The 113684-nt window shown below is 58.2% G+C and carries 110 protein-coding genes, 3 tRNA genes and 4 pseudogenes (2 of these 117 only partly in view); 66 read left to right on the top strand and 51 right to left on the bottom strand.

Annotation, left to right across the window (positions count from 1 at the left end; translation table 11 throughout):
• Positions 1-624, top strand: the 3' portion of a protein-coding gene (locus tag DY250_RS03860; protein WP_115610990.1) for a sugar-binding transcriptional regulator. The gene continues 357 nt to the left of window position 1, outside the view; only the last 624 of its 981 coding nucleotides appear in the window; the start codon falls outside the window, past its left edge; the stop codon is at positions 622-624.
• 74 nt (positions 625-698) lie between these two features.
• On the opposite strand, the gene rbsK is transcribed toward DY250_RS03860, so the two are convergent.
• Genes rbsK through deoC form a run of 4 tightly spaced genes read right to left on the bottom strand, consistent with a single transcriptional unit; the run spans position 699 to position 4632 of the window.
• Positions 699-1625: a ribokinase gene (gene rbsK, locus DY250_RS03855; RefSeq protein ID WP_006985609.1), complete on the bottom strand. Its 927-nt coding sequence runs from the start codon at positions 1623-1625 to the stop codon at positions 699-701.
• 3 nt (positions 1626-1628) lie between these two features.
• Positions 1629-2648 carry an aldose 1-epimerase family protein gene (locus tag DY250_RS03850; protein ID WP_115610989.1) on the bottom strand — a complete coding sequence of 340 codons (1020 nt, stop codon included), beginning with the start codon at positions 2646-2648 and terminating at the stop codon, positions 1629-1631.
• Between the two features lie 9 nt (positions 2649-2657).
• Positions 2658-3965, bottom strand: a complete 1308-nt coding sequence (gene fucP / locus DY250_RS03845; protein ID WP_115610988.1) for an L-fucose:H+ symporter permease — start codon at positions 3963-3965, stop codon at positions 2658-2660.
• A gap of 10 nt (positions 3966-3975) precedes the next feature.
• On the bottom strand, positions 3976-4632 hold the full coding sequence (deoC, locus tag DY250_RS03840; protein ID WP_115610987.1) for a deoxyribose-phosphate aldolase: 657 nt from the start codon (positions 4630-4632) through the stop codon (positions 3976-3978).
• A gap of 295 nt (positions 4633-4927) precedes the next feature.
• On the opposite strand from deoC, the gene msrAB reads away from it, so the two are divergent.
• Positions 4928-6502, top strand: coding sequence for a bifunctional peptide-methionine (S)-S-oxide reductase MsrA/peptide-methionine (R)-S-oxide reductase MsrB (gene msrAB, locus DY250_RS03835; RefSeq protein ID WP_245951019.1), 1575 nt, complete (start codon positions 4928-4930; stop codon positions 6500-6502).
• Positions 6503-6640: 138 nt separating this feature from the next.
• On the opposite strand, the gene DY250_RS03830 is transcribed toward msrAB, so the two are convergent.
• Positions 6641-7270: a trimeric intracellular cation channel family protein gene (locus tag DY250_RS03830; protein ID WP_115610985.1), complete on the bottom strand. Its 630-nt coding sequence runs from the start codon at positions 7268-7270 to the stop codon at positions 6641-6643.
• A gap of 70 nt (positions 7271-7340) precedes the next feature.
• Here DY250_RS03830 and DY250_RS03825 point away from each other — a divergent pair, with 70 nt between their 5' ends.
• Positions 7341-8300, top strand: a complete 960-nt coding sequence (locus tag DY250_RS03825; RefSeq protein WP_115610984.1) for a bile acid:sodium symporter family protein — start codon at positions 7341-7343, stop codon at positions 8298-8300.
• On the opposite strand, the gene arfA is transcribed toward DY250_RS03825, so the two are convergent.
• Positions 8277-8450 carry an alternative ribosome rescue factor ArfA gene (arfA, locus tag DY250_RS03820; RefSeq protein ID WP_218565528.1) on the bottom strand — a complete coding sequence of 58 codons (174 nt, stop codon included), beginning with the start codon at positions 8448-8450 and terminating at the stop codon, positions 8277-8279. The two genes, DY250_RS03825 and arfA, sit on opposite strands and share 24 nt — an antisense overlap.
• 172 nt (positions 8451-8622) lie before the next feature.
• A complete protein-coding gene (ettA, locus tag DY250_RS03815; protein ID WP_115610982.1) occupies positions 8623-10287 on the bottom strand; it encodes an energy-dependent translational throttle protein EttA in 1665 nt (554 codons plus the stop codon).
• 72 nt (positions 10288-10359) lie between these two features.
• Between ettA and ubiA the strand changes: the two genes are divergently transcribed.
• Genes ubiA through DY250_RS03800 form a run of 3 tightly spaced genes read left to right on the top strand, consistent with a single transcriptional unit; the run spans position 10360 to position 12575 of the window.
• Positions 10360-11217: a 4-hydroxybenzoate octaprenyltransferase gene (ubiA, locus tag DY250_RS03810; protein WP_115610981.1), complete on the top strand. Its 858-nt coding sequence runs from the start codon at positions 10360-10362 to the stop codon at positions 11215-11217.
• Between the two features lie 12 nt (positions 11218-11229).
• Positions 11230-12030 (top strand): Cof-type HAD-IIB family hydrolase, encoded by an 801-nt coding sequence (locus DY250_RS03805; protein ID WP_115610980.1) that lies wholly within the window; start codon positions 11230-11232, stop codon positions 12028-12030.
• A 59-nt stretch (positions 12031-12089) separates the two neighbouring features.
• Entirely contained in the window at positions 12090-12575 is a 486-nt protein-coding gene (locus DY250_RS03800) for an NAD(P)H-dependent oxidoreductase (protein WP_245951018.1), read from the top strand.
• Here DY250_RS03800 and DY250_RS03795 read toward each other — a convergent pair.
• The 6 genes and pseudogenes from DY250_RS03795 to rlmE all read right to left on the bottom strand — a co-directional run.
• Positions 12562-13038: pseudogene (locus tag DY250_RS03795) on the bottom strand (IS630 family transposase); the annotation flags it as partial. The gene DY250_RS03800 and the pseudogene DY250_RS03795 overlap by 14 nt on opposite strands.
• A gap of 8 nt (positions 13039-13046) precedes the next feature.
• Positions 13047-13397 carry an IS630 transposase-related protein gene (locus tag DY250_RS03790; RefSeq protein WP_172542185.1) on the bottom strand — a complete coding sequence of 117 codons (351 nt, stop codon included), beginning with the start codon at positions 13395-13397 and terminating at the stop codon, positions 13047-13049.
• Positions 13398-13606: 209 nt separating this feature from the next.
• Complete coding sequence (locus tag DY250_RS03780) at positions 13607-14692, bottom strand: tetratricopeptide repeat protein (protein ID WP_115610978.1); 1086 nt, start codon at positions 14690-14692, stop codon at positions 13607-13609.
• The gene (gene folP / locus DY250_RS03775) at positions 14689-15525 is read right to left on the bottom strand and encodes a dihydropteroate synthase (RefSeq protein ID WP_115610977.1); all 837 of its coding nucleotides are present in this window, start codon (positions 15523-15525) and stop codon (positions 14689-14691) included. The genes DY250_RS03780 and folP overlap by 4 nt, the downstream gene beginning before the upstream one ends.
• Positions 15525-17438 (bottom strand): ATP-dependent zinc metalloprotease FtsH, encoded by a 1914-nt coding sequence (gene ftsH, locus DY250_RS03770; protein WP_115612762.1) that lies wholly within the window; start codon positions 17436-17438, stop codon positions 15525-15527. The genes folP and ftsH overlap by 1 nt, the downstream gene beginning before the upstream one ends.
• Positions 17439-17462: 24 nt before the next feature.
• Positions 17463-18089 (bottom strand): 23S rRNA (uridine(2552)-2'-O)-methyltransferase RlmE, encoded by a 627-nt coding sequence (gene rlmE, locus DY250_RS03765; protein ID WP_115610976.1) that lies wholly within the window; start codon positions 18087-18089, stop codon positions 17463-17465.
• Positions 18090-18130: 41 nt separating this feature from the next.
• On the opposite strand from rlmE, the gene yhbY reads away from it, so the two are divergent.
• The 3 genes from yhbY (at position 18131) to DY250_RS03750 (ending at position 19811) form a co-directional block, all read left to right on the top strand.
• On the top strand, positions 18131-18427 hold the full coding sequence (gene yhbY / locus DY250_RS03760) for a ribosome assembly RNA-binding protein YhbY (RefSeq protein ID WP_245951017.1): 297 nt from the start codon (positions 18131-18133) through the stop codon (positions 18425-18427).
• A gap of 112 nt (positions 18428-18539) precedes the next feature.
• Complete coding sequence (locus DY250_RS03755; RefSeq protein ID WP_115610974.1) at positions 18540-19424, top strand: tetratricopeptide repeat protein; 885 nt, start codon at positions 18540-18542, stop codon at positions 19422-19424.
• Positions 19425-19430: 6 nt separating this feature from the next.
• Complete coding sequence (locus tag DY250_RS03750) at positions 19431-19811, top strand: DUF488 domain-containing protein (protein WP_115610973.1); 381 nt, start codon at positions 19431-19433, stop codon at positions 19809-19811.
• 108 nt (positions 19812-19919) lie between these two features.
• On the opposite strand, the gene DY250_RS03745 is transcribed toward DY250_RS03750, so the two are convergent.
• Together DY250_RS03745 and DY250_RS03740 are read right to left on the bottom strand one after the other, a co-directional pair.
• A complete protein-coding gene (locus DY250_RS03745) occupies positions 19920-20861 on the bottom strand; it encodes an L-lactate dehydrogenase (RefSeq protein ID WP_115610972.1) in 942 nt (313 codons plus the stop codon).
• A gap of 31 nt (positions 20862-20892) precedes the next feature.
• Positions 20893-21741 (bottom strand): YicC/YloC family endoribonuclease, encoded by an 849-nt coding sequence (locus DY250_RS03740; RefSeq protein WP_245951016.1) that lies wholly within the window; start codon positions 21739-21741, stop codon positions 20893-20895.
• 160 nt (positions 21742-21901) lie between these two features.
• Here DY250_RS03740 and gpmA point away from each other — a divergent pair, with 160 nt between their 5' ends.
• From gpmA to DY250_RS14155, 11 genes are all read left to right on the top strand, one after another.
• Positions 21902-22588 (top strand): 2,3-diphosphoglycerate-dependent phosphoglycerate mutase, encoded by a 687-nt coding sequence (gene gpmA / locus DY250_RS03735; RefSeq protein ID WP_115610970.1) that lies wholly within the window; start codon positions 21902-21904, stop codon positions 22586-22588.
• Between the two features lie 107 nt (positions 22589-22695).
• Complete coding sequence (locus DY250_RS03730) at positions 22696-24684, top strand: pilin (protein ID WP_115610969.1); 1989 nt, start codon at positions 22696-22698, stop codon at positions 24682-24684.
• Between the two features lie 192 nt (positions 24685-24876).
• Positions 24877-26151: a tetratricopeptide repeat protein gene (locus DY250_RS03725; protein ID WP_115610968.1), complete on the top strand. Its 1275-nt coding sequence runs from the start codon at positions 24877-24879 to the stop codon at positions 26149-26151.
• Positions 26152-26181: 30 nt separating this feature from the next.
• Complete coding sequence (locus DY250_RS03720; RefSeq protein WP_115610967.1) at positions 26182-26664, top strand: YbhB/YbcL family Raf kinase inhibitor-like protein; 483 nt, start codon at positions 26182-26184, stop codon at positions 26662-26664.
• Positions 26665-27233: 569 nt separating this feature from the next.
• On the top strand, positions 27234-27860 hold the full coding sequence (locus tag DY250_RS03715) for a GDSL-type esterase/lipase family protein (protein ID WP_115610966.1): 627 nt from the start codon (positions 27234-27236) through the stop codon (positions 27858-27860).
• Positions 27861-28137: 277 nt separating this feature from the next.
• Positions 28138-28980: a hypothetical protein gene (locus DY250_RS03710; RefSeq protein ID WP_115610965.1), complete on the top strand. Its 843-nt coding sequence runs from the start codon at positions 28138-28140 to the stop codon at positions 28978-28980.
• Positions 28981-28994: 14 nt separating this feature from the next.
• Positions 28995-29150: a hypothetical protein gene (locus DY250_RS13910; RefSeq protein ID WP_172542183.1), complete on the top strand. Its 156-nt coding sequence runs from the start codon at positions 28995-28997 to the stop codon at positions 29148-29150.
• A gap of 485 nt (positions 29151-29635) precedes the next feature.
• The gene (locus tag DY250_RS03705; protein ID WP_115610964.1) at positions 29636-30625 is read left to right on the top strand and encodes a hypothetical protein; all 990 of its coding nucleotides are present in this window, start codon (positions 29636-29638) and stop codon (positions 30623-30625) included.
• 2 nt (positions 30626-30627) lie between these two features.
• Complete coding sequence (locus DY250_RS13905; RefSeq protein ID WP_172542180.1) at positions 30628-30783, top strand: hypothetical protein; 156 nt, start codon at positions 30628-30630, stop codon at positions 30781-30783.
• A gap of 95 nt (positions 30784-30878) precedes the next feature.
• Positions 30879-31454, top strand: coding sequence for a hypothetical protein (locus DY250_RS03700; protein ID WP_115610963.1), 576 nt, complete (start codon positions 30879-30881; stop codon positions 31452-31454).
• 691 nt (positions 31455-32145) lie between these two features.
• Positions 32146-35601 carry a calcium-binding protein gene (locus DY250_RS14155; protein WP_174904597.1) on the top strand — a complete coding sequence of 1152 codons (3456 nt, stop codon included), beginning with the start codon at positions 32146-32148 and terminating at the stop codon, positions 35599-35601.
• A 199-nt stretch (positions 35602-35800) separates the two neighbouring features.
• Here DY250_RS14155 and DY250_RS03680 read toward each other — a convergent pair whose 3' ends face one another.
• From DY250_RS03680 to DY250_RS03670, 3 genes are all read right to left on the bottom strand, one after another.
• Complete coding sequence (locus DY250_RS03680; RefSeq protein WP_115610962.1) at positions 35801-36568, bottom strand: FCD domain-containing protein; 768 nt, start codon at positions 36566-36568, stop codon at positions 35801-35803.
• Between the two features lie 619 nt (positions 36569-37187).
• Positions 37188-40163, bottom strand: coding sequence for a mechanosensitive ion channel domain-containing protein (locus DY250_RS03675; protein ID WP_115610961.1), 2976 nt, complete (start codon positions 40161-40163; stop codon positions 37188-37190).
• Positions 40164-40165: 2 nt separating this feature from the next.
• Complete coding sequence (locus DY250_RS03670; RefSeq protein ID WP_115610960.1) at positions 40166-40939, bottom strand: exodeoxyribonuclease III; 774 nt, start codon at positions 40937-40939, stop codon at positions 40166-40168.
• A 27-nt stretch (positions 40940-40966) separates the two neighbouring features.
• Here DY250_RS03670 and pyrE point away from each other — a divergent pair, with 27 nt between their 5' ends.
• From pyrE to DY250_RS03635, 7 genes are all read left to right on the top strand, one after another.
• A complete protein-coding gene (pyrE, locus tag DY250_RS03665; RefSeq protein ID WP_115612760.1) occupies positions 40967-41620 on the top strand; it encodes an orotate phosphoribosyltransferase in 654 nt (217 codons plus the stop codon).
• 147 nt (positions 41621-41767) lie between these two features.
• Complete coding sequence (gene trxA / locus DY250_RS03660; RefSeq protein ID WP_115610959.1) at positions 41768-42091, top strand: thioredoxin; 324 nt, start codon at positions 41768-41770, stop codon at positions 42089-42091.
• Between the two features lie 53 nt (positions 42092-42144).
• Positions 42145-43407 (top strand): transcription termination factor Rho, encoded by a 1263-nt coding sequence (rho, locus tag DY250_RS03655; RefSeq protein ID WP_115610958.1) that lies wholly within the window; start codon positions 42145-42147, stop codon positions 43405-43407.
• 254 nt (positions 43408-43661) lie between these two features.
• Positions 43662-44876, top strand: a complete 1215-nt coding sequence (locus tag DY250_RS03650) for an ATP-binding protein (protein ID WP_115610957.1) — start codon at positions 43662-43664, stop codon at positions 44874-44876.
• 78 nt (positions 44877-44954) lie between these two features.
• On the top strand, positions 44955-45770 hold the full coding sequence (locus tag DY250_RS03645; protein ID WP_115610956.1) for a DNA ligase: 816 nt from the start codon (positions 44955-44957) through the stop codon (positions 45768-45770).
• Between the two features lie 2 nt (positions 45771-45772).
• Positions 45773-46531 (top strand): alpha/beta fold hydrolase, encoded by a 759-nt coding sequence (locus DY250_RS03640; protein ID WP_172542178.1) that lies wholly within the window; start codon positions 45773-45775, stop codon positions 46529-46531.
• The gene (locus DY250_RS03635) at positions 46528-46995 is read left to right on the top strand and encodes a chorismate--pyruvate lyase family protein (RefSeq protein ID WP_115610955.1); all 468 of its coding nucleotides are present in this window, start codon (positions 46528-46530) and stop codon (positions 46993-46995) included. The genes DY250_RS03640 and DY250_RS03635 overlap by 4 nt, the downstream gene beginning before the upstream one ends.
• A gap of 255 nt (positions 46996-47250) precedes the next feature.
• On the opposite strand, the gene DY250_RS03630 is transcribed toward DY250_RS03635, so the two are convergent.
• Positions 47251-47919, bottom strand: coding sequence for a YiaD family glycine zipper/OmpA-like lipoprotein (locus tag DY250_RS03630; RefSeq protein ID WP_006984947.1), 669 nt, complete (start codon positions 47917-47919; stop codon positions 47251-47253).
• A 154-nt stretch (positions 47920-48073) separates the two neighbouring features.
• Here DY250_RS03630 and DY250_RS03625 point away from each other — a divergent pair, with 154 nt between their 5' ends.
• The 3 genes from DY250_RS03625 (at position 48074) to DY250_RS03615 (ending at position 50468) form a co-directional block, all read left to right on the top strand.
• Complete coding sequence (locus DY250_RS03625; RefSeq protein WP_147293444.1) at positions 48074-49183, top strand: hypothetical protein; 1110 nt, start codon at positions 48074-48076, stop codon at positions 49181-49183.
• 39 nt (positions 49184-49222) lie between these two features.
• Complete coding sequence (locus DY250_RS03620; RefSeq protein ID WP_115610953.1) at positions 49223-49891, top strand: esterase/lipase family protein; 669 nt, start codon at positions 49223-49225, stop codon at positions 49889-49891.
• An 82-nt stretch (positions 49892-49973) separates the two neighbouring features.
• Positions 49974-50468, top strand: coding sequence for a hypothetical protein (locus DY250_RS03615; RefSeq protein ID WP_115610952.1), 495 nt, complete (start codon positions 49974-49976; stop codon positions 50466-50468).
• A gap of 179 nt (positions 50469-50647) precedes the next feature.
• Here DY250_RS03615 and purH read toward each other — a convergent pair whose 3' ends face one another.
• Positions 50648-52213, bottom strand: a complete 1566-nt coding sequence (purH, locus tag DY250_RS03610) for a bifunctional phosphoribosylaminoimidazolecarboxamide formyltransferase/IMP cyclohydrolase (RefSeq protein WP_172542176.1) — start codon at positions 52211-52213, stop codon at positions 50648-50650.
• A 128-nt stretch (positions 52214-52341) separates the two neighbouring features.
• Between purH and DY250_RS03605 the strand changes: the two genes are divergently transcribed.
• The 7 genes and pseudogenes from DY250_RS03605 (at position 52342) to DY250_RS03585 (ending at position 59116) form a co-directional block, all read left to right on the top strand.
• Complete coding sequence (locus DY250_RS03605) at positions 52342-54552, top strand: LPS-assembly protein LptD (RefSeq protein WP_115610951.1); 2211 nt, start codon at positions 52342-52344, stop codon at positions 54550-54552.
• Positions 54549-55850 carry a peptidylprolyl isomerase gene (locus tag DY250_RS03600; RefSeq protein WP_245951015.1) on the top strand — a complete coding sequence of 434 codons (1302 nt, stop codon included), beginning with the start codon at positions 54549-54551 and terminating at the stop codon, positions 55848-55850. Before DY250_RS03605 ends, DY250_RS03600 begins: the two co-directional genes overlap by 4 nt.
• Positions 55851-55916: 66 nt before the next feature.
• Entirely contained in the window at positions 55917-56132 is a 216-nt protein-coding gene (locus tag DY250_RS13605) for a hypothetical protein (RefSeq protein ID WP_147293443.1), read from the top strand.
• Positions 56098-57234 carry a hypothetical protein gene (locus DY250_RS03595; RefSeq protein WP_147293442.1) on the top strand — a complete coding sequence of 379 codons (1137 nt, stop codon included), beginning with the start codon at positions 56098-56100 and terminating at the stop codon, positions 57232-57234. Before DY250_RS13605 ends, DY250_RS03595 begins: the two co-directional genes overlap by 35 nt.
• Before the next feature lie 53 nt (positions 57235-57287).
• Positions 57288-57518, top strand: a pseudogene (locus tag DY250_RS14850) (DUF5360 family protein); the annotation flags it as partial.
• Between the two features lie 66 nt (positions 57519-57584).
• Positions 57585-58382 carry a 16S rRNA (adenine(1518)-N(6)/adenine(1519)-N(6))-dimethyltransferase RsmA gene (rsmA, locus tag DY250_RS03590; protein WP_115612756.1) on the top strand — a complete coding sequence of 266 codons (798 nt, stop codon included), beginning with the start codon at positions 57585-57587 and terminating at the stop codon, positions 58380-58382.
• Positions 58379-59116: an SDR family NAD(P)-dependent oxidoreductase gene (locus DY250_RS03585; RefSeq protein WP_115610949.1), complete on the top strand. Its 738-nt coding sequence runs from the start codon at positions 58379-58381 to the stop codon at positions 59114-59116. The genes rsmA and DY250_RS03585 overlap by 4 nt, the downstream gene beginning before the upstream one ends.
• Positions 59117-59132: 16 nt before the next feature.
• Here DY250_RS03585 and DY250_RS03580 read toward each other — a convergent pair.
• A pseudogene (locus tag DY250_RS03580) lies at positions 59133-59300 on the bottom strand (IS5/IS1182 family transposase); the annotation flags it as partial.
• Positions 59301-59339: 39 nt separating this feature from the next.
• Here DY250_RS03580 and DY250_RS03575 point away from each other — a divergent pair.
• A protein-coding gene (locus DY250_RS03575) for an IS5 family transposase (RefSeq protein WP_425455463.1) occupies positions 59340-60132 on the top strand; the annotation gives its coding sequence in 2 pieces (ribosomal slippage) (positions 59340-59611 and positions 59610-60132; 795 coding nt in all).
• Between the two features lie 226 nt (positions 60133-60358).
• Here DY250_RS03575 and DY250_RS03570 read toward each other — a convergent pair.
• The 5 genes from DY250_RS03570 to xth form a co-directional block, all read right to left on the bottom strand.
• Positions 60359-60435 (bottom strand) — tRNA-Asp (locus DY250_RS03570).
• Between the two features lie 35 nt (positions 60436-60470).
• Positions 60471-60547: transfer RNA gene (locus DY250_RS03565), tRNA-Asp, on the bottom strand.
• 6 nt (positions 60548-60553) lie between these two features.
• A tRNA-Val gene (locus tag DY250_RS03560) sits at positions 60554-60629 on the bottom strand.
• A gap of 75 nt (positions 60630-60704) precedes the next feature.
• Positions 60705-61871 carry a hypothetical protein gene (locus tag DY250_RS03555; RefSeq protein ID WP_115610947.1) on the bottom strand — a complete coding sequence of 389 codons (1167 nt, stop codon included), beginning with the start codon at positions 61869-61871 and terminating at the stop codon, positions 60705-60707.
• Between the two features lie 15 nt (positions 61872-61886).
• Positions 61887-62648 (bottom strand): exodeoxyribonuclease III, encoded by a 762-nt coding sequence (gene xth, locus DY250_RS03550; RefSeq protein ID WP_115610946.1) that lies wholly within the window; start codon positions 62646-62648, stop codon positions 61887-61889.
• Between the two features lie 80 nt (positions 62649-62728).
• Here xth and DY250_RS03545 point away from each other — a divergent pair, with 80 nt between their 5' ends.
• From DY250_RS03545 to murB, 5 genes are read left to right on the top strand one after another with little or no spacing between them, the layout of a single operon-like run.
• Complete coding sequence (locus DY250_RS03545; RefSeq protein WP_115610945.1) at positions 62729-63457, top strand: 16S rRNA (uracil(1498)-N(3))-methyltransferase; 729 nt, start codon at positions 62729-62731, stop codon at positions 63455-63457.
• 14 nt (positions 63458-63471) lie between these two features.
• Positions 63472-65229 carry a sensor histidine kinase gene (locus DY250_RS03540; RefSeq protein WP_245951013.1) on the top strand — a complete coding sequence of 586 codons (1758 nt, stop codon included), beginning with the start codon at positions 63472-63474 and terminating at the stop codon, positions 65227-65229.
• A 43-nt stretch (positions 65230-65272) separates the two neighbouring features.
• A complete protein-coding gene (locus tag DY250_RS03535) occupies positions 65273-66802 on the top strand; it encodes a sigma-54-dependent transcriptional regulator (protein ID WP_115610944.1) in 1530 nt (509 codons plus the stop codon).
• Between the two features lie 47 nt (positions 66803-66849).
• Positions 66850-67137 (top strand): helix-hairpin-helix domain-containing protein, encoded by a 288-nt coding sequence (locus tag DY250_RS03530; RefSeq protein ID WP_115610943.1) that lies wholly within the window; start codon positions 66850-66852, stop codon positions 67135-67137.
• A gap of 2 nt (positions 67138-67139) precedes the next feature.
• Positions 67140-68129: a UDP-N-acetylmuramate dehydrogenase gene (gene murB / locus DY250_RS03525; protein ID WP_115610942.1), complete on the top strand. Its 990-nt coding sequence runs from the start codon at positions 67140-67142 to the stop codon at positions 68127-68129.
• A gap of 163 nt (positions 68130-68292) precedes the next feature.
• Here the strand turns inward: murB and DY250_RS03520 are convergent, their stop codons facing one another.
• Genes DY250_RS03520 through DY250_RS03510 form a run of 3 tightly spaced genes read right to left on the bottom strand, consistent with a single transcriptional unit; the run spans position 68293 to position 70823 of the window.
• Positions 68293-69045, bottom strand: a complete 753-nt coding sequence (locus tag DY250_RS03520) for a DUF4336 domain-containing protein (RefSeq protein WP_115610941.1) — start codon at positions 69043-69045, stop codon at positions 68293-68295.
• 2 nt (positions 69046-69047) lie between these two features.
• A complete protein-coding gene (locus DY250_RS03515) occupies positions 69048-69248 on the bottom strand; it encodes a hypothetical protein (RefSeq protein ID WP_115610940.1) in 201 nt (66 codons plus the stop codon).
• A 48-nt stretch (positions 69249-69296) separates the two neighbouring features.
• The gene (locus DY250_RS03510; RefSeq protein WP_115610939.1) at positions 69297-70823 is read right to left on the bottom strand and encodes an inorganic phosphate transporter; all 1527 of its coding nucleotides are present in this window, start codon (positions 70821-70823) and stop codon (positions 69297-69299) included.
• Between the two features lie 164 nt (positions 70824-70987).
• On the opposite strand from DY250_RS03510, the gene DY250_RS03505 reads away from it, so the two are divergent.
• The 7 genes from DY250_RS03505 (at position 70988) to DY250_RS03475 (ending at position 78547) form a co-directional block, all read left to right on the top strand.
• Positions 70988-72385, top strand: a complete 1398-nt coding sequence (locus DY250_RS03505; protein ID WP_245951012.1) for an MFS transporter — start codon at positions 70988-70990, stop codon at positions 72383-72385.
• A 215-nt stretch (positions 72386-72600) separates the two neighbouring features.
• Positions 72601-73836: a DUF819 family protein gene (locus tag DY250_RS03500; protein WP_172542174.1), complete on the top strand. Its 1236-nt coding sequence runs from the start codon at positions 72601-72603 to the stop codon at positions 73834-73836.
• Positions 73833-74741 (top strand): AraC family transcriptional regulator, encoded by a 909-nt coding sequence (locus tag DY250_RS03495; RefSeq protein ID WP_115610937.1) that lies wholly within the window; start codon positions 73833-73835, stop codon positions 74739-74741. Before DY250_RS03500 ends, DY250_RS03495 begins: the two co-directional genes overlap by 4 nt.
• Before the next feature lie 79 nt (positions 74742-74820).
• Positions 74821-75486: a class I SAM-dependent methyltransferase gene (locus DY250_RS03490; protein WP_115610936.1), complete on the top strand. Its 666-nt coding sequence runs from the start codon at positions 74821-74823 to the stop codon at positions 75484-75486.
• The gene (gene cmoB / locus DY250_RS03485; protein WP_115610935.1) at positions 75483-76442 is read left to right on the top strand and encodes a tRNA 5-methoxyuridine(34)/uridine 5-oxyacetic acid(34) synthase CmoB; all 960 of its coding nucleotides are present in this window, start codon (positions 75483-75485) and stop codon (positions 76440-76442) included. The genes DY250_RS03490 and cmoB overlap by 4 nt, the downstream gene beginning before the upstream one ends.
• Positions 76443-76487: 45 nt before the next feature.
• Positions 76488-77291, top strand: coding sequence for a glutamate 5-kinase (gene proB / locus DY250_RS03480; protein WP_115610934.1), 804 nt, complete (start codon positions 76488-76490; stop codon positions 77289-77291).
• A 5-nt stretch (positions 77292-77296) separates the two neighbouring features.
• Positions 77297-78547, top strand: a complete 1251-nt coding sequence (locus DY250_RS03475) for a glutamate-5-semialdehyde dehydrogenase (RefSeq protein ID WP_115610933.1) — start codon at positions 77297-77299, stop codon at positions 78545-78547.
• A gap of 122 nt (positions 78548-78669) precedes the next feature.
• On the opposite strand, the gene DY250_RS03470 is transcribed toward DY250_RS03475, so the two are convergent.
• The 6 genes from DY250_RS03470 to DY250_RS03445 all read right to left on the bottom strand — a co-directional run bounded on the left by DY250_RS03470 (position 78670) and on the right by DY250_RS03445 (position 83909).
• Positions 78670-79197, bottom strand: a complete 528-nt coding sequence (locus DY250_RS03470; protein WP_115610932.1) for a flavodoxin — start codon at positions 79195-79197, stop codon at positions 78670-78672.
• Positions 79198-79207: 10 nt separating this feature from the next.
• On the bottom strand, positions 79208-80077 hold the full coding sequence (gene folD / locus DY250_RS03465) for a bifunctional methylenetetrahydrofolate dehydrogenase/methenyltetrahydrofolate cyclohydrolase FolD (protein WP_115610931.1): 870 nt from the start codon (positions 80075-80077) through the stop codon (positions 79208-79210).
• Between the two features lie 17 nt (positions 80078-80094).
• On the bottom strand, positions 80095-80508 hold the full coding sequence (locus DY250_RS03460) for an HIT family protein (RefSeq protein WP_115610930.1): 414 nt from the start codon (positions 80506-80508) through the stop codon (positions 80095-80097).
• Between the two features lie 85 nt (positions 80509-80593).
• Positions 80594-80905 carry an H-NS histone family protein gene (locus DY250_RS03455; RefSeq protein WP_006985963.1) on the bottom strand — a complete coding sequence of 104 codons (312 nt, stop codon included), beginning with the start codon at positions 80903-80905 and terminating at the stop codon, positions 80594-80596.
• 158 nt (positions 80906-81063) lie between these two features.
• On the bottom strand, positions 81064-82446 hold the full coding sequence (locus DY250_RS03450) for a M48 family metalloprotease (protein ID WP_006985964.1): 1383 nt from the start codon (positions 82444-82446) through the stop codon (positions 81064-81066).
• Between the two features lie 83 nt (positions 82447-82529).
• Positions 82530-83909, bottom strand: a complete 1380-nt coding sequence (locus tag DY250_RS03445) for a Na+/H+ antiporter family protein (RefSeq protein ID WP_115610929.1) — start codon at positions 83907-83909, stop codon at positions 82530-82532.
• 564 nt (positions 83910-84473) lie between these two features.
• Here DY250_RS03445 and DY250_RS03440 point away from each other — a divergent pair.
• The 7 genes from DY250_RS03440 (at position 84474) to pgmB (ending at position 91947) form a co-directional block, all read left to right on the top strand.
• The gene (locus tag DY250_RS03440; protein WP_115610928.1) at positions 84474-84887 is read left to right on the top strand and encodes a tetratricopeptide repeat protein; all 414 of its coding nucleotides are present in this window, start codon (positions 84474-84476) and stop codon (positions 84885-84887) included.
• A 9-nt stretch (positions 84888-84896) separates the two neighbouring features.
• Positions 84897-85592 (top strand): DNA polymerase III subunit epsilon, encoded by a 696-nt coding sequence (dnaQ, locus tag DY250_RS03435; RefSeq protein ID WP_115610927.1) that lies wholly within the window; start codon positions 84897-84899, stop codon positions 85590-85592.
• Positions 85573-86217, top strand: coding sequence for a hypothetical protein (locus DY250_RS03430; protein WP_115610926.1), 645 nt, complete (start codon positions 85573-85575; stop codon positions 86215-86217). The genes dnaQ and DY250_RS03430 overlap by 20 nt, the downstream gene beginning before the upstream one ends.
• Before the next feature lie 317 nt (positions 86218-86534).
• The gene (locus DY250_RS03425) at positions 86535-87893 is read left to right on the top strand and encodes an SLC45 family MFS transporter (RefSeq protein WP_115610925.1); all 1359 of its coding nucleotides are present in this window, start codon (positions 86535-86537) and stop codon (positions 87891-87893) included.
• A complete protein-coding gene (locus DY250_RS03420; protein WP_115610924.1) occupies positions 87893-88870 on the top strand; it encodes an aldose epimerase family protein in 978 nt (325 codons plus the stop codon). Before DY250_RS03425 ends, DY250_RS03420 begins: the two co-directional genes overlap by 1 nt.
• A 1-nt stretch (position 88871) precedes the next feature.
• Positions 88872-91136, top strand: coding sequence for a glycoside hydrolase family 65 protein (locus DY250_RS03415; RefSeq protein WP_115610923.1), 2265 nt, complete (start codon positions 88872-88874; stop codon positions 91134-91136).
• 148 nt (positions 91137-91284) lie between these two features.
• Positions 91285-91947, top strand: coding sequence for a beta-phosphoglucomutase (gene pgmB / locus DY250_RS03410; RefSeq protein ID WP_006985973.1), 663 nt, complete (start codon positions 91285-91287; stop codon positions 91945-91947).
• Between the two features lie 115 nt (positions 91948-92062).
• Here pgmB and DY250_RS03405 read toward each other — a convergent pair whose 3' ends face one another.
• From DY250_RS03405 to DY250_RS03345, 13 genes and pseudogenes are all read right to left on the bottom strand, one after another.
• Positions 92063-92308: a type B 50S ribosomal protein L31 gene (locus DY250_RS03405; RefSeq protein ID WP_115610922.1), complete on the bottom strand. Its 246-nt coding sequence runs from the start codon at positions 92306-92308 to the stop codon at positions 92063-92065.
• A gap of 134 nt (positions 92309-92442) precedes the next feature.
• On the bottom strand, positions 92443-92706 hold the full coding sequence (locus tag DY250_RS14720) for a transposase (protein WP_115610921.1): 264 nt from the start codon (positions 92704-92706) through the stop codon (positions 92443-92445).
• Between the two features lie 2 nt (positions 92707-92708).
• Positions 92709-92864, bottom strand: a pseudogene (locus DY250_RS15035) (IS630 family transposase); the annotation flags it as partial.
• Positions 92865-92990: 126 nt separating this feature from the next.
• Positions 92991-93281, bottom strand: a complete 291-nt coding sequence (locus tag DY250_RS03390) for a transposase (protein ID WP_115610920.1) — start codon at positions 93279-93281, stop codon at positions 92991-92993.
• Between the two features lie 142 nt (positions 93282-93423).
• Positions 93424-94035 carry a lipoyl(octanoyl) transferase LipB gene (gene lipB / locus DY250_RS03385; RefSeq protein WP_115610919.1) on the bottom strand — a complete coding sequence of 204 codons (612 nt, stop codon included), beginning with the start codon at positions 94033-94035 and terminating at the stop codon, positions 93424-93426.
• Between the two features lie 5 nt (positions 94036-94040).
• Positions 94041-95165, bottom strand: coding sequence for a D-alanyl-D-alanine carboxypeptidase family protein (locus tag DY250_RS03380; protein ID WP_115610918.1), 1125 nt, complete (start codon positions 95163-95165; stop codon positions 94041-94043).
• A gap of 8 nt (positions 95166-95173) precedes the next feature.
• Positions 95174-95830: a septal ring lytic transglycosylase RlpA family protein gene (locus DY250_RS03375; protein WP_115610917.1), complete on the bottom strand. Its 657-nt coding sequence runs from the start codon at positions 95828-95830 to the stop codon at positions 95174-95176.
• Complete coding sequence (mltB, locus tag DY250_RS03370; RefSeq protein ID WP_115610916.1) at positions 95830-96843, bottom strand: lytic murein transglycosylase B; 1014 nt, start codon at positions 96841-96843, stop codon at positions 95830-95832. Before mltB ends, DY250_RS03375 begins: the two co-directional genes overlap by 1 nt.
• Entirely contained in the window at positions 96840-97970 is a 1131-nt protein-coding gene (rodA, locus tag DY250_RS03365; protein ID WP_050809143.1) for a rod shape-determining protein RodA, read from the bottom strand. Before rodA ends, mltB begins: the two co-directional genes overlap by 4 nt.
• Complete coding sequence (gene mrdA, locus DY250_RS03360; protein ID WP_115610915.1) at positions 97963-99849, bottom strand: penicillin-binding protein 2; 1887 nt, start codon at positions 99847-99849, stop codon at positions 97963-97965. The genes rodA and mrdA overlap by 8 nt, the downstream gene beginning before the upstream one ends.
• Positions 99846-100292 carry a rod shape-determining protein MreD gene (locus tag DY250_RS03355; protein ID WP_245951011.1) on the bottom strand — a complete coding sequence of 149 codons (447 nt, stop codon included), beginning with the start codon at positions 100290-100292 and terminating at the stop codon, positions 99846-99848. Before DY250_RS03355 ends, mrdA begins: the two co-directional genes overlap by 4 nt.
• A 22-nt stretch (positions 100293-100314) precedes the next feature.
• Positions 100315-101277 carry a rod shape-determining protein MreC gene (mreC, locus tag DY250_RS03350; RefSeq protein ID WP_115610914.1) on the bottom strand — a complete coding sequence of 321 codons (963 nt, stop codon included), beginning with the start codon at positions 101275-101277 and terminating at the stop codon, positions 100315-100317.
• Positions 101278-101284: 7 nt separating this feature from the next.
• A complete protein-coding gene (locus tag DY250_RS03345; protein WP_115612752.1) occupies positions 101285-102334 on the bottom strand; it encodes a rod shape-determining protein in 1050 nt (349 codons plus the stop codon).
• A 103-nt stretch (positions 102335-102437) separates the two neighbouring features.
• On the opposite strand from DY250_RS03345, the gene gatC reads away from it, so the two are divergent.
• The 3 genes from gatC to DY250_RS03330 all read left to right on the top strand — a co-directional run bounded on the left by gatC (position 102438) and on the right by DY250_RS03330 (position 105099).
• Positions 102438-102728, top strand: a complete 291-nt coding sequence (gene gatC / locus DY250_RS03340; RefSeq protein ID WP_115610913.1) for an Asp-tRNA(Asn)/Glu-tRNA(Gln) amidotransferase subunit GatC — start codon at positions 102438-102440, stop codon at positions 102726-102728.
• Between the two features lie 3 nt (positions 102729-102731).
• Positions 102732-104186 carry an Asp-tRNA(Asn)/Glu-tRNA(Gln) amidotransferase subunit GatA gene (gene gatA / locus DY250_RS03335; protein ID WP_115610912.1) on the top strand — a complete coding sequence of 485 codons (1455 nt, stop codon included), beginning with the start codon at positions 102732-102734 and terminating at the stop codon, positions 104184-104186.
• Positions 104187-104247: 61 nt separating this feature from the next.
• Positions 104248-105099 carry an endonuclease/exonuclease/phosphatase family protein gene (locus tag DY250_RS03330; RefSeq protein WP_245951010.1) on the top strand — a complete coding sequence of 284 codons (852 nt, stop codon included), beginning with the start codon at positions 104248-104250 and terminating at the stop codon, positions 105097-105099.
• A 66-nt stretch (positions 105100-105165) separates the two neighbouring features.
• Here the strand turns inward: DY250_RS03330 and DY250_RS03325 are convergent, their stop codons facing one another.
• Positions 105166-105882 carry an endonuclease/exonuclease/phosphatase family protein gene (locus DY250_RS03325; protein WP_115610910.1) on the bottom strand — a complete coding sequence of 239 codons (717 nt, stop codon included), beginning with the start codon at positions 105880-105882 and terminating at the stop codon, positions 105166-105168.
• A gap of 73 nt (positions 105883-105955) precedes the next feature.
• Between DY250_RS03325 and cls the strand changes: the two genes are divergently transcribed.
• From cls to DY250_RS03295, 6 genes are all read left to right on the top strand, one after another.
• Complete coding sequence (gene cls, locus DY250_RS03320) at positions 105956-107422, top strand: cardiolipin synthase (protein WP_115610909.1); 1467 nt, start codon at positions 105956-105958, stop codon at positions 107420-107422.
• A 167-nt stretch (positions 107423-107589) separates the two neighbouring features.
• Positions 107590-107874 (top strand): type II toxin-antitoxin system RelB/DinJ family antitoxin, encoded by a 285-nt coding sequence (locus DY250_RS03315; protein WP_115610908.1) that lies wholly within the window; start codon positions 107590-107592, stop codon positions 107872-107874.
• Positions 107861-108130, top strand: coding sequence for a type II toxin-antitoxin system RelE/ParE family toxin (locus tag DY250_RS03310; protein WP_115610907.1), 270 nt, complete (start codon positions 107861-107863; stop codon positions 108128-108130). The genes DY250_RS03315 and DY250_RS03310 overlap by 14 nt, the downstream gene beginning before the upstream one ends.
• Before the next feature lie 102 nt (positions 108131-108232).
• Complete coding sequence (locus tag DY250_RS03305) at positions 108233-109207, top strand: carbohydrate kinase family protein (protein WP_115610906.1); 975 nt, start codon at positions 108233-108235, stop codon at positions 109205-109207.
• A complete protein-coding gene (locus DY250_RS03300; RefSeq protein WP_115610905.1) occupies positions 109204-109950 on the top strand; it encodes an SMI1/KNR4 family protein in 747 nt (248 codons plus the stop codon). The genes DY250_RS03305 and DY250_RS03300 overlap by 4 nt, the downstream gene beginning before the upstream one ends.
• Positions 109943-111895 carry a sucrose-specific PTS transporter subunit IIBC gene (locus tag DY250_RS03295; RefSeq protein WP_115610904.1) on the top strand — a complete coding sequence of 651 codons (1953 nt, stop codon included), beginning with the start codon at positions 109943-109945 and terminating at the stop codon, positions 111893-111895. The genes DY250_RS03300 and DY250_RS03295 overlap by 8 nt, the downstream gene beginning before the upstream one ends.
• A 178-nt stretch (positions 111896-112073) precedes the next feature.
• Here the strand turns inward: DY250_RS03295 and DY250_RS03290 are convergent, their stop codons facing one another.
• Positions 112074-112862: a hypothetical protein gene (locus DY250_RS03290; protein WP_115610903.1), complete on the bottom strand. Its 789-nt coding sequence runs from the start codon at positions 112860-112862 to the stop codon at positions 112074-112076.
• Positions 112859-113684 carry the 3' portion of a 1-phosphofructokinase gene (gene pfkB, locus DY250_RS03285; RefSeq protein WP_115610902.1) on the bottom strand. The gene runs 128 nt beyond the window's last position, so the window shows 826 of its 954 coding nt (coding positions 129-954); its start codon lies off the right edge, out of view — the gene reads right to left on this strand; its stop codon occupies positions 112859-112861. Before pfkB ends, DY250_RS03290 begins: the two co-directional genes overlap by 4 nt.

The following is a 113684-nucleotide window of genomic DNA, read 5'->3' as shown; positions in this document are numbered from 1 at the left end:
TCCATCGGGGTGGAATGGAGCAACAGTATTCATGCCATGGCGCAAGCCCTGCAACCACAACTGCGGCGCGGCATTGACATCGTGCAACTGCGGGGCAGCGAGACCAAGGCCCGGCAGGGGCTGCATGAGGCGGAAACCATCAGCCTCATTTGTCGCGCATTTCAGGCCAGCGGGCAAATACTGCCTTTGCCGGCCGTTTTCGACAATCTGGAAACCAAAAACCTGGTTGAACGCGAATCCAATATCCGCCGTGTGCTGGAGCGCGGCAGGCATTGCCGCATCGCGGTATTTACGGTCGGCGTACCGGATCAGTCATCCGTGCTGTTTGCTTCGGGTTTTTTCAGTCAGGATGAAATCAGGCAATTGCTGGAACGCTCCGTCGGTGGTATTTGCGCCCGTTTCGTGGACAAGAATGGCCGCATCTGTCTGCCGGATCTGAATAACCGCACAGTCGGCATTTCTTTGCCCGATTTGCGCCATAAGGAGCAGCGCCTGCTGATCGCCGGAGGCGAAAGCAAAGTACGCGCCATCCATGTCGCGCTACGTTATGGCTACGCCAATCATCTGGTCACGGATACGGTTGCCGCCCGCCTGTTGCTGGCGCTGGCAAATGGTGCAATGTAAGGGTTGCCGTCCGCAGAAAAAAGCGAATCCCCTTACCCACTGCGGCAAGGGGATTTTTTGCCTTTGGCAGGGGCTCAGATTTCCGCAAAATCGGGGTAAAGGCGGGTAAAGGCTTCGCGGTCGGCATAAGAAGTCTGCGTACCGAGACGGGTGACAGAATCGGCAGCGTAATGATTGGCAGCAGTAATAGCACGCGCTACATCACCGGTTTTGACGTACACCGTCGAAAAACAGCCGATAAAGGCATCGCCGGCACCGGTCGTATCCTTGGCGGCGACATTGACCGGAGGAAAGTGCTGTTCCGTGCCGTCTGCGGCCAGCCACAGCGCCCCGCGTTTGCCGAGCGTGACGATGACGTTTTTCACCCCGGCATCGCGCAACGCCGCCGCCGCGTTGCGGATGTCATCTGCGCTATCGACCGGCATTCCGGTGAGCAGGGACAGCTCGGTTTCGTTTGGTACGATGAATTCGCAAGCCTTAACTTTTTCCAGCACGAGATCCGGCTGGGCCGGTGCAGGGTTGAGCAGAACCGGAATGCCGTTATCCACGCCGAAACGCACGGCGGCATAGACTGTTTCCGTCGGGATTTCCAGTTGCAGCACGATGAGCTTGCAGCGGCGGATGTCGGCGGCGGCGTTGGCAATATCAGCGGCGGAAAGGAGCTTGTTCGCCCCTTTGACGATGATGATGGAATTGTGCGATTCGGGATCGACAAAAATCGGCGCCACACCGCTCGATGCCGGGCTTTTCAGGATGTAGAGGGTATCGATGCCGTTTGCGCGGAAGTTTTCAATGGTGTTATCGGCAAAGATATCGTTGCCGACGCGGGTCAGCATCAGCACTTCCGCGCCGAGACGGGCGGCGGCAACCGCCTGGTTGGCACCTTTGCCGCCGCAACCCATCTTGAAATCGGGCGCTTCAACGGTTTCGCCTTCGGCAGGCATACGGGTGATATAGGCGATGAGATCCACCATATTGGATCCGATGACGGCAATGTCCATGAGTTACTCCTTGATACCGGTATTGACGTGAAAAAGCTTACTCTCGCCTGCCTGCAACCATTGCAGCGTTCCGGCAGCAACAGCGGCACGGTACCCTTCCGGACGGGCGGTGGCCGGCAGGACGAAGGCCGCAACCTGCTGGTCGGGATTGTAAAGAATCCAGCGGGTGGCGCAGGGGAAATCCCGGCTGCTGAAACGGGTGCTGAAGCTGAATTGCCGCTGCGGATCATGCAGCTCAAATTCCAGATTCTCACCGTACTGCGGCAAGTCATCGGCAAAATAGACGATTTCCGGATCGTAGCAATCAGGTTGGTTCAGCCGGTTGGCATCAACCTTGCCTTGCAAAATGGCCTCGTTGAATGCCTGCCAGGCGGGTGTCGGGTGAACGTGCGCCGGAATCGTATGTCGCAGGGCAAACGCACCGTCCGGCAAGGTTTGCCGCATGATGCCGCCTTCCACATAAGCGTAATTCATATGGCACATATAAATCAGCGGCATCGGCTGATAGGCCGAGCAGTTTTCCACCTCCATTTCAATGTCGAAGCGGGCTGCCGCAGCGCCGAGGCGTATAGACGGGCAAGCAAGATAATGATGGCCGAAGCCCTGCACGTATTCATATTCACTGACCAGGCGAATGCTGTCGTCGCTGATTTCCAGCCAGGCGCTGTCCATGCGGGCACAGGGGAATTCACCGTGCAGCGGATGAGTGTCTTCCGGTGCCGGGCAACCACCGCTGAGCAGACCGGAATGGAAGGCGAAGCAGCCATAGGTATCGACGATTTCTGCGGCGGGTTGCGGGCGTGCAAACATGTTTTTCATGCGTAGTGAATGCCCGTCGAATACGGCGTCCCAGATAATCTGCCCCATGAATGGCAGCAATTCCAAATGGCCGCGACGGTTGATAATGGTAAGACTCGCAATATTTTGCGGATAACATTTTGTGCTGACAGTAAAAGCATCCGATTGCAGGATGACTTGTTCTTCAGCGGCAAAGAGCGTGGCGGATAAAGGCACGCGGTACATAAATACCTCCTAACGGTTCACTTCCCAGCGACGTGCGCTGATGAAATAGCTAAGTACGGCGACAAAGCAGCAGAGAGAAACCACAAAAGCCTTCTGCATGGAGTGCGTGTGATCGGACACGAAACCCTGGATAACGGGGATGACGGCACCACCGATGATGGACATGACGATGACGGCACCGCCAGTTTCCGTGTGGCGTTTATCTTCAATCGTGTCAAGTGTGCGGGCATAGATGGTCGCCCAACAGGGGCCGAACAGTGCCGAAGTAAGAATGGCAGCCCAGACAGCGCTCATATTGTGCACATTGATGACATAAAGCAGCGCCAGCACACCAAGCAGCGAATAGACAATCAGCACCTTGTTTTCATTGAATTTCGTCATCAGGATATTGGCGATGAATTTGCCGGTGAAGAAACCGGCAAACGCCCAGATCATATAGTTGGAGGCGACCCGTTCATTAAGCGACGTATCCAGTTGCAGCGCGAGACGGATAGTGAACGACCATACCGCCGTCTGCATCCCGACATAGAGGAACTGGGCGACAATACCCGCCTTGAAGCGACGGTTCCCGGCAAGATAACGCAGTGTTTCGCCGATACTTGCCTTTGATTCCGCACCATCGGCAAGAGGCTTGCAGCGCGGGAATTGGGTAATGGCGACGACAACCAGCAGCACGACCAAGACCAGAATGATGAATTGATACGGCTGCAAAGTACGCTGCAACATCGCCTCGGCGAATTGCCGCTGTTCATCACCGGCCAGTGATCCCATCTGCTTGTGCAGCGCTTCGCCTTCCGTAAAAATCAGGTATTTGCCGAGCAGAATTCCGAAAATGGAGCCAACCGGATAAAACGTCTGGGAAATATTCAGGCGCAGCGTCGCCCTGCTCTTGGGACCGATCATTGACGAATACGTATTGCAGGACGTTTCCAGAAACGACAAACCGACGGCAATGGCAAACAATGCGACCAAAAAGACCGAATACGTCGCCATATGCGAAGCAGGGAAAAACAGCATGCAGCCGCCGATATAGCAGGACAGGCCAATCAAAATACTGAGTTTGTACGACCAGCGGCGGATGATACGGCTGGCGGGAATGGCAAGCAGGAAATAACCGCCATAAAACGCGCTCTGTACAAAAGCCGACGCGAAATCGGAAAGCGTAAAAATGGATTTGAACTGCGTAATCAAAATATCGTTCAGACTGGCGGCAATCCCCCACATCGGAAAACAAATGGATAGCAGGATGTATTGAAACATCGGCGTGCGGTCAAGATAACCGTCGGGTAACTGCTGTGCATTGGATTTAATCCACATAAAACCCTCCTCAAACACTGTCGCTTAACAATTTGATACCGGCAGAAGCACCGATACGGTTCGCTCCGGCGGCAAGCATTGCCTGAAAATCAGCAGGTGTGCGAATGCCGCCTGAAGCCTTCACGCCAAAATTCGGGCCGACGCAGGCACGCATCAGGCGGACGGCCCCCACCGTCGCACCGCTGCCAGAAAAACCCGTGGACGTCTTGACGAAATCCGCTCCCGCCTGCACGGCAGCGGTACAGGCATGGCGGATCTCATCCTCTGTCAGCAGGCAGGTTTCCAGAATGACCTTGACCAGCGCACGCCCGGCTACTGCCTGAACGACAGCAGCAATATCGGCCTGCACTGCCGCCCAGTTACCGTCTTTCGCAAGCCCGATGTTCATCACCATATCCAGCTCATCCGCGCCACTTGCGATCGCATCCACTGCCGCAAATGCCTTGGTTGTGGACGTGTCGGCACCCAGTGGAAAACCAATGACTGTGCATACTTTGACCGTGGAATCCACCAAAGCCGATTTGGCCTGCTTCACGCGAGCCGGATTGACGCACACCGAGAAAAAATCATGCTCGCGCGCTTCATGACACAACTGCACAATCTGTGCTGCCGTTGCCTGCGGTGCAAGCAGGGTATGGTCGATGTATCGGGATAATTTCATCTTCATTGCAACCTCCACTATCTGTTGTCAGCAGCATCATAGTACCACTACAGCATTATGTAAATAATAAAAAGAACATATGTAAATATCTATGCAACATATTGTAATAAATAAAGAATATGGAGACTTATAAAGGCTGATCATAGATCAATGTTTCCCGAAAAGACACAAAAGTAAAAATAATAACCGGGTGCAGCCTGGCTCCGGATGGAATTAAAAAGACACTCGCACAACAGAACAAGACACTGCCAATAGACGAACAACCCTATAATTCATGGCGAACCCACACAAAACCACAACCATGAAAACACATACCCTACTCGCCCTGGCGCTCGCCGCCTTTGCTGCCGCACCCACCCTGTCTGCCCCTGCTGCACCGACCCGTGCCGAGACACTGCAAAATCTGCCGCAGCGCCTCTCCACCCTGCCGACAGCCGATGGCACCCCTGCCGCTACCTACCTGGAACGCGGCAAACCCACCCTCATCAAATACTGGGCAAGCTGGTGCCCGCTCTGCCTCGCCACCCTTGAAGAAACTGCTGAGTGGCGTCAGGACAGTGCCTTTAAGGGCATCAATCTCATCAGCATCGCCTCACCCGGCCACTTGGGCGAACAGGAACCGGATGCATTCCGCACCTGGATCAGCGGTCTGAAAACGCCTTACCCGCCCGTACTCATCAACGATGGTGGCGATATCGCCCGCGACAGCGGCGTCGCTGTTTATCCGAGCTGGGTGCTGCTCGATGCGCGCGGCAATATTGCACGCGTTATCAAGGGCCACATCACACGCGAACAAGCCCTCGCCCTCATCAAAAATCCGGAGGCCGACATCAGCGCGCAAACCACCCACTACACCCCCAAACCGCAAGGAGCCAAGCCTATGACCAGCAGAACCATCTACCTCGCCGGCGGCTGCTTCTGGGGCCTTGAAGCCTACTTTGAGCGTATCCCTGGCATTATTGATGCCGAATCCGGCTACGCCAACGGCAAGACCCAAAACCCCAGCTACGAAGACGTGGGACGCGGCAGCGGTCACGCCGAGACTGTAAAAGTCACCTACGATCCGACACGCATCAGCCTTGCCGACATCCTGCAATACTACTTCCGCGTCATTGACCCCACCTCGCTCAACAAACAGGGCAATGACCGGGGTGCGCAATACCGCACAGGGGTTTACTACACTGATGCTGCCGAACGCAGCATCGTCGAGAAAGCGCTTGCCGAAGAACAGAAGCGGCACCAAAAGCCCATCGTGGTTGAAAACCTGCCGCTTGCCAACTATTACAAAGCCGAGGAATACCACCAGGACTACCTCGCGAAAAACCCGAACGGCTACTGCCACATTGACATCCACAAAGCCGACATCCCGCTCGACAAACCCCGCGCCACACGCGATAAAAACGGCGAACCCGTGATTGACGCGAGCAAATACAAAAAGCCCGACCTGGCCACCCTGCGGAAAAAGTTGGGGGCGGAAGCCTACGAAGTTACGCAGAATAGCGCCACCGAGCGCCCCTTCTCGCATGCCTACGATCACCTGTTTGAACCCGGCCTCTACGTGGACATCGTCAGCGGCGAACCGCTGTTCAGCTCTGCTGACAAATACAACTCCGGCTGCGGCTGGCCGAGTTTCACCAAACCCATCAGCCGTACCGTCGTCACCGAACACGACGATACCAGCTACAACATGCACCGCACCGAAATACGCAGCCGTGTAGCCGATGCACACCTTGGCCACGTCTTCCCTGACGGCCCGCAAGATAAAGGCGGTTTGCGCTACTGCATCAACGGTGCCAGCCTGCGCTTCATCCCGCTGGCAGAAATGGCGCAAGCAGGCTATGGCGATTTGGTGGACGTCATCAAACAGGGCAAGTAACGCCTGCTGACTTGTTGGGTGATCGCCGAGAACCCATACCGCTTGGCGAACCCAGCATTTGCGCCGCTTGGCGCCCTTCACCAGACATAGAAAAAGCAGGGCCCTGCCCTGCTTTTTCTATGCCGCCATGTCGTCACATCAGCGCCGCCGCACGGCGATATCCGGCAGATTCCAGTTATAGATAATCGCCAAGCCGCGAATAGCCAGGGTCAATAGCATAGTGAGGGTGTCACGCAGCCACAGGTTCACGCCGAAGTGCAGCAGGATGAAGTAGAAGATGCCACCGATGAGTGCAGCGGTCAGATAAATTTCTTTTTGCAAGAGGAGCGGTACCTGGCGGCAGACGACGTCGCGCAGTATCCCGCCCATCACGGCGGTAATCACCCCCATCAGCACCGCGACCGGCGGCGCCACCACCCGCATCTGCGCGATTTCTATGCCTATAACGGTAAAGGTCGCCATGCCGACGGCGTCGAACCAGCGGAAGGGTTTGTCAAGGCGCTCGAATTGGTAATAGAAAATCTGGGTGATGATTGAGGTCGCAGTAATCAGGTAGGCATAGTTCAAATCCACCAACCAGAAGAGCGGGCGGCGGTCGAGCAGCAAATCACGGGTGGTGCCACCGCCGATGGCAGTGATGAAGGCGATCATCACCGCGCCGAAAATGTCGAGGTTCTGCCGCTTGGCAAGCACGGTACCGGCGACGGCGGCGGTGAAGACGCCGAAGTAGTCAAGAATGCGGACGATGATTTCCGGAGCAAGGGTCATGGCAGAGTAGTGTCAGGAAAAAACGCGCGCTAGGATACACCCTTTCCGTTTCGTCATCCTGAGAGAATTTATGCATAAAATCCGCCGTTTATCGACCTTTATCGGCCAGACTTTTGCCCTGTGGGCGATCGTTTTCGCCATCATCGGCTTCTCGCTGCCGCAGCCGTTCGTGCCGCTGAAAGGTTCGATTCCCTACGCGCTCGGCGTCATCATGTTCGGCATGGGGCTGACTCTGCGTGCGCGGGATTTTGAGGAGATCGTGCGCCGTCCTGCCCAGGTACTGCTCGGCATCGTCGCGCAGTTTCTCATCATGCCGCTCCTGGCCGTGGCGCTGGTACACGTTTTTGCGCTGGATCCAATGGTTGCGCTCGGCGTCATCCTCGTCGGCTGCTGCCCGGGCGGCACGTCCAGCAACGTCATGACCTATCTCGCGCGCGGCGATGTCGCCCTGAGCGTGACCATCACTTCCTGCTCCACCCTGCTCTCGCCGCTACTAACACCACTCCTGCTGCAACTCTACGCGCACACCAGCGTCAATATCGAAGCAGGCAAAATGATGGTGTCGATTCTGGAAACCGTGCTGCTGCCCATCGTCACCGGCGTGGTGGTGAACCGCCTCTTCGACCGCCACCTGCAACTCTTGCGCGACGCCCTGCCGCTCATCTCCGTCAGCGGCATCGTCCTGATCATTGCCATCGTCGTCGCGCTCAGTAAGGCAACAATCGCCGCAAGCGGGCTCATCATTTTCGGCGTCGTCATCCTGCATAACCTGCTCGGCTACGCGATGGGGCTCGGTATTGCCTGGCTCGTCGGTCTGGACAGCACCCAGCGCCGCGCAGTGATGATCGAAGTCGGCATGCAAAACAGTGGTCTCGGCGCGACATTGGGCACCAAGTATTTCAGCGCGGAAACGGCGCTGCCGAGCGCGATTTTCAGCGTCTGGCACAACATCAGCGGTGCGCTGGTTGCCAATATCTGCGCTTGGTGGGACAAGCGTAACCATCATTTATCCCCAGCAAAGCCGGAATAACGGACATAAAAAAACACCACCTGGATCCCGGCGGTGTTTTTTGTGCTTCTCGTGGCGGCTGAAAGCGCCTTTGCCTTTTTTGGCCTTGACGATGTGCTGGCGGTATTTTCCGCTGTGCAGTAAATCGAGATGCAGTGTGCGTCTGTTCATGGTGTACTCCATAAGGTTTAGTGATGATGTCCATCCCCCGCAGGGGGCGCGCATTATAGCGACGGTGCGGGAAATTTATATGAATAGATGCGCAAGGTCGCCGAGCGGGATAAACACTGGGTTCACCCGTCCGCACAAAAGCCCCGTTGCCGGGGCTTTTGTTTGTCGGAGTTTATTGAATCCGCTTGTATTTGATGCGGTGCGGCTGGTCAGCTTCGTCGCCGAGGCGCTTTTTGCGGTCGGCTTCGTATTCGCTATAGGTGCCGGGGAAGAAGGTGACTTGCGAGTCGCCTTCAAAGGCGAGGATGTGCGTGGCGACGCGGTCGAGGAACCAGCGGTCGTGCGAGATGATTAGCGCCGAGCCGGGGAAGGCGAGAATGGCTTCTTCCAGCGCGCGCAGGGTTTCCACGTCCAGATCGTTGGTCGGTTCGTCAAGCAGCAGCACGTTGCCGCCGCTTTTCAGCAGTTTGGCGAGGTGAAGGCGGTTGCGTTCGCCGCCGGAGAGATCGCCGACGCGTTTTTGCTGGTCCGCGCCCTTGAAGTTGAAGCGGCCCAGGTAGGCGCGGCTGGGGATGGTGTAGCTGCCGACGATGATGTTGTCGAGGCCGTCCGAGACTTCTTCCCACACGGTTTTGTCGGCGTTCAAGGCGTCGCGTGACTGGTCCACGAAGGCGATTTGCACGGTTTCGCCGATTTCCACCGTGCCCGCATCCGGTGTGTCTTTGCCGGCGAGGATGTTGAACAGGGTGGATTTGCCCGCGCCGTTCGGGCCGATGATGCCGAGGATGGCGCCGGTTGGCAGGTTGAAGCTGAGGTCTTCGTAGAGGGCTTTGTGCGCGTAGCCTTTGGCGATGTGGTCAGCGATGATGACTTTGTCGCCGAGGCGCTCACCCGGCGGGATGTAGATTTCCTGGGTTTCGGCGCGTTTCTGGAATTCTTTGCCGGAGAGTTCGTCGAAGCGGGCGAGACGCGCCTTGTTTTTGCTGTGGCGGCCTTTGGGGTTGTTGCGCACCCATTCGAGTTCCTGCTTGAGGGCGCGACGGTGCGCGGATTCTTGTTTTTCTTCGATGGCGAGGCGTTTTTCTTTCTGCTCAAGCCAGGAAGAGTAGTTGCCCTGATACGGGATGCCTTCGCCCCGGTCGAGTTCAAGAATCCAGCCGGCGACGTTGTCGAGGAAGTAGCGGTCGTGGGTGACGGCGACAACGGTGCCGGGGAAGTCGTGCAGGTAGCGTTCCAGCCAGGCGATGGATTCGGCGTCAAGGTGGTTGGTCGGCTCGTCAAGCAGCAGCATGTCGGGGTTCGACAGCAGCAGGCGGCAGAGGGCAACGCGGCGTTTTTCCCCACCGGAGAGGGTGTTTACCACCTGTTCCCACGGCGGCAGGCGCAGGGCGTCGGCGGCGATTTCCATGCGGCGTTCGTTATCGTGCCCGCCGCCGGCAGCGAGTTTGTTTTCCAGCTCGGCCTGTTTGGCGGCCAGCGCTTCAAAGTCGGCGTCGGGGTCGGCGTAAGCGGCATAGACGGCATCAAGTTCGGTCTGCACGTCTTTCATGTCGCTCACCGCTTCTTCCACGACTTCGCGCACGGTTTTGTCCGGATCCAGCTGCGGTTCCTGCGGCAGGTAGCCGATGCTGATGCCGGGCTGTGGCCGTGCCTCGCCCTGAATATCGGTATCAACCCCGGCCATGATTTTCAGCAGGGTAGATTTGCCCGCACCATTCAAGCCGAGGATGCCGATTTTTGCGCCGGGGAAGAAGGAGAGGGAGATATCTTTGAGGATGAATTTGCCGCCGGGGACGACTTTGCTCATCCGGTTCATGGTATAGACGTATTGGCTCATGTTTTCCGCTTTGTCTGACTAAAAGTTAGGCGCTATTCTATGTGATTCCCCGGTTTTGTTAAGACGTTGCCCATGTTCCTGCATAAATGTTCCGCCTTCGCCCGCCTGATGCGGCTTGACCGCCCCGTCGGCACCCTGCTGCTTGCCTGGTCCAGCCTGTGGGGGCTGTGGCTCGCGGGTAATGGCCAGCCGCCGGTGCGCGTGGTGGTGGTCATCCTGCTGGGGACGTGGCTGATGCGCAGCGCCGGCTGCATCTTCAACGACCTTGCCGACCGCAACTTCGACGGCCACGTCACACGCACCCGCCATCGCCCGCTCGCCAGCGGTGAAGCAACTGCTGGCGAGGCGCTCGCGCTCGGCATCATCCTGCTCATCCTCAACTTCCTGCTGGTACTGCTGCTCAACTGGCAATCCGTGCTGCTTGCCGTTGCCTGCGGCGCGGTGGCGCTCTTCTACCCGCTCTGCAAGCGCTTCTTCCTCGCCCCGCAACTGGTGCTCGGCATCGCCTTCGCCAGCCCCATCTTCATGGCGCAGACCGCCATCCTCGGCACCATCACTCCGGCAGGCGCATGGCTCTTCGCCGCCAGTGCCATCTGGGCGCTGGTTTACGACACTTATTACGCGCTGGTGGATCGCGAGGATGATGAAAAAATCGGCCTGCATTCCAGCGCCATCACCGTGCGCGGCTACGAGCGGCGCTTCCTCGCGCTGATGATGCTGCTGATGCTCGTCTGCCTGCTGCTCGCCGGACGCGCCGCCGCGCTGAACGCCTGGTACTACGCAGGTGTGGCCGCCGCCGCCCTGCTCTTTGCCTGGGAGCAGTGGGATACGCGTCATCTTGGCCGCGAACACTGCTTCCGTGCCTTCGTGCACAACAACTGGGTCGGTGCCGCCATCCTGCTCGGCATCGTCCTCGCCCACCTCCCCTAACCCGTAACAACCATGACCACAAACATCCGCGCCGTCTTCTTCGACATCGACCGCACCCTCTACGAACACAGCCGTGACTACGTCCCACCATCCAGCCTTGCCGCCATTGCCGCCCTCAAAGCGCGCGGCATCATCCCCGCCATTGCAACAGGACGCGGCTACTGCGCCCTGCCGCCCGCCATTGACCGCCTCGTCGAAGACGGTGACATCGAACTCGTCGTCGCCAGTAATGGCCAGTACAACCGCTACGGCGAACGCGTCCTGAGCGCGCACCCGCTCGCGAAAGACGACATTGAGAGCCTCACCCGCGCCTTCTGTACCCACGACTGGGAATACACCTACGTCTCCGCCACACACATGGCCGCCGGACGCACACGCGGCAGCAGCCACAAAATCCTGAAAAATTACCCCTGCTACACCGTTGACCCTGACTACTACCGCAGCCACGACGTCGAACAGCTCATCGTTCTTGCCCCTGCCACGCAAGAAAATGCGCTGCAAACCATCCTCGCCGAACATGGTGGCCGCTACAAAACCGTGCGCAGCCACGCGGGCGCGGTGGATCTCTTGCACGCAGAAGGTAGCAAGGCACGCGGCATTCACGAAGCCTGCGCCGCGCTCGGCATTGACCCCAAGGACACCCTGGCCTTCGGCGACGGCCTGAATGACGTGGAAATGTTCGCCGCCGTGGGTGCGGGCATCGCGATGGGCGACGCCTGCCCCGAACTCAAAGCGGTGGCCCGCCACATCACCGGTACCCTGGAAGAAGACGGCGTAGCGGTGGCGCTGCGCGAGCTGGGTGTGCTGGATTAGGCATAACGACGGCAGTGGCAGAGGAGGGCCGGTATCTTCCCACTGCAAAGGAGCCCGTCATGGCCAAAATCCTCGTTATCTCTGCCCACCAAGACCTGCAACAATCCGTCAGCAACCGCCTGATCCTGGCAGACCTGGAGCAACACTTCGGCAGCGACCTCAGCGTGCGCTGCCTGTCCGGCCTCTACCCCGATTACCGCATTGACGTTGCCACTGAACAGGCCGCACTGGTGGCGGCCGGTATCGTCGTCCTGCAATACCCGACCTACTGGTTCAACACCCCGGCCATCCTGAAAAAATGGCTGGATGACGTGTGGACCTACGGTTTCGCCCACGGCACAGGCGGCGACAAGCTGCACGGCAAAAAGCTGTTCGTTTCCACCACCACAGGCTCGCCAAAAGAAGTCTATGACGGCAATACCGCGCCGCTAATCGCCGATTTGGTCAAACCCGTCGAAGCCTCAGCCCTCTACGCCGGCTTTGCCTGGCACGGTGTCGAGCCGCTCTACGGCGCCCTCTATAGTCGAATCGCTAATAAAGAGTAACGAGAGTAAAGAACCAAAACAGCAGGGCATTCACATCAGCCAACCGCCATTGTTTCCTCAACCGCTTGATCCATGCCCACGTCTTCTCTATCGGGTTGAAATCCGGGCTATAGGGCGGAAGCCACAGCACCGTATGTCCCTCAGCCTGTAACGCATCCGGCGTGTCCTGCCGTTTGTGGAAGGAGGCGTTGTCCATCACAATCACGCTGCAGGCGGGCAGTTCCGGCAACAGTATTTCTGTCGCCCATGTATGAAAAACATCGCTGTCTATGCTGCAATCAAAGGCAGTGAAAGCAAATGGCACGGTGCCACACAGGGCGCCTATAACGTTGGTTTGTGCCTTACTCCATCCGGATACGCCTGTGCATTTTTGCCCGCGTGGTGCATAACCGTAAGGACGGGAAATGTCTTTTCTGAAGCCGCTTTCATCAATATAAACAAATGGATGCAGGCGTGCTTCATAGACACTTTTTACTTCGAGGAATTCACGGCGTTTTTCTTCGTCTGCCTTGCGGTGGCGGAAGTCTTTTTTTTAACGGTGAAGCGATAGCGCTTGAGCGCCTTGCAGATGCCGTTTTGCGAGCAGCCCAAACGTGCAGCCCTTTCCCATTGATAGTCATCAGGGTGCTCGGCGACGTCTTGCCGGATGACTTCTTCTGTGAGAAGGCGGGGCGTAGAACGGCGGCTGCCTTTGGGTTGTGGCTGTTTCTTCCAGGTAGCAAGGGTGTTGGGGCTGATGCGGTGTCTGGCTGCTACTTCGCGATAGGTGCTATCTTCGAGTTCTGCAAGGATTTTTTTACGGATATGGGCTGGATAGGTCATAATTTTGATGGTTACTGTTTTTTTGCTATTTAACTATACATTCCGGGCGTACACAGCGACGCTGATCTGGCACAAATCGAGACGCGTGCCCACAATCACGCCCGCCACATCAGCGAGAAAATCAAGCAACTGCGGTAAGCGGTCACACGTCACAAAAAAGCAGCCATTTCGGCTGCTTTTTTATGGTCTTTGGCATCAGCGGCAAGGCATCAAAGGTTTTCCGGCTCTACCGCGGCAGAAGCGGGTTGTAGCGCAGGTTGCGGCGGTGTGGTTTCGAGGGTTTTTAATGCTTGCAGAGCGCGTTCTTGCGGCCAATAGAGGCGGCTGTTGTTGTCTGCCGGCAGGATGGCGGGCGGGGTATCTGCGCATTTTTTCTGGTGTTGCAGGGTTTGCAGGATGAGGGCAGCAGGTAAGCCGCCGTTTTGCGCGGCGCTTTGCGCGTAGTAGGCGCAGGCTTTGTTTTCGTCTGCGGTTTCGCCCCAATCGCCGCGCCGGTAGATTTGGCCAAGGATGAGGGCGGCGGTGCTGTCACCTGCATCACTGGCGCGTTGTAGCCAGTCGAGGGCCTGCTTGTCGTCGGGTGCGACGCCTTTGCCTGCGTGGTAGATGTCGAGGGCGAGGTGGCGCATGGCAGCAGCGTCTGCAGGTTGACCGGTCGCGGCTTTTTCCAGCCATTCGCGCGCCTGCTCGACGTTTTGCGCGCCGCCTTTGCCGCTTAACCAGGCAAGACCAAGATTGCGCATGGCACTGGTGCTGCCCCGCTCGGCGGCACGGTTATATTTTTGTCGCGCCTGCGTGAGATTCTGGTTGTCGACGGCGAGGTTGCCCTGCCAGTCGTAGGCGGCGGGATGGTTTTGTTTGGCGGCTTTGGCGAACCATTTGGCGGCGTCACGCTGTTTGTCGCTGGCGATGCCGTAGTAGTCAAGGATGCCGAGGGCGGTTTGGGCATCGGCGTTGTTTTGCTTGGCGGCTTTGGTGAACCATATACGCGCCGTGGGGTAGTCGCGGCGCAGGGCGTATTCCTGGCCGAGGTGGTATTGGAAGATGGGATCGTTATCTGTCTGCGCGGTGTCTTGGGTGGCAGGCGCTGAAGCGGTTTCTTGTGCCGATACGATGGCAGGCTCGGCTACCAGAACGGCTTCTTGCGTTGATGCCTCTGTGGGCTCGGTTACCGGGACGGTTTCTTGTGATGCCGCTGCGGCGTTATCCGGGGTAGTAATGGTTTGTTCGGGGCTGTTGTCCTGGGCATAGGCAAGCGGAGTGAGCAGGGCAAGGGTCAGGGCGAAGTATTTCATGGTTGGGTGGTGGGTCGGAGGGCATTGGCGATGCGCAGGGCATCGCGGGTGGCCGCGATGTCGTGGGCACGTATGATGGCCGCACCTTGCCAAGCGGCAAGGGCGGCGAGGCTGATGCTGCCGTAGAGGCGCGCATCAACGGGGGCGTTATCAAGGTAGTAGCCTATGGTGGATTTGCGCGAAACCCCGATGAGGACGGGATAGCGTTCGTGACTGAAGCGGCGGCAATCGCGGATGAGCGCCATGTTTTGCGCAGGCGTTTTGCCGAAGCCGAAGCCGGGGTCGAGGATGAGGCGGTCAGCGCTGATCCCCGCTTCCAGGCAGGCATTGACGCGGGCTTTCAGGTAGGCATCAACTTCGCTGACGACGTCGGTATAGTCAGTGTGCTGTTGCATGGTGTCGGGCATACCGCGCATGTGCATGAGGCAGATGGCGACATGCGGGTAGCGGGTAAGCAGGGCGGGGGCGCCATCGTCTTCGAGGCCGTGTACGTCGTTGATGAGATCCACGCCGAGTTCGAGCATGGCGGCCATGACGGCGGTTTTTTTGGTATCAATGGAGATGGGGCACTGTCCATCAGCCACGAGTGTCCGCACGATGGGGGTGAGGCGGGCGATTTCTTCTTCCGCCGGGACTTCTTGTGCGCCGGGACGGGTGGATTCAGCGCCAATGTCGATGATGTCCACACCTTCGGCCCGCATTTGCCGCGCGCGGGCAAGGGCTGCCGTAGGGTCAAGATAGCGGCCACCGTCGGAAAATGAATCGGGCGTGCAGTTCAGCACGCCCATGAGGTTGGTTTTGCTCAGGTCCAGGGTGTAGCGGCCACAGCGCATCAGAGTTGCTCCGCCGGTTTGTCACCGCTGTCCAGGCTGTAATCGTCGTGATGTGGGCGCGTTTTGTCGTCGCTGGGGCCATCCCAGTCGGCGGGATCGCGTACCGGACGCCGTGCCATCAGGTCATCAATTTGTCCTTCGTCAATGGTTTCATATTTGATGAGGGCTTCGGTCATGCTATGCAGGATGTCCATGTTGTCTTTGAGGATTTTTTCGGCGCGGGCATAGTTGTGGTCAATGATGCTGCGGATTTCGGTGTCAATAGCGTGTGCGGTTTCGTCCGAGATGTTTTTGTGTTGGGTAACGCTGCGGCCAAGGAAGATTTCGCCTTCTTCTTCGCCGTAGGCGAGCGGCCCGAGTTTGTCGGACAAGCCCCAGCGGGTCACCATGTTGCGCGCGATGGCAGTGGCGCGCTCAATGTCATTGGAGGCGCCAGTCGAAACTTCGTCTTCGCCGTAAATGAGGGCTTCGGCGATGCGACCGCCATAGAGGGTGGCAATCTGGCTTTCCAGGCGGCGGCGCGAGTAGCTGTAGCGGTCTTGTTCGGGCAGGAACATGGTGACGCCGAGGGCGCGGCCACGCGGGATGATGGTGACTTTATAAACGGGATCGTGATCCGGCACAATGCGGCCAACGATGCAGTGTCCGGCTTCGTGGTAGGCAGTCATTTCTTTTTCTTTGTCAGACATGACCATGGAGCGGCGTTCGGCGCCCATCATGATTTTGTCTTTGGCGTCTTCCATGTCTTGCATGGTGATTTTCTGGCGGTTGCGCCGTGCGGCAAAGAGCGCCGCTTCGTTGACGAGGTTGGCGAGGTCCGCGCCGGAAAAGCCGGGGGTACCGCGTGCGATGTCAAAGGGTTTGACGGTGTCGTCGAAGGGTTTCTTGCGCATGTGCACTTTGAGGATTTGCTCGCGGCCTTTGAGGTCGGGCAGGCCGACGACGACCTGACGGTCGAAACGACCAGGACGCAGCAGCGCGGGGTCAAGGACGTCCGGGCGGTTGGTCGCAGCGATGACGATAACGCCTTCGTTGCCTTCGAAGCCGTCCATTTCCACAAGCAACTGGTTCAGGGTTTGCTCGCGTTCGTCGTGTCCGCCGCCGAGGCCGGCACCACGCTGGCGGCCAACGGCGTCAATTTCGTCAATGAAGATGATGCACGGCGCTTTGGCTTTGGCTTCTTCAAACATGTCACGCACGCGCGAGGCACCGACGCCGACGAACATTTCGACGAAATCGGAACCGGAGATGGTGAAGAACGGTACTTTCGCTTCGCCGGCAATCGCGCGGGCGAGCAGGGTTTTACCGGTGCCGGGCGGGCCAACCATCAGCAGGCCGCGCGGGATTTGTCCACCCAGGCGGCTGAATTTGCTGGGGTCGCGCAGGAATTCGACCATTTCTTCCACGTCAGCCTTGGCTTCGTCTGCCCCGGCCACATCGGCAAAGGTGACTTTGATTTTGTCTTCGGGGATGAGGCGGGCGCGGCTTTTGCCGAAGGAGAAGGCGCCACCCTTGCCGCCGCCCTGCATCTGTCGGGTGGTGAACATGAACAGGCCGATGAGCAGCAGGATGGGCAAGAGGTTGATGAAGATGCGGGTCAGCAGGCTTTCTTTTTCCAGTGGTTCGCTGCTGATGTTCACTTTGGCGGCGCGCAGGTCGCCGACAAGGGCGCGGGTATCCGTCGCTTCGGGGTTGTTGGTGGTGTAACGTGTACCGCCGCGATCGGTAAAGGTGATACGCGCGTTTTGCAGGTCAATCGATGCACTTTGCACCTCACCGTTATCAACGCGGTCAAGGAATTGCGAGTAGCTGACTTCGCGCGAGCCGCCGGTGGTACCGAATTTGCCCATCTCGCCGACGAGTACCAAAAACAGCAGTATCAGCCCGCCCCAGATAAGTAATGATTTCCGCATATCGTTCAAAATATTGTCCTCTCTCTAATTTTTGCGGCCAAACCCGCGTGCCAGCAGGTAGGTTTCCTGACTGCGCGCGCGCGAGGCTTCGGGTTTGCGCGTGGCAACGGTCAGAAAACGGCTTTTCAATGAGCGCAGTAGTGTATCAAAGCCCGGTCCGTGGAATATCTTTGTTAAGAAACTTCCACCTTGTGTCAGGCGGCTTTCGGCGAAGTCAACGGCCAGCTCGACCAGATACATGCTCTTCGCCTGATCCACCACGCGGACACCGCTGGTATTGGGGGCCATATCGGAAATTACAAGGTCCACTGTGCTGCCGCCCAGTTCGGCATAGAGTACGTCCAGTACTGCATCCTCGCGAAAATCGCCCTGAATGAAGGTGACATCCGGCAGGGCATCCATCGGCAGAATATCGAGGGCAATTATCCGCCCCTGCCCACGCAGGCATTCGGCGACATACTGCGACCAGCCACCGGGCGCCGCGCCGAGTTCGACCACGGTCATGCCCGGACGGATGAGGCGGTCTTTTTCCTGAATTTCCTTGAGTTTGTAAACCGCGCGTGAGCGGTAGCCTTCCTGCTGCGCCTTCTGCACGTAAATATCGTTGAAATGTTCTTTCAGCCAGCGTTGGCTTGTTTTGCTGCGTGCCATTGCCTTACCATATGTTCTCGAAAAATCAACAGGATATCCAAGTGTTAACTAAAAACCAAATCCGCTTTTTAAAAGCGCAGGCGCACCACCTGCACCCCGTGGTGATGATTGGCGCGAACGGCATCAATGAAGGGGTGGACCGCGAACTCGAACGCGCCCTCGACAGTCACGAACTCATCAAGGTCAAACTGGGCAACGTTGAAGATGAGTTGCAGGCAGAGATGATTGCCCATATCACGGCCGCGCATCAGGCGGATTTTGTGCAGAAGATCGGCCACGTCGCGATGTTTTACCGCAGGAATGAAGATGCGGTGAAAATCACGCTGCCGAGGGACTGACCCTGGCAGGGAAAACCACCGCTTGCGGTGGTTTTCCTTTATCACGCGTTCGCCACCCCATTTGCTTTCCCATGCGACAATACCCGCCTAACCACAAAATCCGGAAATCACCATGCCCATTCGTCCCCTCCTTCTCACCGCTGCCCTGATCCTCGCTCCCACCCTGCACGCAGACGACGGCACCACCTTGCAACAGGCCGCTGACGCGCGCAACCAGGCGGATTACGCACAAGCCCACGCGCTTTACGACACACTCGCCGCCGCCGGCAATGCCCGCGCCGAAGCCCGCTTGGGGCAAATGCAGCTTGCCGGCGAACTTGGCCGCAAAGACGACACGGCTGCCCTCATCCACATCCGGAAAGCGGCAGAAGCGGGCGACGGCATAGGCCAGTACCTGCTCGGCAGTGCCTACCAACGCGGTAACGGCGTCGAAAAAGACCCGGCTACTGCGCAAAAGTGGTTCACTGCGGCCGCGAAAACCCTGGCACAAGCTGCTACCCATAATGACGCCGAGGCTCAATTCATCCTCGCCATTCTCTACCTGAACGGCCAGGGCGTTGGCAAAGACGATGCGCAAAGTCGGCAATGGCTGGAAAAAGCTGCGGAAAACGGCAATGCCTCCGCGCAAAACCTGCTGGGCAATACCCTGCTCGCCGACAATGCGCAAGAAAACAAACGCGCAGCGGTGAACTGGCTGAAAAAAGCCGCCGCCCAGGGTCACAGCGTGGCGCAAAACACCCTCGGCGATCTCTACAAGAACGGGCGGGGCGTCATCGCTAACCCGGCCACCGCCGCCGAGTGGTACCGCCAGGCCTTCGAAAGCAGCGGTAAAGCCGCCGCGCAGGGCGCCATCATGGCACAGATCCAGCTCGCCGAACACTATTACTACGGCACCGGTACCGACGTTGACCGCGACAAAGCGCGCGAGTGGTACCAAAAAGCCGCCGCACAAGGCAGCGACAAAGCCAAACAGGCCCTGCAAACCCTCAATCCGTGAGAAGCCATGTTCAGCGTACAGCGCATCTACGACTACATCCCGCAAGCGGATGAAACCGGCATCTTCCTCGACCGCCTCTACCCGCGCGGCGTGCACAAAGAACTGATGGCGCAAGTCGTTTGGCTGAAAGACCTGACCCCGTCGGCGGAACTGCGCCGCTGGTATCACGCCGACAGCGACAACCGCTACGCCGCATTTGCCGAGCGCTACCGCAGCGAACTGCTTGACCCGACCCACCAAGCGGCACTGACCGAACTGTGGCGCCTCAGCAAATCCCACCCGCATACGGTGTTGCTCACTGCCGTTAAACATCCCGAACACTCGCACATCGCCGTTCTGCTTGACTACCTGCACGAAAACGGCGCACCCGACGACATCCAGACCTGAGTAAGCAGCGTCAATACTGGGCCCGCCAAGCGGCGTAAATCTGGCTCCGTCAAATCACCAAAAAGGCGCCCTGTCGGGCGCCTTTTTCATGCGATGGCTGCGGGTTGGTTACAGGCAGATGAGTTTGCCGTCTTTCAGCACGCCTTCCTGGGCGTCATAGAGAATTTGCGCGCTCTGCGAGAGGGCGAGGCTTTCTTCTTTATTGAGCGGCGGCATGAGGGTATCGAGGATGCCACGACGACCAACGAGGCGCGGCAGCGACAGGCAGACGTCGTCAAAGGCACAGCTGCCGGAGACGGTAAAGATGGCGTGGCGGTCGTTGATGATGGCGTCGGCGAGGCTGTTCACCGCGATGCCGATGCCGTAGTAGGTGGCGTTTTTGCCGGCGATGATGGAAAGGGCCGCACCGCGTACGTTGGTGGCGATGTCGTCCATTTCTTTTTTGCCCCACGGGATTTGCCGCTCGCTCATGAAGGTGGCGACGGGCATGCCGGCAATCAGCGCGCTGCTCCAGCACATCACGGAGGAATCGCCGTGTTCGCCGAGGGTGTAGGAGTGGACGTAGCGTGCGTTCACCCCGGCGCGTTCACCGATGAGCTGACGGAAGCGGGCGCTGTCGAGGATGGTGCCGGAGCCCATGACGAGTTCCGGGGTCGGGTGCAGGGCACGAGTGATGCTGGTCATGATGTCCACCGGGTTGGACACGATGAGCACGACGGCATCCGGTGCTACGGCCACGACTTGCGGCACGATGCTGGCGAAGATGGCAGCGTTACGCGCAAGCAGGTTGAGGCGCGATTCGCCCGGTTTCTGGTTCGAACCGGCGGCGATGACGACCAGCGCCGCGCCCTGCAGGTCGGCGTAGCTGCCCGCATAGGCGCGCACACCCCTCGCCAGCGGGGCACCGTGGGCGATGTCGGCCGCTTCGGCTTTGGCGCGCGCTTCATTCGCGTCAATCAGGACGATTTCGCTGCATGTGCCGTTCAGCATCATGGCGTAGGCAGCGGTGGCGCCGACGAATCCGGCACCGATGATTCCAACTTTTGCCATTGTGTAGTCTCCTCTAAGGTTGGGGTTGAAATTAAACCAAATTCTGTACTTGCTCGCGCATCTGCTCAATCAGCACTTTCAAGTCCACGGCAGCCTGACTCAGCACGTTATCGCCCGCTTTCGAGCCCAGCGTGTTGGCCTCACGGTTAAATTCCTGCATAAGGAAATCCATACGCCGCCCGATGGCGCCGTCCTGCCGCAAGGTCTTGCGCGCCTCTTCCACGTGGAAACGCAAGCGGTCCAGTTCTTCCTGCACATCCATTTTAGACAGGATGGCGGCGAGCGTCTGCCCGGCCACAGCAGGATCAATCTCTGTGCGCAGCGCGGCTAATTTTTCATGCAGCTGTGCTGTCGTTTTTTCCTGCAAACGCGGCAGGTGGGCGTGCACATGCGCCAGCTGCCCGTCAATATCATCCAGCCGCTGCACCAGTACGCGGACAATCGCCGCGCCTTCGCGTTCGCGCATGGCAAGGAAGTCGCCGAGCGCCTGCTCAAAGAGGTGCATCACCATATCGTCCAACTCGACTTCGCTGTCGCGTTCGCGCACCAATACACCGGGCAGCGCCAGCACGTCGCCCCAGGCAGGTTGACCGAGGGCATTGCCACTGTCGGCGGCGGCGAGAGCCTGTAACCATTGCGCAAGCGCCGCACTGTCCAGCCGTTGTGTGCGCGCATCGGACAGCGTCTCCACGAAAATCCACACTTCCACCTTACCGCGCTGCACCGTCGCCTGCAAACGCTCGCGAATGCCGCCTTCCAGATGGCGCAGGGCATCCATCATTTTCATCTGCACTTCGAGGAAACGGTGGTTGACTGATTTCAGCTCAACGCTAACGCGCCAGCGCCCGTTTTCATCTACCGCCCGGGCGAAGGCGGTCATGCTTTGCCGCATAGAAAAACCCGATTAACAAACTGTGCGGCATGATACGCCTTTTACCACCGCCTTGCCGCCAGATTGCCAGCATCGGGCAATCCGACTACAATTCCTAACGAAACGTTACTTTTAGCGTTACCTTTCCCCCAACCCACCAGGAGACCCTATGAAACTCGTCCTTTCCCGCCACGGCCAAAGTGAATGGAACCTGTCCAACCGCTTCACCGGCTGGGTGGATGTCGATCTCACCGCGCAAGGCGTCGAAGAAGCCATCGCCGGCGGCAAACTGCTGAAAGAAAAAGGTATCCAGTTTGACGTTGCCTTCACCTCCTACCAAAAACGCGCCATCAAGACCCTGCACCTCCTGCTCGAACACTGCGACCAGCTCTGGATACCCGAATACAAAAGCTGGCGCCTGAACGAACGCCACTACGGCGGCCTGCAAGGGCTGAACAAAGCCGAAACCGCAGCCAAATACGGCGACGAACAAGTACACATCTGGCGCCGCAGCTTCGACGTCCCGCCGCCCGCCATCGACAAAACCAGCGAACACTACCCGGCGAACGACCGCCGCTACCAGGAAGTGCCTGCTGCCGAAATGCCGGTTGGCGAAAGCCTGAAAGACACCATTGCCCGCGTACTGCCCTACTGGGACAGCAACATCGCCCCCGAACTGCGCCAGGGCAAAAACGTCCTCATCGCGGCACACGGCAACAGCCTGCGCGCGCTCATCAAATACCTGATGAACATCAGCGACGAAAAAATCCTCGAACTGAACCTGCCGACCGGCACCCCGCTCATCTTCGACCTCGACGACAACCTCAACATCGTCAGCGCGCCGGAACTCTTCTAACCAAACCACCCCGAACGGGCGGCCTGCGGGTCGCCCGTTTTATTACCACCTCTCCCGCCAAGCGGGACAACCACGCGATTTACCCCCATCCCAACCCAAGGAACCCCATGCACAAACACCTCCTCGCCACCGCCCTCGGCCTCAGCCTTGCCAGTCTTGCCCACGGCGAAACCGCACAAGAAAGCTGGCTGCACCGCACCCTGCCCGCCGAAACCGCTGCCTACGCCCGCATACCCGGCGTGTGGTTCCTCGAACAAAGCGCCCTGCCCACGAGCTCCGTGTATCAGAGCGAAGCCTACAAGAACCAAAGCCAGATCATCCGCAAAGCCCTGCAAGAAAAACTGCTCACCCTGCTGCCACCCGAAGCAGCGAACACCTTGCGACCACTACTAGAACACCTCACCTCGCCGCTCGAAGCCGCCTTTATTACCAATAACCACGGCATGACCATCCTTATCGCCAGCCATATCGAGCAAAACACTGCACAAGACACCCAAAAAACCCTGCAACAAATCTTCCCCGCACCGTGGCAAGTGAGTGCTGACCGCATCCAGAACAGCGCCGAAAAAAACGCCCCCATCATCGCCTACCGCTTTGATGACAAACAAAAACGCCTGCTGCTCGCCATCAACAGCGACAACCAGCCCGATGCCCAAGTCGCCTTCATCGACAAAAACGACGGTAGCGCGCCCTTTACCGCACAAGAAAACCGCCTCGATCCCGAACACAACGGACTCTACCTCTGGGCCAACCCGCAAAACCCGCTCATCCAGATGGGCATCAGCCAACAGCAGGACATCCTGCAAAAACTCGGCCTTGACCGCGTCCAGCAAGCATCACTCACTTGGGCTGCTGCCGAAGGCCGCCCGCGCCTGCAACTCAGCCTTGGCCTGCCGGACAACGCCCCGCTCAACCTGCCCGCTGCCACCGCGAACAACCTCGGCACCCTGCATTACCACGGCAACATCGCTGCCCTTGCCGCCTTCACCCTGCCAAACGACGCCCAGCTGGACGCCGTCCTGGGCAGCAACGGCGAACTCAAAAAGAACCTGCAACAAACCCTCGGCGTGAGCGCTGACGACCTTGCCGCCCTCGGCACCATCCACTACCTCAGCGACGACAACGGCCGCTACCTCGTCCTGCCACAAAGCGCCAAACCCGCGCTGAACAGCCTCCTCGACAAACTCCAGCAAAAAGGCCTCCTGAAAAACCGCAGCATGGGCCGCGACAACATCGAACACCTCGCCTTCGTCAGCCTTGCCAACCTCATTAGCGAGGGCAATACCAACACCCCGGACCCTGGCAAAGAAGCCTTCCTCGCCCTGCTGCTCAACATCCAGAACCACTACTACCTGCGCGACGAAGGCGACAACCTCCTCATCACCACCCTGCCGCAGCCCCTCGCCGCGCGCGCCAAAGCAGGCGACAGCACGCCCAAACTCGGCGACTGGCTCAAAGCCGAACACCACAACCTCGACGGCGTGAACTACGCCTACATCCAGAACCAGCGCAACCTCAGCCGCGACAGCTACTACGAGGGCCTGCGCCGCCTGCAAATGTACGCCGACCTCGCCGGCACACCGCTCGACCTCAGCCAACTGCCCGATGCCGAGAGCGCCAACCTGCCACAACAAGGCACCATCGCCCTGCGCCTGAGCGGCGGCGGTAGCAACCCCACCCTCTCGCTTGACCTGCAAAACGGCCTGGATGACCTCGCGAACCTTGCCGGCAGCACACCGGCCATTGCCATGCTCGGCATCGCTTCCGCCATTGCCCTGCCGGCGTATCAGGACTACACCGTGCGCGCCGAAGTCTCCCGCCCCCTCTACGAAACCGCCGCGCTGCGCGACGCCATTGCCGCCGAAGTGCCTGTGAAAGCGGGCAAAAAAGGCCAGAAAAAAGTGGCGAAGAACTACGCGGAATACATCCCCGGCAATCATGTCCGCGTCGAAAACGACGACATCCACATCACCGTCAAAAGCAAGAACCAGAGCGTGAATGGCGAAACCATCACCCTGCACTATGACCGTGCCGGCAAAACCTGGCAATGCCAAACAAGTATCAGCCCGCGCTACCTGCCGCTGATGTGCCGCTAACCCTTCACATGCAACAAAAACCAGCCAAGCGGGCAGCCATGCCCGCTTTTGCGTAGAAGCGCAGATGACCGCTCCCGGAAAACCATCCGGCTGGCGGTGCCCCGCGTCATAGCGCCTGCGGCGCCTGCCTCGCCAGTTTGATAGCCGGGATTGGTATAAAATCCCGCGCACCCCCAGCCAACGGAAACCCACATGACCCGCAATCTCCTCCTCCCCCTGCTCCTCGCCACCCTCGCCCACAACACCCTCGCCGCCAACGACAGCGGCGAATGCGACCGCGCCGCCGATCCCATTCACCCCGGTAATCCCGCAGACGTGGCTGGCGTCAGCCACATCATCTTCCAGACGGGCGGCACTGACGACAGCTCCGCCACAGCCAGCAAAGACACCCTGGTCATCACGGATGAAGCCATGTGGGACAGCCTTCGCCTCGCCTGCGAAAACAGCACCGAAGCCCATGCGGGTACCCCGCGCTACGCCTACCAGCTCGCCCGGCTCTACGAAGCGCGCAATCATCACGTTTCCGCCGAAAAATACCTGCGCCGTGCCGCCGAACAGGGCGATCCCGTCGCGCAAACCCGCTACGGCATGGAAAAAATCAACCATTGGCGCAACAAAGACGGCCTCAAATGGCTCGGTCGCGCCGCCGCCCAGGGCTACATCCCCGCCATGGAAGCCCTCGGCGACTACTACGAAAACAACACTGACATCGCCCGGGCCGCCCTGTGGTACCAGCAGGCCGCCGAAGCCAAAAGCGGTTACGCCGCGCGCAAACTCGGCCAACTCCGCCTGACGGAAAAGCGCCGCAACGAAGCACGCACCTGGCTGGAAAAAGCCGCCGCCTACGGTGACGCCCGCGCCATGCTGCTCCTCGGCGACGACTACCGCGACAGCGTCCCCGCCAAAGCCTTTACCTACTACCAGGCCGCCGCCGAAGCCGGTGAACAGGACGCCTACTACCCCTACGCCCGCGCCCTGCAACAAAACGGCAAACCCGCAGAAGCCCTGACGTGGTACCGCAAAGCCGCCCTCGACGCCCTGGATGGCCGCGCAGCCGAAACCCTGGGCGAACTTTACCTGAGCGGTAAAGAAGTACCGCAAAACAGCGCCGAAGCCTTGTACTGGCTGCAACGCGCCCACACCGCGCACGCCGAAAACCGCCTCGGCACCCTGTTTGAAAACGGCGAAGGCATCAACCAAGACATCGCACTCGCCCTCGAACACTACAACAACGCCCTCCTCGCCGTCGATGCCGGACAAGAAGAAACCCGCCATGCGCACCGGAAAATCGCCGACCTGACCTCAGGCAACGACCGCGCCGCCGTACAAAAACGCAAACAACACTACCGCGCCGCCATCATGCTCGGCAACGACAGCGCTATCGACCTGCTCACCGCCCTCGGCGAAGACAGCGACACCATCAACGCCCTATTGCAAGAGCGGCGTAACCAGCAAGACCAGCCTTAACCCCCAGCTTCAACAACCCAGGAACCTGCCATGACAGCACCCTTCACCCTCACCTCTCCCGCCTTCAATAACAACGACACCCTGCCGCTGGCGCAAGTCCACAACGGCGCAGGCGGCGCCAACCGCTCGCCCGAACTGCACTGGGCCAACCCGCCCGCCGGTACCAAGAGCTTCGCCCTAACCTGCTACGATCCCGACGCCCCGACCGGTTCCGGCTTCTGGCACTGGTACATCATCAACCTCCCGGCGGACGTGCACAGCCTTGCGGAAAACGTCGCTGTGGACGGCCTGCCCGCCGGTGCCCGCCATGGCCGCAACGACTATGGCGATTACAACTACGGCGGTGCATGCCCCCCGCCCGGCCACGGTGCCCACCGCTACATCTTCACCATCCACGCGCTTGACTGCGACCATCTCGACCTGCCGCAAGACGTCACGACCGCCCGCATCGGCTTCACCGTCTGGCAACACAGCCTCGGCAGCGCCAGCCTGACCGCCACCTTTGGCCGCTAGATCAGGTGTGTCCGCACCTTTTGATACACACATAACCCTGTGATCAGCGAAGAAAAATCCCTCCTCCTGCCTGCGGGAGGGCGGGCACCCATAAAAAATGCGAGCATTTTTATATGGGTACCGGGAAATGCCGCGTAGCGACGGAGGAGGATAAAAATACCTGCTGGTCCAACTTTCCATGGTTCGTTCTGCGGACACCCCCTCACCCCTTGTATGCTTTCCTCGCAGGGCGCATGAAGCGACTTGCACAACAAACCCCAGCCGTGGCTCTCCCGCAAGGGGGTAAGGGGTTCCCTTTGTTTTTGCAGCCATTTTTACAACTTTTGAGAGGTGTAGACATCTATGTCCGCCTGGCACAAAATCCCTTCCCCCGCTTGCGGGGGTCGCACTTCAAGGCGAGAAAATTAGAGGGGAAGTGTTCACTCGCAAGATGAAACACATTCAGCGCGGCAGCGAGCTATTTTTCCTACACGCCGCCGCTAGTAATACCCCAGCCCCCTCCCCCGCATAGACATACGGCAGCGGCCTCCCTCCCCGCCGTTACATGAACCACCCACACCGAGACAGCCATGCCCACCCGCCGCCAAACCCTGACCCTTCTTGCCGCCTTGAGCCTTGCCGCTTGCAGCCGCCGCCGCAAACACGCCGGACTACCGCGTGGCAGCACCGTCCTTGCCCTCGGCGATTCCCTGACCTACGGCTTCGGCGCCAACCCGGACGAAGCCTACCCGCCCCGCCTCGCTGCCATGAGCGGCTGGCACATCATCAACGCCGGACAAAGCGGCGACACCAGCAGCGGTGCCCTGGCCCGCCTGCCGCCGCTGCTGCGGGAACACAACCCGCGCCTCGTCATCATCAGCATCGGCGGCAACGACTTCCTGCAACGCCTGCCCGAACAGGAAACCCGCACCAACATCACGGCCATCATCGCTGCCTGCCGCGATGCGGGCGCGGACATCATCCTCGTCGGCGAACCCGGCATCAGCCTCGGCGCTGCCCTCGGCTACCCCGGCGACCACAACCTCTATGCCGATATCGCCGCCGCCGAACGCGTGCCCTACTATCAAGGCGGCTGGTCAAAAGTCCTCGGTAAAGACACGCTCAAATCCGACCAGATCCACCCCAATGCTGCCGGTTACGCCGCTTTCACCGAAAACTTCGCCGCCTGGCTGCGGGAAGAGGGCTGGTTGCGCTGAGGGATACCCTGCCCAAAATCCGCAAGACCGCCCAGCCCTGCTCACCGCCTGATGAAGAACCATTGTCTATAAAGAATCCGACGCTTCAGCGTCGGATTCTTGCTTTCCGGCCCCCCGCACGCGACAGAAGCCGCAACAAAGACACCCGCGGGCCTTCCTCAAATGCGCCAAAAATGCACATGACAAACTCTTTACAAATCCGTAACGGAGGTGTATAGTTTCCCCACAAAAACCGCATAACAACACGTTGTTCCCTTGGAAGGCAAACATATAAATCATGATAAACCAACCGACCAATACCGCCCGCAAGCCGCTGCTTCTTGCCCTAGGGCTTGCCACCATCGCCATGTTTGCCGTATGTGATAACGCGCAGGCAGAAGAGACAGCAAAAGCGGCGGACTTGTCGGAGAGTGCGGTAGAGAGCCGTGCATCGGATGCTGACGTGTCGGCAGGTAAAGTCCTTGCCAGCAGGCAGGCATTACCGCAAGCGGACACAAAAACACAGCATGAATGCCCAACAGGCATCTCGCCTGCACAAACCAGGGAGCAACTGGCTGAGAACATGCTTTCTTTTGCTAAAAACGCGCGGGATAAAGGACGGGAGTTTTACTCGCGCCATAATATTGCCTGCTATTTTCAGGGCGATATAAACTGGATAGTATTTAGTAAAGGTGATAATGAAGGTGATAAAAAGAAAGAAGTCCTTACTGAACTTCCGGACATTTGGGGTATTGATGGGGTTGATAGCCTCAATATTCTTCATATTCTTCCAAGCGAGGACTATGAATTTGAGATCTTGTATGATTCCCAAGATAAAGGGTATACAATTACCCTAAGCGGGATAGATAAGGATTTTAACCCGATTCCTGTTTTAGACAAGTATTTTACTGATACTGCAAGACATGGTTACCATGATCCTATAAAGGAGGGAGACATGGGTATAACAAAGCGCTATAATCCTTATATCAGCATAGACAGAAAGAAACCAATAGAATATTATTCTGGCATTAAGTATAGCTATGGTCAAGAATTGAAAAGCAGCTGGGGGCTAGAAATGACGACTGAAGCATATGCATTTCAATTATGGATTACATATTCTCCCAAACAGACAGATGACTAACTCAGGAGTGTTTTATGGATGACATAACCAGACGCGATATAGAAGAGATGTTTTCCGATGAGGTAAGAAACGATTTGCAAAGTGAAAAAAATTTGGCAAAAATGCCATTTCAGAAATTGCAGACGCCTTATATAACTCTCCTTCCGCACGGCAGAATTTGCAGAACATGATGGAACGCAATCTGCAAAACGGCAAGAGTAACAAGGGGATGATCAGACCTAATGAAGCCGCTCATGGCGCTAATGCCGATTCTGAAGCTGACCAGCTTTACGTAGGGCGGGCTTCAGCCCGCCGGGCAGGCACAGCCTGCTTTTTGAGTCCTTGATAACAGCACGGAAGAAACACCGCCAAGCGAGGTAAAAAGCCCCTCATCCGTGACCGCGCCCCAAAAATGCGAGCGTTTTTGGGGTCCCCGGCGGAGGGGTTGGGGAGGGGCATTCGTCCGCAGGACGAACCATGCCAAGCGGCATCAATACCACCCCCGCCAAGCGGCGCAAATACCGTCCCCGCCCGGCGGAGCTTCGCCCCAAATGCGCCAAAACGCACATGACAGACTCTTTACGAATCCGTAACGGAGGTGTATCGTTTCCCCACAAAAACCGCATAACAACACGTTGTTCCCTTGGAAGGCAAACATATAAATTAAGGACACCGCATGACAAACCAACCGACCAATACCACCCGCAAGTCGCTGTTCTTCACCCTGTGCCTTGCGTTTGCTGCCTTGCTCACCGCTTGCGACAAACCGCAGGCGGATAAAACGGCGAAACCCGCAGCGCAGGCAACCGCCACCGCTGCGGCAGCAAGCTCCGTGCCCGCCGCCGACGGGATGCCGAACATCACTACCGAGGACATGGGCAACCTTGCCCGCGCCATGCATGGTGCGGCAAGTCAACAACCCGACAATGCGCCGAAGGATAAATACGGCCAACCCTACATCATCGGCAACCTTGGCGGCGTCCCCGTCAATCTGCCGTCTTCGGTGGTCAGCCTCGTCGAATACGACGATTCCCCCGGCTGGGATCCGGAAAAACTGCGCACCTACAACCCACCAACACGCAGCTATCAATCCATCATTACTTCTTTTGGCTTTGATTTTTTCAATAATGATGCCCAATTGTTTGATAGAAATGATCCCACAATGTGTGAGCGCAATAAAAACGATTGGGGTATTGATGGCTCGAAAAGTGACAGAGTAAGTGTACATATTCTATTTGACCCCCAACATCCACCAAAATATAAAAATCTGGATCATCACTTAGCATGGTATATGGACAAAATGTGGATAGAACCACCTCATCCTGACCATTCTTCTTATTTTGAAAAAACAACGGAAATACTGTACGGGCTGGAGGTTTATATCAATCCAGGCATAGACTCCAAGACAGGCAAGCCTTGGCGGGAATATGAAAATGCCCAAGACCTATTTGTTGGACGCGATAGCGAAGGCCATGTACAAACCCTTATTGAATGCTCAAATAAGCCTGTGCCTTCTGCACCTTGCACTCAATATTTTGTATTCCCCCCCCCTATGTCAATCCAAATTAATGCTGATTATGTGCGCCCTCAGCTTTCGCAATGGCAAAATATTCAACGTAATTCCATTCGGTTTTTAATCAACTTTCAAGCTAACACAGGAGAATAATCATGGCTGTCACAAGAGCATTAACTGTTGCTGATATTGAATACCTTAGAGATAAGGCAACCGATAGAAATGGTGTCAACGAGATCTATCAAAAACTTAATGATAGAGGTTGTTCTAAACACAATATGGATAAGTTCTATATAAATAAAATATATTAGAATTTAAATAAAAAATCATTTCAATTTCAATGCTGCATTTGTAAAAATATAATAAATACAAACTAGATAATAATATGCACTTAACGGTAAAAGCTATGTCCACAACAATAAATTGTTCTCACAATCAAAAAAAGCAAAAATACTATCAAATCATGGTGATAAAGATTCTATTATTATCCCTAATTGCATCAATTATAACAGTTATTTTTGCTACAAATGTAGATTTTTTTAATAAAGATAATTATTTTCTACAATTTATTAATGCCAAAATCAATGAAAATAATATTATTGTTACATACAAAGATAATTTAATGAGTGGAAAAATAATAACAGCTTATTATTTTTATATTCATCCTATGATCGCAATACTTATAATAATATTTGAAATCTTTGCATGCAATTATAGTTTAGACGATGAGGAGTATAGTGAATTTTATAAATATTCTGTTGAGATATATGGAAAAGAAAGAAACGGATTAAAAGTAGCTGTAACCGTAACCCCTTTATTATATTTTTTACTTTACAGTGGCTTCTTTAATAAAGCATTTAGTTTTCAGAAAACCTTTGGAGGAATATTGACGTTTAATATAATTTTTAATACATTACTTTTGTTGGCTTTGATTGTTCTCGTGCGTGGTACACATAGTCTTTTAACCAACTACTTAAGGTAAGTTTAGTATGAGCGATTCACTTTTTGATAAAGCTGTTGAAGCTGCAACAGCTTACGCTAATTTGATCAGTAAAATAGATGGGTATGCCGTCCATGACGCAAATTACAACTATGCAAATTTGCGTGATGCGTATAATGATGCTTATAGAGCATCTAGAGAATTTCTTCATGAAACAAAAAGAATCCTTGGTAAGGCAGGGTATGATTTAAGTACTAGAAAAGGCATAATTTCTTTTATAGATAGGATTACGCGCTCTAATATTACTCAATTAAATGCTAATCGCGCAAATTTTAATAACTCTCTAAATCATATAAATGGCACTGGTCTTATAAATAAGATCGCAGGAATTGCCACTAGCGTTGGTGCAGGTATATCTATTATAGATATGGGCAAAGCTACTGTTGATGCAATTTTTGGTGGTGATTCATTGCTAGGCGGTGATTGGGATAAGGTTGGGAAAAAATCTTTATCAGCATTAACTGGCTATGCTGGTGCATATGCGGGTGGTGCCTTGTTAGGTGCTGCCGCCACAGGCATTGCGGGAGCTACTACTGCAGGAATAATATTAATTCCTTCAGCAATTATTTTAGGAGCTATTGCAGGTGGTTATTATGGAGGTAAATTTGCAGAATACATATGGGATGAAACAAAGGATTTGAGAGGATTCCTTCAGGAACGAATAACCGATAGTTTGGAACTCCTTTCCAACCCGGATACAGATTGGGGAGATTGGGATACGTTTTCAGGGTGGGTTAAGAGCTGGTTCGGCCTTGACCGCGACGGTATTTTCTACCAATACGACCCCCTCGCTCTTGACCTGAACGGCAACGGCATCGAAACCCTCGCTGCCAATGGTCATGATGGCGCGATGTTTGATCATGAACGCAGCGGTATCCGCACCGCCACCGGCTGGGTACACGGCAACGACGGCATCCTCGTGCATGACCGCAACGGCGACGGCAAAATCAACGACGGCGGCGAAATCTTTGGCGACAACACCCCGCTCAAGAGTGGTAAGACCGCCGCGCATGGTTTCGCCGCACTGGCCGAACTGGATGAAAACGGTGACGGCAAAGTGGATGCCGCCGACAGCGCCTTCGGCAAACTCGGTGTCTGGCGCGACCTCAATCACAACGGCATCAGCGAAGAAGGCGAGCTCTTTACACTCAAAGACCTGCGCATCAAGTCGCTCAACCTTGGCTATAGACAGGCGGACAAAGACCTCGGCAACGGCAATACGCTGGCCGAAGTCGGCAGCTACACCGATGAAGACGGCAACGAACACATTATGGGTGACTTACAACTTTCCGCCGATCGCTTCCACAGCCGTTTCAGCGACCGCATCCCGCTCACGGACGAACAGCGGCGCGAAGTGAATCTGCGCGGCAGCGGCAGACTGCGTGACCTGCGCGAAGCCGCTGCCCAGTCCTCCGAACTGGCGGAGGTGCTGCAGCAGTACAAAAACGCGGCAACCAAAGAAGAACAATTGGCGCTGCGCGACAAACTGCTCAAAGTTTGGGCGGATACCGATCCGCAGCGGGTAGAAGACCTTAAGAGTGCCATCAATACCATGCATACCATGACACAAGGCGGAGGGCGCAAAGGCATCGGCCTCACCCCGTCCCAGGTCGAACATATGAATGAAATCATGATGATGGATTTTTGGGAACTTATCGGTCAACCTGATCCCACCGGACAAAAACAGGCCGAACTGAACCGCAGGATCGCCATTCTCGATGCCTTCACCGGCACCCGTTCTCCAAACCTCTACTACTTCAGCAAAAAAGAAGCGCAGCATATTGTCGATACCGTCAACGATACCTATGAACGCCTCGCCGACAGCCTCTACGACAGTCTGCTCTTCCAGACCCGCCTGCGCCCCTACCTGGACGCCATGCGCCTGCGCATGAACGAAAAAGGCGAATACAGCATAGATTACAGCGGCGTCTCCGCACGCTTCGCCGAAATTCACAAGAAAAACCCCGGCAAAGCCTTCACCGATCTCGGCGAACTGCTGGCTAAAGGCAATGCCGACGGCAAAAACACCGCAATGGCACCACTGGCCGAACAATTCGTGCAATTTGCCGCCGAAGCGGAACAAAACGGCACCTTCGCCCAATACGCCGACGTCCTCGGTAAAAAGAACCTGGAAACCCTGGGACACCGCATTGGCGGCGACGGCAATGACACCTTGGGCGGTAATGACAGTGCCAACTATCTTGCCGGTGGCAACGGCAACGACGCCCTGCGCGGTGGCAAAGGCCATGACACCCTCGTCGGCGGCACAGGTAACGACGACCTGCAAGGTGGCGACTACGAGTCCGACACCTACCACTTCAGCAAAGGCCACGGCAAAGACACCGTCTATGACTGGGCGCGCAACGATGCCGAAGCCGACAAACTCGTTTTCCATGGTGCCAAAGCCAAAGACGCTGTCTTTGGCCGCGAAGGTGCCGACCTCACCATTCGTGCCTACGGCAACGGACAGGATCAGGTCAACATCCGAGACTTCTTCTCCTCCCCGTCATCCAACCAGCACCATTTCCAATTCGATGACGCCACGCTGAAAGTAAGCGACATCGCACAAAAAACCTTCGAATACGACAGCACATCGGGCAATGGCTGGATCACCGACGACACCATCCACGGCAGCGAACAAAACGACAACATCTCCGGCGATGACGGTAACGATACCCTGTATGGTAACGACGGCGATGACAACCTGAATGGCGGTAACGGCGACGACAAACTGAACGGCGGCAACGGCAACGACGCCCTGCGCGGTGGCAAAGGCCATGACACCCTCGTCGGCGGCACAGGTAACGACGACCTGCAAGGTGGCGACTACGAGTCCGACACCTACCACTTCAGCAAAGGCCACGGCAAAGACACCGTCTATGACTGGGCGCGCAACGATGCCGAAGCCGACAAACTCGTTTTCAACGGTGCCAAAGCCAAAGATGCCGTCTTTGGCCGCGAAGGTGCCGACCTCACCATTCGTGCCTACGGCAACGGACAGGATCAGGTCAACATCCGGGACTTCTTCTCCTCCCCGTCATCCAACCAGCACCATTTCCAATTCGATGACGCCACGCTGAAAGTGAGCGACATCGCACAAAAAACCTTCGAATACGACAGCACATCGGGCAATGGCTGGATCACCGACGATACCATCCACGGCAGCGAAAAAAACGACAATATCTCCGGCGATGACGGTAACGATACCCTGAATGGTAACGACGGCGATGACAACCTGAATGGCGGTAACGGCGACGACAAACTGAACGGCGGCAACGGCAACGACGCCCTGCGCGGTGGCAAAGGCCATGACACCCTCGTCGGCGGCACAGGTAACGACGACCTGCAAGGCGGCGACTACGAGTCCGACACCTACCACTTCAGCAAAGGCCACGGCAAAGATAACGTCTATGACTGGGCACGTGGCACAACCGAAGCCGATACCCTCGTTTTCCATGGTGCCAAAGCCAAAGACGCTGTCTTCGGGCGTGTGGGAGGAGATCTCACCATCCGTGCCTATGGCAACGAAAGCGACCAGGTGACTGTGCAAAGCTACTACGAACGTCCCGGCCAGAACTACTACAACCTGCAATTCGACGACGTGACTTACGATGCCGCGAGTATCCGCAGCCGCGATTTGCTCAAGGATGGCCTGCCATCCGCGAGTGTCGCTGCAACGGAGAAAAATCCCGCCGTGCAAACAGCGACGGATACGGCAGCCTCTGCACAGACGGTTAAAGAAGCAAAAGCGGAAACCGCGCCTGCGACATCTGTTGGGACGTCATCAACAGAAAAAGCGGCCGTCGCACAACAAGCCGCTGCGGCTGATCGTGATACCACTGCTACCGCTCCGGCCAGGGCTTTGGCGGCACAGGTCGAAAGTGCCGGGCAACAAGGCGGTGCTGCCACAACGGACAGCCATCCGGCAACACCAACGACGGGCGGCGCACAAAGTGCTGCCACCGCACGTGATGCCAAGGCTGCCGCCCAGGCACAGCATCTGATCGAAGCCATGGCTGCCTTCGATGCCCGTAGCGCGACGACGGACAACCTCGCCGCCCCGCCGCTGCAGCAGCCTCTGCTTGCCGCCGCCACAGCGGACAGCGCGGCAAAACCGCTGCTGCCGTAACCGGTGTGCTAACCCGCAACCCTTCTCCGGCAACGGGGAAGGGTTTTTGTTGTGTCGAATCGCGGAAAAATAGCGAACTCGGGGGAGTTTCCAACCCACCGTGATGCTGTTGCAGTTTTTCAGCCAAGCAACGCGTCAAGCCCGCCCGACTTCGTGACCACCTTTTGGTCTTGCGGCGAGGCAGCAGCGCCAGCGAAAGTCATGCTTTTTCTTCCGACTTGGGCAGGGTGATCGGCAGACTGCGGAAGAGATAGCCGTCGAATTCGGGCGCATCAACGTCCGAAAGCAGAAGCAGGGTTTCGCGCACGTTTTCCAGGTGTTGCCACATGGCATGTTTGGCGGCGACCGGGTCTTTGCGTTTCAGGGCGTTGAGCACGGCGCGGTGGTCATCCAACCAGCGCCGCCAGTAGGTGGTGTTGGTGATGTGCCGGTGCAGTTGTTCCCACATCGGGCTGCCGCGCCGCTGCAACCACAGGCGATTGACGCTTTCCGCCAGCACGCTGTTCTGCGTCGCCTGCGCCACGCGCAGATGGAATTGCTCGTCGCTGCTGTAATCGGTGATGCCTTCTTGCACTTCCTGTTCCTGGATTTGCAGGATGCGTTGCAGGGCTTCTATGTCGGTTTTGGTGACGGTCAGCGCGGCGACTTCGGCGATGCTGCTTTCCAGCACTTGCCGCGCCTGCATCAGCTCGAAGGGGCCGATGTCGCTATCGTCGCCTTTGGGGGTGCCGCCATCCGGCAGGCGGATGATATACACGCCGGATCCCTGCCGCACTTCAACGAGACCTTGGATTTCCAACATGATGAGGGCTTCGCGCAGGAGGGCGCGGCTGACGTCAAGCAGTTCGGCAAGGTGACGCTCGGCGGGCATTTTGTCGCCGACGGCGAAGTTGCCGTTACTAATCATCTGCCGCAGTTCGGCGGCAACTTCGGGGTAACGGCGGCTGATGCTGAGGGGAGGATTCATGTCGGCTGCTCCTGCATGGTAGGTGGAAAGGGGTAACGGTCATATACTGTATTTTGGTCAACCGCCGTCTGCCTGCTCTTTCTGCATGACGCAGCGACAGCTTGGAAGTGATGCAATGGTTGCGGCACGGCATGACCCGCTTTGGTTGACCGGTTATGTTAGCAAGTTTCGCAGGGGCAGGCGGTGCTGTTTTACTTTTTGAGCACCGGTATCCGATTCTCTCGCTTTTTTTTCGACAGAAATACCGACCAAGCGGGGCGAAACGACGGGACTCAAGCAGGGATGCGAAGAATGTTTTGCGGTGTGCTTCGTACACGACAAAATTTTGCTAAACGGCATAAAACCGAGTTCGCTACCAAGCGGGATAAATACTGGGTTTTTTATTCCCCCCTTCCGGCCTTCGGCCACCTTCCCCCGCCAGCGGGGGAAGGAATTTTTTGTGCGGGATTCAGGATGGGCAGCCGTCAAGCGGTATAAATACAGGTTTTTTATTTCTCCCCTTCCGCCCTTTGGCCAGCTTCCCCGCCAGCGGGGGAAGGAATTTTTTGTGCGGGATTCGGGATGGAGCAGCCGTCAAGTAGGATAAACACTGGGCTCTTCAACGCCCGTTTTTTCTCTGCTACACCGGTTTACGTGGTGCGGGCAGGCGCGCGGGCTGGTCGGTTTCCAGCGGGTAGTAGTTGTCGCGTTTCGGGTAGGCGATGTCGATGCCGTGCCTGCGGCAGGCCTGCCACAGGCGGCTGATGACGAGGTGGCGGCTGGTCGCGCGGTGGTGGTGTTGCATGTGGACATGGTATTGCACGCGGTAGGTGATGCCCCGGTCAGAGTAGTTGTAGGCGAAGACGCCGTAGTCGTAGTCGCTGCTGTCAAGGATGTGGTCTTCTTCGGCAAGTGCTGCGAGGGCGTTCAGCAGGGTTTGGCGGGTGTGTTCGGGGTCGTGGCGGTAGCCAAGGTCAAGGTAGAGCACGGTGCGGGTGACGGGGTCCTGGTGCGACCAGTTTTTGAAGGCGCTGGTGACAAAGTCGGAGTTCGGCAGGATGACGCTTTCGTTGTCGAAGGTGGTGATGGTCAGCGATCGCATGCCGATGCGTTCGACGGTGCCTTCGTAGCTGCCGACGGTGATGATGTCGCCGTTGCGCAGCGGGCGTTCGATGAGCAGGAGGATGCCGCTGATGAAGTTGTTGGCGATGGTCTGCATGCCGAAGCCGATACCGACGCCGAGCGCGCCGGCGAAGACGGTGAAGGCGGTGAGGTCGATGCCGATGACGCGCAGCGCCAGGAAGAAGCCGAGGGTGACGGCAGCATACTGGCTGAAGACGGCGAGGCTGTTACGGATGCCGAGGTCGGCGATTTTGCCGTAGATCCAGCGGTAGCTGAGGGATTTTATCCAGCCGCCGATGCGGTAGATGATGTAGATGAGGATGCCCATCAGCAGGAGGTTGAGCAGGGTGAGGTGGCTGTCGTTTTTGGCGATGGAGGCGTTGAGCAGGGTGAGGGTTTCCTGGATGACGGGGGTGTGTTCGTTCCAGCCGTAGCTGTGTTGCAGCAATCGCAGGAGCAGGATGAGGCTTGCGTAGGTGAGGATGGTGTTCGCCGGGTTGATGATGTCTTGTGCCCAGAAGACGCCGTTGGTGGTGTGGCGCAGGGCGTAGTGTTTGGCGCGGCGGGCGCTGTCTTTGAGTAGCGCGGTAAAGGCGATCCACAGGCCGGCGTAGAGGACGAAGATGAGGAGGTGGCGGGCGATGTTCCAGGCGAGGTTGAGGTAGCCGAGGGTGCCGACGATGCCGAAGGCAGCAACGCCGATGGGGATGGTGCGGATGAGCAGGCGCAGACTGCGGTAGCTGGGCTGGTCGCGGTAGTAGCCGTTCATGTGGGCAATGCTGCGGCTGGTGGCACGCCAGATGGGTACGGCGGCAAGGAGGTTGTAGAGGGCGAAGATCCAGCGGTAGGTGTCGGTGATGACGCGGTCATCCAGTATCCATTCGGCCATGCAGGCGAGGCCGTAGAGCAGGCTGCCGACGGCGGCGTAAATGATGGTGGGGCGGATGATGCGCTGTTTTTCGGGGGTGGCGATGAGATCGGTGTAGATGAGGTTGCGCGCGGCGTAGTAGGGGATGGTGTTGAAGAGCAGGAGTGCCGGGATGAGGGTGAGCATGTCCGAGGCGGGCGCGGTGATGCCGCTGGTGCTGATGGTAATGTGGATGATGCTGTAGGCGGTGAGGTAGGGCAGGTTGTTTTTCAGCATCCGGCTGAGGAAGTAGAGCAGGCGCGCCGGAAAGGTGAGGCGTTTTTGGCCGGCGTAGCGGCGGATGGCGCGGTTCATCAGGTTGATGATGGCGATGGTGGCGGCGATGAAACCGATGGCGGCACTGGCGATGGTGAGCCATTTGAGGGTGGGCAGGGTGCGCAGGCTGTGGTAGAGGGTTTCGACGGCGACGGCGTACTGGCCGATGAAGGTGCCGCCGCTCTTGATGAGGGCGGCACCGTGCTGCGCCAGGGCGGCGGGGTCGCCGCCGAAGCGGTATTGCTGGGTGAGTTGTTCTTTGGCGAGCTGGCTGTATTGGCGGTCGGCGATGTCGCGGCTGGTGTTGAGACTGAGGGTGTTGTTGGCGATAAGGGTTTTGAGTTGCTGGTATTGCTGGTTTAGCGCCTGCCAGCGGGCTTTGTTGGCATCAAGCGGGGTGCCGCGCTGGCGGGTGTAGAGCTCGTTCTGCTGGCTGATGAGGTGCTGGTTGTTGTCAATTTGCGGGGCAAGGGCGTCAAGGCGGGTTTGCGCGGTGGCGAGTTCGGCGCGGATGCGGTCAACGCGTTCGAGCGAGAGTCTGGTGAGGTCGGCATATTGGAGTTCTTGCAGGCGGCTTTCCTGGGCGAGCAGCTCGCTTTCGGCCTGGGTGTAGTAGATTTGGGTGTTGATGAGGGCGAGCTCGTTGTTGTGGTCAAGACGGGTGTTGCGGTCGGGTTTGTTGTGGTCGAGGCGGTCGTTGAGTTCCTGGCGGCGGGCTTGCAGTTGGGTGAGGCGGTCGCTGTGGGTCTGGTCGGCAGTGGTCTGGCGGGTTTCGAGGTAGCGTTCGTTGTAGCGCTGGTAGCGGGCTTCGAGCAGGGCTTTCTGGCGGTTGCCGATGGTTTCGGTCTGGGCGAGGATGTGTTTCTGCCGTTGCAGCAGTTGCAGGTGGCGCTGGCTGAGGGCGAGTTGTTCGCGGGTCTGCGCGCTGTGGCCGTCGTCGCTGTCGAGCAGCGGGTTGGATTGTTTTTGCAAGAGGGCAGAGAGGGCGTCGCTGCGTTTGCGCGCGGTTTCGATCTCCTGGTTGACGGTGTTCTGCGTGTTGGTGAGGGTGGTGAGGTCGCTTTGTGTTTGTTCGAGGGCGACGCGGATGGCGGCGAGGTTGTTTTCGCTGATGGTGGCGGGCAGGCTGTCTTCGTCGAGTTCGTCCAGGTCACGCTGCCAGTCGCGGTTGCGGGCTTCGTTGGCATTGATGGCTTGTTCAAGCTGGTCAAGCTGGGCGGCACTGGGGGCGTTGCCGGCGTTATCGAGGCCTTGCGCGCAGATGATGGTGGCAGCGAGGGTGAGGAACAGGGCGAGGATGAGGCGGTGCATGGTCAGGCGAGATCGCGGTAGGTAATGGTCAGCGGTGCGTGATCGGAAAAGGGTTCGGCGGTGTAGATGCTGGCGCTTTCTACCAGGCTGGCGAGGTTGGCGCTGATGATGTGGTAGTCAATGCGCCAGCCGACGTTGTTGGCACGGGCGTTGCCACGCTGGCTCCACCAGGTGTACTGGTGTTCTTCGTTGTTGACGAGGCGGAAGGCGTCGCGGTAACCGCCAGCGAAGAGGTCGGTCAGCCACTGGCGTTCCTGCGGCAGGAAGCCGCTGTTTTTCAGGTTGCCTTTCCAGTTTTTCAGGTCTTTTTCGGTGTGGGCGATGTTGATGTCGCCGCAGAGGATGAGGCGTTCGCCCGCCTGCGCCCGCGCTTGCAGCCACGGTGCGAATTTGGCCATGAAGGCTTCTTTTTTCTGCTGGCGTTCGTCGCCGCTGGTGCCGGAATGCATGTAAAGGCTGATGATGCTGTGCGTGGAGTACACCGCTTCGAGGTAGCGCCCTTCGCAATCGATTTCCGTCCAGCCGATGCCGTGGCGCACCGTCTGCGGCGGGTGTTTCAGGTACAATGCGACGCCGCTGTATCCCTTCTTTTCCGCGTCGTGATAGTAATTGTGCGCGAGCGGATAGTACATGGGGTCGTCCTTGAGCTGGTCTTCCTGCGCTTTGGTTTCCTGAATGCAGACGGCATCGGCGTCCTGTCCGGCCAGCCAGCGGAAGAATCCCTTGCGAGCTGCCGAACGGATGCCGTTGGCATTGAAGGTTATGATTTTATACATGTTTTTTAGGCTTTGAGGTGCTAGATGCTGGCAGTATATCAAAAAAGATTTTTGGCCTCGGCGCTTGCCGCTGAGGCATTGCGCTTCGGTGAATTTACCCTGAAATCGGGACGGAAAAGCCCGTATTTTTTCAACGCGGGCGCGTTTTGCGACGGCGAGGCGCTCACCGTGTTAGCGCAGGCTTATGCAGCGGCCATTCTGCGCCTGCGGGAAGAAGGGGTGGCTTTCGACGTGCTCTACGGCCCGGCTTATAAAGGTATCCCGCTGGTCGCGGCGGTGGCGGTGGTGCTCTTCGCCGAACATGGCCTGTCGCTGCCGTGGGCGTTCAACCGCAAGGAAGCGAAAGACCACGGCGAGGGCGGCTCGCTCGTCGGCGCACCGCTTGCCGATAAACGTGTCTTGATACTGGATGATGTCTTAACCGCCGGCACCGCCATCCGCGAATCGCTCGCCGTATTGCGCGCTGCCCAGGCACAACCCGTGGCGGTTATCGTCGCCCTTGACCGTCAGGAAACGGTGGACGGTGGCGGCTCGGCCCTGTCGCGTCTCGCGCAAGATGAAAACCTCACCACGACATCCGTCGTCACCCTCGATGACCTGCTGCAATTTGTCGGCAACGATCCGCGCCTCACCGCTTACCTGCCCGCGATGCAGGATTACCGGCAGCAGTACGGCTGTTGAACTTTGCCTGCCCCGCGCTTATACTGCGCGCCGCTTCAAACCGCGCAACCGCGCGGTTCTTCTATATCCCCTCCCACCATTCACATCACCGCGCTTCGCGCAAGCGGGAGGGGGGCATCCTTACTACACCCATACCGGAGACACCCCATGAGTAATGCCATTGCTGTTGGTGAAGCCAACTTTCAGGCAGAAGTATTGGACTCAACCATCCCTGTGCTCGTTGATTTCTGGGCCGAATGGTGCGGACCGTGCAAAATGATCGCCCCCGAACTGGACGCACTGGCCACCGAGACTAACGGTCAGCTGAAAATCGTCAAGATCAACGTGGACGAAAACAACGACCTGTCCGCACGCTACGGCATCCGCTCTATCCCTACCCTGCTTCTCTTCAAGGGCGGCGCACTGGTGGATTCCCACATCGGACTGGCAGATAAAGAGGCTCTGCTCGCCTTCGTCAAACACCACATCTAATCCCAATTGCCCCCGCTGTACGCGGGGGCATTCATTACCGCATACAAACATCAATGAACCTCAGCGATCTCAAACAAAAAAGTTCCCAGGAAATTCTCGCGCTCGCCGAATCCATGGGATTAGACGACATCTCCCGCAAACGCAAACAAGACCTCATCTTCAGCATCCTCAAAGCGCACGCCAAAAGTGGCGAAGAAATCACCGGCGACGGTACCCTCGAACTCATCCCGGACGGCTACGGCTTTCTGCGCGCCGAAGTCAACTCCTACCAGGCCAACCCCGACGACATCTACGTCTCGCCCAATCTCATCCGCCGCTGCAACCTGCGCACCGGTGACACCATCAGCGGCAAAATCCGCCCACCGAAAGACAACGAACGCTACTTCGCCCTCACCAAAATCGACACCATTAACTACGACGAACGCGGCGCAGCGCGACACAAAGTCCCCTTTGAAAACCTCACCCCGCTGCATGCTGACGAAATGCTCAAACTCGAAATCGGCAACGGCAGCAGCGAAGACATCACCCCGCGCATGATCGACCTCATCGCCCCCATCGGCAAAGGCCAGCGCGGCCTCATCGTCTCGCCGCCGAAAGCGGGCAAAACCGTGATGCTGCAAAACATCGCCCAATCCATCACCCACAACCACCCTGAGTGCTATCTCATCGTCCTGCTCATCGACGAACGCCCGGAAGAAGTCACCGAAATGCAGCGCAGCGTGCGCGGCGAAGTCATCTCCTCCACCTTCGACGAACCGGCGCAGCGCCATGTCCAGGTCTCGGAAATGGTTATCGAAAAGGCCAAGCGCCTGGTTGAGCACAAAAAAGACGTCGTCATCCTCTGCGACTCCATCACCCGCCTCGCCCGAGCCTACAACACCATCGCCCCGGCCTCCGGCAAAATCCTCACCGGCGGCGTGGACGCGAACGCCCTGCAGCGCCCGAAACGCTTCTTTGGCGCAGCGCGCAACACCGAAGAAGCCGGCTCGCTCACCATCATTGCAACAGCGCTGGTGGATACCGGCTCGAAAATGGACGAAGTCATCTACGAAGAATTCAAAGGCACGGGCAACATGGAAGTGCACCTGAACCGCCGTATTGCCGAAAAACGCATCTTCCCGGCGATTGACATCAACCCGTCCGGCACCCGCCGCGAAGAACTCATGATCGAGCCCGACGTGCTGCAAAAAACCTGGATACTGCGCAAAATCCTGCATCCGATGGACGAACTGCAAGCCAGCGAATTCCTGCTGGAACGCCTGAAAAACACCAAGACCAACGAAGAATTCTTCCAGTCGATGAAGAACGTCAAATAACCGCTCGCCCGATCATATGCGGGCTTCAGCCCCAAGCAAGCGTTGCCTGCTTTTTTTGTACGAATACCGCCTGAAGCCAGCAATTATCCCGCTTGGCGGGCCCATTAAATACGCCGCTTGACAAGCCCGGCATTTATTTCGCTTGGTGGCCATGCCCTTCCAAAACAGCCATCCATTGGATACCTATCCCTGCTAAAATCCAGTTTAATTCCGCACTGCGTCGTGGAATAAACTAGGAAATAGCCAAGAATTCCATGTACATCCCCCGCCACATCCAGCCCTTACTGCAACGCATCCGCCGACAATTCCCTGCCCTGCTGCTCAGCGGCGCGCGTCAGGTCGGCAAATCCACCTTGTTGCAGCACATCGGCGCCGATTACCGCTACCTGACCCTGGACGATCCGCTACTGCTCACCCAGGCGCAGGGCGACCCGCGCCTTTTCTTCCTGAACAACACAGGCAATCTCATCCTCAACGAAGTGCAATATGCGCCGGAATTATTCCCCCTGCTGAAACTGGAAATAGACAAACAAAAACAAAACGGGCAGTACATGCTATCCGGCTCGCAAACCTTTCCCCTCATGCAAAACGTCAGCGAGAGCCTCGCCGGCAGAATCGCCATCTTGCAGCTCACGGGATTATCGCAACGCGAGATCCGTCATATCGACTTTTACCGGCCCTTTATCCCGGACGACGACTACCTCACCGCCCGTGAGACCATGCTCGCCCCCTACGATGACATCTGGCAGCACATCCACAGAGGCGATATGCCGCGCCTCTACGAACAAGAAACCGACTGGGACATCTACTACGCCTCCTACGTCGCCACCTACATTGAACGCGACGTGCGCCAACTCGCCAATATCGGCGCCGGTAGCGATTTCACCCGCTTCATGGCGGCAGTCGCGGCGCGCAGTGGCGAACTGCTCAACTACACTAACCTCGCCCAGGATGCGGGCATCTCGGCAGATACCGCCAAGCGCTGGCTCACCATCTTGCAGGCTGCCAACATCATCTACCTGCTGCCGCCATACAGCCACAACCATCTGAAACGCGCCATCAAAACACCGAAACTCTACCTGCTGAACACCGGCCTTATGGCCTGGCTCAGCCGCTGGCTGACGCCGGAAACCATTGCGCAAGGCGCCAAAAGCGGGCAATTCTTTGAAACCTTTATCGTCAGCGAAATCATCAAAACCTTCCGCAATAACGGCCTGGAACTGCCGCTTTACTACTACCGTGACACTAACCAGAAAGAAATCGACCTCATCATCGAACACAACCAAACCCTCTATCCGCTGGAAATCAAAACCACGGCTGGCCCGAACAAAAAAATGGCTGCCGCCTTTGCCATCTTGCGCAACAACCTGACCGATATCCGTATCCACAAAGGCATCATCATCAGCCAATACCCGCAAAAATGGTATCTGGCGGAAGACGTTATCAGCCTGCCACCAATGTATATCTGATGCGCCGGGTGCCACCTGACAATCGCCGGACGGCAAACTCTGTACAATCCGGCATCACCGCTTGAACTCACAATACCTATGCTCCGCCCTGCCCGACTCCTCATCCTGCTTCTCATCAGCACCATCACCCACGCCGCCATACCCGACCTCATCCTCGCCGGCGAATATAGCGGGCAGGACGTGCGCGGCTGGGCGATGAGCGAAAAACTCGATGGTGTGCGCGCCTATTGGGACGGCCACCAACTCATCAGCCGCGCCGGCCATCCCTTCCGTCCGCCCACCGGCTTCCTCACCGACTACCCGCCTTGGCCACTGGACGGCGAACTGTACAGCGTACGCGGCGCATTCGAGCACATCTCCGGCAGCGTGCGCCGTGCCGACGGCGACTGGACGGGCATCTATCTGCACGTCTTCGACGTACCACAAGCATCCGGCACCCTCTACCAGCGCCTCGCCACCCTGCATGGCTGGCTGAAAGACCACCCGCAAGCGCGCATCCGCCTCATCCCGCAAATCCCCATCCGCGATCCGGCACAAGTGGATGCCGCCCTGCACCATATTGAGGCAGCAGGCGGCGAAGGCGTCATGCTGCGCAACCCTGCCCGCCCCTACCATGGTGGCCGCAGCCCATACCTACTCAAACACAAAAGCGCACATGACGCCGAATGCACCGTCATCGCCCACCATACGGGCACAGGCCGCAACGCCCACCGCCTCGGCGCGCTCACCTGCGAAAATGCCCACGGCAAATTCCGCATCGGCTCAGGCTTTAGCGACGCCGAGCGCGAAAACCCGCCCGCCATCGGCAGCACCATCACCTACCGCTACCGGGGCTATACCAAAAAAGGCACGCCCCGCTTCGCCACTTACCTGCGACCGCGTACCGGAGAATAACCATGCAAACCTTCACTTCCCCCAGCGCCCGCTGCCACCTCTTCTATCACGACTTTCCCGGCCACACCCCAGCCTGCCTCTTCGTGCATGGCCTCGGCTGTGCCGGCAGCTACGAGTACCCGCGTGTTGCCGCCGACCCCGCCTTTGCTGGCCGCCACGCCATCCTGCTTGACCTCGCTGGCAGCGGCTACAGCGAGCGCCCACGCGACTTTTCCTACACAACCACGGCCCATGCCCGCACCATCCTCGAACTCGTTGACCATCTTGGCCTGCACGACCTCTACCTATACGGCCACAGCATGGGCGGCAGCATCGCCATCGAAGCCGCCGCCCACCTTGGCAACCGTCTGCGCGGCCTCATCGTCAGCGAATGCAACCTGACAGCGGGCGGCGGCACCTACAGCCGCGCCATCGCCGCATACCGCGAAGAAGACTACATCGCGCACGGGCACGCCGCCCTGATCGCTCAAGAAACCAGCCCGTGGGCAGGCAGCCTGCGCAGTAGCGCACCGTGGGCGGTGTGGCGCAGTGCGCGCAGCCTGATAGACGGCGTTGAACCGGACTGGCTGACCCGCTTGAGCGCCCTGCCACAACGCAAAACCTTCCTCGTCGGCGCAAATACCCTGCCCGATGCCGACTACGAACGCATCCGCGCGGCACATATCCCAACCGCCATCATCCCCGCTGCCGGACACGCCATGTCCTGGGAAAACCCCGGCGGCCTCGCTGCCGCCCTCACTGCCTTCATGGACGAAACATGACCCCCGCCGAAAGTCACCGCATCCTGCAACACCCCGACTGGCACGATGCCTGCATCCTGCCACCGTCCGCCGTGCGCGACTGGCTGCTGCACGAGGGTTCCCTCACCCGCAAACTGCAACAGCATTGCACCCGTCTTGACGTAACCATCGCCCACGAAGGCTGGACGAGCGATGACCACTGGCTGCGCGAAGTCTGGCTGAACGGCGACGGCATCCCCTGGATATACGCACAAACCCGCATCCCGCGCGCTACCCTCAGCCACGCTGCCGCCCCACTGCAAAACAGCGGCAACCGACCCATCGGCCTGTGGCTCTACGCACAACAGCCAACCCGCCTCAACCTGCGCTGGCGCTACGACAGCACAAGCGACAGCTACGCGCGCCAAACCGTCCTCGCCCTCGACGGCTACCCGCTGGACATCCGCGAACACTTCCTGCCTGGCTTTCCCTATCCCGCAGACTAAGCCATTGCGGTGAGCCCGGTATTAACGCTGCTCGGCGGACCCAGTATTGACGCCGCTTAGTGGTCGTAGGGCGGGCTTCAGCCCGCCGCAAAGCCTTCTCTTTGTGTTCATGATGCGGACAGAAGTCCGTCTGCACAATAAGCCAGTATTGACACTACTTGGCAGACCCAGCATTAACGCCGCTTGGCGGGGCATATACAAAAACGGCAGGCAATAAAAAAACCGCCTTGCGGCGGTTTTTTACGAGAGGCAGCCTCAGAAGACCGGCTGATAAGCGGCCTGCGGGTTGGCCTGATCAATAGCCTTGATGTAGATGGCAACGCGACGGTCTTGCGGGTTCTTTTCCGCCGTGGCGTATTGTTCACCATAGCCTTGCACCACGAAGCGCTGCGAGTTGATACCTTGCTGCGAGAGGTACTGGGCAACGGACTGGGCGCGACGTTGCGAGAGCTGCATATTGTGCTGCGGACTGCCGCTGCCATCGGTGAAGCCGTACACGTGGACGATGGTTTCCGGGTACTGTTGCAGGGTTTGCGCGATGCTGCCGAGCGGTTGGTAGAAGTTCGGCTTGATAACAGACTGATCAGTGTCGAAGAGCACTTCGCTTTGGATATTCAGCTGGATGGTGCTTTCGTTGACGCGGTTGACCTGCACGCCGCTGTTGGCGACCTGCTGTTGCAGTTGCTGCTGCTGGCGGTCCATGTAGTTACCGATGGCGGCGCCGGCAAGGGCACCGGCGACAGCGCCGACATAGCGGCCATTGTCGTCGTTAATCTGGTGACCGAGGACGCCACCGGCGAGGGCGCCGATGGCGGTACCCATTGCGGCGGACTGGTTGTTGGCGAGCAGACCCGCACCCGATTCACAGCCGGCGATCAGGAGCGCCGCTGCGCCCGCCAAAAGGCCTAAATTGCTTTTTTTCATGGGATTGTCTCCGTGTTGATTAAGTCGGCGGGCATGATAGCGACTGCCCCTGACCGCCGACATTAACGGTCATTCACGCGGATAAACCCGCATTGACATGATCATTGCGCGTACACTGCGGGCAGATAACCACCACGAGGAAACCATCATAGTCATGCTGAAATCCTTTCTGGTCGCCACCTTTTTCTTCACCCTCTACTGGCCCGACACGCAGCCCGATGCCACGCTCATCGCCCAACTGCAAGCGGCGCAGGAGGAAATGCACGGCAAAAACGGCTACCAGGCGCTGTTTCTGCGCCCGTCCATGAGCAAGGCAGAAAGGGCGGGGAGTGAACTTCTCTGCTCACGTGAGGAAACCGATTGCCTCGCTTTCGTGCGCGCACATCAGGCGGAGTATCCGGCGATTGCGGCAGCCATGCGGCAGCGGGAAGCAGCGCTGGATAACCTGCTGCAATACGATTATTTCCGCCCGCGCCGCGAACAATACGATTTCAATGCGGAAATGCCGTCGTTTCAGATTCTGCTGCGGGCGAGAAACCTGCATGCCTACCGCTTTGTCAGCGGCGAGGTTGAGGCGGCGCAACGCGGTCTCTGCCGCGACCTCGCCCTCGGGCGGCGGCTGATACACAGTCGCGGCTCCTTGCTTGGCAGTGTCATCGCCGCGCGCCTGATTGAGCGCGACGTCACCCTGCTGGCACAGATGCGTGCCGAACTGCCGCCGGAGGCGCCGTGGTCGGCGCTGTGTGACGAACTGCAAACGCTGCCGCCGCAAGAACTCGCCCTCTGCCCGCTGATGTATGGCGAATGGCTGGGTTTTCAGCAGCCGATGGAGAAAGATTTGGCGACATGGCAGGCAGAGGTGAAAAGCATTGATGACCAAATCTCGCTGTCCTTTGCACGGCAGATACTGACCCAAAATCTATACGAGAAAGCGAAATACTGCGCGCCGGAAATCCTGACCGCCATTGAGCGAGACGAATTGCGCCTGCCGCAGCGCGACATCTGGCCACGTTACTGCTCGCCGCTCAACCCCCTGTGCCGGTTGAGCGAACCGGATAAGCACGACTACCAGGCCACCCTCCTCAACACAAACCACTACCTGCACGCGCTTGCCATCCTGCGCGACCCAGCGGCACCACTGCCGCAAGACTATCGTCTGGAAAACGGACAACTGCATTTCCGCCGCCACCCCGAACGCAAAGAAGAAGGCATGCAGGCGGTCGCCCTGCCGCTGCCCGGCTCGCGCCAGCCGTCTGCGCCCTGACATGACGGTTTTCCACGTTTTCCACCCACCGGAGGCACCATGACCGTACCCAGTCCCAAAATCCTGCTCGTCCACGGCCTGTTCATGCGGGCCACCATGATGATGCCGCTGGCGACGCGACTGCGGCGGCAAGGCTACATCTGCCTTGCGCTGACCTACCCGACCCGGCGGCAAACCCTGCATGACAGCGTCGCCCGCCACCTGCCGCTTATCCAGGATTTCGCCGCTGACGCCCCGCTCTACGCCGTCGGGCACAGCCTGGGCGGCCTCTACCTGCGCCATCTGCTGGCCACATGGCCGGAGGGACTCGCGCACGGCCGCGTCGTCACCCTCGGCACCCCGCACCTCGGCAGCAAAGTCGGCGCCTATTTCCGCGCACGCGGCTGGCGGCGCAGCATCCTCGGTCATTGCTGGGAAGCGGGGCTGGACGGCAACGCCCCGCCCTGGGACCCCGCCATCCCGCTACTCAGCATTGCCGGCACCAAAAGCTTCGGCATCGGCAGCACCCTGCGCCTCTTTGCCGCCGATGAACCGAATGACGGCACCGTTGCCGTCGCCGAAACCGAATTGCCCGCAGCAGCAGCCTACCACCGCCTGCACACCACGCATACTGCGCTACAATTCGACAGCGACGCTGCCCAGCTCGTCAATGCCTGGTTCCGCAACATCTCACCACCGCGCGCGGCCCTGGCGATTACGGAAAAATAAGGCCCGGTTGCGGCAAATCCCTTACAATCCGCGCGTTTCGTCACGAAACATCTCCCTTCTTTAAACAAATCAAGGAAAATCCATGAAAGTATTGATGAAAAGTGCCCTCGTAGGCCTCCTGCTAGCAGGTATAACCATGACCGCCTCCGCACAAGCAGTCAGTGGCAAAACCTCGCAAAAACTCGGAGAAAAAATTGCTACCGAAGTCATGCAGGAAATGATGACGGAAGCACAAAGCAGCGGCAAACAGCCTTCTCCGGAAGACTTTAGCAAAAAACTGATCGAAAAAATGCGCGCCAACCTCGATGAAATGAAAAAAGGGGCAACCGAAGACTGCGTCGAAGTGTATGGCAAGGACAAAGACAGCAACTGCCAGTGCGTCACCGACAAAACCGACTTTGAGAGCTTCTTTGCGCTGATGGAAAAACAAATGGCCGATCCGAAAGCCGAACCCAAAGAAGAAATCAAGGCGCTGGAACAAAAAACCGAAGAAAACTACAAGGCCTGTGATCTTGATATCGCCGTGATGAAAAAAGCTTCCGAAGAAGCCATGAAGAAGATGGCTCCGAAAGGCTAAAAGAGGTTTACGCTGAGAAATCCATGCGCAAACGCGAGACTATTTTTGCAACAGCCATGGATCTTCTAAAAACCCCGCCATAGCGGGGTTTTTTTATGGCCTTTCGCCAGCGAGACTCCAGCACGCTTTATGCACTGCACAAAAAAAGCGAGCTTCGGCCCGCTTCGTGGTTTTAGTTATCAGTGCCGGAAGTGGCGCATGCCGGTAAATATCATGGCGATATTGTGTTCATTCGCCGCTTCGATGACTTCACCGTCGCGCACGGAACCGCCCGGCTGGATGATGGCCCGTACGCCCGCTTTGGCGGCGGCATCCACGCCATCGCGGAAGGGGAAAAAGGCGTCACTAGCGAGCACGCTGCCTTGCGGGTTGAGACCTTCGCTTTCGGCTTTCAGCATGGCGATTTGCGAGGCGAAGACGCGGCTGGTCTGCCCTGCACCGATGCCGATGGTCGCGCCGTCGCGCGCCAGCACGATAGCATTCGATTTGACACTTTTGACGATTTGCCAGGCAAAGAGCAGGTCACGCAGTTCTTCGTGGCTGGGTTCGCGTGCGGTCATGATTTGCAGGTCGGCGCGGTTCAGGGTGCCTTTGTCCCATTCTTGCACGAGCAGGCCGCCGTGCAGACTGGTGAGCTGCCAGTCGCGCTCCTTGTGGCCTTCGCTTTTGATTTCGAGGACACGGATGTTGGGTTTTTGCGCCAGTACGTGCAGGGCTTCGTCATCGTAGGCGGGGGCGAGCAGGACTTCGACGAATTGGCGGCTGATAATTTCGCGCGCAGTTTCACCGTCCAGCCCCCGGTTGAAGGCGATGATGCCGCCGAAGGCCGAGGTAGCGTCGCAGCGGTGCGCGGCGTTGTAGGCAGCGAGGATATTTTCGCCCAGCGCCGCGCCGCAGGGGTTGGCGTGTTTGACGATGACGCAGGCGGGTTGTTCCTGGAAGCCGATGACGGTTTGCAGGGCGGCGTCGGCATCGGCGAGGTTGTTGTAGGACAGCGCTTTGCCTTGTAGTTGTTTGGCAGTGGCCAGTGTGGAGCCGGCGGGCTTGCGCGTGGTGTAGAAGGCAGCGCGCTGGTGCGGGTTTTCGCCGTAGCGCAGGGTGCTGTGCAGTTGGTAGTCGGCATGGTAGTGGGTAGGGAAGAGGTCGTCGTTTGCAACGCCGAATTGTTGCGCGAAGTAGTTGGCAATGGCGCGGTCATAATCGGCAGTATGATCAAAGGCTTTGGCCATCAGGCGGCTGCGCAGTGCCAGGTCAAAAGCGCCGCGCTCAATGGCGGTGATGACTTCAGGGTAGTCGGCGGGGCTGACCACGACGCCCACCGAGGCGTAGTTCTTCGCCGCCGCGCGCACCAGCGCCGGGCCACCGATGTCAATGTTTTCCACGGCGTCTTCGAGAGTAACGTCGGGTTTGTCCACGGTCTCGCGGAAGGGGTAGAGGTTGACGACGACGAGGTCAATCGGCGCGATGCCGTGTTCGAGCATGACGGCGTCGTCCGTGCCGCGCCGGCCGAGGATGCCGCCGTGAATGGCGGGATGCAGGGTTTTTACCCGTCCCGCCATCATTTCCGGGAAGCCGGTATGCTCGCTCACGTCCTTGACGGCAAGCCCCGCCTCACGCAGCGCCTGCGCCGTGCCGCCGGTCGAGAGGATTTCCACCCCGCAAGCGGCGAGTCGCGTGGCAAATTCGGCCACGCCGCTTTTGTCTGATACGCTGATAAGGGCGCGACGCGGCACGATGACAGTCATATGAATCTCCCGTAACTGAAAGCGCCGTATCCTACCAAAAGCCCATAGCAGACAACAGGGCAGCCCAAAGCAAACTGGCTTTGCTAAAATGCCGCCACTCCACACACCATCATTATTGAAGGCCTCGCGTGTCGCCCTACCGAACCCTCTGCCTGCTCGCCCTGCTACTTCCCATCCTGCCGGCGCACACCCTGCAATGCGTCGCCGATCCGCTCGCCGTCTTTACCAAACTGGGCGGTGATCCCGATGACAAGCAAGTCCACATCCACGCCGACAATTCCGAAGGCGACTACGCCCTCGCCCAATTCGACGGCTCCGTGGAAATGCAGCAGGGTGACAAACACCTCTTCGCGCCACAGCTCACCTACCGGCACGAAGACGGCAGGGCCGAACTCAAACGCGGCGGCATCCTGTCCAACAGCCAGGTTGCCGTCGAAGGCAACAAGGGCCGCTACGACAGCGAAGCCGAAACCGCCACCTTCGAAGAAGCCGAATACTACATCAGGGGCAAACAGCAATCCGCCGTCGGTGCGGCACAAAACGCCCGCTTTGACCGCAAAAACAACCGCGACGACTTTGACAACGTCACCTGGACCACCTGCACCCGCCTGCACCCCGCCTGGCACCTGCGTGCCCGCACCCTCATGCTTGATCACAACCGCGAGCGCGGCATCGCCCACGACATGACCCTGCGCATCGGCAAAGTGCCCGTCTTCTACCTGCCCTACTTCTCCTTCCCCATCACCTCCGCGCGGCAAAGCGGCTTCCTAATCCCCTCACTGGGCAGCAGCGAAGCACGCGGCCTCGAAGCCAGCATCCCCTACTACTGGAACATTGCGCCGAACCAGGACGCCACCTTCACCCTGCGCCCCATGACCAAACGCGGCCTCATGGCCGAAGGCGAATACCGCTTCCTCGGCGAGAAACAGGAAGGTACCCTTTATGCCAGCCTGCTGCCGCATGACCGGCAAAACAGCAAACACATGCGCTGGAGCTGGCGCGGCACACACCAGTACCGCTTCAACGAAGAGTGGCATACCGACCTCTTGCACCAACGCGTATCCGATGTGGACTACGTTGAAGACCTCACCACCGACTTCGGCCTCTATGACGACTGGTACCTTGAGCGTCATGCCACCCTCTACGGCGACACCGGCTATGGCAACATCATGCTGCGCGGGCAAAAATACCAGCGCATTGACAGCAACGTCAGCGAAAAAGACAAGCCCTACGCCCGCCTGCCGCAACTCACCTACAACAACACCCTGCAACACGGCAACTGGCGCTACGACTTCAGCGCCGAAGCCGTGCGATTCCACAAAAACCACCTCGGCAACGCCGACCGCCTGAGTGCCGACGCCGCCGTCGCCTACCGTCTCGAAGCCCCCTACGGCTACCTTGAGCCCAAAGCGAGCGCAAATCTCGCCTACTACAACTTCGGCAGCCGCAAGGACAAACAGAACTTCGCGAACAAACACAAAACCCGCACCCTGCCGACCCTGTCCATTGACGGCAAACTCAACTTCGAACGCAACCTCCACTGGCGCGGCGAAGACTGGACACAAACCCTCGAACCACGCCTCTATTACCTCTACACCCCCTACAAAAACCAGAGCGACATCCCCGACTTCGACAGCGATGAACGCAGCCTCTCCTGGAACTGGCTTTTTGCGCGCAACCGCTTCATCGGTGCTGACCGCATCGGTGATGCCAACCAGCTCACCACCGCCATCAGCAGCAGCTTCTACAAAAGCCGCGACGGACAAGAAAAAATGCGCCTCTCGCTGGGACAAATCCAGTACTTCCGCGACCGCCGCGTCCAGCTCAACAACAACCGCGTGGACAAACAGGGACGGTCCGTCCTCGTCGGCGAAGGCCTCTACCAAATTGACAACCACTGGCGGCTCTATGGCCTCAGCTTCTGGGACACCCAGACCCACCGAAACGAACGCGACGTCCTCAGCCTTGATTACCGCCTTGACCAAGACCGCTTCATCAACCTCAGCCACCACTACACCCGTGGCGACTACAACCAGACCACCCTCGCAACCGTATGGCGCATTAACCCGCAATGGCGCACCTTCTATCGCCAGGACTACTCCAACACCCACCACCGCCTCTTCAACAACATCATCGGCGTCGAATACAACGACTGCTGCTGGGCGTGGCGCCTCGCCGGCAGACGCTACCGCGACCACCCGACAGACAGCAAAACCCACGACGCCATCTACCTCGAATTCGTCCTGAAAGGACTCGGCAACATGGGCAGCCGCTCAGGACGGATGCTCAAAGATCAAATCCACGGTTTCACCCCACTCGCAGAGGAGAAAGAATTTTGAAACCCACACACACCCTGACCCTCGCCTTCGCCCTAGCTGCCATCACCCTGAGCAGCAGCGCACAAAACCTCACCTTTGGCCCGGCCACTACCCCGCAAAGCCAGCCCATTGACGAAATCGGCCTCGTCGTCAACGACGAAGCCATTACCCGCCGCCAGCTCGCGCAAGAAATCGAAGCCGAGCGGCGCAGCGTCCCCAAAGGCCTGAACCTCCCCGACGCCGAACTACGCCAGCAACTGCTCGAGCGCGTCATCATGAACCACATCCTCAGCCAGATCGAAAAACGCGTCGGCCTCAACATCAGCGATGACGAAGTAAATGCCGCCATCGCGCAAATCGCGAACCGCAACCGCCTCAGCGAAAAAGCCCTCTACGCCCAGGCACAAAAAGATACCGGCCTGGACCGCGAAGCCTTCCGCGAACAAATCCGCCGCACCCTCGCCCAGGACCAGATGAAAGAAGGCATGGTCGGCGCGGACATCACCATCAGCGACCAGCAAGTGGACGACTACCTCGCCAAACTCGCGCGCGAACAAGGCAGCACCATGCACGTACAAGACCTGCTCATCCCGCTGCCTGCAGGCGATGCCAAAACCCGCGCCGCCGCCGTGGACGAAAAAATCCGTGAAGTCGCCCGCGCCCTGCAAGAAAGCGGACAAAACCTCGGCCAGGCGGGCGCCCGCGTCAGCGGCGCCCGCTTCAACGACCTCGGCAACCTCAACCTCGCCACCATCCCGCCCCGCTTCGCGCGCGCGCTCGCCAAACTCGGCGCGGGCGACATCGTCGAAAGCCCGGTGGTGGACGACGACGGCATGCACTTCCTAAAAGTCGTCGCCAAACACAACGCCGGCGAAAACTACACCCTGAACGAAGCCGACGTCTCACATATCCTGCTGCGCACCAACGATGGCCGCGACGACGCCACCCAGAAAAACCGCATTGACGCCATCTACCGCGAACTACAAGGCGGGGCGGACTTCGCCAGCCTCGCGCGCCGCTACTCCGAAGACGGCCAGAGTGCGGCCAAAGGCGGCGACCTCGGCTGGGTGAGCGGCGAGTCCCTGGGCGGCGAACTCGCCCAGGCCATCACCAGCCTGCCTGACGGCGGCATCAGCAAACCCATCCGCACCCCCTACGGCTACCACATCCTGCTCGTACGCAGCCACCGCCAAAGCAATAAAAGCGAGGACATGATGCGCCAGCAAATCAAGCAGGGCCTTTACAGCAAAGCCATCGAAGAAGCCTGGCAACAGCGCCTGCAAGCGCTACGCCGCGAAGCCTACGTTGATATCCGCTAACGCTTACAACTGCCTCTCCCACCTCTATATGGGAGGGGTATTCGTGACCAAAATAAGGAAATACATATGTTTGACGAATACTCCATTGAACAGCGAGCCAAATCAATTCCTAACAAAAATACCAAAGATTATTTTGCAGAAGTAGTTAGTTGCTATAATTCTGGCAATTACCGTTCAGCCGTGGTCATGCTGTGGTCTGTCGCTGTTTGCGATTTATTATTCAAACTAAATGAACTTGCAGAAAGATATGATGATACAAAAGCAAAAAAAAATACTTGCTGAGATAAAATCTCAACAAGAAAATAACAAGAGGTCTCCAAAATGGGAGGAAGAGTTAATTAATAAAATTTCAGAAAGAACTGAACTCCTTAATACTTCAGAAGAAACAAATCTGCGCCACTTACAAGAACAGAGACATCTTTCAGCACACCCAGTAGTCAATGAAGATTTTCAGCTACATCGACCTAATCAAGAGACCGTACGGGCGTTAATTAGAAATACGCTTGATGGACTACTTATTAAAGATCCGCTTTTATCTCGCTCACAAAAAATTGCATCTGACTTGGTAGATGATATTAGGAAGAACAAAGAACTCTTTCCTAGCATTGAAAAACTAAAAACCTATTTGGACAGCAAGTACTACTCAAGATTAAGCATGGAAGCTGAAAAAGGTGTATTCAGATCACTATGGAAATTTGTCTTCCGCTCTGAAGATGATAACTGTGAAGAAAATAGAGAAATAAATTACAAAGCGCTATTCATTCTTTATAATAAAAAACGTACTGAATTTAATAGACAGATAGAGACTGACAAAACTTATTTTAGTAATACAGCAAGTACTGACAACATACTACTCCTTTTAATCAAGTTCCTTTCCCTTTATCCTGAAGTCTATAATTTATTAACAGAAGATGCAAAAACCCTTATTGAAGGATTCGTTGAAAAAGATGTAACTGCCCGCTGGCTGGCATGGTTTACTGCCAGCTCCCTTAAAGAACATATTAACAGCTTGCGCAGCTGGATTGATGACAAACCAAACCATGACAAATTTCCTGATGATACAGAGAACTTTTGGGATGATCTTGCACATATTTCACAATCAGATGAATGGAAAAAAACCGTTATTTATCTGGCTATAAAATGCTATGGCGCAAGCTATAGTTTTGATATTGCTGACAAACGATTTGAAGAAATTATTTTGAGAATATTGCAAGATGCAGAATTAGAAGATCTTGAACTTTTAATAGAAGAGAGCAAGAAAAATGACCAAATATATAAAAGGCGTAAAGCTCTTTCCGCCAGCGAACATATTTATAATCGCATATTAGAGATTGATCCCCTATACAATTTACCAGGCGAGTACGAATATCTACGCAGCCCATAAAAATATCTCAAAATGGATTTTTATTCTTCTTGCCTGAATACAAAAAACATTCTATGTTCTCAGCTTATTATATAAAAATCACCAAAATACCACTTATTCTGACTGGAATCTCCCCCGTCGCTTACTGGCTTGCTATCACCACCCTAAACAAAATCGCTCTCATACGGTATCAATATCAATACAAAATAGGCGAAATCCTTCTCACCGCCGGATTTACCCTGACCTTCACTGCCGGCTTCATGGCCATCAGCTTCTGGGCGAACTACGACCCTGCCTGGTGGCTGCCCAATCATTGCCCTGTTAGCCTTTTCCTTCGCTATTTTCATCCCTCAAATATACACGGCTATATCATGACCTCCATCCGCGCTGACAAACGCCTCGGCCAGCACTTCCTGCGCGATAACAGCGTTATTGACCGCCTCCTCGCCGTCATCCATCCGCAGCCGGGCGAGGCCCTGCTCGAAATCGGCCCCGGCCTCGGCGCCCTTACCCTGCCACTACTGCGTGAAACCGGACAGCTCACTGCCATCGAATACGACACCCGCCTTATCGCTCCGCTTACCACCCGCGCTGCATCGCTGGGCGAGTTACACCTCATCCATGCCGACATCCTCGACGTGGATCTTGGCGCTATTCCGCCGCAGCCCGAACGTTGGCGTCTCGTCGGCAACCTGCCTTACAATCTCAGCTCACCCATCCTCTTCCACTGCCTCGCCGCGCGCGCGCACATCGCCGATATGCACTTCATGCTGCAAAAAGAAGTTGTGGAGCGCATCACCGCTGCGCCAGGCGGTAAAGACTACGGCCGCCTCAGCCTGATGGCACAACTGTGGTGCGACACCGCTGCCCTCTTCACCATCCCGCCCGCCGCCTTTGCGCCACCGCCGAAAGTCGATAGTGCCATCGTCCGCCTCGTGCCGCGTACCACCCCCGCTTGGATGATCGACGATGAAGCAACCTTCGCCGCAACCGTTGGCCGTGCCTTCAACCAGCGTCGCAAAATGCTGCGCCATACCTTCGCCGCATGGTTCAGCCCAGCCGAACTCACAGCACTCGACATTGACCCGACCGCGCGCCCTGAAACCCTCGATGGCGCCGCCTACGCCCGCCTTGCCAATGCCCATTACCACAAGGAACAACATCCATGAGCGAAACCGTCATCATCACCGGCCACAGCTATGGCCTCGGTGCCGCCCTCGCCGCCGCCTGGCTGCAATGCGACGCGCGCGTTCTCGGCATCGCGCGCAGCACCAACCCTGCGCTTGCAGCCACCTACCCGCATACCCTGCAGGAAATCCAGTGCGACCTCGCCAACCCCATTGCTGTGCTCGCCCTCATCCACAGCCCCCCCTTCCGTCACTTCTGCGCAGAGGCCGGACGCCTGTGGCTCTTCAACAACGCCGGGACCGTCGCCCCGTCTGCCCCGCTTGGCACGCAGGACGACGAACAAATTGCGCTTGCCATCAACCTCAATATCACCGCACCGTTCCTGCTCAGCAACGCCGTGGTCGCAGAAGCACGCCGCCCAGATAACGTCAACATCGTCCACATCGGCAGCGGCGCTGGTCGCAAAGCCTACCCTGGCTGGAGCATCTACGGTGCGAGCAAAGCTGCGCTTGATCGCCATGCCGCCGACGCCGCGAACGAAGAACGCGGCGTGCGCATTGTCAGCCTCGCCCCCGGTACCGTCGATACCGCCATGCAAGAAGGGCTGCGCCGCAACCTACATTTCCCGTTGCGCGAACACTTCACCAAAATCCACGCCGATGGCGGGCTGCAAAACGCCAATGACACTGCGCTAAAAATCCTCGCCTACTGCCTGAGCGACCAATTCGGACATGAGGCAATAGTAGATATCCGCACCATTGAGCTGCCACTTTGACTAGGGACTGTTGACATTATTGCAAGGCGATGAGTGGCAGCCAGATAAATTTGGCGGAAAAGGATGTATCCGTCTTCTCCACCCGCATGGCAACCTTCTTGAACTCTTTCAATTTACAGAAGAAATTCTCAACTAGATGCCGCCACTTATACATCTCCTTGTCATACTCACGCGCTGCCTTAGAACGTGTTCATAGTATCCGTCTCTGCTGTAAACTATCGGCATGAACAGAAAAGCCTATCCAAGCGACATCAGTCGCACACAATTTGCCCCCCTTCTCCCTCTTTTGGAAAGTGCCCGTAAACGCACAGCACCGCGCAAAGTGGACTTGTACGATGTCTTTTGCGCCATCCTCTATCTGCAGCGTACCGGCTGTTCCTGGCGTGCCTTACCGGGCGATTTTCCCAAATGGCGCACCGTTCATTCCTACTTCCAGAGATGGAGCGAGCCCCGCGAAAACGGCATCAGCATCCTTGAGGAAGCGTTAAAAAAATCAGGTGGTTGCGGAGCGCCGCAAGCAGGGACGTAATGAAGCAACCACTTTCCTGATTATTGATGCGCAGAGTGTGAAGAACACGGATACGGCCATGGAAAAAGGCTACGATGCGGGCAAGAAAGTGAGCGGTATCAAGCGGCATATAGCGGTTGACACGCAGGGTTTGCCGCATGCCCTTGCGGTGACGACGGCGGATGTTACGGATAGAAAAGGCTGCCTACCGGCATTGGAACGTGAGCGGGATAATCTTGGCGCGGTACAAAAAGTCCTTGCTGACGGTGGTTACACGGGTAAGGCATTCGCTTCGTCGGTACGGGAGTTGATGGGTGCGGAGGTAGGGATTGCCAAACGAAACGAATTGCACCGTTTTGCGGTATTGCCGAGGCGATGGGTAGTAGAGCGCAGTTTTTCCTGGTTGGAAAAGAACAGGCGGCTTTGGACAAACTGCGAGCGTAAGTTGAGTACCGGTCTGCAAATGGTCGTTTTGGCTTTCTTGGGAGTCCTGCTACGAAGACTATGAACACGTTCTGAGGGTGTTGGCTCACCTGACCGGGCACCCATAAAAATCGCGTAGCAATTTTTATGGGAAACCTGCGCCGTACTATCTGTACTGTCTTCGGCTCGTCGCCTTGCCTCATTCCTGTTTGAAACGACTATACAACCGGGATTGGTATCACAGGGAGAGCCATACAGAAATTCAGGCATAAAAAAACTACCATTATGGTAGCTGTGATGAATGCAATGCTTGGCGGAATGGACGGGACTCGAACCCGCGACCCCCTGCGTGACAGGCAGGTATTCTAACCGACTGAACTACCACTCCGCGTGGCTATGGATAAAAAGGAAAGAAGAAAAAAATGGCGGAATGGACGGGGCTCGAACCCGCGACCCCCTGCGTGACAGGCAGGTATTCTAACCAGCTGAACTACCACTCCGCGTATTGGTGGGTACTATAGGACTCGAACCTATAACCCTCGCCTTGTAAGGGCGATGCTCTACCAATTGAGCTAAGCACCCGCTATGTGAAGGCGCGCATTATAGTGTTTTTTAAGTTTGGGGCAAGCCTTTTTTCATGATTTTTTGTTCCGGCATTTATTGCGCCGTTGTCGTGCTGTTCTGTCGACTGCCGGGCAGCGGTAGGGTGACGGTCTGCATTCCTTCTTCGTTTCTGCGTATCGGGTAGCGGGTGAAAGTCAGGGTGTTGTTTTCGATGTGATAACCTGCCGGTGGGGTATCTATGGGGTGACGCAGGTAGTCCAGCGCGGTGAGGTAGCGGTTGGCGTTGAGCAGGCTCGCCTGGTAGTGGGTGTAGTCTAGCCCTTCTATGGCGATGCAGATGCCGTTGTACGGGCTGCAATATTTCGCTTTGGCCTCAATGCTCACGCTAAGGTCGGGCAATTCACCGCGTGCGACGGCAGCTTTAGCCTCCGCCGTACAGGCACGCGCGACTTCATGCAAGGCGTAGGCAAGGGTTTGTTGCCGAAAGCCAGCAGCGATGATGTGGGTTTTGGGATCTATACCGGATTCTTTGTAGAGTTTTTCGTCGTTTTTCTTCAACTCCTCTTCTTGCAGGGCATTCTGTAACCGTTCAGACATGCCGCGCCATTCGCCGTACATACGCGGACACAGGGACAGGTTTTCCGCAGGCTGCACTTTGACTTCGTCGCAGGCAGCGGGCAGATGGGTACCTGCCGGGCTTTCGGCCAGCATTTCAGCAAGCAGGGGCACGTCTCGACCGATCATGGATGCCCCGATGATGCCATCCAGTATTTGGCTGTGTGCGGTGTTGATAAAGTGCAACCCAAGTGCGGCATCGGTGCAGACGCTTTGCATCGCCGCTTCTTTTTCTCCATCCACAAAGCGGTAAGTAGCACGGAAGCGTTCGCTAATCATGTGCCCGTAAGGCGGTGCGTCCAAATTGGCAAGGTAGCGGAAGTGTCCATATTGCAGCAGGGCGGCAATGGCTTTTTCCTGTTTCTGCCAGGCTTTTTGGTGCTGTGTGGCTTCTTTGTGGTAGGTAGCGAGGTTCTGTCTCGCTTTAGCAAGGCAATCGGTACTGTCTGTCTGACATTGAAGTGCCGGTACCGTAGGAACCTTGGGCAGGACAAAGAGGGCATCCGCGCCGTTTTTGCCGACAGCAGCGGGGCGTTCTTGTTCGAGCTGCGCGATCAGTGCCGGATCGGGTTCGACTTGCGGGGTTCCCAAGATAGTACCAAGTGTGCTGACGTAAACGCTGGCGACGAATTGGATTATGGTCATGTTGTTTTCTTGGTTTCAGGGTTTGATAGCTACCCACGCCGGGGCGTGGTCGGAGGGGCGTTCCCAGTGGCGCGGCGCGGTGTCGATACCGGCATCATGCAGGGCGAGGTTGTTGCTGCACAGGGTCAGGTCAATGCGCATGCCGATGTTGCGGCGCAGGCCGCCCATTCGGTAGTCCCACCAGCTGTATTGCACGGTGTCGGGGTGCAGGTTGCGGTAGGCGTCGCGGTAGCCGAGGGCGAGGATGTCGGCAAGCGCCTGTCTTTCCGGCGCCGAGCAGAGGATTTTGTCGCGCCAGGCGTCCGGGTCGTGCACATCGAGGTCAGCTGGGGTGATGTTGAAGTCGCCGATGATGATGGTTTTGTCGTGCGCGCGTTTGAGTTCGTCAATGTAGGCGGTGACGGCGTCCAGCCAGCGCAGTTTGTAGCTGTATTTTTCGTCGCCGACTGCTTTGCCGTTTGGGACGTAGAGGTTGAGGACGCGCACGTCGCCAACGGTCGCTGCAATCGCCCGCGCCTGTTCGTCGGCAAAACCGGGGATGCCGCAGACCACGTCCGTGAGCGGTTCGCGCGCGAGCAGGGCGACGCCGTTGTAGGTTTTTTGACCGAAGATGGCGCTGTGGTAACCCGCCTGGGCGAGGGCTTCGCTGTTCACGGCGTCTGTGGTTTGTTTGAGTTCTTGCAGGCCGAGCACGTCCGGCGCGGCTTCATTTAGGTATTGCAGGACGTGCGGCAGGCGCACGTTCAGCGAGTTCACGTTCCAACTGGTAATTTTCATGTGGTGTCAATTTTTGTCAGTGGGGGTAAAATGGATAAGTCATTAAATCACGGATATTTTTCATCCTCAACGGAAGCTGTATGCGGGAAATTCGGGTGTTTTCGGCGCTGGTTCTTCATGCCGGAATGGAGATTGAGCTGGACGATAATGCGCATCGTCATGTCGCCCGTGTCCTGCGTTTGGCCGCAGGCGACGCGCTGACGCTCTTCAATGGCGACGGTTTTGATTATGCCGGCGAGATTTGTTTTTGCGACCGCCGCGCGACCCGCGTCCGCATCCTCGGTCAGGAGAATCCGGGCAATGAATCACCGCTGCATCTCACGTTGTTTGCTGCCCTGCTTAAAGGCGAGGCCATGGATCGTGTGATGCAGAAGGCTGTCGAGCTCGGCATCAGCCGCATTGTCCCCGTCGTCGCCGCGCGCAGCGAGGCACTGCCAGCGGGCGAGCGGCGCGACAAGAAGCTGGCGCACTGGCAAGGTGTTATTGTCGCCAGCGCCATGCAGTGCGGGCGGGCGGTGCTGCCGGCGCTGGATGAGATCACGCCGCTTGCTGCCGTGCTGGATGCTGCCGATGGTCTGCGCTGGATTTTTTCCCCGCATCATGTCCCTGCGGTTGACGCCCCTGTGTCTGCCGACCACCTCAGTCTGCTGATTGGCCCCGAAGGCGGTTTTACACCGGATGAGGTCGCCGCCGCCCGGTCTGCCGGCTGGTTCATCCAACATCTTGGCCCGCGCATCCTGCGCGCCGATACTGCTGCTACTGTCGCCATCGCCCGCGCCCAGTCGCGCTATGGTGATTTATCCCGCTGAACCCGCTTTTCCCCATGCTTGCCCTGAAAAAGAACGAAGACTTGCAAATCCCGCTCCACGACCCCGGCCGCATCATCAAGATTACCGGCGAGGAAAGCATGCACTACCGCGCCGCCATGCTGCGCGTTTTCAACGTTGTGCGCATCGTCGCGGCACTCCTTTTCATGCTCGGCTTTATTTTGAGCGATCAGGCGGCGCGTTCGCCGCTGCATGGCGTCGGCCTCGGCGGTACCAGCTGGTTCGTGCTGCTCGTCCTCACCTACATCACTGTCCTCGGTGTGCACTGGTTCGTTTCCCTGCATGACCCGGTTAGCGACAGGTTGCTGCTCAGCAACGCCCTGTTCGACCTGCTGCTGATGGCCGCCCTCATCATCCAGCTCGGCGCATTCAGCAATACCAGCCTGCTGATGATGACCATCCTCAGCACTATCCTCCTCTCCGCGCTCACCCTGACCCTGCGACAAAGCATCCTCTACGGCGCCAGCTTAATCCTCCTCTGGACCGGTGCCGGCGGCTGCCTGCTCATCCTGCCACAAATTCCCTGGCAGCAGTTCAGGGCGCTCAATGCCTACGACCGCTTGAGCCACATCGCCACCGCCCTCAGTCAGAACACCCACCTCTACCGCGAACCAGCACTGATAGCCATCGGCACCGCCGTCCTCGCCGTCCTCGTCAGTTACCTCTCCACCCAAGGTCGTGACAACCGCATCAACGCCGAACTCAACCGCAGCTATACCCGGCAACTGCGCAAAATGAACGACTCCATCATTGAGGATATGCAAAACGGCCTCATCGTCGTCAGCGGCGACAGCGCCATCCTCACCCTGAACCGCCAGGCACGTACCATCTTCGGTCTCAGCGAACAGGGCAAAGTACCGCGTACTCTCGGTGAACTGCTGCCGGAAATGGCGCGGCGCTTTGGGCGCTGGCAACACATGCGCTACAACGACAGCCGCACCATTGATATCGGCAAAGGCAGCTACAGCCTGAGCTTCAATGCCCTGCGCAGCGACGAAGACATGCAACTCACCCTGCTCATGCTGGAAAGCATTGACGAAAGCTACCAGCGCGTGCGCGAAACCCGCCTCGCCTCGCTGGGGCGCTTGACCGCCGGGATTGCCCACGAAATCCGTAATCCGCTCAGTTCCGTGCAAAGTGCCGCCGATCTCCTCGAAGAAATGAGCGACGACCCGAAAATCCACTTCCTCACCGGCAAAATCCGCAACAACACCCAGCGAATGAACACTATCATCAGCGATATCCTGAACCTCTTTTCCGACAAACCGCGCAACACCCAGCTCATCCGCTTAAACCCCTTCCTGCAACGCATCATCAAAGAAGCGCAGACCAACAACGAAACCGGCGCGACCACCATCCTCGCTGACATTGCCGCGACGCAGGACTACGCCGTCTTCTTCGACATCGGCCACCTCGAACAAATCCTGCACAACCTCATGCTGAACGCCGCCAAACATGCGCGCCGCGATGACGTGGAAATCACCGTGCGCACCCGCTTGGGCGACGTTGGCCGCTTCCTCTACATCGACATCCAGGACAACGGCTACGGCGTCGCCGCCGAAGACGAAGAACGCATCTTCGAACCCTTCTTCAGCAAACGGCACGGCACCGGCCTCGGCCTCTACCTCGTGCGCGAAATGTGCGTGGCGAACCAGGCACAAATCGTTTACGTGCGCCGGGAAAGCGGCGCCTGCTTCCGCCTGACCATGGAACGCTACCTTGCAAGCGGCAACGACGGAGACGACTACACCTGAATACACTGCCCCAGACACCCAACCTCAAACCGGAAATACAACCATGACCAAAGCCCTCATCATTGACGACGAACGCGACATCTGCGAACTCATAGAAATGAGCCTCATGGGACAGGACATCACCTGCACCAGCGCCTACAGCGTCAAAGCCGCCATCAAGGCCCTGAAAGAAGAGCAGTTCAACTTCGTCATCTCCGACATCAAGCTCCCCGACGGCGACGGCCTCGATCTCCTTGCCCACATCCAGAAACACTACCCCGGCCTGCCCGTGTGCATGATCACCGCGCACGGCAACATGGACACTGCCATCCGCGCCCTCAAGCTCGGTGCCTTTGACTTCGTCAACAAACCTTTCGACCTCAAACAACTGCGCAACATCTGCAAAGCTGCGCTCAAAGAAAACCCCGGTACGGACGGCGGTGCGGGTAACACCAAACCGACCACCACCGGCGGTCGCTCCACCAGCAAAGTCGAACTCATCGGCGACGCCGACATCATGCAGCGCGTACGCGACATGATCGCCCGCGTCGCCAGATCCCAGGCCCCCGTTTTCATCCACGGCGAATCCGGCACCGGGAAAGAAGTCGCCGCCCGCTCCATCCACCACCAGAGCAACCGCAGCGAAGGCGCCTTCATCGCCGTCAACTGCGGGGCCATTCCGGAAAACCTCGTCGAAAGCGAATTCTTCGGCTACAAAAAAGGCGCCTTCACCGGCGCCAACCAGGACCAGGACGGCCTCTTCGTCGCTGCGAGCGGCGGCACCCTCTTCCTCGACGAAGTCGCCGACCTGCCGCTGTCCATGCAAGTCAAACTCCTGCGCGCCATCCAGGAACGCGCCGTACGCCCCATTGGTGGCGACCGCGAAGAAGCCGTGGACGTGCGCATCATCTCCGCCACCCACCACGATCTCGCCAAACGCGTCAGCGAAGGCAAATTCCGTGAAGACCTCTACTACCGCCTGAACGTCATCGAACTCACCATGCCGCCCCTGCGCGAACGTGGCGGTGACATTGCCATCCTCTCGCGCCACCTGCTCGCCAAACTCGCGCGCGATTCCGGCTACCCTGAGGCCCAGCTCACCCCCAAAGCCCTGCGCAAACTGGAGAACTACGACTTCCCCGGCAACGTGCGCGAACTCGAGAACATCCTCGAACGCGCGCTCACCTTCGTCGAAGGCAACATGATCGAAGCCGAAGACATCCACGTGAACGAAAACCGCCTGCCCGCGCACAACGAACCCGCCGCCGCGCCGCAACCCGTCCACGCCTACCAACCGCCGCAACCGCCCTACCCCTACCCGCCGCAACAGCCTGCCTACGTACCGCCGCCCCACTACCCCCACCGCGACGAAGACAGCGCACCCTACCCGCAAGAAGCGGCCACCTACACCCCGCCGCCACGCAGCGCCGCCCAACTGCCGGACGACCTCGAAGACTACATGCAGACCATGGAAAAAAACCTGCTGCTCAAAGCCCTCGAAGACTGCAACTACAACAAGACCAAAGCCGCCGAAAAACTCGGCATCAGCTTCCGTGCCATGCGCTACAAACTTAAAAAACTCGGCATCGACTAACCACGATGGTGGGCTTTAGCCCACCATCGCTTATATCCCTACCGCCCATGCACCCCGCCAAAGTCCGCCGCGACTGCCTGCACCAACTCACCGATCTGCCCAACATCGGCCCGGCCAGTGCCGCAGACCTGCGCCGCCTGGGTATCCACCATCCCAAAGACCTCATCGGCAAAAACGCCGATACCCTCTACCACACCCTCTGCGCCCTAGATGGCATCCGCCATGACCCCTGTGTTCTCGACGTCCTGCAATCCGTCGTGGACTACATGCACGGTGGCGAAGCCTTACCGTGGTGGACATACAGCGCCAAGCGCAAACAACAAAACCCAACCTGACCATGCAAACCGAACACCACGCCGACCTCGCCCCGCGCCACACCCTCGCCTGCCCCGCCACCGCGCGCGAACTCATCCACATCGACCACCCCGACGAATGGCGCATTACCGCCCCCGGCGACCGCATCCTCGGCGGCGGCAGCAACATCATCTTCCGCGCGGAAGTGCGTAAGCGCCTGCTCTGCCCGCGTTACACCGGGCGGCAAATCACCGGCGAAGACCAGGAGCATCTCTACCTGCGTGTTGCCGCCGGCGAACGCTGGGACGATCTCGTCGCCTGGACTGCGGCGCAAAACTGGTACGGCATCGAAAACCTTGCCGCCATTCCCGGCAGCGTCGGCGCCGCGCCCGTACAGAACATCGGCGCCTATGGCCGCGAAATCGCCGATGCCGTCCACACCATCCACGCCTACAACCGCGACACCCGGCAAGGCGAAGATATCCCCGCCGCCGCCTGCGGCTTCGCCTACCGGCAAAGCTACTACAAACAACACTGGCGCAGCCGCTACATCATCAGCGCCATCACCCTGCGCCTTGCCAAACGCGGCCAGCCGGACACCGCCTACCCCGGCCTGCGCGAACAGGCAGCGACCATCCACAACGCCCAGGACGCCTACACTGCCATCCGCCGCCTGCGCGCCACCCGCCTGCCCGACCCCAAAACCGAGCCCAACGCGGGCAGTTTCTTCCACAACCCCATTACCGACCACGCTACCTTCGCCACCCTGCAACGGCACTACCCCGACATCCCGCACTACCCGGCGGCGGATGGCCGCGTGAAAATCCCCGCCGCCTGGTGCATCGAACAAAGCGGCTATAAAGGCGTACGCGACGGCAAAGTCGGCATCAGTGACAAACACGCCCTCGTCCTCACCAACCACGGTGGTACCGCAGCAGAAATCCTCGCTTTCGCCGCCCGCATCCAGACGGACATCCATGCCCGCTACGGTCTGACGCTCGCCATTGAGCCGGACATCATCGGCGAAGACTGATACCGCCCCTTGCGCATGGCAAAAAACCGTCAAGCGGCATAAATGTTGGGCCCGACAAGCGGGATAAACGCTGGCTTTTGATTTCTTGAGACGTTGCTTGCAACGTCTCTACGTTTCCCGCGCTGCCGTGGCCAAACGTCTGTAAAACGGCGCAGCGCGGCCCTCAATCCAGCCAGCGGAAGGCACGGCGCAGTTCGGCGACGCCGTCTTTGTCGTAACAGCGGCCATGCGCGAGGATGATGCGTTCCGGTTGCCAGGCGAGGATGTGCGCCAGCGCAGCGCGGGCGGCGGTTTTATCTTTGAAGGTGGCGCGCCAGTCGGGCGGGGTTTTGCCGTCCGGATCGGCGATGCCGCTGAGTTTCATCACACCCGCCCAGAAACGGCTGGGGAATTTTGCGGTCTCGAAGTTTTCGATGAGGTCGGTGAGGATAAGGGTACGGCTTGCGCGGTGGTAGAAGACGGTTTCGGTCATCACGCTGCTGCCGCGAAAAGGCAGTTGCGCGATGTCCTCCGCCCAGTCCGGCGGGGCTTCTGCGCCGAGGTCGGCAGCAAAGCTAACGCTGATACGTTGCGATGCCGCCCGCTCGCGTACGCCGGCGCTGGCCCAGGCTTTCGCCTGCGGATAGTGGCGCTGCCAGGCGGGGATATGGGCGTAGTGGATGCGGTTGGGCGAGACGAGGTGGCGCACCGGCCCGAGAGCGTCAATCGCGGCGAGCAGTACCGGATCAGGGGCAATGGGCGAATGGCACCACAGACCGCCGTCAGCCAGGCGCACCACGGTCATGCGCGTGCTGAACGGGATGGTGAGCCCCAGCGGGAATTTCATGCGGATGATGCCGCCGTCGGCGATCCAGATGTCGTCACCCCAAGGCTTCAGGGTGTTGAGCGGCTGGTAAAGGTAAAGCGGTGTAGCCATGTTCAGCGCCCAAATAATGCCGCGACCATGTCGGCTTCTTCTTCGGTGTAGGCTTTGCCGTTCAGGCGCGCAGCGAGGGCGTATTCGCCGCTGAGGCCGCGCGCGGCGCTGACGCTGCGCCAGCCTTGCAGGCGTTCTTGCGCGCTCTCGGTGTGTTTCAGTTTGCGGATGGTGCGAAGCGTTTCTTGGGTCTGGTCTTGCATGGGAATGTGCCGGTGGAATGAAGAAACCCCGCTGCTGCGGGGTTTTGTTCAGGAGAAGCTGTTGAAGCAGAGGAAGGCGATAGCGGCGCAGATGCCGGCGGCAGGGACGGTAATTAGCCAGGCGAGCGTGATGGGCTTCATCAGGCGCCAGTTGGCGTTTCTGTTAACGAGACCAATGCCGAGGATGGCGCCGACGAGGATATGCGTGCTGGAGACGGGCAGGCCGAGCGAAGACGCCAGCATGACGACCATGGCTGCCGAGAGTTCGGCAGTAAATCCCGCTGCCGGGCTCATTTCGGCAAGGTGCGTGCCGACTGTCGCGATGACTTCGCGACCGATGAACCACAACCCAGCGACAAGGGCGACACCAAAGGCAACCATGGCGACGACCGGCACCGGCACGGCACTATCGTTGATACTCTGATTTTTCAGAACATCAATGATGGCGGTGAAGGGGCCGATAGCGTTGGCAATGTCGTTCGAGCCGTGGCTGAAGGCGAAGCCGGAGGCGGTCACGACCTGCATCCAGCTAAACAGGATGTAGGTGGCGCGGCTGACTTCGCTACTACGGAAGCCGCGTGCGTAGCGGCGCACGGTGAACCACACGGCGGCACAGAGGACACCGATGACGAGGCTGTATTGCCAGTCGCTCAGGCCGAGGTTGAGGTTTTTCAGGCCCTTGAAGAGCAGCATGGAAGAAACCATCAGCGCGCCGAAGGTGGCAATCAGCGGGATCCACAGGCGCAGGGCGCGGCGGGCGAGGACTTTTTCCGCTTCGGTACCGGGGGCATGCGCACCGTCGTCAGGGTTGACCAGCAGCATGGTCTGGAACTGGGTCAGGCGTGAGGTCAGGTGACGGTGGATACGCGGGCGCAGGCTTTTCATGCGGCGCGAGTAGGTGACGTGGTCAGCAACCGTGCCGTGCATGAGGACGTGTTTTTTGATTTGCCCATACACCAGCCACGACATGATGCCGCCAAGCACGGGCGAGATGACCCAGGAGGCGACGATGTGCCAGATTTTATGCCAGTACACCAGCGAGAAGGTCTGGTCGCTGTGCAGGGAGAGGCCGAGGGCAACGGAGGCGCCGACGATACCGCCGATGATGGAGTGGGTAGTGGAGACGGGCAAGCCCTTGTAGGAGGCAAAAAGCAGCCACAGCGCAGCGGCAATCAGCGCACTCATCATGATATAAACGAATTGCAACGGCTGGATATTGATGACGGAAAGATCAACGATGCCGGTGCTGATGGTGTCGGTCACTTCCCTCCCGGCGATAAGTGCACCGCTGACTTCAAAGATGGCGGCGACGATGAGCGCCTGGGTGATGGAGAGTGTGCCGGCACCGACGGAGGTGCCAAAGGAGTTGGCGACGTCGTTACCGCCGATGTTGAAGGCCATGAACAGCCCGAAGGTGCAGGCTAGCAGGAAGAGGAGGGTATGATTGAAGCCGGTGTAACCCAGCCCCCAATAGACGAAATAAGCCACCGTGGTGATCGTCACGGCAACCAAAAACTGGCTCAGGCCGAAGCTGCCGCGCTTGGCGGAATTCTCGGCGGTTGTCGGTTTTTGCATATAAGAGTCCGGAAATGAGAAAAGCCCACATGACGTAATGATGACGTCCTCGTAAGCGGTCGCAATTTTAGAACATTTGCCCAGACGGCAAAAGGAAAATGCGCCGCCCGCCCTGCTCATGCCATGCTGCTACAATGCGGGCAAACACCACATTCACGCGATTTATGACCACCCCCACCCCGTCCCGCTGGCTGCCGCTGTTGATGGCCATCTCCATCTTCATGCAGATGCTCGATGCCACCATCCTCAACACCGCCCTGCCGACGATTGCCGCCGATCTCGGTGTCTCACCGCTCAACATGCAGTCAGCCGTCATCTCCTACGCCCTCACCGTCGCCCTGCTTATTCCGGCGAGCGGCTACCTCGCCGACCGCTTCGGCACGAAAAAGACCTTCATCATCGCGCTCATCGTCTTCATGCTCGGCTCGCTGCTCTGCGCCATTTCCACCAACCTGCCGATGCTCGTCGGCGCGCGCATCATCCAGGGCATGGGCGGCGCCATCATCATGCCCGTGCCGCGTCTCGCCATCCTCAAAGTCTATGAAAAAGAGCGGCTGATTACCGCTATCAACTACGCCGTCACCCCGGCGCTTATCGGCCCCATCCTCGGCCCGCTCATCGGTGGCTACCTCGTGCAATACGCAAGCTGGCACTGGATTTTCCTCATCAACATCCCCTTCGGCATCCTCGGCATCCTTTTCGCCATCCCCATCATGCCCGACGTGTACGGCAAGATTACCCGCTTCGATACCGGCGGTTTCCTCCTCATCGCCGGCATGGCGACCGGACTGACGCTGGCGCTGGAAATCGCGCCACACGGCGAACCGGTCGCTGCCGCCCTCCTTTTCCTCCTCGCGCTTGCCGGCGGGATTGCCTACCTGCGCCACACCCGCCGCTGCGACTATCCGCTCTTCCCCATCAGCCTCATCCTGGTGCGCACCTTCCGCATCGGCCTCGCGGGCAACCTCGTCAGCCGCCTCGGCATCGGCGCCATGCCCTTCCTGCTGCCGCTCTTCTACCAGCTCGCCCTCGGTTACGACGCTAGCAGCGCGGGCTGGATGATGGTGCCGACCGTCGTGGGCACCATCATCGCCAAGCCCTTTACCAAAGCCGTCATCGCCCGCTACGGCTACCGCCGCATCACCATCACCAACACGCAACTGCTCGGCCTGATGATGATGGCCGTTGCCCTGCCCCCGCCCGGCACCCCGGCCTGGGTATGGGTCGTGCTGCTCTTCATCACCGGTTTCGGCAACTCGCTGCAATTCACCACGATGAATACCCTCGCTATCGCCGACCTGCGCCCCGACCAGAACAGCGCCGGCAACAGCCTGCTTGCCGTCAACCAGCAACTGGCAACCGGCTTCGGCATCGCCATCGGCGCGCTCCTGCTCAAAACCCTCAGCCTGCCCGCCGTCAGCCACGGCGATCTGTACATCGCCTTCCGCTACACCTTCGCTGCTGTCGGCCTCATCACCTTCACCTCCTCTGCCGTCTTCGCCCGCCTGCACAGTCAGGACGGCGAGCGCCTGCTCGAAGGCAATGGCCATCCCGGAAAATAATCCAAACGCGTTGACGCGCCTCGCCGGGTTGCCTGCCACGCCGCTTGGCAGCATTTCTTCCAGACCATTGTCAAGAACGCAAAAAGCAGGCTTCCGCCTGCTCGGTGGGCTGAAGCCCACCCTACGCGCACTCCGCAATTACGCCGCTTGGCGGAGCCGGCATCAGGACTTTGCCTTACAATAGCCGCCCCATTTCTATAACCCGAACTTCACACATGACCCCGCTTATCACTACCCTGCCCGCCGCCTTCGGCCTCATCATGGGCGTCGTCGGCCTCATCTTCGCTACCGGCGACAGCGCCCACCCCTTCTGGCGCCGCTTCTACGCCATCATCCCCGGCATCATCCTCTGCTGCTTCGTCCCGGCAGGCCTCAACAGCGCCGGCGTCTTCGCCCCCGGCCTCGGCAAACAGATTTACGGCTTCGCCGCCACCTACCTCCTCCCCGCCAGCCTCTTTCTTATGACACTTTCCATGGATGTGCCGAAACTCATCGGCCTCGGCTGGAAGGTGCTGGCGATGTTTTTCACGGCGACGCTCGCCATCATGCTTGGCGGCATCATCAGCTTCACCGTCTTCCACTTCATCGCCCCGGACTGGGTGAACGGCGAACACATCTGGCGCGGCTTCTCCACCCTCGCCGGCAGCTGGATCGGCGGTGCAGCAAACCAGGCGGCGATGAAAGAACTCTACCAGGTGGACGATGCCCTCTTCGGCACCATGCTGCTGATTGACGCCACCCTCGCCTCCGTCTGGCTCTTCGCCATCCTCGCCATGGCGCGCCACGCCACACGCATTGACCGCTGGCTGCGCGCCGATACCAGCGGTATCAACACCGTCATCGACACCGTTGAGCGCTACGAACGCGAACACGCCCGCATCACCACCCTGCCCGACCTGATGAAAATGCTCGGCCTCACTTTCGCCGTGGTCGGCCTCGCCCATCCGCTGGGCGGCGCGCTTGCGGCATGGTTCGCGCAATTCCCCCGGGCCGTCGAATACAGCCTGAACAGCGCCTTCTTCTGGCAAGTCATCAGCGTCACCCTCGCCGGTTTCTGCCTCTCCTTCACCCGCGCCCGCCACCTCGACCACGCCGGCGCCTCCAAACTTGGTACGGCCCTCATCTACATCCTCATCGCCGCTATCGGCATGCAAATCCAGTTGCACGGCATTTTTGACCAGTGGCGCCTGCTGCTCGTCGCCGCGTTGTGGCTCGCAGTGCACATCGCCATCGTCTTCGCCGTCGCCCGCCTCATCCGTGCCCCGCTCTTTTTCCTCTGCGTCGGTTCAAACGCCAACACCGGCGGCGCCTCATCGGCTACCATCGTCGCCACCGCCTTCCACCCTGCCCTCGCCCCGGTCGGCGTGCTGCTCGGCATCCTCGGCTACACCCTCGGCACCGTCGGCGGCTACTTCACCGCAGAAATCCTGCGCCACATCGTCGCCCCATGAGTACCGACTACCACCGCCGCCTGCAACCCGTCATCCGCTACCTCGAACAGCACTACCGCGCCCCGCCCAACCTCACCACCATCGCGGCGCTGGCATCCCTCTCGCCGTATCACTTCCACCGCATCTTCACCGCCGTAACCGGCGAAACGCTGGCTGCCTACCTGCGCCGCCTGCGTCTGGAAAACATCGCCCGCCAGCTCTTCTACGGTAAGGCCGACATCACCACGCTTGCCCTCGAACACGGCTACGCCAGCTCGCAGGCTCTGGCCAAAGCCTTCCGCACCCACTTTGGCATCACCGCCAGTGAGCTCCGCACCTGCCAGGATTTCGCCAGCTACCGCCGCGCCCTGCAAAACAGCAAAATCGGACACGGCCTGCGCAAAAACGGACACGCGGCGGCCGGCACCGCTGCTTACACTGCGCGCGAACCCAAACAGGAGAGCAACATGACAACCTTGCATACCGAACAGTTCGCCCCGCGCACCCTGGCTTACATCCGCGTCACCGGTGCCTACGGCGTCGGCTACGAAGAAGCGACCGGGCGCCTCTACCAATGGGCAGGCGCACACGGCCTGGCGGACGGCGAATGTATCTTCATCTACCTCGACCACCCCGAAGTCACCCCGGTCGAACGCTGCCGTACCGACATCTGCCTGAGCGTACCGCCGGATACCGCCGTCGGCGGCGGCATCGAAAAACAAACCCTGCCCGGCGGCAGCTACGCGGTCATCCGCCGCACCGTGACCGAACCCGCGCAATACGCCCAATATTGGCAGGAGCTGATGACAGCGGTCGTGGGCGCCAAACTGGAAGTGGATAACCGCCCCTGCTTCGAGTATTACCACAGCTTCCAGCCGCAGCCCTATGCGGCCGATGTCAGCTTCTACGTAGCAGTCACACTGTAAACCCGTACGGGGCGGTGCAAGCCGCCCCGTTTATTTGCGACGATGTGTATCATGTGGCGATTTCCCACCGGAGCCTGCCATGACCCCACATTTCCGCCCGCAAGATGCCGACAACTACGATCAAAAAATTGCCATCGCCGTTCCCGGCTACGACACCCTCCACCGCACCACCGCCGCCCTGCTCGCCACGCGTCTGCCCGCAGACGCGCGCATCCTCGTCGTCGGTGCCGGCACGGGGGCAGACATCCTCGCCCTGCACCGCCAGCAACCTGCCTGGCACATTACCGCCGTCGAACCACTGGCGGAAATGCTTGCCCAGGCACGTGCCAAAACCGCAGATATCGCCAGCATCCACTTCCACCACGGCTACCTTGCCGACCTGCCGCAGAGTGATCCCTTTGATGCTGCCGTCTGCCATCTCGTCATGCACTTCATCGCAGAAACGGCCGACAAGCGCAGCCTGCTTGAGCACATCGCTGCCCGCCTCAAACCCGCCGCCCTACTGCTGCACAGCGATGTCATCGCGACCAACCCCGACGAACTGCCCGTACTCATTGAATATACCCTCGCTGCCGGCATGCCCGTCGCCGGCATCCCGCTGATGCAACAACGCTTTACTGCCGATATTCACGGCATCAGTACAGACGACTTCGCTGCTCTCGCACAATCAAGCGGTTTTACTGCGCCGTACCTCTATTTCCGCGTACCGACCATCGCCGCCTGGCTGCTGGAACGCCGCGCGTGAACCGCCCCGTTTCGCCCGTCCTCGCCCAGTGGCAGCACGCCCTCGCCGAAAAACCGGCTCTGGCTGCCGCAGATGAAACCGTCCGCGCCGCCCTCGCCGCCACCAGGCCGCACGGCCAGTTCACCGACTGGCTGGCCGTCGTCCATGCCCTGCCGCACGACCCGGCAGCCACCATCGAACTCAATACCGCCACCGTTCGTGCCAGCAGCATCACCGCCCCTTCACCGGAAGCGGGACTGCGCGCGCTGATGCCGTGGCGCAAAGGCCCGTTCGACCTCTACGGCGTCCACATCGACAGCGAATGGCGCAGCGACGACAAATTCGCCCGCCTGCTCGCCGCCGGCGTGGACTTCACCGGCAAGCACATCCTCGACGTCGGCTGCGGCAACGGCTACTTCCTCTACCGCATGCTCGGCGCGGGCGCGCGCTTCGCCCTCGGCCTCGATCCCTCCTGGCACTACTTCGCGCAATACCTCGCCCTGGAAAAACTGCTCGGCCCGCAGCACTGCGCCTACCTGCCGCTGACCCTCGACGACATCGCCCCGCGCGACTTCGACCTGACCCTATCCATGGGCGTGCTCTACCACCGCCGCGAACCACTGCAACACCTCGCCCAACTGCGCGACACCCTGCGTGCCGATGGCCGCCTCATCCTCGAAACCCTGGTGGTTGATGGCGACGCGACAACCGTGCTCATGCCGCCGGAACGCTATGCGGGCATGCGCAACGTCTGGTTCCTGCCGAGCGTGGCGGCACTCACCCGCTGGCTGCACCGCCTCGGCCTCGACCTCGAATACAGCGGCACACCCGTGGCCACCACCGGCACCGAACAGCGCAAAACCGCCTGGAGCACCGACTGCTCGCTCACCGACTTCATGCAACCCGATTTCAGCGCGACCATCGAAGGCCTGCCGCCACCGCAACGCGTCATCCTCATCGCCCGCAAAAAACGCTGACGCCCGTGATAGGCTGCCACTCCCCCCCTTTCCAAGGAAACATCCATGCAACGCGATTTTTCGGCGGTAAAACGCCTCGTTATCAAAGTCGGCACCAGCTCGCTGGTCGCCCCTGACCGCAGCATCCGCCTGGAACGCATTGACCGTCTCGCTTTCGTCATCAGCGCCCTGACCCAGCGCGGCCTAGATGTAGTACTGGTCTCATCCGGTGCGATGGGCTTCGGCCTGAACGTCCTCGGCCTGTCACAGCGGCCGCCGGAAGTACCACGCCAGCAAGCGGTATCCAGTGTCGGTCAGGTGGCGATGATGAGCCTCTATGCGCAAATATTCAGCCACTACCAAAGTACCGTGTCGCAACTGCTGCTGACCCGCGACGTGGTCGAATACCCCACCAGCCTCGACAATGCCCGCAACGCCTTCGCCAGCCTCTTTGCCCTGCGCATCATCCCCATTGTCAACGAAAACGATGCGGTTAGCGTCGAAGAAATGGATCACATCACCAAATTCGGCGACAACGACCGCCTCTCGGCAGTGGTAGCGGACATCATCAACGCCGACCTGCTCATCATGCTCTCCGATATTGACGGCCTCTACGACAAAAACCCGGCGGAACATCCTGACGCCCGGTTGCGGCAGCGGGTCAGCCTGATTGACAACGCTACCATCCGCTCAGCGGGTGGCGCGGGCAGCGCGCACGGTACCGGCGGTATGGCAAGCAAAATCCGCTGCGCACAAATGGTCTTTGCCCGCAACAGCCAGATGGTGCTGATGAACAGCCGCGAACCGCGTGACATCCTGCGCGTGCTGGACGGCGAAAACATCGGTACCTGGTTCGCCCAGGAGGAATAACCACTATGATCACCATTACCCAACTTGGGCAAAACGCCCGTCTCGCCGCCCACCAACTGGCCCGACTCAGCAGCAGCGCGAAAAACCAAGCCCTGCATGCCGTGAGCGCTGCCTTACTCGCGCACACGGACGACATCCTCGCCGCTAACGCGCGCGACCTGGCGGCCGCTGCTGATCACGGCATCAGCGGCGTCATGCTCGACCGCCTGCGTCTTGACGCCGCACGCATCCAGGCCATCGCCGCAGGGGTGGCACAAGTCGCCGACCTACCCGATCCCATCGGCACTGTGCTGCGCGGCTACACCAACGCCGACGGCCTCGAAATCCTGCAAAAACGCGTGCCGCTGGGCGTGATCGCCATGATCTTCGAGAGCCGCCCCAATGTCGCCGTGGACGCCTTCAGCCTCGCCTTCAAAACCGGTAACGCCATCATCCTGCGTGGCGGCCGCGATGCCCGGCACAGCAATGCCGCCCTGGTGGACATCATCCGCCGCACCCTGCACGCTGCCGGACTTAATGCCGACGCCGTACAACTACCGGATGACCCCGACCGCCGTCTGGCCGAAGCACTGATGCAGGCTACCGACTACATCGACGTCCTCATCCCGCGCGGCGGCGCGCAACTCATCCGCAGCGTCAAAGAAAAGGCGCGGGTTCCGGTTATCGAAACGGGCGTCGGCAACGTGCACATCTACGTGGATGAAAGCGCCGACCTCGACATGGCGACGCGCATCGTCGTCAACGCCAAAACCCAACGCCCCAGCGTCTGCAACGCTGCGGAAAACCTGCTGGTGCATAGCGCCGTGGCGTCTCGCTTCCTGCCACAACTGGCCGTGGCAATGGCAGCGGTACACGCCGTGGAATACCGCGCCGACGAACGTGCCCAACCGCTTCTGCCGAATGCCGTCGCAGCCACGGAGGCAGACTACGCGACAGAATTCCTTGATTACATCCTGGCGGTAAAAGTGGTGGACAGCGCTACAGAAGCCATTGATTGGATCAACCGCTACACCAGCCACCATTCCGAAGCCATCATCACCCGCGATATTGCCCATGCCCGCGCCTTTCAAGATGCAGTGGATGCAGCAGTGGTGTACGTCAACGCCTCAACCCGCTTCACCGACGGCTTCGTCTTCGGCTTGGGCGCGGAAATCGGCATCTCGACCCAGAAAATGCATGCGCGCGGCCCAATGGGGCTGGAAGCCCTGACCAGCACCAAATACTACGTCTGCGGCGAGGGACAAATACGCGAGTAGCGCCCTGCCCGGCAAACGATCAGGGTAAACAGCAACCTCGTATGCAGGACGACTCCAACCCACCAGTTGCTGATTGCAAAATACCGCCGCACAAAAAAGCCCGCCGAAGCGGGCTTTTCCTGTCAGGCAAGCAGCTGCGGGAGAACTTGATCCACCCACGCTTCCAGCCGTTCTTGAGTCTTTTCCGGCTGGCTGTCTTCATCCAGCGCGAGGCCGATGAATTTGCCGTTTGCCTTCACCGCCTTGGAAGAAGTGTATTTGTAGCCGTCGGTCGGCCATTCGCCGATGAAGGTTGCACCTTGCGCGCTCAGTTGTTCACCGATCATCCCCAGGGCATCCAGGTAGTATTCGGGGTAGCCGATCTGGTCGCCGAGGCCGAACATGGCAATCACCGTGCCATCGAGGTTGGCCGAGGCGATTTTGTCCACCACTTGTTCCCAGTCATCCTGGTATTCGCCGTAGTTCCAGGTCGGCATGCCGAGGATGATGCGTTTGTAGAGGAACATGTCGTTCGGGTCGTCGAGGTCGATGATGTTGATCGGCACGATTTCCAAACCGTGTTTTTCTTTGATGTAGGCTTCGATGCGGTAGGCAACGTCTTCGGTCATGCCGGTGGTGCTGCCGTAGAAGAATCCGATTTCTTGGCTCATGGGGGTTTCCTTATGGTTGGCCGTGCAGGGCTTGGGCACAGGCGAGGGTGTTGCGCAGCAGGCAGGCGATGGTCATCGGCCCGATGCCGCCGGGTACGGGGGTAATGGCGCCGGCGGTCTCAACGGCACTGGCAAAGTCCACGTCGCCGACGAGGCGGATTTTATCGCCTTCGGTAATGCGGTTGATGCCGACGTCGAGAACGATGGCGCCGGGTTTCAGCCAGTCGCCTTTGACGAGCTGTGCCTTGCCGACGGCGGCGACGACGATGTCGGCTTCGCGGCAGAGTGCAGGCAGGTCGGGGCTGCGTGAATGGGCGATGGTAACGGTGGCATTCGCGGCAAGCAGGAGTGCCACCATCGGCTTGCCGACGATGTTGGAGCGGCCGATGACGATGGCGCGTTTGCCGGCGAGATCGCCCAAGCGGTCGCGCAGGATGAGCGAGCAGCCGAGCGGGGTGCAGGGAATGGAGACAGGGTTACCCGTCCACAGGCGGCCAACGTTGACGGGATGGAAACCGTCCACGTCTTTGTCCGGGGTGATGGCATTCAGCACGGCATCGGCGTCAAGGTGTTTAGGCAGCGGCAATTGCACGAGGATGCCATGCACTTGCGGATCGGCATTGAGTTCGGCAACTTTGGCAAGCAGCGCTTCCTGAGTGGTGTCGGCGGGCAGTTTGTATTCGAGGCTGGCAAAACCCGCTTCTTTGGCCTGGATGCCTTTATTACGCACATAGACTTCGCTGGCCGGGTCATTGCCGACGAGGACGACGGCAAGGCCGGGCCGGATGCCGGTCTTCTCGCGGAAAAGAGCGGTATCGCGCGCCACTTCAGCGCGGATAGTGGCGGCAAAGGCTTTGCCGTCAATGATGTCTGCACTCATTGGGTTTCCCTTGTATTTCAGTTGGTTAATGCAGCGCGGATAGCGTCTGCGGTATCGCGCAATTCGGCCAGATCCGCCGCTCCCTTGCCGTGCGAGCCGAGCGTTTTGCCCGCCCACATCGGTATCAGGTGCATATGGTAATAGAAGACGGACTGTCCCGCCGCCTCACCGTTGTATTGCACCACGCGAATGCCGTCCGCCTGCAAAGCCTGTTTCTGCGCGCGCGCGAGTTTCTGGCTGAAGTTGATGATGTGTTGCAGCGATGCGGGGTCGGCATCGAGCAGGTCGGTGGCAAAGCATTTCGGGATAATCAGGCTATGCCCTTTGCTTTGCGGGAAGGCATCCATAAAGGAAAAGAGGTTGTCGTCTTCGTAGATTTTGGCGCAGGGGATTTCGCCGGCCAGAATTTTGTGAAATATGGTGTCACTCATGGTTTTTTCCTCGCGGGATAAATAAAAAAGGCACGGTAATTAATCGTGCCTTTTGTCCGTTATTTACGGCATTTAATCGGTCTGTTTATTGGATCAGCAGATCGTGTTCGCTGCCGCCGTGTTGCAGATGGTCAATAAACCATTGTGGTTTACGTCCCATGCCGCTCCAGGTTTGTTTCGGGTTGGCAGGATTACGGTAACGCGGCGGCATTACAGTGCGTTGTACCGGGACTTTATTGCCTTCCATACTGGTGATGAATCGTGCCGCTTGCCGTTGGGCTTCGGAAAGAATATCGCGGGCGCGTTTCTTCTTCTGGCGATCAATATGATTGATCAGTGCTTCAAAGTCATCGTTGTTCAGATTGTCAACTTGATTAAAGAGTTCTTCTAGGCTCATTGTTTGTCCTCGTTTGTTGTTAGAAAGCGGGCGAATTATATAGCGCCATTTGTCTATCTGTAAAGTATTGCCACCGCTTTATTGCAGAATATTTTAATGCCTGCGGTTTTATTTTTTACATACCCAACAAATGATTTACGTACCGTCTGTTTTATCTCTTATTTTTCGTTTTCGGCCTCTTCTTTCAGCCTCTCGTAACGCTTTTGCAGATTACCGACTTTCTGCCGTTCGTTAACCGGCAGGGTTGGATCTTTCAAGGCGCGCGATACTTGTGCTTCCGCCAGTTTGTAATCGCCAATCAAGGCATAGTATTTGGCGGATAGCAGGAATTGTTCGGCGCTACGCTGCTGCCGGTCAAGCAAACCGCCATAGACATCGTAATATTGCACTGCACCGGGGTCGCGGGCGATTTGTGCCTGCAAGAGCTTTTCCGCTTCCTGATATTTACCGACGGCTATTAAACTGCGGGCATAGGGAATAATCAGGTTTTCATTATTGCGCCAACGCTGCCAGGCCTTGCTGAGGATTTCTTCTGCTTTGCTATTGTCGTCATCCGCCAATGCCTGTTCGCCGTGCAAGCGGGCAAAAGCGGCGTTTTTATCGGCAGGCAGGCTTGGCAATAATGCCGCCAGCGTGGTGCGGTCGTAGCGCCGCTCGGCATCCAGCGCCTGACGGTATTGGGCGGCAAGAGGGTCGGCGGGTTGGAAATCGCGTTGTTTATAACGGCTATAGCGCCCAATAGCCGCTTTGGCGAGTTGGTATTCCAGCGGATTACGGCTGGATTTATTTTTTTCGGCTTTTGCCAATTGGCGCTCAATACGGTTTTGCGGCAAGGGGTGCGTCAATAAGAATTCCGGTGGCTGACTGCCATGCGCCATCAATTTCTCGAAGAATACCGCCATTTGTGATTCGTCATAGCCCGCTTTACGCAGGATTTTAACAGCGACATCATCCGCCTGTTGTTCATGGGCGCGTGAATATTCCAATTGTTTTTCGCGCACATAGGCTTGCGAACCGATAATGGCTGCGCGCGCGCCTTGCGGACTATCACCGGCGGCAGCAGCAGCAATGCCAGCCAGCATTCCGACTGCCTGTATCCAGGTATATTTTTCGGCGTTGGCAATAGAGCGCGCGATATGCGATTGGCTGACGTGTCCAATTTCATGCGCGATGACCCCGGCCAGCTGATCTTCATTGTCCGTCATCGCTATCAGGCCGCTATTGATACCAATATAGCCGCCACTGGTGGCAAAGGCATTGATAGCGGGCGAATCGATCACAAAGAAATGATAACTAGAAGCGGCAGGGGCATATTTGCTGAGACGATTACCCAATTCGCGCACATATTGGGTGATTTCCGGCTGCTCAAGCAGCTCGCCGTTTTGCCGCAGGCGGCCTTCAACCGCCATGCCGATATTGCGTGCCTTATCGCCGCTGAATATACGTTTTTCGGGATTACCGAGATCGGGCAATTCAATATCAGCGGCATGAACGCTATACGCGCCCAAAGCAGCCAGTAACATAATGAATGACTTGCGCATCACAGACTCCGTTAACACAAGAAACGAAAAAACGTATCTACCGTTTCAGATAATCGCGGCAGATACGCTTTATATTTAAGGAATTACAGCACCATCGCCGCCAGCCAGCCGGCCAGTAGTAATGGTACGTTGTAATGCAAGAATGTCGGAATCACGCTGTCGCGGATGTGATTATGCTGCCCGTCGGCATTAAAGCCCATCGTCGGGCCGAGAGTCGAATCGGAAGCGGGCGAACCAGCGTCACCAAGTGCCCCAGCGGTACCGATGATGGCGACCGTCGCCAGCGGCGAAAAGCCCATATGCACGCAGATCGGCACGTAGATCGCGGCGATAATCGGCAAGGTGGAAAAGGAGCTGCCGATACCCATCGTCACCAATAATCCGACCACCAGCATTGCCAGCGACACCAATGCCTTACTGTTGCCAAAAAAGGCGACACTGTCTTGCACCAGCGGGTCAATCCCGCCCGTGGCTTTCATCACGGCGGCAAAACCATTGGCAGCAATCATGATGAAGGCAATCATGCTCATCATGCGGATGCCGCTATTAAAGACGGTATCTGCCTGCTGCCAGTGAATGACGCGCGCGACCATAAAAATGGCAAAACCCAGCAGGCCGGCGAGAATCAGCGAACCGGTATATTTTTGTGCCAAAAAAGCGACAGTAACGGCAATTATGGCGATGATGATATTGCCCGGTTTGATGGGAATTTGTTCCGCTGCCCCTTCGACCGGCAGATTTTCATAATGACGCGGCTTGCGGTAGCTGTAAAAAATAGCCGTTGCCAACCCTGCAACCATACCCAAAGCCGGAATCGCCATGGCCTGATAAATATTGACGCCAGATACATCCATGCCGAATTTACTGATATTACCCAGCAGAATCTTGTTCAAGAAAATATCGCCAAAACCATAGGGCACAAACATATAAGTACAAACCAAACCGAATGTGACCACACAAGCAAGCATACGGCGGTCGAGATTGAGGCGGTTCATGACAGTCAGCAGCGGCGGAATAATCAGTGGAATAAAGGCAATATGAATCGGCACCAGGTTCTGACTCATGATGCTCATGGCGAGCAGCGCAATAATCAGCAGCCATTTCAGATAACTACCGCTGCCGTGCGCAGCGCGTTTGACGATAACATTCGCCATTGCCTGCGATAAGCCGGAATAAGAAATAGCGACGGCGAAGGCACCGAGCACCGCATAAGACAAGGCCGTCGCCGTACCTGCGGCAATGCCTTCTTCAAAGACCTTGACCAGATATTTCAGTTTCAAAATTGTATCCGGCTCCGTAACACCCGCTACCTTATCCGGCGGGAAAGCGGCAAGAATAGTTTCTGCGGGAATATTGGCGACAAGTCCGCCAACAAAAGCACTGATAATCAGGCTGAACACAACATGCACGCGTACCAGCGATAAAATCAGCATCAAACACACAGCAAGGACGACTGGATTCATAGGTAACTCCGAATAAAAACGGGAAAAATGAGCAGGCGACGCATTATGAAACAAGAAAACGACGAGTGCAAAGTGCCTGCCCATAAGTCGCCAATAATTTTGCTGATATAAGAGATAGTCATCACCGCTTCCCGCATGAAATTCATGCGGTTTATGGACAAGCGGGACAGCGGCATGGTTTTTATGGCGCTATCCGCAATTTAGCAAGCAATATCTCGCATAACAAAACCGATACGGCTACTGTCAGGAAGTCCATAGCATTTATTGCCATCATGAGTGAAAACAAGACTCTTCTCAGCGAATATCTGAATGAATTTCATGGATTTTTATGCCATGTTATGGCTGCATAAATGTCTTTAGCGATAAGAGGGATCGACAATAGCACTACCCGTGCAAACCCCGTACAATCCGCGCCGTTTTTCCAACCATCCATCATTCATGTTGAAAGCCGCCCTGATGGTTACTCTCTGCTCAGCGCTGTCCGCCTGCATGTCAACGCTGCCAGCCTGGAATTCATCGGGTGTTGCGCAGCTGAATACATCCGCTTGACCAGCAAGGAATCCAATGACCGACATCGCTCTCGACCCGCATCTGCACACCCGCATCAACCGCTTCTGCGAAATCGGCGATACCTTCGCCGCGCAGGGCGAATACCCGCAAGCCATCGAAGCCTACCAGTACGCCTGGAATCTGCTGCCCGAACCCAAAACCCGCTGGGAAGCGGCAACCTGGATACTCGCCGCTATTGGTGACGCCTGGTTTCTGCACGGTGATTACATTCGTGCGCGCGATAATTTCCAGATCGCCCTGCCCTGCCCCGGCGGCAGCGACAATGCCTTCATCCATCTGCGCCTCGGCCAGGCTCTGCTTGAACTGGGCGAGACGGCTGCCACCGCCGCATTACAACAGGCGCATAATCTCGGTGGCGAGGCCGTCTTTGCCGACGAAGATCCCAAATATCTCGCCGCTCTTCACTAAGGAAACCCCATGCGCCAAATCATCTTCGATACCGAAACCACCGGCATGAACTTCAATGGCCGTGACAAATCCGAAGGCCACCGCATCATTGAAATCGGCTGCGTCGAACTCATCGACCGCCGCCCGACCGAAAACTACTTTCACCAATACATCAACCCCGAACAAACCATTGACCCTGACGCCGTGCGCGTGCACGGCATCACCAACGAACGCGTCGCCGGTGAGCCGACCTTTGCCGCCATCCTCAAAGATCTGCTCGCCTACCTCAACGGCGCGGATGAGCTCATCGCGCACAATATGCCGTTCGACCAGTCCTTCCTTAACCGCGAATTCAAACTCGCCAAAGCCGGCTTCAAACTCGAAGACCGCTTCCCGCTCACCGATACCCTGCAACTCGCCAAAAACAAAGTCCCCATTGCCAAATACAATCTGGACGCACTCTGCAAATACTACGGCATTGATAACAGCAACCGTAGCCTGCACGGCGCGCTGCTTGACTCGCAGCTCCTCGCCGAAGTCTATCTACGCCTGACCACCGAACAATCCGGTTTCGACTTCGCCGCCACTACCGTGCAATCCGCCGCTACACCTGCTGAAACCATCATAACCACGATCAGCGCGAGCAGCGATAGCTGGCAGCGCATCAGCATCAGCAGCGAAGAAGCCGCTGCTCATCAGGCCTACCTTGAAAAAATACGTCAATAAGCGGCACGTTCGTCTGCTCTGCTACGCCGTCGCCAGCCTCATCAGCCTCTACTTCGGCACGGCCTTCGTGCATGGCGTTATCTGGCGCGGCGCAGCTCCCGTCGGCGCATGGCTGCTGGCGCTCATCACCAGCCTGACGCTGGCCGCCCTACCCTGGCTGTGGGCGGTTTACCTGCACTGCTACCGCCCCCAACCTGCCGCCAGACCGCCGAGTATCCGCCAACAACTGCTAACGCGAGCGATGGCCGATCTCGCCGCCCTGCGCGATAACGCTGCACAATACCGCTGCCGTGCCGATGGCGAACGCATCGGCCTCCTCCTCGAACAACTCTGCAACCACAGCGAAATCTACCTGCGTGGTCTCGGCGACGATGACGATAAAATCCGCGCCAACCGCCCGCTGCTCACCGTCTATCTGCCCGAACTGGCGCATATCAGCCTGCTCTACCTACAACTGCCCGCCGCCGAACTTGGCGAACATAACCGCCGTCAACTGCTGCAACTTATCAGCGACACTCACGATCTCATCCGCAATGGCCACGCCGGGATGCGCGCCCGCACCCTGCACGACCTTGAAACCCGCATGGAAGTGCTGCGCGAACGCCTTGGCACACGTGAGCCCTGAGCCGTCCCCGGTCATCTCTCCGGCTATTTGCCTGACTGCGAAATCCTGCCAAGCGGCGTTAATCCTGCGTGTTGCCACGTATGCAGATGTTATCCCCTGATAATCATCACCTCTGCTTTGTGAAAATAACCGTGGATTTCCTAGTTTTTTTTCCCTATTCCCGTTAATATCCTTCAAGATTTATCAATCACAGGGGGTGGAGAATCTTGTTTTTACCGGAACTTTAATTTGCGAATTATTAAAGCGTTTTCCCACGGAATGATTAATCACCGGAATGCCGCAATCAGGGGCATTCCGCCCATCAAAGGAGTTTTCTTATGTCGGAACCCACCCCGCAAACGGCGCAGCAAGGCCTGCCCACGCTGCCCAAAAATACTATCTGGATGATCAGCTTCGGCTTTCTCGGCGTGCAGACGGCCTTCACCCTGCAAAGCTCGCAGATGAGCCGCATTTTCCAAACACTCGGCGCTGACCCGCACAGTCTCGGCTGGTTCTTTATCCTGCCGCCGCTGGCGGGTCTTTTGGTACAGCCCATCGTCGGCCATTATTCGGACCGCACTTGGGCACCGCGTCTCGGCGGTCGCCGCCTGCCATATCTGCTTTATGGCGCGCTGATTGCCGTGCTGGTGATGATTTTGATGCCGAACTCCGGCAGTTTCGGCTTTGGCCCGCTTGCCGCACTGGTATTTGGCGCGCTGATGATTGCCCTGCTGGATGTGTCGTCCAACATGGCAATGCAGCCGTTCAAGATGATGGTCGGCGATATGGTTAACGACGAGCAGAAGAGTTATGCCTACGGTATTCAGAGTTTTCTCGCCAATGCCGGTTCGGTGATTGCCGCCGTGTTGCCGTTCGTGTTCGCCTATATCGGTCTTGCCAATACCGCGCCACAGGGCGTAGTGCCGCAGACGGTGGTGGTCGCGTTTTATGTCGGCGCGGCGCTGCTCGTCATCACCAGCGCCTTCACGATTTTCAAGGTGAAGGAGTACGACCCTGCCACTTATGCCCGTTATCACGGTATTTCAGTGCAGGACAATCAGGACAAAGTGAGCTGGCTGACGCTACTGAAAACCGCGCCCAAGGCCTTCTGGACGGTGTCATTGACGCAGTTTTTCTGCTGGTTTGCCTTCCAGTATTTGTGGACGTATTCCGCAGGCGCGATTGCCGCCAATGTCTGGCAGACCACGGATGCCGCTTCTGCCGGCTATCAGGAAGCGGGTAACTGGTACGGGATGCTGGCGGCGGTGCAGTCCATCGCGGCGGTCGTGTGCTCGTATGTGCTGGCGAAGGTGCCGAACCAGTTCCATAAGCACGGTTATTTCGCCTGTCTGGCGCTGGGTGCGCTGGGTTTCCTCTCCATCGCCTATGTCGGCAATAAATATGTGCTGATTCTGTCCTTTATCTTGGTCGGCATTGCTTGGGCGGGGATTATCACTTACCCGCTGACGATCGTGACCAATGCCCTTTCCGGCAAACACATGGGCACCTACCTCGGCCTCTTTAACGGCTCGATTTGCCTGCCACAAATTGTCGCTTCGCTTATGAGTTTCGGCCTCTACCCGTTATTGGGCGGCACACAGGCCAATATGTTTATTGCTGCCGGGATTATCCTGCTCGCCGGCGCGTTTTCGGTGTTCCTGATTAAGGAAACGCACGCCAAGACGGATCACGCCTGATGGATGCGCTGTCCAAACCGTTCGGCACCCTGCACGGGGTGCCGGTCGTCGGCTATTACCTGGAAAATGCGCGCGGCACACGGGTGTGCGTGCTCAATCTTGGCGGCATCATCCAGGATTACTCGCTGCGCACAGATAATGGCCGCCTGCCGCTGGTCATCGGCTACGACAACGCCGCCGATTATGTGCAGAACCCGTTTCAGATTAACAAGCAGATTGGCCGCGTCGCCGGACGCATCGCCGGAGCCGCATTCGACCTCTTCAGCAAACCCTGCCACGTGGAGGCGAACGAAGGGCGTAACGCCCTGCACGGCGGTTCGCACGGGCTGGCGAGGATGCTCTTCACCGTGCAGCGGCTGGATGCGCAGTTACTGCGCCTCAGCACGACCGTGACTGCGGCGCAGGACGGCTACCCCGGCGACCTTGAACTCCGCATTGATTACCAGCTGGACGCGGACGACCGCCTCATCCTCCGCTACGAAGCGACGGCGCACGGCGACACCGTGTTTGACCCGACCCTGCACATCTACTGGCGCCTGCCGCGCGGCCTGCACGACTGCACCCTGCACATCCCGCAGGGCGAACATATCGCCGTTGATGCGGAAAAACTGCCGCTCAATGCAGACGACAACCCTGCTTACGACTTCCGCCACGTGCGTCCGCTGGATGATGCCGTGCGCGCAAGCGGGGGTTTTGACGACATCTACCGCGTCCCCACTGACATCCGCCAGGCAGCAGCCATCCTGAGCACCCCCGACTACCGCATCCGCCTCTATGGCGATCGCAACGGCCTGATTATCTTCACCGCCGCGCCGCAGGACGGCACCGCGCATGAGGCGGGCACTTATGACGCGCTCGCCACCGAACTGCAAACCCTGCCCAACAGCCTGCACCGTCCCGAATACGGCGACATCCGCCTCAAAGACGGCGCGCGCCACCAATCCACCATCATCTTCCAACCCGAAAGAGGACTCTGATATGTACCTGAGAATCATGGAAATCCACCCCTGGAGCATCCGCAGCACCAAACTGGAAAAAGAACACAAGCGCCTGCAAGAAAGCCTGACCAGCCTCGGCAACGGCTATATGGGCATGCGCGGCAACTTCGAAGAAACCTACAGCGGCGACAGCCACCTCGGCACCTACATCGGCGGCGTGTGGTTCCCGGACAAAACCCGCGTCGGCTGGTGGAAAAACGGCTACCCCAAATACTTCGGCAAAGCCATCAACGCCTTGAATTACAGCAAAGTCGCCATCTACGTTGACGGCCAGGAAGTTGACCTCGGCAAACACACCCCCACCGACTTCGTCCTTGAACTCGACATGCACACCGGCGTCCTGCACCGCCAGTTCACCCTCTTTGGCGTCCAGTTCCGCATCAGCAAATTCCTCTCCGTCGCGCAAAAAGAACTGGCGCTCATCCGCTGGGACATCACCGCCACCGACGGCAAAACCCACAAAGTACGCATCGACGCCGTCATTGACGCCGACGTGAAAAACGAAGACGCCAACTACGAAGAAAAATTCTGGCAAGTACTGGCGCGCGACGTTACCGCCGACCGTGGCAGCATCGCCACCCAAACCGTCGCCAACCCCTTCGGCGTCGACCAATTCATCGTCAACGCCGAACAAACCTTCGCCGGCAACTTCACCGCCACCGGCCACGACAGCAGCGACTGGCGCGTGACCAACCGCTTCGAAGCCGAAGTGGGCGCGGCGCCGAAAACCTTTGAAAAACGCGTCATCATCACCACCAGCCGCGACTACGACGGTCTCGCCGCCGTACAAAAAGCCGGACGCGACCTCTCCGCGAAAATCAGCGGACAAAACCACGCCGACCTCCTCGCCGCCCACGAAGCGGGCTGGAAACAGCGCTGGGATATCGCCGACGTCGTCATCAGCAGCAACGACGAAGCCCAACAAGGCATCCGCTTCAACCTCTTCCAGCTATTCGCCACCTACTACGGCGAAGACGCCCGCCTCAACATCGGCCCGAAAGGCTTCACCGGCGAAAAATACGGCGGCGCCACCTACTGGGACACCGAAGCCTACGCTGTGCCACTCTACCTCGCCCTGGCCGAGCCGAACGTCACCCGCAACCTGCTCAAATACCGCCACAATCAGTTGCCGCAGGCCCAGCACAACGCCCGCCAGCAAGGTCTCGCCGGCGCGCTCTACCCGATGGTTACCTTCACCGGCGTCGAATGCCACAACGAATGGGAAATCACCTTTGAGGAAATCCACCGCAACGGTGCCATCCCTTACGCCATCTACAACTACACCAACTACACCGGCGACGACAGCTACCTCGCCAAAGAAGGTCTGGAAGTGCTGGTCGAAGTCTCGCGCTTCTGGGCGGATCGCGTCCACTACTCCAAACGCCACGGCAAATACATGATCCACGGCGTGACCGGGCCGAACGAATACGAAAACAACATCAACAACAACTGGTACACCAACACCCTCGCCGCCTGGGTACTGCAATACACCCTGGACGCCCTGCAAAAACACCCGCGCCCCGACCTCAACGTCAGCGACGCCGAGCGCGGCAAATGGCAGGACATCATCGCGAACATGTACTATCCCGAAGACAAAGAACAAGGCATCTTCGTCCAGCACGACGGCTTCCTCGACAAAGACATCCGCCCCGTCTCCGCCCTCTCGCCAGACGACCTGCCGCTGAACCAAAAATGGTCGTGGGACAAAATCCTGCGCTCGCCCTTCATCAAACAGGCCGACGTCCTGCAAGGCATCTACTTCTTCGGCGACCGCTACACCCTCGACGAAAAACGGCGCAACTTCGACTACTACGAACCGATGACCGTGCACGAAAGCTCGCTGTCGCCCTCCATCCACGCCATCCTCGCCGCCGAACTCGGCAAAGAAGCCAAAGCCGTGGAAATGTACCAGCGCACCGCCCGCCTCGACCTTGACAACTACAACAACGACACCGAAGACGGCCTGCACATCACCTCCATGACCGGCTCATGGCTGGCCATCGTCCAGGGCTTCGCACAAATGAAAACCTGGGGTGGCACCCTCAGCTTCGCGCCCTTCCTGCCATCAGACTGGACGGGCTACACCTTCCATATCAACTACCGTGGCCGCCTGATAAAAATAGAAGTGGACGGCAAAAACGTCACCCTGCGCCTGCTCAAAGGCGACGCCCTGCCGCTCAAACTCTACGGCGAAGCCCTGACCCTGAAAGACAGCCACAGCGCGCCACTGCAAAAAAACGGGTAAAAAACCCCCACAGAGACAAATCCCTTCCCCCGCTACGGGGGAAGGTGTCGCGCAGCGACGTAAAGGGGGAAGACTATTCGCAAACCCAACAATCACGCCGCTTGACGAATCTCTGTCGCGTACAAAAAAACAACACAGGAGAACAACCATGACCTACCAAGCCGTCCTCTTCGACCTCGACGGCGTCATCACCGACACCGCCGAATACCACTACCTGGCCTGGAAAAAACTCGCCGAAGAACAGGGCATCCATATCGACCGCGCCTTCAACGAACAACTCAAAGGCGTTTCGCGTGACGATTCCCTGCGCCGCATTCTCGCCCACGGCGGCAAAAGCGTGGACGATGCCGAATTTGCCCGCCTGACCACACGCAAAAACGACAACTACGTCGAAATGATTCAGGCCGTCCGTCCTGAAGACGTGTACCCAGGCATCCTCGCCCTGCTGCAAGCCCTGCGCGCGGCGGGCAAAAAAATCGCGCTGGCCTCGGCGAGCAAAAACGGCCCCTTCCTGCTCGAAAAAATGCAGCTCACCGCCTACTTCGACGCCATTGCCGACCCTGCCGCCGTCGCCCACTCCAAACCGGCACCGGACATTTTCCTCGCCGCCGCGCAAGGCGTGGGGGTGGACATCCGCGACTGCATCGGCATCGAAGACGCCGCCGCCGGCATCACCGCCATCAAAGCCGCCGGTGCACTGCCTGTCGGCGTGGGCAAAGCAGAAGACCTGGGCAGTGACATCGCCCTCGTCCCCGATACTGCCCACCTGACTCTCGCCTATCTAGATGAAGTTTGGGCGGCGCTGCATTGAAGCATCAATGCGACAAACAAAAATAAAAAGCCCCATGATGGAGCCTTTTTTCTTCTACCGAACTTGCGATAAAAAAACCGGCTTGATGCCGGTTTTTTTTATCGCAGAAAGCGGCTTATTTCTTGCCGTATTTGCGTTTGAAGCGATCCACACGACCGGCGGTATCAACAATGCTCTGTTTGCCGGTATAGAACGGGTGGGATTGGCTGCTGATATCAACGCGCACCAGCGGATATTCTTTACCATCGGTCCAAGTAATCGTTTCTTTGGTTTCGACAGTGGAACGGGTCAGAATGGCGAAGTCGGCGCTGTTGTCTTTAAAGACGACCGGACGGTAGTTCGGATGAATATTGGGTTTCATGAAATCTCCTAAATTCGGTTTGCTATGGAAAAAACCGCGCGATTTTATCGGTTTACAGTTACTGTTGCAAGGAGGAACCTGCTGACCCCCAGCATTGTGTGGTTTTTCAGCCAAGATTCAGTATAGTCGAATCGCTAATAAAGAGTAACGAGAGTAAAGAACCAAAACAGCAGGGCATTCACATCAGCCAACCGCCATTGTTTCCTCAACCGCTTGATCCATGCCCATGTCTTCTCTATCGGGTTGAAATCCGGGCTATAGGGCGGAAGCCACAGCACCGTATGTCCCTCGGCCTGCAACGCATCCAGCGTGTCCTGCCGTTTGTGGAAGGAGGCGTGTTGTCCATCACGATCACACTGCAGGCAGGCAGCTCCGGCAGCAGTATTTCTGTCGCCCATGTATGAAAAACATCGCTGTCTATGCTGCAATCAAAGGCAGTGAAAGCAAATGGCACAGTGCCACACAGGGCGCCTATAACGTTGGTTTGTGCCTTGCTCCATCCGGATACGCCTGCGCATTTTTGCCCGCGTGGTGCATAACCGTAAGGACGGGAGATGTCTTTTCTGAAGCCGCTTTCATCGATATAAACGAATGGGTGTAGGCGTGCTTCATAGACACTTTTTACTTCGAGGAATTCACGGCGTTTTTCTTCGTCTGCCTTGCGGTGGCGGAAGTCTTTTTTTTAACGGTGAAGCGATAGCGTTTGAGCGCCTTGCAGATGCCGTTTTGTGAGCAGGCCCAAACGTGCAGCCCTTTCCCATTGATAGTCATCAGGGTGCTCGGTTACGTCTTGCCTAATGACTTCTTCTGTGAGAAGGCGGGGCGTAGAACGGCGGCTGCCTTTGGGTTGTGGCTGTTTCTTCCAGGTAGCGAGGGTGTTGGGACTGATGCGGTGTCTGGCTGCTACTTCGCGATAGGTGCTATCTTCAAGTTCTGCAAGGATTTTTTTACGGATATGGGCTGGATAGGTCATGATTTTGATGGTTACTGTTTTTTTGCTATTTAACTATATCTGCTGCATTAAAAACTCTCGTAAGCGTATACCCCCCCTTACTGCGACTTTTTGCTTTGCACCTGCCGTTTTTGTTACAAAAAGCTGCTGCGCAAGTCGCATATCAGCAGGCTCTAGCCAGCCATTGCTGCGTAAACGCGGCAGCAAGTGCATCACCCGCTGCTGTTGGGCTGAGAGGAATACCAAGATCACGCAATTGGGTCATATGCATTCCCACGAGACCGCAAGGGTTGATACGGGTGAAGGGTTCAAGATCCATATCCACGTTCAGGGCAACGCCGTGATAGGTGCGACCATTGCTGATTTTCAGACCAAGCGAGGCTATTTTGTTACCTGCAACGTACACGCCGGGGGCGTCAGGGCGGGCGGCAGCGGTGATGCCGTGTGTCTGCAAGAGGGTGATGACGCTGTTTTCAATCATGCTGACTAGGGCACGGATACCGATGCCGCTGCGACGGATGTCCAGCAGCAGGTACATGATGATTTGCCCAGGCCCGTGATAGGTGATTTGTCCCCCCCGGTCTATGTGAATGACAGGAATATCGCCGGGGGCGAGCAGGTGTTCGGTCTTACCCGCCTGTCCTTGCGTAAACACCGGTGGATGCTGCACCAGCCACAGTTCGTCCGCACTGTCTGTGTCACGTGCAGCGGTGTAAGTCCGCATCGCTTCCCATGTTTCCAAATAGGGGCGCAGACCAAGATGGCGGATATACATGGGGTTCAGAAAAGCAGTTTGATGCTATGCCAGGAACGTTTGAAGAAACCCGCTTTATCTACGGCTTCGCCTGCAATAGCGGGCAAGGTCGCATAGACTTTGTCCCCAATTTTGACGCGGATGGTACCGATTTCTTGCCCAGCAGCAAGTGGGGCAATGATGGGCTTATTCAAATCAAGTGAGACTACGACTTTGCTTTTATCGCTCACCGGTAGCATGAGTTTGACATCGTGCTGTGGGCGGACGTTGATTTCATTCACTGTACCTTTGTAAACAGGAACAGCGGACAGATTCTGCCCTTCTTTGATGACAACGGTTTCTTCAAATTGGGCGAAACCGTAGTTAAAGAGTGCCTGAGATGCATCGTAACGATCACTCTCTTTGTCAGCACCAAGAACAACAGCAATGAAGCGGATGTTACCGCGTTTTTCCGAGCTGGCGAGACAATAACCCGCTTCTTTGGTATGCCCAGTTTTCAAGCCATCAATACTGGCGTTACGCCACAGCAGACGGTTGCGGTTGTCCTGCTTGATTTTGTTATAGGTGTAGTTTTTTTGTCCGTAGAGATGGTAGTACTGAGGATGGTCATTGATGATATGGCGCGAGAGGATAGCAATGTCTTCCGCCGTGGTGTAATTCTCGGGGTCGGGCAGGCCGGTCGGATTGGTGTAGTGGGTGTCCCTCATGCCGAGCTGTGCCGCCTTGCGGTTCATCATCTCGGTAAAACCATCCATCGAGCCGCCAAGATATTCCGCCAAGGCGACAGCCGCATCGTTGCCGGACTGGATAATCAGCCCTTGCAGCAAATCCTGCACAAAAACTTGTTTGTTCACTTCGATAAACATGCGTGAACCTTCCTGTTTGTAGGCGTTTTGGCTCACGGTAATCGGCGTATCCGGGGTCAGTTTGCCGTTTTCCAGCGCTTCGACAACGAGGTAAGCGGTCATCAGTTTGGTGATGCTGGCGGGCGGCAGTTTTTCGTTGGCGTTTTTGCTGAGCAGGATTTGCCCGCTCGCAGCGTCGGTGAGGATGTAGCTTTTGACCGGTAGTTCCGGGGCGTTTTGTGCTAAGACAAAGCCGCTGTAAACAGCGGCGATGTTCAGGATAAGTTGACGGAACAGGTGTCGCATCACGTTTCCTATTGTAGTGCGCGGATTTGGACTTGGGCGACGCCTGCATTGAGGGTGCCAAGTTCTTGGGCGGCAGCACGGGACAAATCAAGAACGCGGTTGCCGTGGAAAGGGCCACGGTCATTGATGCGGACGACGACTTTACGTCCGTTAGACAGGTTAGTGACTTCGACGCGGGTGCCAAGCGGTAATTCTTTATGTGCCGCTGTCATCTCATTCATATTGTAGGTTTCGCCGTTGGCAGTTTTGCGACCATGGAAGGGGTTGCCGTACCAAGAAGCAGGACCTTGTTGTTCGAAGCCTTTGCTGTCAGCCAAGGTTTGGTAGCGTTTACCGAGAACGGTATAGCTGTAGCTTTTGCGACCGCTGCTTTTGGTAATGACATCGCCTTTGGCGTTGTTGTCTACAAGGTTGCGCAGGTTTGGGCGGGTAAAGTCAATGTTGCGCAGGGCTTTTCTGTCTTCACCGGCAAGCAGCGCTTTGGTTTTGGCTTCTTGCGAAGCGAGGGTTTTTTGCGGTTGGGTAAAATCGATTACTTTAACGATATTCACCTGCTGTTCTGCTGTAGCCGACGCGGGTTCGGCTTTATCCGCCGCTGTTTCTTCCGCTTGTGCGGTAAGTGCAGCCGCTGCGATAGTTAGCACCAGAAGTTGTTTTACGTTCATTATCTCAATTTGCTCTCTCTTTTGTGTCTGATTCGGTCGGCAAGATCGCCGACCGCCATGGCATAAAGCGGGGACGCATTATAGCGGGTGACAACGTAGAAGTTGTTATAGGTTATCCACCATGCTTTTTCCTGCTCTGATGCGTCAACGACAAGGCTTCCGACTGTTTCCGTGCCATTATCACCGATTTCTTTTATTAAATCTATGTCATTTTTCAGATTAGAATCTGTCAAAAGTGTATGAATTTGGTAATGCGGTTTGTGGTCGTTGCCAAAGGCGGCAAGCGATGGTTTTGCGGGCAGGCGGTATTTGTAGCGCCCGTTTTTCTGCCAGCCACGTACTTGCAGGTAATGGGCGATGCTACCAATGGCATCAGCCGGACTGTACCAAAGGTCAATGCGTCCGTCCCCATCAAAATCCACCGCGTCGTTGTAGTAGCTGCTCGGCATGAACTGCGCCATGCCCATCGCTCCGGCATATGAGCCTTTGATGGCAAGCGGGTTACGGTTTTCCCGCTTGGCGAGACGCAGGAAGTAATCGGTTTGTTCGCAGAAAAACGGGGAGCGAGGCGGATAGTCAATGCACAGGGTGAGCAGTGATTGCCAGACGGGGGTGGTGCCTGTGACTTTGCCGTAGCGGGTTTCTACGCCGAGGATTGCCACGACAATGGCGGGGTCAACGCCGTATTGTGCTTCGGCACGTACCAGTGTAGCCACATTGGCATCCCAAAAAGCGACACCGTCATCTGTACGCGCCTGATCTTCGAAAATTTTGCGGTATTCGTACCACGGCTTGGTTTTTTCTGCCGGTTTGCTGATTTTGGCAAGGACGCCGTCATCACGTCCAACGGCCAGCAGCAAAGCTTGCAGATAGTCGGCGTCATAACCGTCGCGGGCAGCGAGCTCCTGCATCATTTTGATAGCGGCGGGGTTGGTGCCGTAGCTGTTGTCGGCTATAGCATGACCGCTGAGGATGCAAGCGGTGATTAGTGTGAGCAGTCGGCGTATGGTCATAGGTGTTCCTCATCTTTTTTTTCGCGGAAACCGCCAGCGAGATTCATTGCCAGGGCAAAACCTGCCATCAACGACAGGATGGAGCTGCCCCCGTAACTGATCATCGCCAGCGGCAGGCCGACCACCGGCAGGATACCGCTGACCATGCCGATGTTGACAAAGACGTTAATAAATAAGGTCAGAAGGATGCTGGCTACCATAATGCGGGCAAAGCGGTCAGTGAGGTGCAGGGCAAGGTAGAGGCCACGCGCAATAATCAGTCCGTAGCAAAGCAGCAGCAGGCCGACACCGATGAGGCCGGTTTCTTCGGCGATGACGGCGAAAATGAAGTCGGTGCTGGATTCAGGCAGGAATTCGAGTTGGGATTGGGTACCCTGCATGTAGCCTTTGCCGGACAACCCGCCGGAGCCAATGGCGATTTTCGACTGGATGATGTGATAGCCGTTGCCGAAGGGGTCAGCTTCGGGATTGAAGAGGGTAAGGACGCGGTCACGCTGGTATTCTTTGATGCCGAACATCCAGAAGAGTGGCAGGCCGATAGCGGCCAGCACCCCGCTAAGGGCGATGATCCAGCAGGGTAGTCCGGCGAGGAAAAGGGTAATGAAGCCGGAAGCGCTGACCAGCAGCGCGGTACCAAGGTCGGGTTCTATAAAGATCAGGATGACCGGTACTGCGATGACGAGGATGGCAAGGATAACGCTGCCAATGCCGGGAATGGCGGCGCGGATGGTGACGAGCCAGGCGACCATCAGCGGAATGGTCAGCTTGGCAAGTTCGGACGGTTGGATACGGGCGATGCCGATGTTGAGCCAGCGCTGCGCGCCGTTACTGCGGGTACCGATGATCAACACCAGCAACAGCAATACCAGGGTCAACCAATAAGCGGGGGCGGTGAGGCGGCGGATGTAACGCGGCGGCACGGCGATAATGGCCAGCAAGACGCCGATAGCGGCGGCGAAGCGCAGGGTTTGCCGCATCATGATGTCTTCATCGCCGCTGCCCGCACTGCGCAGAATCAGCAGGCTCGCCCCCATCAGCACCAGCAAGCCGAACAACATCGGGATATCAATGCGGCGCAGCCATTCGCCGACCAGTTGCCGGACGCTTTTCTTGCGCACGTCATGCATCAGCATCGTTCTGCCCCCTGAGGTAGTAATCGGTGATTTGCCGCACCAGCGGTGCGGCAGTGGAGCTGCCGCCGCCACCGCGCTCTACGACCATGCTGATAGCGACGCGCGGTTTGTCGGCGGGAGCAAAGGCGATGAACATGGCGTTGTCCTGCTCCTCCGCACCGAGCTCGTGTGCGTGTACCCGCCGCTCGGTTTTGAACGACACCACCTGCACTGTGCCCGATTTGCCCGCCATGCGGTAGGTCAGCCCGCGCGAAATATTGCGCGCGGTACCATAGGCGCTGTGGATGACGTTGACCATGTCCTGGCGCACCGTATTCCAGATGCCGGATTCATAAACGGCCACTTTCCCTGTATCCGGCGGGGCTTTGATGGCAGTAAAAGCCGCCGTTTCCGGATCATAGTAGCGCTGCAGCAGACGCGGCGTAAATTCGCTGCCGTCGCGGGCAATCAGCGCGGCCATGTAAGCGAGTTGCAGCGGCGTGGTGGTGAAAAAACCCTGCCCAATGCTGCAATTGATCGTGTCACCAATAAACCACGGCACCTTGAAGCGCTTTTGCTTCCATTCGCGCGTTGGCACAATGCCGCTACCTTCATCCGGCATGTCAATACCGGTGGGGATACCGAGGCGGAAATGGCTGGCAAACTCGGCGATACGGTCAATGCCGAGCTGGTAGCCGAGGGTGTAGTAATACACGTCGCAGGATTGCGCCATAGCGCGGTCAGCATTGACCGAGCCGTGCCCGCGCCGGTTCCAGCAGTGGAAACGCCGCGCCGCGCCGGGTACGCGAAAATAACCAGGGCAACTGACACGGGTATAGGGGGTAAATACGCCATAGTGATAGCCGGCGAGGCTCATGAACGGCTTGATAACCGAGCCTGGCGGATAACGGCCCTTCAGGGCGCGGTCATACATCGGCCCATGCGGGTCTTCCAGCAGGCGTTTGTACTGCCGCTGCGTGATGCCTCGCGCGAACAGGTTGGCATCAAAGCCGGGCTTGCTTACCATCGCCAGCACCTCGCCGCTCTGCGGGTCGATCAACACTGACGAGCCGCGATAATCGCCAAGGATACGGTAAATAAACGCCTGCAATTCAATGTCAAGGCTGAGGTAAATATCCTGCCCGCGCACGGCAGGCTGCTCGTGCATCAGGCGGACGATATTACCGTTGGCGTCTGTCTCAACCTGCTGATAGCCGGGGCGTCCCCGCAAGCGGTCTTCATACTGCTGCTCAATACCGGAACGGCCGATATATTGCAGGCCGCGATAATCATCAGGATTGAGCGTTTCCAGATCTTCCTCGCTGATGCGGTTGGTGTAGCCAATCACATGCGAGGCGAGTTCGCCATAGGGATAGTAACGTTCGTAGTATTCCTCGACCGACACCCCCGGCAGGCGGTACAACTGCACCGCCAGACGGTAATAATCCTGCTCGCTGATAGATGCCTTCAACACCGCCGCTTCATAACGGCGCGTCTGCTTGTACAGGCGGAAAAAACGCTCACGTTCTTCCGGCAAGAGCGGCAGGATTTCATCCACCGCATCCACTGTCTCGCGTACATTCACCGTTTGTGACGGACTGATGATGACGCGGTAGCGCAGAATATTCTCGGTCAGCGCCCGCCCCTTGCAGTCATAAATCGTGCCACGTTCCGGCACAATCGCCTTAAGACGCATCCGGTTACTCTGCGAACGGGTGCGGAAATAATCATAACGCAGCACCTGCAAATACCCCATGCGGGCAAACAGGCCGAGAAAACCGGCAAACACCAGCATGGCAGAGAGGACGATACGGCGGGAAAAAGACTGTTGCAGGCGCGCTTCCTCATCGCCCTGCTCATTGCTGCTCAGCGGGTCGGCACGCCAGCGCTTCATGAAAAATCCCCCAGGACACGGCACGCCGTGCGGTCAGCCAGGTAACGAAGAAACGGCAGGCAGAGCAGTGCCAACACCCCGCCCCACAACCAGCCGGGCGGTGCTGGCACCCCCTGCCAGGCAAAAAGCAGGAGGCAGCGCAGCACCTGCAAGGCAAATGCAAGCAGACACAGTACCAGCACACTTACCGCTGGCGCCGCCATACGCCATACCCCGGGGAACGGCAGCGACATCAGCGCCGCCAGTGCATAAAAAAGGGCATGAAAGCCAAATGGCGCGGCGGAAGCCACGTCCATCAACAGGCTGACCGGCAACAACCAGCGCCACAGCGGCAATTGTGGCACAAACAAAAAGAAATACAGGGCGGCCACAATCACCACATCCGGCAAAACGAACCACGATGCATAAAAATCCGTACCCACCATCAGCACCCATAGCAGCAAAAAGAGCAGGCCGACCGGATAACTACTGCGCATCCGCATGAGCTCCCCCTTCGGGCACGACCCCGTTCTTGTCACTTTCGCCAGCGTCTCCCTTTGCCGCCGACACGTCTGGCAGCGGCGGCCCGACTGGCACCACCACCTGCGGCTGATAGGCAATATGCCGCTGGTCAAGCAGCAGCACTTCCAGCATGGACTGCAAATGCGCCAGCGGCCGCAGGCGCACCGTTATGGATGACGCACGGCTGTCTCGCTCAACCGCTGTCACCTCAGCGACCGGATAACCACGCGGATAAATCCCGCCCAAGCCTGAACTGACCAGGCGGTCACCGACCTGAATATCACTGTCGGCGCGCAGGGCGGGCATTTCCAGCGAACCATAACCGGTACTGCCGAAAACCAGTGTGCGCTGCTGTGTGCGCGCCACATACACCGGCACCCGGCTGCGGGTATCGGTTATCAACATCACCCGCGACTCATGCGCGAATACCTCGACCACCTGCCCGACCAGACCATACGGATCAATTACTGCCTGATTCACATACACGCCATCCCGCATACCCTTGTTCAGCGTAACCAGTTCACGATAGCCGTCAATGGACGTATCGCTCAACTCGGCAATCAGCACCGGATCCGTCACATCCAGCAGCGAATCCATCAACATCCGCAAGCGGCGGTTTTCTGCCTGAAAATGTCCCAGCAGCTGCACCTGCGCACGCAACTCCTGATTTTCCTGCTGCACCTGCAACAACAACGCGTGTTCATCCTGATGCGCCGCCAGTTTCTGCCAACCGGCCTGCGACCAGCGCATTGGCGCGTGCAGCACCGTGCGCACCGGCGCATAAACCCCGTCATGCAACCAGGCGTAGGGATACGTCAGCCAGCCGCGCTGCGTGAGCACCAGCAAAAAGGCCGCAACAAACAGCGCCCCAAACACAGGACGCAGCCGCAATTCCTGTGGCGCATCCGGCGAAAAATCAAACCACATCGTGCAATCAGGACATCAAAAACGATGCTACGCCACGCTGATCCAACAATTCCAAAACCTTGCCACCGCCGCGCGCGACGCACGTCAACGGGTCCTCGGCAATAATCACCTTCAAGCGGGTCTCTTCCATCAACAAACGATCCAGATCACGCAGCAGCGCACCGCCGCCAGTCAAAACAATACCGCGATCGGCCACGTCCGCCGCCAACTCCGGCGGCGTCAATTCCAGTGCCTGCTTGATCGCGCGCACGATCCCGCCTAACGGTTCCTGTAATGCTTCCAGCACCTCATTTGAATTAATACTGAAACTGCGCGGCGCACCTTCCTGCTGGTTCGTACCACGCACCTCCAGCTCGCGGATTTCTGAAGACGGATAGGCGCAGCCGATTTCCTTTTTGATCCGCTCCGCCGTCGGCAGTCCGATAACAATGCCGAAATTGCGGCGCACATAGTCAATAATGGCGCTGTCGAAACGGTCACCGCCGATACGCACCGACGTCGAATACACAATCCCGTTCAGCGAAATCACTGCCACTTCCGACGTGCCGCCGCCAATATCAACGACCATAGAACCGTAGGCTTCATCAACCGGAATCCCGGCACCAATCGCAGCCGCCATCGGCTCCTGAATCAAGAACACCTCACTGCCGCCGGCGCCTTCCGCCGCGTCACGAATCGCGCGTTTCTCCACCTGCGTCGCCCCGGACGGCACACACACCAAAATACGCGGGGCAGGGCGGAAAAAGCCCTTCCGGCGGTGCACTCGGTGAATAAAATGCTTCAACATCATGGAAGTAATCTTGAAATCGGCAATCACCCCATCCTGCATTGGCCGCACCGTGGTGAGATTCCCCGGCGTCCGTCCCAGCATCTGCTTCGCTTGCGAACCATAAGCGACAATCTTCTTGCGCCCGTCCTGCGGATCCTCGGCAATCGCGACCACCGAAGGCTCGTCCAGTACCAGTCCTTCACCACGCACATAAATCAGCGTGTTAGCCGTCCCTAAGTCAATCGACAAATCACTGGAGAACATCCCGCGAAACAAATTAAAACCCATAAAAAAGCCTCTGCTTGCGAATAGAAAACCACCGAAAACGGTGCAAACCAAAGCGCGGTATGATACCTTCCCAAGCGTTTTTTTGAAGGATTTTTTAACCGCCATGAGCCAATTGGACCCCGCAACCATCGCGAAAACAGCCGCACTTGCCCAGCTCGAAATCAGCGAAACAGACCTGCCCCGACTCGCGCAAGAACTCGGCCAAATCTTCGAACTCTTCAACACCATCAACACCCCGGAAATCAGCGCCACCACCCCGCTCTCCCACCCGCTTGGCGAAACCCAGCGTCTGCGTGCCGACACTGCCATCGCGCGCGACATGATGCCGAGCATCGAAGAAAACGCGCCTGCCGCTGAAAACCGCTACATCACTGTTCCCAAAGTCATCGAATAACCCATGCACACCCTCAGCCTACGCCAACTCGCCGCCAAACTCGCCGCCCGCGACATCAGCGCGCGTGAACTCTGCGACTACCACATCGCGCGCATCGAACAACACAACCCAACGCTCAACGCCTACCTCACCCCGACCTTTGCCCACGCCCGCGCCGCAGCGGACGCCAGCGACGTCCGCCGCGCCAAAGGCGAAACCCTCGGTCCGCTGGACGGCATCCCGATGGCGCACAAAGACATCTTCTGCACCAACGGCATCCGTACCACCGCCGGCAGCAAAATGCTCGCCAACTTCATCCCGTCCTACGACGCCGGCATCGTCGAAAACCTTGCCAACGCAGGCGCCGTCATGACCGGCAAACTCTCGATGGACGAATTTGCCATGGGCTCGTCCAACGAGCACAGCGCCTTCGGTGCCGTGAAAAACCCGTGGCAGCACGAATATGTCCCCGGCGGCTCATCCGGCGCATCCGCCGCTGCCGTCGCAGCCCGCCTCGTGCCCTATGCCACCGGCAGCGACACCGGCGGTTCCATCCGCCAACCTGCCGCCTGGTGTGGCATTACCGGCATCAAGCCAACCTACGGCACCCTGTCACGCTGGGGCATGATTGCCTACGCCTCCAGCCTTGACCAGGCAGGTGCCTTCGCCGCGAGTGCCGATGACCTCGCCCTCGTCCTGAACGGCATGGCCGGGCACGATGCGCGCGATTCCACCTCCAGCCCGCAGACTCGTACCATTTTCGACCAGGAACTTGACCGCCCGCTCACCGGCATCCGCATCGGCCTGCCGCGCGCCTACTACCGCGAGCTCAACGCGCCAATGGCCGACATCATCCACGCCGCCGCCAAAACCTACGAAACCCTCGGCGCGACCTTGGTGGACATTGGCCTCGCAAACAGCGACGCCGCCATCGCCAGCTACTACATCATCGCCTGCGCCGAAGCCTCATCGAACCTCTCGCGCTATGACGGCGTGCGCTACGGTCACCGCTGCGCCGACCCCGCAGACCTGCAAGACATGTACCGCCGCAGCCGCAGCGAAGGCTTCGGCGCCGAAGTACAACGCCGCATCCTCATCGGCACCTATGCCCTCTCTGCTGGTTACTACGACGCTTACTACGAGCAGGCGCGCCGTGCCCGTCATGCCATCCTGAACGGCTTCAAAGCCGCTTTTGCCGAGGTGGACATCATCCTCACCCCGACCACGCCGTACCCTGCCTTCAAACTCGGCAGCCAGTTGAACGACCCGGTAGCGATGTACCTTGGTGATCTCTACACCGTGCCGGTTAACCTTGCAGGACTCCCCGCCATCAGCCATCCGGCGGGTAACATTGACGGCCTGCCGGTCGGCTGCCAGCTCATCGGCCCACACTTTGCCGAACCGCGCCTGCTCAACTGCGTACACCAGTACCAGCAGCAGACTGACCATCACCGGCAAATCCCCGCCGCTTACCGTTAAACCCCAAAAACCGCCGTCAGGCGGTTTTTTTTCATATCGCATAACCGCCATGAAAACGCTGATGACCCGCACCCTGCACATCTTCGCCCTGCTCAGTCTCGCCGCGCTCATCTGTGGCCAACTCGGCCGCCTGTACTGGTTCGCCGAACTATTCAGCCATTTCCTGCCCTATTACGCCGCCGTCTTCCTCCTCGCCGCCTGCCTGCCGCGCGGCAAGCATTGGGGCGGCTTTTGGGCTGTCGCTACTCTCGCCTCTATCCTGTGGCTGCTGCATCCTCTTTCCCTGGCAAACGCGCCCCAAGCGGGAGAACGCCTCATCTGGTACAACGTCCACCTCAACAACCCCGATGCTGCCGGTGAAAGCACTGCCCTGCTGGCAGAAAAGGCCGACATCCTCGCCTTGGCGGAAATCAATCTGGATAATCCCGGCTGGCAACGCCTGCGCGCACACTATCCGCACGGCTGCCAACATCAGGAAACCAGCCCGTTTGCCCTTGCCCTGTGGAGCGCCGTGCCGCTTGCCCGCTGCGACATCGCCTACAGCGGCAATTTCCCCTACATCCGCGCCACAACTACCGACGGCACCGCCCTCTACGCCCTGCATCCGCCGCCGCCCATCAGCAGTGCCCTCGCCGCAGCCCGCATCGCCTACCTGCATGACACCGCTGCACGTATCGCCGCCGAACCGCGCGCCTTGGCAGTCGGCGACCTCAACAGCAGCCCCTATTCCCCACATTACCGCGATTTCCTGCATACGAGCGGCGCCACGGCGACCACCCGTTATCTCACCCCGACCTGGCGCCCGCTCTTTCTCAACCTGGATCATGCCCTGGTGAAAAACCTGACTGCCGATACCACACCGCTGCCGTGGCAATATTCCGATCATCGCCCGCTGCGCGTGGATTACCGCTGAACCAAGGTATTACCCCGCTTGACGGGTCCAGTATTGACGCCGCTTGGCGCAGTCGCTGGCAATGCCCTATTCCACTTCCACCAAAAGCGGCAGATGGTCGCTGTCTGCATGATGGCTGACCTGGCAGTCGCCGGCAAAGGCGCCTTTGAGCAGGGCGTGATCCAGCGCTTTGTGCGGTTTCCAGCTGGGGAAGGTCGGGGCGTCATCACCGAGACGGCGGTAGCCGTGGCGGGTAAGGATTTGCAGTTGCGGCGCATCCGGGGTGCAGTTGAAATCCCCCGTGATCAGCACGTCCGGATAGGCGCTGAGGCGGTTCCTGATAAAGCGCAGTTGTTTGTGCTGGTCGAGTGCGCCGAGGCTGAGGTGGACGTTGGCAACGACGAGTTCGCCGTCGTTGCAGGCGACCGCCGCCGCCAGCACACCGCGTCCTGGGATGCGCGAGGGCAGCGGCACATTCAGCACTTCGCGTAGCGGTCGCTTGCTGAGAATCAGGTTGCCATGCAACGAGAGTTTGCCGAGGCGGCGGTTCACTTGCGCGAGGTGGTAGTGGAAGCCGGTCAGCTCGCGCAGCTGTTCGACGTGGTTCTTGAAGCCGTTGCGCAGGCCGCCGAGGTCGATTTCTTGCAGGCAGACGAGGTCGAAATCGCGGATGTAGGCGGCGATGCGGGCTAGGGTTTTGCGCTTGGCCGGGCCGGGCAGGAACTGGCGGTGCCATTGGTAGGTGTAGCTAAGGTAGCTGCGGGCGTTGATGGCGGCCTGGATGTTGTAGCTGAGAATGCGCATAGTCGGTGAGACTGGGGGGATGCGGCCATTATAGCGGCTATACTTGCCGTCTCTTTTCCACCGCGAGGCGCGTATGCACTGGCTCGAACTCTTTTTCCTCTGCCACTTTATGCTGACGGTTTCCATCGCCCTGCGCGTCATTTACGCGCGCCGTTCCAGTAGCGCGGCGCTGGCGTGGCTGGCGGTGCTCTTTGCCTTCCCCTATTTCGGCCTTCTGTTATACCTGTTGATTGGTGAGCCGAAACTGGGGCGGGCGCGCGCCAAGCGGCAGGCGGAATTGCACGCCTTTCACGACGCCTTTGCCGACCGTTTTCTGCCGCCGCAAGCCGTGCCGCTGTGCGAAACGCGCTTCCGCCAGATTGCCCGCCTGGTGCAGGTGGAAGCGGGCTACGTCGCAACCGGCGGTAACGATACCCGTCTGCTCGCCGACACCGACGCCATCCTGCAAGCCTTCACCGCCGACATTGACGCCGCGCAACATTGCTGCCTGCTGGAGTTTTACATCGTCGCAGGCAATGGCCGCGTGGATGCCGTGCTGGAAGCGCTGATGCGGGCGGCAGGGCGCGGGGTGCGCTGCCAGCTGCTCGCCGACGCACTCGGCAGTCAAGGCTTCTGGCGCTCGGCCTGGCCGGATAAATTGCGTGCGGCCGGGGTCGAACTCACCGAAGCCCTGCCTTTCAGCCTGTGGCATGCGCCGTGGGTACGTGGCGACTTGCGCAACCACCGCAAAATCCTCGTCGTGGACTACCGCATCGCCTACACCGGCAGCTACAACCTCGTTGACCCGCGCCTTTTCAAGCAGGACGCGGGCGTGGGCGAATGGGTCGATGCCGTCATGCGCTGCGAAGGCACAGTAGCGCAGGAACTGGCGGCAGTGTTCTACGGCGACTGGGCAGTCGAGAACGAACACAACCTCAGTGTCACCCTCGAACACCTGAACCGCTACGCCGACGAAATGCCCGACCGAGCGACCCTGCCGCGCGTAACCGGCGGCGCACTGCTGCAAGTCATCCCCTCGCATCCGGGCGGCGATACCGCGCTGGTGTACGACGTGCTGGTCAACGCGCTGAACATCGCGCAGGAAAGCGTCATCATCAGCACGCCGTATTTCGTGCCGGACGAAACCCTGCTGAACACGCTGATTATCGCCGCCCGCCGTGGTGTGGCAGTCACGCTGATCGTGCCGCGCCGCGTCGATTCACGACTGGTGCGCTACGCCAGCCGCGCCTACTACCGCCCACTGCTGGATGCCGGCGTGTGCCTGAAAACCTTCGACGCGGGCCTGTTGCACACCAAAGCCGTGGTCATCGATAACCGCTTCGCCCTTTTCGGCACGGTCAACATGGACATGCGCAGCTTCTACCTCAACCTCGAAGTCAGCCTCGCTGTCTATACCCCGGACACCGTCGCCGCTATCCGCACCCTGCTCGACGGCTACCTTGAACAGAGCGAAGCGGTCGAGCTGAAAAAATGGGAACAGCGCCGCCGCCTGCAACGCTTCATCGAACGCTGTGCAAGATTGGTGAGCCCGTTGCTGTAAAGAGGCTTGTCTGCGTCTTACATCGCTCCTATAGTCGTTTCAAATAGAACTGATACGGTGTTGGCTCGCCTCGTCGTACTATTTGTACTGTCTTCGGCTCGCTGCCTTGTCTCAGCCCTATTTGAAACGACTATGCCATGACATCCCACTACCACCACGGAGCAATCATGAATACCACAACCTTTCATATCCCCTTGGATGATGACCTGAAGCAGCGCGCCTTTGCTGTTATCGAGCGCTCTGGCCTGACCCCGACCCAGGCCGTGCGCCTGTTTCTAACCCAAATTGCGGAAACCGACAACGTACCGCTTGCGCTGGATGACCAGGACCACAGCGCCGAGTACGAAAAAAACCCCATCACCATGCAAGCCGTGCAGGATGCGCGCGATGGCAAGGTAACCCGCTACGCCAGCTTCGACGACTTCATGGCAGAACTGCATGAAGAACATTGAGCTGACCGGCCAATTCAAGCGGGACGCCAAAAAACAATACCTGGAATTGCTGACCCCTGCCTGGGCAGAAGTCCTGCATTGCCTGTCCAGCGGCCTAACACTGCCCACAAAATATCGGGATCATGCCTTGACGGGCAATCTCAAAGGCATAAGGGACTGCCACATCAAGCCCGACCTTATACTGCTCTACCGCCTGGAAGCAGAAAACGTAACCCTGATACGCCTTGGCAGTCACAGTGAACTCGGCATCACCTAAGTCCCTAAAAACGCCTGCAAAACTGCCGCTTCTTACCAATTGTCAATCCCTGGCCCAGCCGCTACCATTAACGGCAAACCACAACCAGCCACAGGAGGAAACATGGCGCTTTATGCCATCGGTGAAGCCCTCATCGACTTCGTTCCCAGCCGCAGCGGCAAACCCGACGCCGACATGCACTACACCCCCGCTGTCGGTGGCGCGCCGCTCAACGTCGCTGCCGCTTACGCCAAACTCGGCGGCACCAGCTACATCCTGAGCCAGGTCGGCGACGACGCCTTCGGCGCGCAAATTGCTGCCACCGCCGCTACCGCCGGGGTGGACACCCGCTATCTGCAACGCACGTGCGAAGCCAAAACCGCGCTGGCCTTCGTCACCCTGCACGACGGCGGCGAGCGCGAATTTGCCTTCTACCGCGATCCCTCGGCGGACATGCTCTATGCGCCGGAAAACCTCGCCGCCATCACCCCGCAGGCGGGCGACATCCTGCACTACTGCTCGGTGTCGCTGGTTCCCTGCCCGATGCGCGAGGCACACCGTGCCGCCATCGACAAATTCCGCGCCGCCGGTGCCGCGATTTCCTTCGACATCAACCTGCGCCTGCCGCTGTGGAAGAACCCGGCTGACCTCTACGCCGCCGTGCACGAATTCCTGCCGCTGGCCGACATCATCAAAATCTCCGACGACGAACTCGCCTTCGTCACCGGCGAAAGCGACCCCGCGCGCGGCATCCCGCAGCTTTTTCAGGGACACGTCAAATACGTCGTCTATACCTGCGGCGCAAACGGTGCAGCCATCTATGACCGGCACAGTGACCGCGCGCGCGGCTGGACGGACGCTTACCGCGTCAACGCTGTGGACGCCACCGGCGCAGGCGATGCCTTCATCGGCGGCCTGCTTGCTGAAATCGCGCACCTCGGTCTGTCCGTGCATGGCGACCTCAGCGACGCGCAAATCAATGCCCTGCTCGATCACGCCGCGAAAGTCGGTGCCATCACCACCCTGCAACGCGGTGCCATCAACAGCATGCCCGACCGCGCCCGCCTGCACGACTTCACCGCCAGAAAGCCCAAATGACTACCGCCTGTCCCGCCGCACTGCGCGACTTCCTCAACGCCCGGATTGGGCAGGATGGCGCCCTGTGCGGCAGCCTGCCGGAGGTCTATGCCGATGCCGACGCGCTTGACGCCTTTCAGGACGGCTACAAAGACGACGAATACGACGGCACAGCGGGCTACCTGAAACCCAGCCAGTACGTCATCTGCACCAACGACTTCGCCGACCCGTTCATCATTGACCTCGACGAAGCGGCGGTGGGCTATCCTGTGGCCTTCGCCTACCACGGCCAGGGCAGCTGGCAACCCTTTCCCGTTGCCGCCAGCCTCGCCGCCTTTACCGACACCCTGCGCCACCTCGCCGCTTGCAGGGACGACCCGGCACAAGCCGCTGCCTATATCGAACAGCACTGCGCAGTGGACAACCCATACTGGCAGGAAGTCTGCGCCGAACTGCGCGAAGCCGCAGAAACCGCCACAGAAAAAGAGGACGAACCGCACTATGACCCCTACGACTGGGAACGCGGCAGCCTCGTCATCACCGCCATCGGTTCCAACCCCACCGCCGTGCGGCAATGGCTGGCGCACTACCTGAACCTCAGTCCGGCGGCAGCACTCGCCCTCAGCCGCGCAGCAGAAATCACCTGCGACGACAACATCGCCCGCAAATTCGCCGCTCCGCTACTGGCCGCGCTCACCAAACGCGGCGCCACCGCCGTATTCCGCCCCCATCACCCATCACCAGGAGACAACCCCCATGAATGAATACCGCCAGACCGCTGAAGCCATCATCGCGGCCGTCGGTGGCAAAGAAAACATCGCCGCCGCGACGCACTGCGCCACCCGCCTGCGCATGGTGCTCAAAGACGAAAACAAAATCGACAAGGCCGCCATTGACACCGTCCCGCTTGCCAAAGGCAACTTCCTCACCGCCGGACAATTCCAGATCATCCTCGGCACCGGCACTGTGAACAAAGTCACCGCCGAACTGCTCGACATCACCGGCGTCAAACAAGTCAGCACACAGGAAGCCAAAGACCTCGGCGCCGCCAAAGGCAACCTGCTGCAACGCTTCGTCAAGACCCTGTCGGACATCTTCGTCCCCATCATCCCCGCCATCGTCGCCGGCGGTTTGCTGATGGGCCTGAACAACGTCCTCACCGCACACGACCTCATCATCAAAGGCAAAACCCTGATTGAGGCCTACCCGCAATGGGCGGGGCTGGCGGAAATGATCAACACCTTCGCCAACGCCCCCTTCGTCTTCCTGCCCATCCTCATCGCCTTCTCGGCGACACGCATCTTCGGCGGCAACCCCTTCCTCGGCGCCGTCCTCGGCATGATCATGGTGCACCCCGACCTCACCAACAACTACGCACTGGCCAAAGCCATCGAAGAAGGCTCCCTGCAACACTGGAACATCCTCGGCTACGACATCGCCCGCGTCGGCTACCAAGGCACCGTGCTGCCCATCCTCGTCTCAAGCTGGATACTCGCCAAACTCGAAACCAGCCTGCGCCGCATCATCCCCGCCAGTGTTGACCTGCTGCTCACTCCGCTGCTCGCCATCTTCATCACCGCACTACTCACCTTCACCGTCGTTGGCCCGTTCACCCGCGACGCCGGTGTTGCCTTCACCGATGCCGTGCAATGGCTCTACAACACCGCCGGCGTCATCGGTGGCGCTGTCCTCGGCGCCCTCTATGCGCCCGTGGTCATCACCGGCATGCACAACAGCTTCATCCCGGTCGAAACCCAGCTCATCGCCGACATCGCCAAAACCGGCGGCACCTTCATCTTCCCGATCGCAGCGATGAACAACATCTCGCAAGGCGCAGCCGCCTTCGGCGCCCTCATCTCCACCAAAAACGCCAAACTCAAAACCGTCGCCTCGGCATCGGGCATCTCTGCCGTGCTTGGCATTACCGAACCGGCCATGTTCGGCGTCAACCTGCGCCTGCGTTACCCCTTCTACGCCGCCCTCATCGGCACCGCCTGCGCCGCCGCCTACATCACCCTCTACCACACCAAAGCCGTCGCCCTCGGCGCAGCGGGCATCCCCGGCATCATCTCGATCGGCGCGCAATACCTCACGCCGTACATCATCGGCATGGCGATTGCCTTCGCCATCACCTTCAGCCTCACCCTTGCCTTCTCACGCAGCCGCTACAACCCGGAACGGCAAACCGCCCCGGCAGCCGCTGCTGCTGAAAGCGCACCTGAAACCCCTGCCACCGCTGCCCCGGCAGAAAAAGCCGAAAAACCTGCCGACCCCATCCCCGCCGAATGGGTCATGCCGATTGCGGGCGACATCCTCGCCGCCAGCGACATCCCCGACCCGGCTTTTGCCGCCGGTGCACTGGGCGCGAGCTTCGCTATCAACCCAGCGGACGGCACCGTACGTTCACCGGTGAACGGCCAAATCGCCACCGTCTTCCCAACCCGCCATGCCATCGGCATCGAAGCGGATAACGGCTTGGAAATCCTCATCCACTTCGGCATCGACACCGTCAAACTGGACGGCGCGGGCTTCACCGCTCTCGTCAAAGAAGGCGAACGCGTCAGCGCCGGCCAAGCCATCCTGCAAGTAGATCTGGACGCCATCCGCGACAAAGTGCCGAGCCTCATCACGCCTATCATCTTCACCGCTTACGATGACGGCGAAACCGTCACCATCGCAGACGGCAAACCGCAGATTACGAAGGCCTGACGAGTGCCCAACAAAAACGCCCCACAAGGGGCGTTTTTCATGCCGGGCCGCCAAGCGGCGTCGTTACTGGGCTTCGCATTAGGCGGCGTCGTTACTGGCCCGCCAAGTGAGGCAAAACGGAGGCGTCATGCGAGAAAAAGGCAGGCAATGCCCGCCGTGGTTTATGCCTGCTAGCTGTTTATTGTTTTGTGGTAGCAGCGTCAGCTTGGGTTGGTGCCGTATCTATCGGCAGGGCAGCTTGCGGCAAGGCTTGTTGTGTAGGCAGACGCGGCAATTGCAGGAAGTCCAGTGCCTGATTCGCGCATTGCAGTGCGGTCTCCTGGGCGTAATCACGGATGCGGGCAGCGTCGTTTTCCAACCATTGCTCACGGGTCAGCGCCTGTTCGCTTTTGCGATCGCACCAAAGGGTGCGTTTGATTTTCGCCGCTGGCAGCTTCAAGGTAATGTCGCCGGCATATTCGAGGGTAAAGGTGTCTCCTTTACCGTAGTAGAGATGCCAGGCGACGGGGGTGGTGCTGATGGTGAGGTTGTCTTTGGTTGGGGCGACAGTCGCCGGGTAGCGTTCAGCCAGCAGTTTGTTGAGGACGCGGGTCGGTTCGCTGCTGTGGATTTCTTCCGCCGCTTCTTGGCGGATTTTATTTTTGACGGCACCTTGCAGCGGTTGTCCATTGTTGCTGAAGCGATCGCGCGGACCGTCGCCTTTGGGGCTTTTATAGTTGTAGCTACCGGTCAGTACGGCGAAGGCGATATTGACCCCGACATCGGTACCGACTTTGCCGCTACGGGTATGAACAAGCAGCGGCTCTTCATAGCCAACCGGCAGCGGCTGCACAACAATGTTGTGGGTTCGCACATAGGCCAGTTGTTCCGGCGTCAGTGACGGATCGCTTTGGGGGAAAAAGGCGCATCCCGCCAGCATCACGGGGATGCTGGCGGTCCACAGATTATGGACGATGGCTCGCTTCATGCGCGGCTTTCACCTTCGCGGGTGATGACGACCCAGCCTTTGAGCTGTTCGATGCGTTGCTGGCCGGGGAGGTAAGTGCCGACATGTTCGATGTTGGAGGCGCTGTATGCGGTGGCGGTGCGGGCCATTTCCGCCATGTCGTGGCCAAGGAGGAGACCGCGAATGGTACCGGCCACCATGGCATCACCGGCGCCGACGGTGCTGGCAACACGTACGCGTGGCGGTTTGGCGTGTACGGCTTCTTTTTTGGTGACGAACCAGGCACCTTGGCCGCCCATGGAGACGACGACGATTTTCATGCCGCGTTCGATAAAGCCGCGCGCTTCGCGGATGATGTCTTCGTCGCTGCTGAGTTCGCGACCGCACATTTCTTGCAGTTCGTGGATGTTGGGCTTGATCATGTCAGGCAGGATGTCGGCCTTCATGGTTTCTGCCAGTGCTTTGCCGCTGCTATCGACCACGATGTATTCGAATTTGCCGTGGTATTTGGCGACGATGCGGGCATAGAGGTCTTTCTCGACACCGGCGGGCAGGCTGCCGCCCATCATCAGCACACGCGCGGTACCGATGTTTTGCTCGATGTAATCCCACAGTTGTTGTTGGTATTCTTCGGGGACGAAGAGGCCGGCCGGGTTGATGTCGGTGGTTTCGCCGTTGCTGCCGTCCACGATTTTGATGCAGGTGCGGGTTTCGCCGGGAATGCGGATGCAGTGGTCGATAACGCCATGCTGTTTGAAGGTACGCACGAAGCGTTCTTCGTTATCAGCGCCCATGAAGCCGGTGGCACTGGTGCTGATGCCGGCGTCGGCGAGGTTGATGGCA

Origin of the sequence: Cardiobacterium valvarum (assembly GCF_900460955.1) — a bacterium.
GTDB lineage: Bacteria > Pseudomonadota > Gammaproteobacteria > Cardiobacteriales > Cardiobacteriaceae > Cardiobacterium > Cardiobacterium valvarum.
This window is presented reverse-complemented; position numbering and strand designations above follow the sequence as displayed.

What these genes read in the sequence shown, in the direction of transcription:
- mltB (WP_115610916.1), bottom strand. Translation starts at nt 96,843, where the DNA reads ATGACCATACGCCGACTGCTCACACTAATCACCGCTTGCATCCTCAGC.
- folD (WP_115610931.1), bottom strand. Translation starts at nt 80,077, where the DNA reads ATGAGTGCAGACATCATTGACGGCAAAGCCTTTGCCGCCACTATCCGC.
- DY250_RS03740 (WP_245951016.1), bottom strand. Translation starts at nt 21,741, where the DNA reads ATGACCGCCTTCGCCCGGGCGGTAGATGAAAACGGGCGCTGGCGCGTT.
- DY250_RS03510 (WP_115610939.1), bottom strand. Translation starts at nt 70,823, where the DNA reads ATGCAAAAACCGACAACCGCCGAGAATTCCGCCAAGCGCGGCAGCTTC.
- DY250_RS03490 (WP_115610936.1), top strand. Translation starts at nt 74,821, where the DNA reads ATGACCCCACATTTCCGCCCGCAAGATGCCGACAACTACGATCAAAAA.
- DY250_RS03450 (WP_006985964.1), bottom strand. Translation starts at nt 82,446, where the DNA reads ATGCGCAAGTCATTCATTATGTTACTGGCTGCTTTGGGCGCGTATAGC.
- DY250_RS13905 (WP_172542180.1), top strand. Translation starts at nt 30,628, where the DNA reads ATGGCTGTCACAAGAGCATTAACTGTTGCTGATATTGAATACCTTAGA.
- DY250_RS03425 (WP_115610925.1), top strand. Translation starts at nt 86,535, where the DNA reads ATGTCGGAACCCACCCCGCAAACGGCGCAGCAAGGCCTGCCCACGCTG.
- fucP (WP_115610988.1), bottom strand. Translation starts at nt 3,965, where the DNA reads ATGTGGATTAAATCCAATGCACAGCAGTTACCCGACGGTTATCTTGAC.
- DY250_RS03445 (WP_115610929.1), bottom strand. Translation starts at nt 83,909, where the DNA reads ATGAATCCAGTCGTCCTTGCTGTGTGTTTGATGCTGATTTTATCGCTG.
- DY250_RS03520 (WP_115610941.1), bottom strand. Translation starts at nt 69,045, where the DNA reads ATGGCTACACCGCTTTACCTTTACCAGCCGCTCAACACCCTGAAGCCT.
- DY250_RS03720 (WP_115610967.1), top strand. Translation starts at nt 26,182, where the DNA reads ATGACAGCACCCTTCACCCTCACCTCTCCCGCCTTCAATAACAACGAC.
- ettA (WP_115610982.1), bottom strand. Translation starts at nt 10,287, where the DNA reads ATGAGCCAATACGTCTATACCATGAACCGGATGAGCAAAGTCGTCCCC.
- DY250_RS13605 (WP_147293443.1), top strand. Translation starts at nt 55,917, where the DNA reads ATGTTTGACGAATACTCCATTGAACAGCGAGCCAAATCAATTCCTAAC.
- DY250_RS03630 (WP_006984947.1), bottom strand. Translation starts at nt 47,919, where the DNA reads ATGAAAAAAAGCAATTTAGGCCTTTTGGCGGGCGCAGCGGCGCTCCTG.
- DY250_RS03515 (WP_115610940.1), bottom strand. Translation starts at nt 69,248, where the DNA reads ATGCAAGACCAGACCCAAGAAACGCTTCGCACCATCCGCAAACTGAAA.
- DY250_RS03715 (WP_115610966.1), top strand. Translation starts at nt 27,234, where the DNA reads ATGCCCACCCGCCGCCAAACCCTGACCCTTCTTGCCGCCTTGAGCCTT.
- mrdA (WP_115610915.1), bottom strand. Translation starts at nt 99,849, where the DNA reads ATGAAGCGCTGGCGTGCCGACCCGCTGAGCAGCAATGAGCAGGGCGAT.
- DY250_RS03805 (WP_115610980.1), top strand. Translation starts at nt 11,230, where the DNA reads ATGACCACAAACATCCGCGCCGTCTTCTTCGACATCGACCGCACCCTC.
- DY250_RS03620 (WP_115610953.1), top strand. Translation starts at nt 49,223, where the DNA reads ATGACCGTACCCAGTCCCAAAATCCTGCTCGTCCACGGCCTGTTCATG.
- trxA (WP_115610959.1), top strand. Translation starts at nt 41,768, where the DNA reads ATGAGTAATGCCATTGCTGTTGGTGAAGCCAACTTTCAGGCAGAAGTA.
- DY250_RS03290 (WP_115610903.1), bottom strand. Translation starts at nt 112,862, where the DNA reads ATGAAGCGAGCCATCGTCCATAATCTGTGGACCGCCAGCATCCCCGTG.
- DY250_RS03705 (WP_115610964.1), top strand. Translation starts at nt 29,636, where the DNA reads ATGACAAACCAACCGACCAATACCACCCGCAAGTCGCTGTTCTTCACC.
- DY250_RS03470 (WP_115610932.1), bottom strand. Translation starts at nt 79,197, where the DNA reads ATGAGCCAAGAAATCGGATTCTTCTACGGCAGCACCACCGGCATGACC.
- gatC (WP_115610913.1), top strand. Translation starts at nt 102,438, where the DNA reads ATGAGCCAATTGGACCCCGCAACCATCGCGAAAACAGCCGCACTTGCC.
- DY250_RS03730 (WP_115610969.1), top strand. Translation starts at nt 22,696, where the DNA reads ATGCACAAACACCTCCTCGCCACCGCCCTCGGCCTCAGCCTTGCCAGT.
- DY250_RS03800 (WP_245951018.1), top strand. Translation starts at nt 12,090, where the DNA reads ATGGCCAAAATCCTCGTTATCTCTGCCCACCAAGACCTGCAACAATCC.
- DY250_RS03535 (WP_115610944.1), top strand. Translation starts at nt 65,273, where the DNA reads ATGACCAAAGCCCTCATCATTGACGACGAACGCGACATCTGCGAACTC.
- DY250_RS03345 (WP_115612752.1), bottom strand. Translation starts at nt 102,334, where the DNA reads ATGGGTTTTAATTTGTTTCGCGGGATGTTCTCCAGTGATTTGTCGATT.
- DY250_RS03650 (WP_115610957.1), top strand. Translation starts at nt 43,662, where the DNA reads ATGTACATCCCCCGCCACATCCAGCCCTTACTGCAACGCATCCGCCGA.
- gatA (WP_115610912.1), top strand. Translation starts at nt 102,732, where the DNA reads ATGCACACCCTCAGCCTACGCCAACTCGCCGCCAAACTCGCCGCCCGC.
- DY250_RS03755 (WP_115610974.1), top strand. Translation starts at nt 18,540, where the DNA reads ATGCCCATTCGTCCCCTCCTTCTCACCGCTGCCCTGATCCTCGCTCCC.
- purH (WP_172542176.1), bottom strand. Translation starts at nt 52,213, where the DNA reads ATGACTGTCATCGTGCCGCGTCGCGCCCTTATCAGCGTATCAGACAAA.
- DY250_RS14720 (WP_115610921.1), bottom strand. Translation starts at nt 92,706, where the DNA reads ATGGGCGACAGAAATACTGCTGCCGGAGCTGCCTGCCTGCAGTGTGAT.
- DY250_RS03790 (WP_172542185.1), bottom strand. Translation starts at nt 13,397, where the DNA reads ATGACCTATCCAGCCCATATCCGTAAAAAAATCCTTGCAGAACTCGAA.
- lipB (WP_115610919.1), bottom strand. Translation starts at nt 94,035, where the DNA reads ATGTATATCCGCCATCTTGGTCTGCGCCCCTATTTGGAAACATGGGAA.
- mreC (WP_115610914.1), bottom strand. Translation starts at nt 101,277, where the DNA reads ATGTGGTTTGATTTTTCGCCGGATGCGCCACAGGAATTGCGGCTGCGT.
- ubiA (WP_115610981.1), top strand. Translation starts at nt 10,360, where the DNA reads ATGTTCCTGCATAAATGTTCCGCCTTCGCCCGCCTGATGCGGCTTGAC.
- DY250_RS03595 (WP_147293442.1), top strand. Translation starts at nt 56,098, where the DNA reads ATGATGATACAAAAGCAAAAAAAAATACTTGCTGAGATAAAATCTCAA.
- deoC (WP_115610987.1), bottom strand. Translation starts at nt 4,632, where the DNA reads ATGAAGATGAAATTATCCCGATACATCGACCATACCCTGCTTGCACCG.
- DY250_RS03585 (WP_115610949.1), top strand. Translation starts at nt 58,379, where the DNA reads ATGAGCGAAACCGTCATCATCACCGGCCACAGCTATGGCCTCGGTGCC.
- DY250_RS03475 (WP_115610933.1), top strand. Translation starts at nt 77,297, where the DNA reads ATGATCACCATTACCCAACTTGGGCAAAACGCCCGTCTCGCCGCCCAC.
- DY250_RS03640 (WP_172542178.1), top strand. Translation starts at nt 45,773, where the DNA reads ATGCAAACCTTCACTTCCCCCAGCGCCCGCTGCCACCTCTTCTATCAC.
- DY250_RS03380 (WP_115610918.1), bottom strand. Translation starts at nt 95,165, where the DNA reads ATGCGACACCTGTTCCGTCAACTTATCCTGAACATCGCCGCTGTTTAC.
- DY250_RS03725 (WP_115610968.1), top strand. Translation starts at nt 24,877, where the DNA reads ATGACCCGCAATCTCCTCCTCCCCCTGCTCCTCGCCACCCTCGCCCAC.
- dnaQ (WP_115610927.1), top strand. Translation starts at nt 84,897, where the DNA reads ATGCGCCAAATCATCTTCGATACCGAAACCACCGGCATGAACTTCAAT.
- xth (WP_115610946.1), bottom strand. Translation starts at nt 62,648, where the DNA reads ATGAAAATTACCAGTTGGAACGTGAACTCGCTGAACGTGCGCCTGCCG.
- pgmB (WP_006985973.1), top strand. Translation starts at nt 91,285, where the DNA reads ATGACCTACCAAGCCGTCCTCTTCGACCTCGACGGCGTCATCACCGAC.
- DY250_RS03505 (WP_245951012.1), top strand. Translation starts at nt 70,988, where the DNA reads ATGACCACCCCCACCCCGTCCCGCTGGCTGCCGCTGTTGATGGCCATC.
- DY250_RS03500 (WP_172542174.1), top strand. Translation starts at nt 72,601, where the DNA reads ATGACCCCGCTTATCACTACCCTGCCCGCCGCCTTCGGCCTCATCATG.
- DY250_RS03460 (WP_115610930.1), bottom strand. Translation starts at nt 80,508, where the DNA reads ATGAGTGACACCATATTTCACAAAATTCTGGCCGGCGAAATCCCCTGC.
- proB (WP_115610934.1), top strand. Translation starts at nt 76,488, where the DNA reads ATGCAACGCGATTTTTCGGCGGTAAAACGCCTCGTTATCAAAGTCGGC.
- DY250_RS03555 (WP_115610947.1), bottom strand. Translation starts at nt 61,871, where the DNA reads ATGACCATAATCCAATTCGTCGCCAGCGTTTACGTCAGCACACTTGGT.
- DY250_RS03750 (WP_115610973.1), top strand. Translation starts at nt 19,431, where the DNA reads ATGTTCAGCGTACAGCGCATCTACGACTACATCCCGCAAGCGGATGAA.
- DY250_RS03675 (WP_115610961.1), bottom strand. Translation starts at nt 40,163, where the DNA reads ATGCACCGCCTCATCCTCGCCCTGTTCCTCACCCTCGCTGCCACCATC.
- DY250_RS03745 (WP_115610972.1), bottom strand. Translation starts at nt 20,861, where the DNA reads ATGGCAAAAGTTGGAATCATCGGTGCCGGATTCGTCGGCGCCACCGCT.
- DY250_RS03420 (WP_115610924.1), top strand. Translation starts at nt 87,893, where the DNA reads ATGGATGCGCTGTCCAAACCGTTCGGCACCCTGCACGGGGTGCCGGTC.
- DY250_RS03615 (WP_115610952.1), top strand. Translation starts at nt 49,974, where the DNA reads ATGAAAGTATTGATGAAAAGTGCCCTCGTAGGCCTCCTGCTAGCAGGT.
- folP (WP_115610977.1), bottom strand. Translation starts at nt 15,525, where the DNA reads ATGCGCTGTGGCCGCTACACCCTGGACCTGAGCAAAACCAACCTCATG.
- DY250_RS03330 (WP_245951010.1), top strand. Translation starts at nt 104,248, where the DNA reads ATGACCCGCACCCTGCACATCTTCGCCCTGCTCAGTCTCGCCGCGCTC.
- DY250_RS03670 (WP_115610960.1), bottom strand. Translation starts at nt 40,939, where the DNA reads ATGTATAAAATCATAACCTTCAATGCCAACGGCATCCGTTCGGCAGCT.
- DY250_RS03455 (WP_006985963.1), bottom strand. Translation starts at nt 80,905, where the DNA reads ATGAGCCTAGAAGAACTCTTTAATCAAGTTGACAATCTGAACAACGAT.
- DY250_RS03315 (WP_115610908.1), top strand. Translation starts at nt 107,590, where the DNA reads ATGAATACCACAACCTTTCATATCCCCTTGGATGATGACCTGAAGCAG.
- cls (WP_115610909.1), top strand. Translation starts at nt 105,956, where the DNA reads ATGCACTGGCTCGAACTCTTTTTCCTCTGCCACTTTATGCTGACGGTT.
- DY250_RS03700 (WP_115610963.1), top strand. Translation starts at nt 30,879, where the DNA reads ATGTCCACAACAATAAATTGTTCTCACAATCAAAAAAAGCAAAAATAC.
- DY250_RS13910 (WP_172542183.1), top strand. Translation starts at nt 28,995, where the DNA reads ATGGATGACATAACCAGACGCGATATAGAAGAGATGTTTTCCGATGAG.
- DY250_RS03405 (WP_115610922.1), bottom strand. Translation starts at nt 92,308, where the DNA reads ATGAAACCCAATATTCATCCGAACTACCGTCCGGTCGTCTTTAAAGAC.
- gpmA (WP_115610970.1), top strand. Translation starts at nt 21,902, where the DNA reads ATGAAACTCGTCCTTTCCCGCCACGGCCAAAGTGAATGGAACCTGTCC.
- DY250_RS03625 (WP_147293444.1), top strand. Translation starts at nt 48,074, where the DNA reads ATGCTGAAATCCTTTCTGGTCGCCACCTTTTTCTTCACCCTCTACTGG.
- rbsK (WP_006985609.1), bottom strand. Translation starts at nt 1,625, where the DNA reads ATGGACATTGCCGTCATCGGATCCAATATGGTGGATCTCATCGCCTAT.
- DY250_RS03495 (WP_115610937.1), top strand. Translation starts at nt 73,833, where the DNA reads ATGAGTACCGACTACCACCGCCGCCTGCAACCCGTCATCCGCTACCTC.
- arfA (WP_218565528.1), bottom strand. Translation starts at nt 8,450, where the DNA reads ATGAACAGACGCACACTGCATCTCGATTTACTGCACAGCGGAAAATAC.
- DY250_RS03310 (WP_115610907.1), top strand. Translation starts at nt 107,861, where the DNA reads ATGAAGAACATTGAGCTGACCGGCCAATTCAAGCGGGACGCCAAAAAA.
- DY250_RS03645 (WP_115610956.1), top strand. Translation starts at nt 44,955, where the DNA reads ATGCTCCGCCCTGCCCGACTCCTCATCCTGCTTCTCATCAGCACCATC.
- murB (WP_115610942.1), top strand. Translation starts at nt 67,140, where the DNA reads ATGCAAACCGAACACCACGCCGACCTCGCCCCGCGCCACACCCTCGCC.
- rodA (WP_050809143.1), bottom strand. Translation starts at nt 97,970, where the DNA reads ATGCATGACGTGCGCAAGAAAAGCGTCCGGCAACTGGTCGGCGAATGG.
- rsmA (WP_115612756.1), top strand. Translation starts at nt 57,585, where the DNA reads ATGACCTCCATCCGCGCTGACAAACGCCTCGGCCAGCACTTCCTGCGC.
- DY250_RS03295 (WP_115610904.1), top strand. Translation starts at nt 109,943, where the DNA reads ATGAATGAATACCGCCAGACCGCTGAAGCCATCATCGCGGCCGTCGGT.
- DY250_RS03780 (WP_115610978.1), bottom strand. Translation starts at nt 14,692, where the DNA reads ATGAAATACTTCGCCCTGACCCTTGCCCTGCTCACTCCGCTTGCCTAT.
- DY250_RS03530 (WP_115610943.1), top strand. Translation starts at nt 66,850, where the DNA reads ATGCACCCCGCCAAAGTCCGCCGCGACTGCCTGCACCAACTCACCGAT.
- DY250_RS03680 (WP_115610962.1), bottom strand. Translation starts at nt 36,568, where the DNA reads ATGAATCCTCCCCTCAGCATCAGCCGCCGTTACCCCGAAGTTGCCGCC.
- DY250_RS03440 (WP_115610928.1), top strand. Translation starts at nt 84,474, where the DNA reads ATGACCGACATCGCTCTCGACCCGCATCTGCACACCCGCATCAACCGC.
- DY250_RS03305 (WP_115610906.1), top strand. Translation starts at nt 108,233, where the DNA reads ATGGCGCTTTATGCCATCGGTGAAGCCCTCATCGACTTCGTTCCCAGC.
- DY250_RS03830 (WP_115610985.1), bottom strand. Translation starts at nt 7,270, where the DNA reads ATGACCCTTGCTCCGGAAATCATCGTCCGCATTCTTGACTACTTCGGC.
- DY250_RS03825 (WP_115610984.1), top strand. Translation starts at nt 7,341, where the DNA reads ATGCATAAAATCCGCCGTTTATCGACCTTTATCGGCCAGACTTTTGCC.
- DY250_RS03325 (WP_115610910.1), bottom strand. Translation starts at nt 105,882, where the DNA reads ATGCGCATTCTCAGCTACAACATCCAGGCCGCCATCAACGCCCGCAGC.
- DY250_RS03390 (WP_115610920.1), bottom strand. Translation starts at nt 93,281, where the DNA reads ATGACCTATCCAGCCCATATCCGTAAAAAAATCCTTGCAGAACTTGAA.
- DY250_RS03545 (WP_115610945.1), top strand. Translation starts at nt 62,729, where the DNA reads ATGCGGGAAATTCGGGTGTTTTCGGCGCTGGTTCTTCATGCCGGAATG.
- DY250_RS03375 (WP_115610917.1), bottom strand. Translation starts at nt 95,830, where the DNA reads ATGAACGTAAAACAACTTCTGGTGCTAACTATCGCAGCGGCTGCACTT.
- DY250_RS03635 (WP_115610955.1), top strand. Translation starts at nt 46,528, where the DNA reads ATGACCCCCGCCGAAAGTCACCGCATCCTGCAACACCCCGACTGGCAC.
- rho (WP_115610958.1), top strand. Translation starts at nt 42,145, where the DNA reads ATGAACCTCAGCGATCTCAAACAAAAAAGTTCCCAGGAAATTCTCGCG.
- msrAB (WP_245951019.1), top strand. Translation starts at nt 4,928, where the DNA reads ATGAAAACACATACCCTACTCGCCCTGGCGCTCGCCGCCTTTGCTGCC.
- DY250_RS03300 (WP_115610905.1), top strand. Translation starts at nt 109,204, where the DNA reads ATGACTACCGCCTGTCCCGCCGCACTGCGCGACTTCCTCAACGCCCGG.
- DY250_RS03710 (WP_115610965.1), top strand. Translation starts at nt 28,138, where the DNA reads ATGATAAACCAACCGACCAATACCGCCCGCAAGCCGCTGCTTCTTGCC.
- rlmE (WP_115610976.1), bottom strand. Translation starts at nt 18,089, where the DNA reads ATGGCACGCAGCAAAACAAGCCAACGCTGGCTGAAAGAACATTTCAAC.
- DY250_RS03540 (WP_245951013.1), top strand. Translation starts at nt 63,472, where the DNA reads ATGCTTGCCCTGAAAAAGAACGAAGACTTGCAAATCCCGCTCCACGAC.
- DY250_RS03850 (WP_115610989.1), bottom strand. Translation starts at nt 2,648, where the DNA reads ATGTACCGCGTGCCTTTATCCGCCACGCTCTTTGCCGCTGAAGAACAA.
- DY250_RS03415 (WP_115610923.1), top strand. Translation starts at nt 88,872, where the DNA reads ATGTACCTGAGAATCATGGAAATCCACCCCTGGAGCATCCGCAGCACC.
- ftsH (WP_115612762.1), bottom strand. Translation starts at nt 17,438, where the DNA reads ATGCGGAAATCATTACTTATCTGGGGCGGGCTGATACTGCTGTTTTTG.